This window comes from Escherichia sp. MOD1-EC6300, from assembly GCF_002965045.1.
GTDB classification, from domain to species: Bacteria; Pseudomonadota; Gammaproteobacteria; order Enterobacterales; family Enterobacteriaceae; genus Escherichia; species Escherichia coli_F.
On sequence record NZ_PTRH01000005.1, the window covers coordinates 1 to 115,343 of the forward strand.

General features: G+C 51.4%; 108 protein-coding genes and 1 pseudogene (1 of these 109 running past the window's edge). 71 read left to right on the forward strand and 38 right to left on the reverse strand.

Translation table 11 applies throughout. The annotated features are described in order from the left end of the window. The first annotated feature begins 192 nt into the window (after window positions 1–192). From BGE37_RS09495 to BGE37_RS25420, 11 genes and pseudogenes are all read left to right on the forward strand, one after another. Entirely contained in the window at window positions 193–1,143 is a 951-nt protein-coding gene (locus BGE37_RS09495; protein ID WP_105287970.1) for a carbamate kinase family protein, read from the forward strand. Window positions 1,144–1,152: 9 nt separating this feature from the next. After that, a complete protein-coding gene (locus BGE37_RS09500; RefSeq protein ID WP_105287971.1) occupies window positions 1,153–2,535 on the forward strand; it encodes an amidohydrolase family protein in 1,383 nt (460 codons plus the stop codon). A gap of 298 nt (window positions 2,536–2,833) precedes the next feature. After that, a complete protein-coding gene (locus BGE37_RS09505) occupies window positions 2,834–3,244 on the forward strand; it encodes an ASCH domain-containing protein (RefSeq protein ID WP_123057326.1) in 411 nt (136 codons plus the stop codon). Between the two features lie 253 nt (window positions 3,245–3,497). After that, a complete protein-coding gene (locus BGE37_RS09510; RefSeq protein ID WP_001042116.1) occupies window positions 3,498–4,481 on the forward strand; it encodes an autoinducer 2 ABC transporter substrate-binding protein in 984 nt (327 codons plus the stop codon). 48 nt (window positions 4,482–4,529) lie between these two features. Beyond that, complete coding sequence (locus tag BGE37_RS09515; protein ID WP_000447340.1) at window positions 4,530–6,014, forward strand: sugar ABC transporter ATP-binding protein; 1,485 nt, start codon at window positions 4,530–4,532, stop codon at window positions 6,012–6,014. Next, the gene (locus tag BGE37_RS09520) at window positions 6,007–6,978 is read left to right on the forward strand and encodes an ABC transporter permease (protein WP_032183379.1); all 972 of its coding nucleotides are present in this window, start codon (window positions 6,007–6,009) and stop codon (window positions 6,976–6,978) included. The genes BGE37_RS09515 and BGE37_RS09520 overlap by 8 nt, the downstream gene beginning before the upstream one ends. Beyond that, window positions 6,975–7,931 carry an ABC transporter permease gene (locus BGE37_RS09525; RefSeq protein ID WP_032302512.1) on the forward strand — a complete coding sequence of 319 codons (957 nt, stop codon included), beginning with the start codon at window positions 6,975–6,977 and terminating at the stop codon, window positions 7,929–7,931. Before BGE37_RS09520 ends, BGE37_RS09525 begins: the two co-directional genes overlap by 4 nt. Before the next feature lie 86 nt (window positions 7,932–8,017). After that, on the forward strand, window positions 8,018–9,067 hold the full coding sequence (gene yahK / locus BGE37_RS09530) for an NADPH-dependent aldehyde reductase YahK (protein ID WP_039021048.1): 1,050 nt from the start codon (window positions 8,018–8,020) through the stop codon (window positions 9,065–9,067). Between the two features lie 242 nt (window positions 9,068–9,309). Beyond that, window positions 9,310–10,125 carry a hypothetical protein gene (locus tag BGE37_RS09535; RefSeq protein WP_001353421.1) on the forward strand — a complete coding sequence of 272 codons (816 nt, stop codon included), beginning with the start codon at window positions 9,310–9,312 and terminating at the stop codon, window positions 10,123–10,125. 220 nt (window positions 10,126–10,345) lie between these two features. After that, entirely contained in the window at window positions 10,346–10,528 is a 183-nt protein-coding gene (locus tag BGE37_RS25955; RefSeq protein ID WP_439218385.1) for a hypothetical protein, read from the forward strand. Next, window positions 10,498–10,738: pseudogene (locus tag BGE37_RS25420) on the forward strand (hypothetical protein). Before BGE37_RS25955 ends, BGE37_RS25420 begins: the two are co-directional and overlap by 31 nt. 16 nt (window positions 10,739–10,754) lie before the next feature. Here the strand turns inward: BGE37_RS25420 and BGE37_RS09540 are convergent. Further along, entirely contained in the window at window positions 10,755–11,387 is a 633-nt protein-coding gene (locus BGE37_RS09540) for a LysE family transporter (protein WP_000371335.1), read from the reverse strand. Window positions 11,388–11,571: 184 nt separating this feature from the next. On the opposite strand from BGE37_RS09540, the gene yahO reads away from it, so the two are divergent. Then, the gene (yahO, locus tag BGE37_RS09545; RefSeq protein ID WP_000691948.1) at window positions 11,572–11,847 is read left to right on the forward strand and encodes a DUF1471 family periplasmic protein YahO; all 276 of its coding nucleotides are present in this window, start codon (window positions 11,572–11,574) and stop codon (window positions 11,845–11,847) included. 97 nt (window positions 11,848–11,944) lie between these two features. Here yahO and prpR read toward each other — a convergent pair whose 3' ends face one another. Continuing rightward, window positions 11,945–13,531, reverse strand: coding sequence for a propionate catabolism operon regulatory protein PrpR (gene prpR / locus BGE37_RS09550; protein ID WP_105287973.1), 1,587 nt, complete (start codon window positions 13,529–13,531; stop codon window positions 11,945–11,947). Window positions 13,532–13,769: 238 nt separating this feature from the next. Between prpR and prpB the strand changes: the two genes are divergently transcribed. From prpB to codA, 6 genes are all read left to right on the forward strand, one after another. Beyond that, a complete protein-coding gene (prpB, locus tag BGE37_RS09555; RefSeq protein ID WP_000052170.1) occupies window positions 13,770–14,660 on the forward strand; it encodes a methylisocitrate lyase in 891 nt (296 codons plus the stop codon). A 160-nt stretch (window positions 14,661–14,820) separates the two neighbouring features. Continuing rightward, the gene (gene prpC / locus BGE37_RS09560) at window positions 14,821–15,990 is read left to right on the forward strand and encodes a bifunctional 2-methylcitrate synthase/citrate synthase (RefSeq protein ID WP_001285908.1); all 1,170 of its coding nucleotides are present in this window, start codon (window positions 14,821–14,823) and stop codon (window positions 15,988–15,990) included. A gap of 33 nt (window positions 15,991–16,023) precedes the next feature. Further along, window positions 16,024–17,475, forward strand: a complete 1,452-nt coding sequence (gene prpD, locus BGE37_RS09565; protein ID WP_001591604.1) for a 2-methylcitrate dehydratase — start codon at window positions 16,024–16,026, stop codon at window positions 17,473–17,475. Window positions 17,476–17,514: 39 nt separating this feature from the next. Beyond that, entirely contained in the window at window positions 17,515–19,401 is a 1,887-nt protein-coding gene (gene prpE / locus BGE37_RS09570; RefSeq protein ID WP_105287974.1) for a propionate--CoA ligase, read from the forward strand. A gap of 517 nt (window positions 19,402–19,918) precedes the next feature. After that, the gene (gene codB / locus BGE37_RS09575; protein ID WP_105287975.1) at window positions 19,919–21,178 is read left to right on the forward strand and encodes a cytosine permease; all 1,260 of its coding nucleotides are present in this window, start codon (window positions 19,919–19,921) and stop codon (window positions 21,176–21,178) included. Next, complete coding sequence (codA, locus tag BGE37_RS09580; RefSeq protein ID WP_001353418.1) at window positions 21,168–22,451, forward strand: cytosine/isoguanine deaminase; 1,284 nt, start codon at window positions 21,168–21,170, stop codon at window positions 22,449–22,451. The genes codB and codA overlap by 11 nt, the downstream gene beginning before the upstream one ends. 120 nt (window positions 22,452–22,571) lie before the next feature. Here the strand turns inward: codA and cynR are convergent, their stop codons facing one another. Then, a complete protein-coding gene (gene cynR, locus BGE37_RS09585; RefSeq protein WP_105287976.1) occupies window positions 22,572–23,471 on the reverse strand; it encodes a transcriptional regulator CynR in 900 nt (299 codons plus the stop codon). 109 nt (window positions 23,472–23,580) lie between these two features. Between cynR and cynT the strand changes: the two genes are divergently transcribed. Genes cynT through cynX form a run of 3 tightly spaced genes read left to right on the forward strand, consistent with a single transcriptional unit; the run spans window position 23,581 to window position 25,928 of the window. Then, a complete protein-coding gene (gene cynT / locus BGE37_RS09590) occupies window positions 23,581–24,240 on the forward strand; it encodes a carbonic anhydrase CynT (protein ID WP_105287977.1) in 660 nt (219 codons plus the stop codon). Between the two features lie 30 nt (window positions 24,241–24,270). Next, window positions 24,271–24,741 (forward strand): cyanase, encoded by a 471-nt coding sequence (gene cynS / locus BGE37_RS09595; RefSeq protein WP_000616244.1) that lies wholly within the window; start codon window positions 24,271–24,273, stop codon window positions 24,739–24,741. Window positions 24,742–24,746: 5 nt separating this feature from the next. Continuing rightward, window positions 24,747–25,928, forward strand: a complete 1,182-nt coding sequence (gene cynX / locus BGE37_RS09600; RefSeq protein WP_105287978.1) for a cyanate transporter CynX — start codon at window positions 24,747–24,749, stop codon at window positions 25,926–25,928. An 84-nt stretch (window positions 25,929–26,012) separates the two neighbouring features. On the opposite strand, the gene lacA is transcribed toward cynX, so the two are convergent. From lacA to BGE37_RS09640, 7 genes are all read right to left on the reverse strand, one after another. Beyond that, window positions 26,013–26,642: a galactoside O-acetyltransferase gene (gene lacA, locus BGE37_RS09605; protein ID WP_105288021.1), complete on the reverse strand. Its 630-nt coding sequence runs from the start codon at window positions 26,640–26,642 to the stop codon at window positions 26,013–26,015. 65 nt (window positions 26,643–26,707) lie between these two features. Further along, entirely contained in the window at window positions 26,708–27,961 is a 1,254-nt protein-coding gene (gene lacY, locus BGE37_RS09610; RefSeq protein WP_000291532.1) for a lactose permease, read from the reverse strand. Window positions 27,962–28,012: 51 nt separating this feature from the next. Continuing rightward, window positions 28,013–31,087, reverse strand: coding sequence for a beta-galactosidase (gene lacZ, locus BGE37_RS09615; RefSeq protein ID WP_105287979.1), 3,075 nt, complete (start codon window positions 31,085–31,087; stop codon window positions 28,013–28,015). A gap of 122 nt (window positions 31,088–31,209) precedes the next feature. Next, a complete protein-coding gene (gene lacI, locus BGE37_RS09625; protein ID WP_000805874.1) occupies window positions 31,210–32,292 on the reverse strand; it encodes a DNA-binding transcriptional repressor LacI in 1,083 nt (360 codons plus the stop codon). A gap of 36 nt (window positions 32,293–32,328) precedes the next feature. Next, window positions 32,329–33,282, reverse strand: a complete 954-nt coding sequence (locus BGE37_RS09630) for a GlxA family transcriptional regulator (RefSeq protein ID WP_001247700.1) — start codon at window positions 33,280–33,282, stop codon at window positions 32,329–32,331. Between the two features lie 19 nt (window positions 33,283–33,301). Continuing rightward, entirely contained in the window at window positions 33,302–34,078 is a 777-nt protein-coding gene (locus tag BGE37_RS09635; RefSeq protein ID WP_039021956.1) for an MBL fold metallo-hydrolase, read from the reverse strand. A 114-nt stretch (window positions 34,079–34,192) separates the two neighbouring features. Further along, complete coding sequence (locus BGE37_RS09640; protein ID WP_032183403.1) at window positions 34,193–35,026, reverse strand: DNA-binding transcriptional regulator; 834 nt, start codon at window positions 35,024–35,026, stop codon at window positions 34,193–34,195. A 190-nt stretch (window positions 35,027–35,216) separates the two neighbouring features. Between BGE37_RS09640 and BGE37_RS09645 the strand changes: the two genes are divergently transcribed. From BGE37_RS09645 to BGE37_RS09680, 8 genes are all read left to right on the forward strand, one after another. Next, entirely contained in the window at window positions 35,217–36,881 is a 1,665-nt protein-coding gene (locus BGE37_RS09645) for a bifunctional 3-(3-hydroxy-phenyl)propionate/3-hydroxycinnamic acid hydroxylase (RefSeq protein ID WP_105287980.1), read from the forward strand. A gap of 1 nt (window position 36,882) precedes the next feature. After that, on the forward strand, window positions 36,883–37,827 hold the full coding sequence (gene mhpB / locus BGE37_RS09650) for a 2,3-dihydroxyphenylpropionate/2,3-dihydroxicinnamic acid 1,2-dioxygenase (protein WP_000543449.1): 945 nt from the start codon (window positions 36,883–36,885) through the stop codon (window positions 37,825–37,827). A 17-nt stretch (window positions 37,828–37,844) separates the two neighbouring features. After that, window positions 37,845–38,711 carry a 2-hydroxy-6-oxonona-2,4-dienedioate hydrolase gene (gene mhpC, locus BGE37_RS09655; RefSeq protein WP_000121898.1) on the forward strand — a complete coding sequence of 289 codons (867 nt, stop codon included), beginning with the start codon at window positions 37,845–37,847 and terminating at the stop codon, window positions 38,709–38,711. A gap of 9 nt (window positions 38,712–38,720) precedes the next feature. Further along, complete coding sequence (gene mhpD, locus BGE37_RS09660; protein WP_105287981.1) at window positions 38,721–39,530, forward strand: 2-keto-4-pentenoate hydratase; 810 nt, start codon at window positions 38,721–38,723, stop codon at window positions 39,528–39,530. After that, entirely contained in the window at window positions 39,527–40,477 is a 951-nt protein-coding gene (mhpF, locus tag BGE37_RS09665; RefSeq protein WP_000044306.1) for an acetaldehyde dehydrogenase, read from the forward strand. Before mhpD ends, mhpF begins: the two co-directional genes overlap by 4 nt. Beyond that, window positions 40,474–41,493, forward strand: a complete 1,020-nt coding sequence (mhpE, locus tag BGE37_RS09670) for a 4-hydroxy-2-oxovalerate aldolase (protein WP_001013506.1) — start codon at window positions 40,474–40,476, stop codon at window positions 41,491–41,493. The genes mhpF and mhpE overlap by 4 nt, the downstream gene beginning before the upstream one ends. A 408-nt stretch (window positions 41,494–41,901) precedes the next feature. Beyond that, a complete protein-coding gene (gene mhpT / locus BGE37_RS09675) occupies window positions 41,902–43,113 on the forward strand; it encodes a 3-(3-hydroxy-phenyl)propionate transporter MhpT (protein WP_105277251.1) in 1,212 nt (403 codons plus the stop codon). A 102-nt stretch (window positions 43,114–43,215) separates the two neighbouring features. After that, window positions 43,216–43,755 carry a DUF2058 domain-containing protein gene (locus BGE37_RS09680; protein WP_001096710.1) on the forward strand — a complete coding sequence of 180 codons (540 nt, stop codon included), beginning with the start codon at window positions 43,216–43,218 and terminating at the stop codon, window positions 43,753–43,755. Window positions 43,756–44,081: 326 nt separating this feature from the next. On the opposite strand, the gene fghA is transcribed toward BGE37_RS09680, so the two are convergent. The 3 genes from fghA to frmR form a co-directional block, all read right to left on the reverse strand. Next, the gene (gene fghA, locus BGE37_RS09685) at window positions 44,082–44,915 is read right to left on the reverse strand and encodes an S-formylglutathione hydrolase (protein WP_105277186.1); all 834 of its coding nucleotides are present in this window, start codon (window positions 44,913–44,915) and stop codon (window positions 44,082–44,084) included. Window positions 44,916–45,007: 92 nt separating this feature from the next. Next, window positions 45,008–46,117: an S-(hydroxymethyl)glutathione dehydrogenase gene (gene frmA / locus BGE37_RS09690; RefSeq protein ID WP_000842102.1), complete on the reverse strand. Its 1,110-nt coding sequence runs from the start codon at window positions 46,115–46,117 to the stop codon at window positions 45,008–45,010. A 34-nt stretch (window positions 46,118–46,151) separates the two neighbouring features. Next, entirely contained in the window at window positions 46,152–46,427 is a 276-nt protein-coding gene (frmR, locus tag BGE37_RS09695; protein WP_001141271.1) for a formaldehyde-responsive transcriptional repressor FrmR, read from the reverse strand. 305 nt (window positions 46,428–46,732) lie between these two features. On the opposite strand from frmR, the gene tauA reads away from it, so the two are divergent. From tauA to tauD, 4 genes are read left to right on the forward strand one after another with little or no spacing between them, the layout of a single operon-like run. Beyond that, entirely contained in the window at window positions 46,733–47,695 is a 963-nt protein-coding gene (tauA, locus tag BGE37_RS09700; protein WP_105287982.1) for a taurine ABC transporter substrate-binding protein, read from the forward strand. 12 nt (window positions 47,696–47,707) lie between these two features. Beyond that, on the forward strand, window positions 47,708–48,475 hold the full coding sequence (gene tauB, locus BGE37_RS09705; protein ID WP_039021002.1) for a taurine ABC transporter ATP-binding subunit: 768 nt from the start codon (window positions 47,708–47,710) through the stop codon (window positions 48,473–48,475). Beyond that, complete coding sequence (gene tauC, locus BGE37_RS09710) at window positions 48,472–49,299, forward strand: taurine ABC transporter permease TauC (protein ID WP_105287983.1); 828 nt, start codon at window positions 48,472–48,474, stop codon at window positions 49,297–49,299. The genes tauB and tauC overlap by 4 nt, the downstream gene beginning before the upstream one ends. Further along, on the forward strand, window positions 49,296–50,147 hold the full coding sequence (tauD, locus tag BGE37_RS09715) for a taurine dioxygenase (RefSeq protein ID WP_105277187.1): 852 nt from the start codon (window positions 49,296–49,298) through the stop codon (window positions 50,145–50,147). The genes tauC and tauD overlap by 4 nt, the downstream gene beginning before the upstream one ends. 39 nt (window positions 50,148–50,186) lie before the next feature. Here the strand turns inward: tauD and hemB are convergent, their stop codons facing one another. Next, entirely contained in the window at window positions 50,187–51,161 is a 975-nt protein-coding gene (hemB, locus tag BGE37_RS09720; protein ID WP_001295337.1) for a porphobilinogen synthase, read from the reverse strand. Between the two features lie 525 nt (window positions 51,162–51,686). Between hemB and BGE37_RS09725 the strand changes: the two genes are divergently transcribed. Then, the gene (locus tag BGE37_RS09725; RefSeq protein ID WP_105277188.1) at window positions 51,687–54,596 is read left to right on the forward strand and encodes an autotransporter outer membrane beta-barrel domain-containing protein; all 2,910 of its coding nucleotides are present in this window, start codon (window positions 51,687–51,689) and stop codon (window positions 54,594–54,596) included. 85 nt (window positions 54,597–54,681) lie between these two features. Then, the gene (iprA, locus tag BGE37_RS09730; protein ID WP_024211937.1) at window positions 54,682–55,305 is read left to right on the forward strand and encodes a hydrogen peroxide resistance inhibitor IprA; all 624 of its coding nucleotides are present in this window, start codon (window positions 54,682–54,684) and stop codon (window positions 55,303–55,305) included. Here the strand turns inward: iprA and ampH are convergent, their stop codons facing one another. Next, window positions 55,306–56,463, reverse strand: coding sequence for a D-alanyl-D-alanine-carboxypeptidase/endopeptidase AmpH (ampH, locus tag BGE37_RS09735; protein ID WP_000830728.1), 1,158 nt, complete (start codon window positions 56,461–56,463; stop codon window positions 55,306–55,308). A gap of 351 nt (window positions 56,464–56,814) precedes the next feature. Here ampH and sbmA point away from each other — a divergent pair, with 351 nt between their 5' ends. After that, complete coding sequence (sbmA, locus tag BGE37_RS09745; protein WP_001353414.1) at window positions 56,815–58,035, forward strand: peptide antibiotic transporter SbmA; 1,221 nt, start codon at window positions 56,815–56,817, stop codon at window positions 58,033–58,035. A 12-nt stretch (window positions 58,036–58,047) separates the two neighbouring features. After that, window positions 58,048–59,142, forward strand: coding sequence for a surface-exposed outer membrane lipoprotein YaiW (yaiW, locus tag BGE37_RS09750; RefSeq protein WP_105287984.1), 1,095 nt, complete (start codon window positions 58,048–58,050; stop codon window positions 59,140–59,142). Window positions 59,143–59,199: 57 nt separating this feature from the next. Here yaiW and BGE37_RS09755 read toward each other — a convergent pair whose 3' ends face one another. Beyond that, complete coding sequence (locus tag BGE37_RS09755) at window positions 59,200–59,508, reverse strand: YaiY family protein (RefSeq protein ID WP_105277189.1); 309 nt, start codon at window positions 59,506–59,508, stop codon at window positions 59,200–59,202. A 259-nt stretch (window positions 59,509–59,767) separates the two neighbouring features. Here BGE37_RS09755 and BGE37_RS09765 point away from each other — a divergent pair, with 259 nt between their 5' ends. Further along, entirely contained in the window at window positions 59,768–59,980 is a 213-nt protein-coding gene (locus BGE37_RS09765) for a DUF2754 domain-containing protein (protein WP_000056900.1), read from the forward strand. 182 nt (window positions 59,981–60,162) lie between these two features. On the opposite strand, the gene ddlA is transcribed toward BGE37_RS09765, so the two are convergent. Next, a complete protein-coding gene (gene ddlA, locus BGE37_RS09770) occupies window positions 60,163–61,257 on the reverse strand; it encodes a D-alanine--D-alanine ligase (protein ID WP_000413662.1) in 1,095 nt (364 codons plus the stop codon). 77 nt (window positions 61,258–61,334) lie between these two features. Here ddlA and BGE37_RS25425 point away from each other — a divergent pair, with 77 nt between their 5' ends. The 5 genes from BGE37_RS25425 (at window position 61,335) to adrA (ending at window position 65,152) form a co-directional block, all read left to right on the forward strand. Then, on the forward strand, window positions 61,335–61,538 hold the full coding sequence (locus BGE37_RS25425) for a hypothetical protein (RefSeq protein WP_001353412.1): 204 nt from the start codon (window positions 61,335–61,337) through the stop codon (window positions 61,536–61,538). Between the two features lie 181 nt (window positions 61,539–61,719). Further along, the gene (iraP, locus tag BGE37_RS09780; RefSeq protein ID WP_000792970.1) at window positions 61,720–61,980 is read left to right on the forward strand and encodes an anti-adapter protein IraP; all 261 of its coding nucleotides are present in this window, start codon (window positions 61,720–61,722) and stop codon (window positions 61,978–61,980) included. Window positions 61,981–62,080: 100 nt separating this feature from the next. Next, window positions 62,081–63,496, forward strand: a complete 1,416-nt coding sequence (gene phoA / locus BGE37_RS09785; RefSeq protein WP_105277190.1) for an alkaline phosphatase — start codon at window positions 62,081–62,083, stop codon at window positions 63,494–63,496. A gap of 118 nt (window positions 63,497–63,614) precedes the next feature. Next, complete coding sequence (gene psiF, locus BGE37_RS09790; RefSeq protein ID WP_001295332.1) at window positions 63,615–63,935, forward strand: phosphate starvation-inducible protein PsiF; 321 nt, start codon at window positions 63,615–63,617, stop codon at window positions 63,933–63,935. A 101-nt stretch (window positions 63,936–64,036) separates the two neighbouring features. Continuing rightward, a complete protein-coding gene (gene adrA, locus BGE37_RS09795) occupies window positions 64,037–65,152 on the forward strand; it encodes a diguanylate cyclase AdrA (protein WP_000484041.1) in 1,116 nt (371 codons plus the stop codon). Between the two features lie 16 nt (window positions 65,153–65,168). On the opposite strand, the gene proC is transcribed toward adrA, so the two are convergent. After that, a complete protein-coding gene (gene proC, locus BGE37_RS09800) occupies window positions 65,169–65,978 on the reverse strand; it encodes a pyrroline-5-carboxylate reductase (RefSeq protein WP_001295331.1) in 810 nt (269 codons plus the stop codon). 119 nt (window positions 65,979–66,097) lie between these two features. Between proC and BGE37_RS09805 the strand changes: the two genes are divergently transcribed. From BGE37_RS09805 to BGE37_RS09845, 7 genes are all read left to right on the forward strand, one after another. Next, window positions 66,098–66,556 carry a YaiI/YqxD family protein gene (locus BGE37_RS09805; protein WP_105270952.1) on the forward strand — a complete coding sequence of 153 codons (459 nt, stop codon included), beginning with the start codon at window positions 66,098–66,100 and terminating at the stop codon, window positions 66,554–66,556. 182 nt (window positions 66,557–66,738) lie between these two features. Then, window positions 66,739–67,263 (forward strand): shikimate kinase AroL, encoded by a 525-nt coding sequence (gene aroL, locus BGE37_RS09810; protein ID WP_105270953.1) that lies wholly within the window; start codon window positions 66,739–66,741, stop codon window positions 67,261–67,263. Between the two features lie 49 nt (window positions 67,264–67,312). Further along, window positions 67,313–67,504 (forward strand): protein YaiA, encoded by a 192-nt coding sequence (yaiA, locus tag BGE37_RS09815; RefSeq protein WP_001142441.1) that lies wholly within the window; start codon window positions 67,313–67,315, stop codon window positions 67,502–67,504. Window positions 67,505–67,761: 257 nt separating this feature from the next. Further along, window positions 67,762–68,439, forward strand: coding sequence for an AroM family protein (locus tag BGE37_RS09825; RefSeq protein ID WP_105287985.1), 678 nt, complete (start codon window positions 67,762–67,764; stop codon window positions 68,437–68,439). A gap of 71 nt (window positions 68,440–68,510) precedes the next feature. Beyond that, window positions 68,511–68,795: a pyrimidine/purine nucleoside phosphorylase gene (gene ppnP, locus BGE37_RS09830; protein ID WP_000941942.1), complete on the forward strand. Its 285-nt coding sequence runs from the start codon at window positions 68,511–68,513 to the stop codon at window positions 68,793–68,795. Between the two features lie 143 nt (window positions 68,796–68,938). Then, window positions 68,939–71,218, forward strand: a complete 2,280-nt coding sequence (locus BGE37_RS09835; RefSeq protein WP_123057324.1) for a DUF2773 domain-containing protein — start codon at window positions 68,939–68,941, stop codon at window positions 71,216–71,218. Next, complete coding sequence (locus BGE37_RS09845; protein ID WP_105277192.1) at window positions 71,215–71,670, forward strand: SF0329 family protein; 456 nt, start codon at window positions 71,215–71,217, stop codon at window positions 71,668–71,670. The genes BGE37_RS09835 and BGE37_RS09845 overlap by 4 nt, the downstream gene beginning before the upstream one ends. Before the next feature lie 77 nt (window positions 71,671–71,747). Here the strand turns inward: BGE37_RS09845 and rdgC are convergent, their stop codons facing one another. Then, complete coding sequence (gene rdgC / locus BGE37_RS09850) at window positions 71,748–72,659, reverse strand: recombination-associated protein RdgC (RefSeq protein WP_001298537.1); 912 nt, start codon at window positions 72,657–72,659, stop codon at window positions 71,748–71,750. Window positions 72,660–72,783: 124 nt separating this feature from the next. Between rdgC and mak the strand changes: the two genes are divergently transcribed. Further along, window positions 72,784–73,692: a fructokinase gene (gene mak / locus BGE37_RS09855; RefSeq protein ID WP_032183452.1), complete on the forward strand. Its 909-nt coding sequence runs from the start codon at window positions 72,784–72,786 to the stop codon at window positions 73,690–73,692. A gap of 137 nt (window positions 73,693–73,829) precedes the next feature. Here mak and araJ read toward each other — a convergent pair whose 3' ends face one another. From araJ to sbcD, 3 genes are all read right to left on the reverse strand, one after another. Beyond that, a complete protein-coding gene (gene araJ / locus BGE37_RS09860; RefSeq protein WP_039021006.1) occupies window positions 73,830–75,014 on the reverse strand; it encodes an MFS transporter AraJ in 1,185 nt (394 codons plus the stop codon). 125 nt (window positions 75,015–75,139) lie between these two features. Beyond that, complete coding sequence (sbcC, locus tag BGE37_RS09865) at window positions 75,140–78,283, reverse strand: exonuclease subunit SbcC (protein WP_105277193.1); 3,144 nt, start codon at window positions 78,281–78,283, stop codon at window positions 75,140–75,142. Beyond that, on the reverse strand, window positions 78,280–79,482 hold the full coding sequence (gene sbcD / locus BGE37_RS09870) for an exonuclease subunit SbcD (RefSeq protein WP_105277194.1): 1,203 nt from the start codon (window positions 79,480–79,482) through the stop codon (window positions 78,280–78,282). Before sbcD ends, sbcC begins: the two co-directional genes overlap by 4 nt. 189 nt (window positions 79,483–79,671) lie before the next feature. Here sbcD and phoB point away from each other — a divergent pair, with 189 nt between their 5' ends. The 5 genes from phoB to malZ all read left to right on the forward strand — a co-directional run bounded on the left by phoB (window position 79,672) and on the right by malZ (window position 86,861). Further along, window positions 79,672–80,361 carry a phosphate response regulator transcription factor PhoB gene (gene phoB, locus BGE37_RS09875; RefSeq protein WP_000113933.1) on the forward strand — a complete coding sequence of 230 codons (690 nt, stop codon included), beginning with the start codon at window positions 79,672–79,674 and terminating at the stop codon, window positions 80,359–80,361. A gap of 57 nt (window positions 80,362–80,418) precedes the next feature. Next, window positions 80,419–81,714, forward strand: a complete 1,296-nt coding sequence (phoR, locus tag BGE37_RS09880; RefSeq protein WP_105270956.1) for a phosphate regulon sensor histidine kinase PhoR — start codon at window positions 80,419–80,421, stop codon at window positions 81,712–81,714. Between the two features lie 406 nt (window positions 81,715–82,120). Beyond that, on the forward strand, window positions 82,121–83,440 hold the full coding sequence (brnQ, locus tag BGE37_RS09885) for a branched-chain amino acid transporter carrier protein BrnQ (RefSeq protein ID WP_000149639.1): 1,320 nt from the start codon (window positions 82,121–82,123) through the stop codon (window positions 83,438–83,440). Window positions 83,441–83,515: 75 nt separating this feature from the next. After that, the gene (gene proY, locus BGE37_RS09890) at window positions 83,516–84,889 is read left to right on the forward strand and encodes a proline-specific permease ProY (protein ID WP_001353407.1); all 1,374 of its coding nucleotides are present in this window, start codon (window positions 83,516–83,518) and stop codon (window positions 84,887–84,889) included. A gap of 154 nt (window positions 84,890–85,043) precedes the next feature. Then, window positions 85,044–86,861, forward strand: coding sequence for a maltodextrin glucosidase (malZ, locus tag BGE37_RS09895; protein WP_123057325.1), 1,818 nt, complete (start codon window positions 85,044–85,046; stop codon window positions 86,859–86,861). Window positions 86,862–86,865: 4 nt separating this feature from the next. Here malZ and acpH read toward each other — a convergent pair whose 3' ends face one another. Then, window positions 86,866–87,447 (reverse strand): ACP phosphodiesterase, encoded by a 582-nt coding sequence (gene acpH / locus BGE37_RS09900; RefSeq protein WP_046080607.1) that lies wholly within the window; start codon window positions 87,445–87,447, stop codon window positions 86,866–86,868. Window positions 87,448–87,539: 92 nt separating this feature from the next. Here acpH and queA point away from each other — a divergent pair, with 92 nt between their 5' ends. From queA to yajD, 6 genes are all read left to right on the forward strand, one after another. Further along, a complete protein-coding gene (gene queA / locus BGE37_RS09905; protein WP_001266503.1) occupies window positions 87,540–88,610 on the forward strand; it encodes a tRNA preQ1(34) S-adenosylmethionine ribosyltransferase-isomerase QueA in 1,071 nt (356 codons plus the stop codon). A 54-nt stretch (window positions 88,611–88,664) separates the two neighbouring features. Continuing rightward, the gene (tgt, locus tag BGE37_RS09910) at window positions 88,665–89,792 is read left to right on the forward strand and encodes a tRNA guanosine(34) transglycosylase Tgt (RefSeq protein ID WP_000667319.1); all 1,128 of its coding nucleotides are present in this window, start codon (window positions 88,665–88,667) and stop codon (window positions 89,790–89,792) included. Window positions 89,793–89,814: 22 nt separating this feature from the next. Further along, window positions 89,815–90,147 (forward strand): preprotein translocase subunit YajC, encoded by a 333-nt coding sequence (gene yajC / locus BGE37_RS09915; RefSeq protein ID WP_000007629.1) that lies wholly within the window; start codon window positions 89,815–89,817, stop codon window positions 90,145–90,147. Between the two features lie 27 nt (window positions 90,148–90,174). Next, window positions 90,175–92,022: a protein translocase subunit SecD gene (gene secD / locus BGE37_RS09920; RefSeq protein WP_105287987.1), complete on the forward strand. Its 1,848-nt coding sequence runs from the start codon at window positions 90,175–90,177 to the stop codon at window positions 92,020–92,022. Window positions 92,023–92,032: 10 nt separating this feature from the next. Continuing rightward, entirely contained in the window at window positions 92,033–93,004 is a 972-nt protein-coding gene (gene secF, locus BGE37_RS09925) for a protein translocase subunit SecF (protein WP_000046637.1), read from the forward strand. Between the two features lie 128 nt (window positions 93,005–93,132). Beyond that, the gene (gene yajD, locus BGE37_RS09930) at window positions 93,133–93,480 is read left to right on the forward strand and encodes an HNH nuclease YajD (RefSeq protein WP_000974813.1); all 348 of its coding nucleotides are present in this window, start codon (window positions 93,133–93,135) and stop codon (window positions 93,478–93,480) included. Between the two features lie 217 nt (window positions 93,481–93,697). Here the strand turns inward: yajD and tsx are convergent, their stop codons facing one another. Next, complete coding sequence (gene tsx / locus BGE37_RS09935) at window positions 93,698–94,582, reverse strand: nucleoside-specific channel-forming protein Tsx (protein ID WP_001295328.1); 885 nt, start codon at window positions 94,580–94,582, stop codon at window positions 93,698–93,700. A gap of 297 nt (window positions 94,583–94,879) precedes the next feature. Next, window positions 94,880–95,419: a DUF3251 domain-containing protein gene (locus BGE37_RS09940; RefSeq protein WP_001314529.1), complete on the reverse strand. Its 540-nt coding sequence runs from the start codon at window positions 95,417–95,419 to the stop codon at window positions 94,880–94,882. A 150-nt stretch (window positions 95,420–95,569) separates the two neighbouring features. Between BGE37_RS09940 and nrdR the strand changes: the two genes are divergently transcribed. From nrdR to pgpA, 6 genes are all read left to right on the forward strand, one after another. Further along, window positions 95,570–96,019 carry a transcriptional regulator NrdR gene (gene nrdR, locus BGE37_RS09945; RefSeq protein WP_000543535.1) on the forward strand — a complete coding sequence of 150 codons (450 nt, stop codon included), beginning with the start codon at window positions 95,570–95,572 and terminating at the stop codon, window positions 96,017–96,019. Between the two features lie 3 nt (window positions 96,020–96,022). Beyond that, window positions 96,023–97,126, forward strand: a complete 1,104-nt coding sequence (gene ribD / locus BGE37_RS09950) for a bifunctional diaminohydroxyphosphoribosylaminopyrimidine deaminase/5-amino-6-(5-phosphoribosylamino)uracil reductase RibD (protein ID WP_001150481.1) — start codon at window positions 96,023–96,025, stop codon at window positions 97,124–97,126. Window positions 97,127–97,214: 88 nt separating this feature from the next. Continuing rightward, window positions 97,215–97,685 (forward strand): 6,7-dimethyl-8-ribityllumazine synthase, encoded by a 471-nt coding sequence (gene ribH, locus BGE37_RS09955; protein WP_001021161.1) that lies wholly within the window; start codon window positions 97,215–97,217, stop codon window positions 97,683–97,685. A gap of 19 nt (window positions 97,686–97,704) precedes the next feature. Then, window positions 97,705–98,124: a transcription antitermination factor NusB gene (nusB, locus tag BGE37_RS09960; RefSeq protein ID WP_000801125.1), complete on the forward strand. Its 420-nt coding sequence runs from the start codon at window positions 97,705–97,707 to the stop codon at window positions 98,122–98,124. A 77-nt stretch (window positions 98,125–98,201) separates the two neighbouring features. Continuing rightward, entirely contained in the window at window positions 98,202–99,179 is a 978-nt protein-coding gene (gene thiL, locus BGE37_RS09965; protein ID WP_000742107.1) for a thiamine-phosphate kinase, read from the forward strand. Then, window positions 99,157–99,675, forward strand: coding sequence for a phosphatidylglycerophosphatase A (gene pgpA, locus BGE37_RS09970; RefSeq protein ID WP_032183470.1), 519 nt, complete (start codon window positions 99,157–99,159; stop codon window positions 99,673–99,675). Before thiL ends, pgpA begins: the two co-directional genes overlap by 23 nt. A 53-nt stretch (window positions 99,676–99,728) precedes the next feature. Here the strand turns inward: pgpA and yajO are convergent, their stop codons facing one another. The 4 genes from yajO to xseB all read right to left on the reverse strand — a co-directional run bounded on the left by yajO (window position 99,729) and on the right by xseB (window position 103,911). Beyond that, window positions 99,729–100,703, reverse strand: coding sequence for a 1-deoxyxylulose-5-phosphate synthase YajO (gene yajO, locus BGE37_RS09975; protein ID WP_105287988.1), 975 nt, complete (start codon window positions 100,701–100,703; stop codon window positions 99,729–99,731). Window positions 100,704–100,882: 179 nt separating this feature from the next. Further along, on the reverse strand, window positions 100,883–102,745 hold the full coding sequence (gene dxs / locus BGE37_RS09980; protein WP_105277198.1) for a 1-deoxy-D-xylulose-5-phosphate synthase: 1,863 nt from the start codon (window positions 102,743–102,745) through the stop codon (window positions 100,883–100,885). Window positions 102,746–102,769: 24 nt separating this feature from the next. Further along, a complete protein-coding gene (ispA, locus tag BGE37_RS09985) occupies window positions 102,770–103,669 on the reverse strand; it encodes a (2E,6E)-farnesyl diphosphate synthase (RefSeq protein WP_000347229.1) in 900 nt (299 codons plus the stop codon). Beyond that, window positions 103,669–103,911, reverse strand: a complete 243-nt coding sequence (gene xseB, locus BGE37_RS09990; RefSeq protein ID WP_001124935.1) for an exodeoxyribonuclease VII small subunit — start codon at window positions 103,909–103,911, stop codon at window positions 103,669–103,671. Before xseB ends, ispA begins: the two co-directional genes overlap by 1 nt. Before the next feature lie 205 nt (window positions 103,912–104,116). Here xseB and thiI point away from each other — a divergent pair, with 205 nt between their 5' ends. Then, on the forward strand, window positions 104,117–105,565 hold the full coding sequence (gene thiI, locus BGE37_RS09995; protein ID WP_105287989.1) for a tRNA uracil 4-sulfurtransferase ThiI: 1,449 nt from the start codon (window positions 104,117–104,119) through the stop codon (window positions 105,563–105,565). A 53-nt stretch (window positions 105,566–105,618) separates the two neighbouring features. On the opposite strand, the gene yajL is transcribed toward thiI, so the two are convergent. Together yajL and panE are read right to left on the reverse strand one after the other, a co-directional pair. Next, window positions 105,619–106,209 (reverse strand): protein deglycase YajL, encoded by a 591-nt coding sequence (yajL, locus tag BGE37_RS10000; protein WP_001276329.1) that lies wholly within the window; start codon window positions 106,207–106,209, stop codon window positions 105,619–105,621. Further along, window positions 106,172–107,083, reverse strand: coding sequence for a 2-dehydropantoate 2-reductase (panE, locus tag BGE37_RS10005; protein WP_105287990.1), 912 nt, complete (start codon window positions 107,081–107,083; stop codon window positions 106,172–106,174). The genes yajL and panE overlap by 38 nt, the downstream gene beginning before the upstream one ends. A gap of 167 nt (window positions 107,084–107,250) precedes the next feature. Between panE and yajQ the strand changes: the two genes are divergently transcribed. Beyond that, window positions 107,251–107,742 carry a nucleotide binding protein YajQ gene (yajQ, locus tag BGE37_RS10010; RefSeq protein ID WP_001138904.1) on the forward strand — a complete coding sequence of 164 codons (492 nt, stop codon included), beginning with the start codon at window positions 107,251–107,253 and terminating at the stop codon, window positions 107,740–107,742. A 127-nt stretch (window positions 107,743–107,869) separates the two neighbouring features. Here yajQ and BGE37_RS10015 read toward each other — a convergent pair whose 3' ends face one another. Beyond that, window positions 107,870–109,234 (reverse strand): MFS transporter, encoded by a 1,365-nt coding sequence (locus BGE37_RS10015; protein ID WP_039020794.1) that lies wholly within the window; start codon window positions 109,232–109,234, stop codon window positions 107,870–107,872. Window positions 109,235–109,650: 416 nt separating this feature from the next. On the opposite strand from BGE37_RS10015, the gene BGE37_RS10020 reads away from it, so the two are divergent. After that, window positions 109,651–110,586, forward strand: a complete 936-nt coding sequence (locus BGE37_RS10020; RefSeq protein WP_105287991.1) for a tetratricopeptide repeat protein — start codon at window positions 109,651–109,653, stop codon at window positions 110,584–110,586. 55 nt (window positions 110,587–110,641) lie between these two features. Here BGE37_RS10020 and BGE37_RS10025 read toward each other — a convergent pair whose 3' ends face one another. The 6 genes from BGE37_RS10025 to cyoB all read right to left on the reverse strand — a co-directional run. Beyond that, window positions 110,642–111,184: a GNAT family N-acetyltransferase gene (locus BGE37_RS10025; protein ID WP_000227787.1), complete on the reverse strand. Its 543-nt coding sequence runs from the start codon at window positions 111,182–111,184 to the stop codon at window positions 110,642–110,644. Beyond that, a complete protein-coding gene (locus BGE37_RS10030; RefSeq protein ID WP_001353405.1) occupies window positions 111,168–111,479 on the reverse strand; it encodes a type II toxin-antitoxin system TacA family antitoxin in 312 nt (103 codons plus the stop codon). The genes BGE37_RS10025 and BGE37_RS10030 overlap by 17 nt, the downstream gene beginning before the upstream one ends. A gap of 184 nt (window positions 111,480–111,663) precedes the next feature. Continuing rightward, window positions 111,664–112,554: a heme o synthase gene (gene cyoE, locus BGE37_RS10035; protein WP_000971336.1), complete on the reverse strand. Its 891-nt coding sequence runs from the start codon at window positions 112,552–112,554 to the stop codon at window positions 111,664–111,666. A gap of 11 nt (window positions 112,555–112,565) precedes the next feature. Next, window positions 112,566–112,895 (reverse strand): cytochrome o ubiquinol oxidase subunit IV, encoded by a 330-nt coding sequence (locus BGE37_RS10040; RefSeq protein ID WP_000019869.1) that lies wholly within the window; start codon window positions 112,893–112,895, stop codon window positions 112,566–112,568. Beyond that, complete coding sequence (locus BGE37_RS10045) at window positions 112,895–113,509, reverse strand: cytochrome o ubiquinol oxidase subunit III (RefSeq protein WP_000179807.1); 615 nt, start codon at window positions 113,507–113,509, stop codon at window positions 112,895–112,897. Before BGE37_RS10045 ends, BGE37_RS10040 begins: the two co-directional genes overlap by 1 nt. Then, window positions 113,499–115,343, reverse strand: partial view of a cytochrome o ubiquinol oxidase subunit I gene (cyoB, locus tag BGE37_RS10050; protein ID WP_000467180.1) — the 3' portion only. 147 nt of this gene lie beyond the right edge of the window; only the last 1,845 of its 1,992 coding nucleotides appear in the window; the start codon falls outside the window, past its right edge — the gene reads right to left on this strand; the stop codon is at window positions 113,499–113,501. Before cyoB ends, BGE37_RS10045 begins: the two co-directional genes overlap by 11 nt.

A 115,343-nucleotide genomic window follows, 5' to 3' on the forward strand; every position in this document is an offset into this window, starting at 1 on the left:
TACGAGTGGCGCGAGAATCTGTAGGCCTGATAAGCGTAGCGCATCAGGCATTTGTCACCATTGCCGGATGCGGCGTGGACGCCTTATCCGGCCTACGAATGGCACAAGAATCTGTAGGCCTGATAAGCGTAGCGCATCAGGCTGTCTGGCGTTGGTCATAACCCCATCACCCTCTGTAGCGGACATAACAACATGAAAGAACTTGTGGTCGTTGCCATTGGTGGCAACAGCATTATCAAAGATAACGCCAGCCAGTCGATTGAGCATCAGGCGGAGGCGGTGAAGGCCGTCGCCGATACGGTGCTGGAAATGCTGGCTTCCGATTACGACATTGTGCTGACCCACGGCAACGGGCCGCAGGTTGGGCTGGATCTACGCCGTGCGGAGATTGCCCACGAGCGCGAAGGGCTGCCCTTAACGCCGCTGGCGAACTGTGTGGCGGATACGCAAGGCGGCATTGGCTACTTGATCCAACAGGCGCTGAACAATCGGCTGGCGCGCCACGGCGAGAAAAAAGCCGTCACCGTGGTGACTCAGGTGGAAGTGGATAAAAACGATCCGGGATTTGCTCACCCCACCAAGCCCATTGGCGCATTCTTCAGTGAAAGCCAGCGTAACGAATTACAAAAGGCAAACCCTGACTGGCGTTTTGTTGAAGATGCCGGACGCGGCTATCGCCGCGTGGTCGCCTCGCCGGAACCGAAACGTATTGTCGAAGCACCTGCCATTAAGGCGCTGATCCAACAAGGCTTTGTGGTAATTGGCGCGGGCGGCGGTGGAATTCCGGTGGTGTGCAGTGAAGCGGGGGATTACCAAAGCGTGGACGCGGTTATCGACAAAGATCTCTCTACCGCGCTATTGGCCCGTGAAATTCACGCCGACATTCTGGTGATCACCACTGGCGTCGAAAAAGTGTGTATTCATTTTGGCAAACCGCAGCAGCAGGCGCTGGATCGGGTGGATATTGCCACCATGACCCGCTATATGCAGGAAGGGCATTTCCCGCCAGGCAGCATGTTGCCAAAAATCATCGCCAGCCTGACGTTCCTGGAACAGGGCGGTAAAGAAGTGATTATCACCACGCCGGAATGCCTGCCCGCGGCGCTGCGTGGCGAAACGGGCACCCATATTATTAAAACGTAAGGACGTAAGATGAAAAAAAACAATAGCCGCCGTGAATTTCTGAGCCAGAGCGGTAAGATGGTCACCGCCGCCGCGCTGTTTGGTACCTCTGTGCCATTCGCCCATGCGGAGGTCTCTGGCACAACCCACTGCGACGCGAATAACACCATGAAAATCACTGACCCGCATTACTATCTTGATAACGTGCTGCTGGAAACCGGTTTTGACTACGAAAACGGTGTGGCGGTGCAGACCCGCACGGCGCGCCAGACCGTGGAGATTCAGGACGGTAAAATTGTTGTGCTACATGAGAACAAGCAGCATCCGGACGCCACGCTGCCGCAATATGACGCTGGCGGTAAGCTGATGCTGCCCACTACTCGCGACATGCATATTCATCTCGACAAAACCTTTTACGGCGGACCGTGGCGCTCGCTCAATCGCCCGGCAGGCACCACCATCCAGGACATGATCAAACTCGAGCAGAAAATGCTGCCGGAGTTACAACCGTACACTCAGGAGCGGGCAGAAAAACTGATCGATTTATTGCAGTCGAAAGGCACCACCATTGCCCGCAGCCACTGCAATATCGAACCGGTTTCCGGCCTGAAAAATCTGCAAAATTTGCAGGCGGTGCTGGCGCGACGTCAGGCGGGCTTCGAGTGTGAAATCGTCGCCTTCCCGCAGCACGGTTTGCTGCTGTCGAAATCGGAACCCTTGATGCGTGAAGCAATGCAGGCAGGCGCGCATTACGTCGGCGGGCTGGACCCGACCAGTGTTGATGGCGCGATGGAAAAATCCCTCGACACCATGTTCCAGATTGCGCTGGACTACGACAAAGGCGTCGATATTCATCTGCACGAAACCACTCCGGCGGGCGTGGCAGCCATCAATTATATGGTTGAAACGGTAGAGAAAACGCCGCAGCTGAAGGGCAAGCTGACCATCAGTCACGCCTTTGCGCTGGCAACGCTCAACGAGCAACAGGTCGATGAGTTGGCGCACCGGATGGCGGCGCAGCAAATTTCTATCGCCTCGACGGTGCCGATTGGCACGTTGCATATGCCGCTCAAACAGCTACATGACAAAGGTGTAAAAGTGATGACCGGCACCGACAGCGTTATCGACCACTGGTCGCCTTACGGCCTGGGCGACATGCTGGAAAAAGCCAATCTGTATGCGCAGCTCTATATTCGTCCTAACGAACAGAATTTATCCCGCTCGCTGTTTTTAGCCACTGGCGATGTGTTGCCGCTAAATGAAAAAGGCGAGCGTGTGTGGCCAAAAGCGCAGGATGACGCCAGCTTTGTGCTGGTGGACGCCTCCTGTTCTGCCGAGGCGGTGGCGCGTATCTCGCCGAGAACGGCGACGTTCCATAAAGGGCAACTGGTGTGGGGGAGTGTGGCAGGTTGATACGAATTTGAAACGCCTGCAACGGTGAATAGTAAGAGATTTAAGCCCCAGGGAGTGGGGCGGGAATGGTTTGTTAATGAATGATCCTGAACTTTATAATCTCCCGGCATAATTTCCAGGGGATTATTTGAGAGAAATACACAAAAGTGAGTTTTAACAAAGGTATTTATCAAGCCATAAATGTGACCTGCTTCGGATAAAAAAGATTAAACATAGAAAAACCAATGATCCTCTTGCTGATAGTTATCGACAGTAATTAAGATGTAATTTGTTGTTCTGTTATCGCGAAAATATTGCCATGACCATAAAAGAAAAAATCTCACAAAAATATCCCCATGCTTCCTTTTGTAGTTTTGGCGATTCAGCAGCGTTGGCCGATTACCTCGCAACGTTGATTGCAACTGGTGTTAAAACTGCTTCCTGTGGTTCGCTGGCAGGATGTATTGAAGACAACGCATTTCCGATGATTGGCGAGTATAAGATTGTAGAAAATAGCCGTGGTGAGCCTGTATGTGTTATCAGAGTGATTGGCCTGCATTTACTGCGCTTTTCTGATGTCACCGAAGAGATTGCCCGCAAGGAAGGTGAAGGTGATCTTAGTCTTGAATATTGGCGCAATGAACACCGTCGTTTTTTCCAGGCAGAGGGAAGCTATTCACCCGAAATGGACGTTATTTTTGAAGAATATGCCCTCATTGAAGTTGTGTAGATAACTCTCTATCCGCATGAAATAAACTCACAAACATAAAATATCGTTAATTGTGTTTGTTTTACTATTTTTTACGTGATGAATGTCACACTTATTGTTGCTGCCCATTTTGTCCATATTTATAACCAAATTTTTAATAGCTGCCTGAAATAGGGCTGTTTATTCTGCATAAAAATATTCGAAAATTCTTATTCTCTCCAGCGCGCTAATTTGGGCGAACACTTCCTGACTACCCTGCAATGAGGCTGAAATGATGAATAAACGTTTTGTTATCAATATGGTGTCTTCGCTGTTATTAGGCGCTGCGCTAATTTCCTCGCCGCTCCAGGCAGCGGAAAAAGTCGTGGTGAATATCTCTAAAGTCGATGGTATGCCGTGGTTTAATCGCATGGGCGAAGGTGTGGTCGAGGCAGGTAAAGCCTTTGGTGTTAATGCGTCACAGGTGGGACCTTCAAGTACTGATGCTCCTCAACAGGTTAAAATTATTGAGGATTTAATCGCTCGTAAGGTTAACGCAATTACTATCGTGCCAAACGATGCCAACGTGCTGGAACCGGTATTCAAAAAAGCGCGAGATGCCGGAATTGTGGTTCTGACCAACGAATCCCCCGGTCAGCCAAGTGCTAACTGGGATATCGAAATCATTGATAACGAAAAATTTGCCGCTGAATATGTTGAACATATGGCGAAACGCATGGGTGGCAAGGGCGGCTATGTGATTTACGTGGGTAGTTTGACCGTGCCGCAGCATAACTTATGGGCTGACTTGCTGGTGAAATACCAGAAAGAGCATTACCCGGATATGCATGAAGTTACCCGCCGCATGCCGGTTGCCGAGAGTGTGGATGACTCACGTCGTACCACACTGGACCTCATGAAAACCTATCCTGACTTGAAAGCGGTTGTCTCCTTTGGTTCAAACGGTCCGATTGGCGCGGGACGTGCAGTGAAAGAGAAACGGGCGAAAAATAAAGTCGCAGTCTATGGCATGATGATCCCTTCACAGGCGGCATCACTGATTAAAAGTGGTGATATCACCGAAGGGATTACTTACGATCCGGCCTCTGCAGGTTACGCACTCGCGGCCGTCGCCAGCACGTTGCTGAAGGGTGAAGAGATCAAACCTGGATTAGAAATGGAGAATCTCGGTAAGGCCGACGTAGATATGGATAAGCGAATTATCCGTTTCCATAAGGTATTACTGGTCAACAAAGACAATATTGACTCACTTTATTAATCCATTTCTTCGGGGCGAAAGCCCCGATTCTTATTGCCAGGGGATGCTATGGAAACCTTCCTTTCCCTTCGTCATATCAACAAAACGTTTCATGCCACGCGAGCGCTGCGCGATGTTTCTCTCGACTTTATGTCGGGTGAGGTGCACTGCCTTGCCGGGCAAAACGGCTGTGGTAAATCGACGTTGATTAAAATTATGTCCGGTGTTTATCGCCCGGATGAGGGGGCGGAAATTACGCTTGGTGGGAAAAACTGGTCAAAGCTGACACCCGCCGCTTCGGTGGCGCAGGGGATTCAGGTGATTTATCAGGACCTCTCTTTATTTCCTAACCTGAGTGTCTGGGAGAATATCGCCGTGAATCACTATCACCACGGACTGTTTGTTAACCGACGTCGTCTGCGTGAGGTGGCGCAGGCGGCAATGACCAGTATTAACGTCACATTGCCACTGGATACGCTCGTTTCTGAGCTTTCAATTGCCCGCTGTCAGCTGGTGGCAATTTGCCGTGCACTGGCGCAGGACGCACGGTTGATCGTGATGGATGAACCAACCGCTTCGCTGACCCATCAGGAAGTGCAAGGGTTATTACAGGTGGTGCATCAATTGCGGGAACGCGGGATCTGCGTGGTCTTCGTCAGTCATCGTCTGGAAGAGGTGATGGAAGTTTCCGACCGTATTTCAGTGTTGAAAGATGGTGAGCTGGTCGGGACCTTTCCGGCTGCAGAGATGACCACAAAACAACTCGGTTTCCTGATGACCGGCCAGGAGTTTGAATATCAGGTGCGAGAGTTGTGGCAGGGAAAATCCAGCACCCCAGTGCTGGAGGTGCGTAATTTAAGTCGTCATGGGGAATATCAAAATATTAACTTGCGGGTGGAAGCGGGCGAAGTGGTGTCGATTGTTGGCCTGCTTGGTGCGGGGCGCACGGAATTATGTCTGAGTCTGTTTGGTATGACCCGACCGGATGCTGGTGAGATCCTCATCAACGGTCAGCCGGTTACACTGCATAGTAACCAGGACGCCATCCGCCACGGTATTGGTTATGTTTCGGAAGATCGCATGTCGCGCGGTTTGGTGATGGCGCAATCTATTGAAGACAACATCATTAGCACTGTTTTTCACAAGGTAAAAGATCGCTTCGGCTTTCTGAGTGAAGCTAAAGTGCGTGACCTGGTGGACAGGCTAATTAAGGCATTGACCATCAAAGTCTCTGACCCACATCTCCCGGTGAATACGCTTTCCGGGGGTAACGCGCAGCGAGTATCGATCGCCAAATGGCTGGCGATTGGGCCACGACTGTTGATTCTCGATAGCCCGACTGTCGGTGTTGATATCGCCAACAAAGCAGGAATATACGGCATTATCAGCGATCTGGCGGCTCATGGCATTGCGGTATTGATGATCTGCGATGAAATTGAAGAAGCGTGGTATCAAAGCCACCGGATTTTGGTAATGCAAAAAGGTCAGATCACCCATAGCTTCCTGCCTGACAGCAGTTCTCAGGCCAGGATTGCGGAGGTGGTAAATGGCTGAACTGAAAAAACGTCATGAATTCTGGCTGGCATTACTGATTATAGTGCTGTTTGTTGGCCTTGCCTGGCGCAGCGACGAGTTTCTGACATTCGGTAATTTGTACGATCTCGCCAATAACTATGCCATGTTGACTATTCTCGCCTGTGGTTTGTTTGTGGTGTTAATTTCCGGTGGAATTGATATTTCGTTTCCAGCAATGACCATCATTGCGCAATACGGCATGGTGCTGTTGCTACAAAAAATGGGTGGCAACTTTGCTGTCGCGTTTGCCCTGGCGGGCGGCATCGGCATTTTACTTGGCTTAATAAACGCCTTACTGGTTAATCGCCTACGGGTGCCTTCTATCATCATCACCATTTCGACGCTGAATATTTTCTATGGCCTGCTGTTATGGTTGAGTAAAGGTGTGTGGCTGTACGACTTTCCGCCGTGGTTTGAGCAGGGGGTAATGTTGTTCAAGTACACCGATGTTGACGGCTATGACTATGGCCTTGGTCTGCCGCTGATCGCCATGATTACGGTGGTGCTGCTGACAGCGTTTATCATGAATTTCACCAGTGTAGGGCGCAAAATTTATGCCCTTGGCGGGAACCGTGAATCAGCCAGTCGCATCGGCTTTAGCGTGCTGAAACTGCAACTTTTCGTTTACGGCTATATGGGATTGATGTCTGGTGCTGCGGGTGTAGTGCAGTCGTGGACGGTGATGACTGTCGCCCCCGATTCTCTTCTGGGTTATGAGCTGACAGTACTGGCTGCGGTGGTGCTTGGCGGCACTAGTTTGCTCGGCGGGCGCGGCACGTTAACCGGTACTTTGCTCGGCGTGGTGTTGTTGGCAGTGATGCAAAACGGGCTAAATTTATTGGGAGTCTCGTCTTACTGGCAAACATTGATCACAGGCATCATCATCGTTGCCAGCATTAGTGCCACGGCGTGGAGTCAGCATCAGAACCGGAGTCTGCTATGAAAAAATCGTGGCGTAATAACGTTGAGTTTTATTTGATCGGCCTGCTGGTGCTAACTGTTGCCGCGTTCAGCATTACTATGCCGGAGATTTTCTGGTCGATAAGTAACTTCCAGTCTGTCGCTTCGCAAATGCCCGTGCTGGGCATTCTGGCGTTGGCTATGGCGGTGACCATGCTTTGTGGCGGCATTAACTTGTCAATTATTGCTACCGCTAACGCCTGTTCACTGGTGATGGCGTGGGTGGCGACTCAGTATCCGCCGGGTATTACTACGGTTGTCGCTACGCTGCTGGCGGGCGCTGGTGCGGCGGTGATAATTGGTTTATGTAATGGCGTATTGATTGCCGGTATTCGAGTGTCGCCAATTCTTGCAACGCTTGGGATGATGACGTTGCTCAAAGGGGTAAATATTCTGGTGACAGGCGGTAGCGCCATTGCCAATTATCCCTCATGGGTGCTGTGGTTGAATCATGCACAGTGGTTCGGTATTCCGCTACCGATGTGGTTGTTTACCGCAGTGGCGCTGGGGCTGTGGATATTGCTGGAGAAAACGCCGCTCGGTAAATCCATTTATCTGATTGGTTCTAACGAACGAGCAACACTTTACTCCGGTATTAACACGCGTCGGGTGCTGATATGGGTGTATGTCATTTCCGCCTTGCTTTGTGCGGTAGCGGCATTTTTGATGATGTCGAAACTCAACTCGGCTAAGGCCTCTTATGGCGAATCGTACTTGCTGGTGTCAATCCTCGCGGCAGTACTCGGCGGGGTTAATCCGGACGGCGGCAGCGGGCGGATAATTGGTATGGTGCTGGCGCTGTTTCTTCTGCAAATTATTGAAAGCGGCTTCAATATTCTCGGGATAAGCCCCTACCTGACGATGGCCTTATGGGGAACGTTGCTGCTCTGTTTCATTCAGGCTCGCGGCATGTTGGGGCTGGATCGGGTGGTTTAAATATTGGCTATATTCAATGGACGCGTTTTGCTGCGATGGCATTTCAGGCATCGCCAAATACACATAGCTAATCAGGAGTAAACACAATGAAGATCAAAGCTGTTGGTGCATATTCCGCTAAACAACCGCTGGAACCGATGGATATCACCCGGCGTGAACCGGGACCGCATGATGTCAAAATTGAAATCGCTTACTGTGGCGTCTGCCATTCCGATATCCACCAGGTCCGTTCCGAGTGGGCGGGGACGGTTTATCCCTGCGTGCCGGGCCATGAAATTGTAGGGCGCGTGGTAGCCGTTGGTGATCAGGTAGAAAAATATGCGCCGGGCGATCTGGTCGGTGTCGGCTGCATTGTCGACAGTTGTAAACATTGCGAAGAGTGTGAAGACGGGCTGGAAAACTACTGTGATCACATGACCGGCACCTATAACTCGCCGACGCCGGACGAACCGGGCCATACGCTGGGCGGCTACTCACAACAGATTGTCGTTCACGAGCGATATGTTCTGCGTATTCGTCACCCGCAAGCGCAACTGGCGGCGGTGGCGCCTTTATTGTGTGCAGGGATCACCACGTACTCGCCGCTGCGTCACTGGCAGGCCGGGCCGGGTAAAAAAGTGGGCGTGGTTGGCATTGGCGGTCTGGGGCATATGGGGATAAAGCTGGCCCACGCGATGGGGGCGCATGTAGTGGCATTTACCACGTCTGAGTCAAAACGCGAAGCGGCAAAAGCCCTTGGGGCCGATGAAGTTGTTAACTCGCGCAATGCCGATGAGATGGCGGCTCATGTGAAGAGTTTCGATTTCATTTTGAATACCGTAGCTGCGCCACATAATCTCGATGATTTTACCACCTTGCTGAAGCGCGATGGCACCATGACCCTGGTTGGTGCGCCTGCGACACCGCATAAATCGCCGGAAGTTTTCAACCTGATCATGAAACGCCGTGCGATAGCCGGTTCTATGATTGGCGGCATTCCAGAAACTCAGGAGATGCTCGATTTTTGCGCCGAACATGGCATCGTGGCTGATATAGAGATGATTCGGGCCGATCAAATTAATGAAGCCTATGAGCGAATGCTACGTGGTGATGTGAAATATCGTTTTGTTATCGATAATCGCACACTAACAGACTGAAAAAATTAATAAATGCTCTATGATTTAACATATTAATTTCGCCCTCCACTTAACTTTTTAGTTAAGAAGGGCGAAATACTATCAAAGTAGCAGTAAAATCTATAATGTAAATTCAAATTGTTAAATTAATTCCCTCCAGTACACAATGCTGCATATATTAGTTATGAGCGATTTCTGATAGTGCCTGGTTTAATCAGGGCTTTATTATCTGCGACGTTTATTTTTATTTAAGAGAGATCGCAATGATACCATTAAAAGCGCCGCACAATAATTTGTTGCTATATACGAAACAAAGCGTACACAATACGTTTAAAAACAATCAGTTACCTGAAGATATCAGAAGTACACTGGTTTCTTGTGTCGATATATTCAAGGTTTTGATTAAACAATACTATGATTATCCTTATGATTGTCGTGATGATTTAGTCGATGATGATAAACTCATTTATCTCATGGCTGCCGTACGAGATTGCGAGTGGGCAGCCGACAATGCGCTTACCATAAATGTGCAGTTTAATGATTTCCCTGGAGTTTATGACTGGGTGGATTACCCTGATTACCCGATTAAGTTTGTTTTTCGGATACTTGAAAATCAAAAAGGGACCGTTTGGGTATATGATCAGGATGACGTGTTTCTTGATATTAAAGAGAATATCCATGCCGGACGCTTCACCGGACTTAAGAAATTAGTGCAGTTTATCGATTCAGTACGAACAGATTGCAAATGCATTCTTCTTGAGCACCATATGCCTTTGTTGAGACTTTTCCGTGAAGGGAAAGAATGTGAGCATGTAGAAAAATGGCTTCGCGAAATGTCGCGCATTCCGGACGCAGACGCACCTATTAAGCAGGCGCTTGCGTATGAATTATTATTGCACTTAAAAAATATTTACCCTGTTTTTCCTGAATCGCTAGTGATGTTATTGCTCTCCGTTCTGAACGTAAAAACATACAGAGATGATGCACGATTAAATCAATGGGTATCTAATAGAGTGCAGGAATTAGGTGACAAATATTATCCTGTAAATAAGCACGTTAAAATACGCTACACTCTTTAGTTTAGAAACTTTTCCATCTCCAATTTCTTATTCCATCAGAGAGTGAATCGCAAAGCGGGTAATCATTTCATCTGCTTATCTCTACGTCAAATGGCATTTACCCTCCTTTTTCGCCGATATTTTGTTGTGATCGGCGTCATGTTGCTTAAAAAGTGAACTTGTGCGAGTGTTTTATGAATGTGTTGGTTGACATTCATATGAAAAAAATCATAATTCCATCATGTTTGTGTGGGGTCTTTTCTGTATCTTACGCATCGCACTCAAGCCTGACAGACAATATGCTGTAAGGCTCATATCACAAACCGCCATTAGCTCATCAGGAAGAGCAGACGACAACCAGGATTGTTGTATGGTACGGGGTTCGAGGCCTCGATGGCGGTCCAATTTTTCAAAACTCTTCTGAATCAGATCCTCTTATTATCATCCTTGCAGAGTGGATGGAGCATTGCCAGCTACTCACTGAAGCAGACAAATGAAAAAAGCCCACACAGGGGAGAGTGGGCTGAAATGGGAAGCTAAAGACTCAAGTAAACTTATCGGAAATAAGGACCACGCATTACGGGGGGTATCATCGCCGATGAGCGGGATTCGGCAAATCAGGTTGATTACGTAGAGAGTAAATTATCTGCTCACCGCTGCGTTACTCCTTCGTAAATCAGGCGTAGCGCGAATACACCAATAATTGCACCAATAACCCGACTGGCAACGCGTTGCATACGCCCATAAGCACGACGCACAGCGGGCAAAGAAAACGCCTGACTAAGAAAGACTCGCCAGATAATTGATGCGAACACAATTCCCGCCCAGGCCATTAAACGTGCCCAAGTTGGTGTTTCAGCATTTAACGTTACTGAGAAAATACTGATAAAAAATAAAACGGTCTGTGGATTAGAGAGATCGGTAATTAATCCACGGCGAAAAAAGACATACCAGGGGGCGCTAATCGGTTGTTGTAGTGTGCTTATTTGCGGTGTTGACTGGCGGCGCATGCTGCACCACGCAAACCATAAGAGATAAGCGCCGCCGACGATTCTAATAAGCGAAAAAATCTCCTCACACTGCGTAATGAGTGTCGCAAGACCATACAAACCCAACCCGGAATAAAACGCATCGCCCAGTGCCACGCCCAACCCGGTCAGCACTCCTGCGCGTCGACCGGAAGCCAGGCTGGTTTGTACCACCACAAAAAGATTGGCTCCCGGATTAAAAAAAGTCATCACGAACAGTCCTACGGTCAGGTAAACGGCGTGCAAGGGATCCATGTGATTTCATCCATAAATAAGTGAAGTAACTTCATCATATTTCTACAAAAAGTAATCGGATGCGAGAGAGATCACAAAGTGTCTTATTTCCGGTTACTGGCGTTTATGCCCTGACTGAACTAATTATTAATCAACCCAATAATATGGGTGGGTGATAGTTTGATAACAACTCTGGAGCCGTAATATGAAAATAATCTCTAAAATGTTAATCGGTGCGTTAGCGTTTGCCGTTACCAACGTTTATGCCGCAGAATTAATGACCAAAGCAGAATTTGAAAAAGTTGCATCGCAATATGAAAAAATAGGTGATATTTCAACCAGTAATGAAATGTCGACTGCAGATGCGAAAGAAGATCTGATCAAAAAAGCGGATGAAAAAGGGGCAGATGTGTTGGTGCTGACCTCTGGTCAAACTGACAATAAGATCCACGGCACGGCAAATATTTATAAGAAGAAATAATTCTGCACCCCATGTAAACATGCCCGATGCGTAAGTTTATCGGTGATCATCTATTGAAATTTATGCCGGATAAGGCGTTCGCGCTGGATTCGGCATTTCAGTTTTTCAGCCGCCGCCAGAATGTCGTTCGGCTGATACCTAAATAATTCGCCGCGGCTGTTTTATCGCCATTAAATTTCTCCAGTGCCTGTTGTGGCGTCAGTAAGCATGGACCGGGAGTTTCCGCCGACTCGCGCGCCAGTTCCGGCAGTAGCAACTGCAAAAATTGCGGCGTTAAATCCGGCGTCGGTTCCACACTTAAAAATAGCGCCAGTCGTTCCATCATATTGCGCAGTTCACGAATATTTCCCGGCCAGTTGTAGCGCAACAGCACAGTTTCACTTGCCTGTAATCCCTGACGTAACGCGGAAGAAAACGGCGCAGTAAGTGCCGCCAGTGACACTTTCAAAAAGCTTTCCGCCAGCTGCAGAATATCCGCCGCCCGCTCGCGTAGCGGCGGCAATTGCAGACGCAAAATACTCAGTCGATAAAACAGATCACGGCGAAAACGCCCTTGCTGCATATCCTCTTCGAGATTGCAGTGAGTGGCGCTAATAACCCGCACATCCACCGGAACAGGCTGATGCCCGCCGACGCGGGTGACCTCTTTTTCTTCCAGCACCCGCAGCAGCCGGGTCTGCAACGGCAGCGGCATTTCGCCTATCTCGTCAAGAAACAGCGTGCCACCGTGGGCGATTTCAAACAGCCCGGCGCGGCCTCCGCGTCGCGAGCCGGTAAACGCTCCTTCCTCATAGCCAAACAGCTCCGCTTCCAGCAGAGATTCAGCAATCGCCCCGCAGTTGACGGCAACAAAAGGATGCGACTTTTTGCCCTGTCGCGCATCGTGGCGGGCAAAATATTCCCGATGAATCGCCTGGGCCGCCAGCTCTTTGCCCGTCCCCGTTTCCCCTTCAATCAACACCGCCGCACTGGAGCGGGCATACAGCAAAATAGTCTGCCGTACCTGTTCCATCTGTGGTGATTGACCGAGCATATCGCCCAGCACGTAACGAGTACGCAGGGCGTTGCGGGTGGCATCGTGAGTATTATGGCGTAACGACATGCGCGTCATATCCAGCGCATCGCTAAATGCCTGGCGCACGGTGGCGGCAGAATAGATAAAAATTCCGGTCATTCCGGCTTCTTCCGCCAGATCGGTAATCAGCCCCGCGCCGACCACCGCTTCGGTGCCGTTGGCTTTTAGCTCGTTAATCTGCCCACGTGCGTCTTCTTCGGTAATGTAGCTACGTTGGTCGAGGCGCAAATTAAAGGTTTTTTGAAACGCTACCAGTGCCGGAATGGTTTCCTGATAGGTGACAACGCCGATAGAAGAGGTGAGTTTTCCGGCTTTTGCTAGTGCCTGTAACACATCATAGCCACTCGGTTTTATCAGAATCACCGGTACCGACAGGCGGCTTTTCAGGTACGCGCCGTTAGAGCCAGCGGCAATGATGGCGTCGCAGCGTTCGCTGGCCAGTTTTTTGCGGATGTAGGCCACCGCTTTTTCAAAGCCAAGCTGGATAGGGGTAATGTTTGCCAGGTGATCAAACTCGAGACTGATATCGCGAAATAGCTCGAACAGCCGCGTTACAGATACCGTCCAGATAACCGGTTTGTCGTCATTCAGCCGTGGTGGATGTGCCATAGCGCACCGCAAAGTTAAGAAACCGAATATTGGGTTTAGTCTTGTTTCATAATTGTTGCAATGAAACGCAGAGAAACATTGCCTGAAACGTTAACTGAAACGCATATTTGCGGATTACTTCATGATTTTATCTCTAACAAATTGAAATTAAACATTTAATTTTATTCAAGCAATTGTGGCATACCCCTTGCTTTGTCTTTATCAACGCAAATAACAAGTTGATAACAAAGGATGGGCTATGTCTCTACACTCTCCAGGTAAAGCATTTCGCGCTGCACTGTCTAAAGAAAATCCATTGCAGATTGTCGGCACCATTAACGCCAACCATGCGCTGCTGGCGCAGCGTGCCGGATATCAGGCGATTTATCTCTCCGGTGGTGGCGTGGCGGCAGGTTCGCTGGGGTTGCCGGATCTCGGTATTTCTACTCTTGATGATGTGCTGACTGATATTCGTCGTATCACTGACGTCTGCTCGCTGCCGCTGCTGGTGGATGCGGATATCGGTTTTGGCTCTTCGGCCTTTAACGTTGCCCGCACCGTGAAATCGATGATTAAAGCCGGTGCGGCGGGCTTACATATTGAAGATCAGGTTGGAGCAAAACGCTGCGGTCATCGCCCGAACAAAGCGATCGTCTCGAAAGAAGAGATGGTGGATCGGATCCGCGCGGCGGTGGATGCGAAAACCGATCCTGATTTTGTGATCATGGCGCGCACCGATGCGCTGGCGGTTGAAGGGCTGGATGCGGCGATCGAGCGTGCGCAGGCCTATGTTGAAGCGGGTGCCGAGATGTTGTTCCCGGAAGCAATTACCGAACTCGCTATGTACCGCCAGTTTGCCGATGCAGTGCAGGTGCCAATCCTTGCCAACATTACCGAGTTTGGCGCAACACCGCTGTTTACCACCGACGAATTACGCAGCGCCCATGTCGCAATGGCGCTGTATCCCCTTTCTGCTTTCCGCGCCATGAACCGCGCCGCTGAACATGTCTACAACGTCCTGCGCCAGGAAGGTACGCAGAAAAGCGTCATCGACACCATGCAGACCCGCAACGAGCTGTATGAAAGCATCAACTACTACCAGTACGAAGAGAAGCTCGACGACCTGTTTGCCCGTAACCAGGCGAAATAAAAAACGCCCTTTGGTTGTATCCGACAACCGATGCCTGATGCGTCGCTGACGCGGCTTATCAGGCCTACGGGATGAACTGAACTGTAGGTCGGATAAGACGCATAGCGTCGCATCCGACAACAATCTCGACCCTACAAATGATAACAATGACGAGGACAACATGAGCGATACAACGATCCTGCAAAACAGCACCCATGTCATTAAACCGAAAAAATCTGTGGCACTTTCTGGCGTTCCGGCGGGCAATACGGCGCTCTGCACCGTGGGTAAAAGTGGCAATGACCTGCATTACCGCGGCTACGATATTCTTGATCTGGCGGAACATTGCGAATTTGAAGAAGTGGCGCATCTGCTGATCCACGGCAAACTGCCGACCCGTGACGAACTCGCCGCCTACAAAACGAAACTGAAAGCCCTGCGCGGTTTACCGGCTAACGTGCGTACCGTGCTGGAAGCCTTACCAGCGGCGTCGCATCCGATGGATGTCATGCGCACCGGCGTTTCCGCGCTCGGCTGCACGCTGCCAGAAAAAGAGGGGCATACCGTCTCTGGCGCGCGGGATATTGCCGACAAATTATTAGCGTCGCTGAGCTCGATTCTTCTCTACTGGTATCACTACAGCCACAACGGCGAACGCATCCAGCCGGAAACCGATGACGATTCCATCGGCGGTCACTTCCTGCATTTGCTGCACGGCGAAAAGCCGTCGCAAAGCTGGGAAAAGGCGATGCATATTTCGCTGGTGCTGTACGCCGAACACGAGTTTAACGCCTCCACCTTTACCAGCCGGGTGATTGCGGGCACCGGCTCTGACATGTATTCAGCCATTATCGGCGCGATTGGCGCACTGCGCGGGCCGAAACACGGCGGGGCGAATGAAGTGTCGCTGGAGATCCAGCAACGTTACGAAACGCCGGACGAAGCCGAAGCCGATATCCGCAAGCGCGTGGAAAACAAAGAAGTGGTGATTGGTTTTGGACATCCGGTTTATACCATCGCTGACCCGCGTCATCAGGTGATCAAACGCGTGGCGAAGCAGCTCTCGCAGGAAGGCGGCTCGCTGAAGATGTACAACATCGCCGATCGTCTGGAAACGGTGATGTGGGAGAGCAAAAAGATGTTCCCCAATCTCGACTGGTTCTCCGCTGTTTCCTACAACATGATGGGCGTTCCCACCGAGATGTTCACGCCACTGTTTGTTATCGCCCGCGTCACCGGCTGGGCGGCGCACATTATCGAACAACGTCAGGACAACAAAATTATCCGTCCTTCCGCCAATTATGTTGGCCCTGAAGACCGCCCGTTTGTCGCGCTGGATAAGCGCCAGTAAACCTCTACGAATAACAAGAAGGAAACGTACCCAATGTCAGCTCAAATCAACAACATCCGTCCGGAATTTGATCGTGAAATCGTTGATATCGTCGATTACGTCATGAACTACGAAATCAGCTCCAGAGTGGCCTACGACACCGCCCATTACTGCCTGCTCGACACCCTTGGCTGCGGTCTGGAAGCTCTCGAATACCCGGCCTGTAAAAAACTGCTGGGGCCAATTGTTCCTGGCACCGTCGTACCTAACGGCGTGCGCGTCCCCGGAACTCAGTTCCAGCTCGACCCCGTCCAGGCGGCATTTAACATCGGCGCGATGATCCGCTGGCTTGATTTCAACGATACCTGGCTGGCGGCGGAGTGGGGCCATCCTTCCGACAACCTCGGCGGCATTCTGGCAACGGCGGACTGGCTTTCGCGCAACGCGGTCGCCAGCGGCAAAGCGCCGTTGACCATGAAACAGGTGCTGACCGGAATGATTAAAGCCCATGAAATTCAGGGCTGCATCGCGCTGGAAAACTCCTTTAACCGCGTTGGCCTCGACCACGTTCTGTTAGTGAAAGTGGCTTCCACCGCCGTGGTCGCCGAAATGCTCGGCCTGACCCGCGAGGAAATTCTCAACGCCGTTTCGCTGGCGTGGGTGGACGGTCAGTCGCTGCGCACCTATCGCCATGCGCCGAACACCGGCACGCGTAAATCCTGGGCGGCGGGCGATGCCACTTCCCGCGCGGTACGTCTGGCACTGATGGCGAAAACGGGCGAAATGGGTTACCCGTCAGCCCTGACCGCGCCGGTATGGGGCTTCTACGACGTCTCCTTTAAAGGTGAATCGTTCCGCTTCCAGCGCCCGTACGGTTCTTACGTCATGGAAAATGTGCTGTTCAAAATCTCCTTCCCGGCTGAGTTCCACTCCCAGACGGCAGTTGAAGCGGCGATGACGCTCTATGAACAGATGCAGGCAGCAGGCAAAACGGCGGCAGATATCGAAAAAGTGACCATTCGCACCCACGAAGCCTGTATTCGCATCATCGACAAAAAAGGGCCGCTCAATAACCCGGCTGACCGCGACCACTGCATTCAGTATATGGTGGCGATCCCACTGCTGTTCGGGCGCTTAACGGCAGCAGATTACGAAGACAACGTCGCGCAAGATAAACGCATCGACGCCCTGCGCGAGAAGATCAATTGCTTTGAAGATCCGGCATTTACCGCTGACTACCACGATCCTGAAAAACGCGCCATCGCCAATGCCATAACCCTTGAGTTTACCGACGGTACGCGATTTGAAGAAGTGGTGGTGGAGTACCCAATTGGTCATGCTCGCCGCCGTCAGGATGGCATTCCGAAGCTGGTGGATAAATTCAAAATCAATCTCGCGCGCCAGTTCCCGACTCGCCAACAGCAGCGCATTCTGGAGGTTTCTCTCGACAGAACTCGCCTGGAACAGATGCCGGTCAATGAGTATCTCGACCTGTACGTCATTTAAGTAAACGGCGGTAAGGCGTAAGTTCAACAGGAGAGCATTATGTCTTTTAGCGAATTTTATCAGCGTTCGATTAACGAACCGGAGCAATTCTGGGCCGAGCAGGCCCGGCGTATTGACTGGCAGACGCCCTTTACGCAAACGCTCGATCACAGCAATCCGCCGTTTGCCCGTTGGTTTTGTGAAGGCCGAACCAATTTGTGCCACAACGCCATCGACCGCTGGCTGGAGAAACAGCCAGAGGCGCTGGCGCTGATTGCCGTCTCTTCGGAAACAGAAGAAGAGCGCACCTTTACCTTTCGCCAGTTGCATGACGAAGTGAACGCGGTGGCGTCAATGCTGCGCTCACTGGGCGTGCAGCGTGGCGATCGGGTGCTGGTGTATATGCCGATGATTGCCGAAGCGCATATTACCCTGCTGGCCTGCGCGCGCATTGGCGCTATTCACTCGGTAGTGTTTGGTGGATTTGCCTCGCACAGCGTGGCTGCGCGGATTGATGACGCTAAACCGGTGCTGATTGTCTCGGCAGATGCCGGAGCGCGCGGTGGCAAAATCATTCCTTATAAAAAATTGCTCGACGATGCGATAAGTCAGGCGCAGCATCAGCCGCGCCACGTTTTGCTGGTGGATCGCGGGCTGGCGAAAATGGCGCGCGTTACCGGACGGGATGTCGATTTCGCGTCATTGCGCCATCAGCACATCGGCGCGCGGGTGCCGGTGGCGTGGCTGGAATCCAACGAAACCTCCTGCATTCTCTACACCTCCGGCACGACCGGCAAACCAAAAGGTGTACAGCGTGACGTCGGCGGTTATGCGGTGGCGCTGGCGACCTCAATGGACACCATTTTTGGTGGCAAAGCGGGCGGTGTGTTCTTCTGTGCGTCGGATATCGGCTGGGTAGTGGGGCATTCGTATATCGTCTACGCGCCGCTGCTGGCGGGGATGGCGACTATCGTTTACGAAGGATTACCGACCTGGCCTGACTGCGGCGTGTGGTGGAAAATCGTCGAGAAATATCAGGTTAGCCGGATGTTCTCAGCGCCGACCGCCATCCGCGTGCTGAAAAAATTCCCTACCGCTGAAATTCGCAAACACGATCTCTCGTCGCTGGAAGTGCTCTATCTGGCGGGAGAACCGCTGGATGAGCCGACTGCCAGTTGGGTGAGCAATACGCTGGATGTGCCGGTCATCGACAACTACTGGCAGACCGAATCCGGCTGGCCGATTATGGCGATTGCTCGCGGTCTGGACGACAGGCCGACACGTCTGGGAAGCCCCGGCGTGCCGATGTATGGATACAACGTGCAGTTGCTCAATGAAGTCACCGGCGAACCGTGCGGCGTCAACGAGAAAGGGATGCTGGTGGTAGAAGGGCCGCTGCCCCCGGGGTGTATTCAGACCATCTGGGGCGACGACGACCGCTTTGTGAAGACGTACTGGTCGCTGTTTTCCCGTCCGGTGTACGCCACCTTTGACTGGGGCATCCGCGATGCTGACGGTTATCACTTTATTCTCGGGCGCACTGACGATGTGATTAATGTTGCCGGGCATCGGCTTGGCACACGCGAGATTGAAGAGAGTATCTCCAGTCATCCGGGCGTTGCTGAAGTGGCGGTGGTTGGGGTGAAAGATGCGCTGAAAGGGCAGGTGGCGGTGGCGTTTGTCATTCCGAAAGAGAGCGACAGTCTGGAAGATCGCGAGGTGGCGCACTCGCAAGAGAAGGCGATTATGGCGCTGGTGGACAGCCAGATTGGCAACTTTGGTCGCCCGGCGCACGTCTGGTTTGTCTCGCAATTACCGAAAACGCGATCCGGAAAAATGCTGCGCCGTACGATCCAGGCGATTTGTGAAGGACGCGATCCGGGGGATCTGACGACTATTGATGATCCTGCGTCGTTGGATCAGATCCGCCAGGCGATGGAAGAGTAAGGTGTTGTCGGATGTGTTGTGTGGCGCGTCCGACACCGTGCGCAGATGCCTGATGCGACGCTTACCGCGTCTTATTATGCCTACAGGCCTGAACCGCAGGTCGGATAAGGCGCACGCGCCGCATCCGACACCGTGCACCAATGCCTGATGCGACGCTGACGCGTCTTATCATGCCTACAGGCCTGAACCGTAGGTCGGATAAGGCGCACGCGGCGCATCCGACACCGTGCGCAGATGCCTGATGCGACGCTGACGCGTCTTATCATGCCTACAGGCCTGAACCGTAGGTCGGATAAGGCGCACGCGCCGCATCCGACACCATGCACCAATGCCTGATGCGACGCAGGCGTGTCTTATCATGCGTACCCATTTTTTCTCAAATAAGTTTTTATCCACTTTTCCGCATTCATCCATATAAAAAATATACCCCCCCCCACGAAAACGATTGCTTTTTATCTTCAGATGAATAGAATGCGGCGGATTTTTTGGGTTTCAAACAGCAAAAAGGGGGAATTTCGTGTCGCAAGATAACAACTTTAGCCAGGGGCCAGTCCCGCAGTCGGCGCGGAAAGGGGTATTGGCATTGACGTTCGTCATGCTGGGATTAACCTTCTTTTCCGCCAGTATGTGGACCGGCGGCACTCTCGGAACCGGTCTTAGCTATCATGATTTCTTCCTCGCAGTCCTCATCGGTAATCTTCTCCTCGGTATTTACACTTCATTTCTTGGTTACATTGGCGCAAAAACCGGCCTGACCACCCATCTTCTTGCTCGCTTCTCGTTTGGTGTTAAAGGCTCATGGCTGCCTTCACTGCTGCTGGGCGGCACTCAGGTCGGCTGGTTCGGTGTTGGCGTGGCGATGTTTGCTATTCCGGTGGGCAAGGCAACCGGGCTGGATATTAATTTGCTGATTGCCGTTTCCGGTTTACTGATGACCGTCACCGTCTTCTTTGGCATTTCGGCGCTGACGGTACTTTCGGTGATTGCGGTTCCGGCGATTGCCTGCCTTGGCGGTTATTCCGTATGGCTGGCCGTTAACGACATGGGCGGCCTGAACGCATTAAAAGCGGTCGTTCCCGCACAACCGTTAGATTTCAATGTCGCGCTGGCGCTGGTTGTGGGGTCATTTATCAGTGCGGGTACGCTCACCGCTGACTTTGTCCGCTTTGGTCGCAATGCCAAACTGGCGGTGCTGGTGGCGATGGTGGCCTTTTTCCTCGGCAACTCGTTGATGTTTATTTTCGGTGCGGCAGGCGCTGCGGCACTGGGGATGGCGGATATCTCTGATGTGATGATTGCTCAGGGCTTGCTGCTGCCCGCGATTGTGGTGCTGGGGCTGAATATCTGGACCACCAATGATAACGCACTGTATGCGTCAGGTTTAGGTTTCGCCAACATTACCGGTATGTCGAGCAAAACCCTTTCGGTAATCAACGGTATTATCGGCACAGTCTGCGCACTATGGCTGTATAACAATTTTGTCGGCTGGCTGACTTTCCTTTCGGCTGCTATTCCTCCGGTGGGTGGCGTGATCATCGCCGACTTTCTGATGAACCGTCGCCGCTATGAGCACTTTGCGACCACGCGTATGATGAGTGTCAATTGGGTGGCGATTCTGGCGGTCACGCTGGGGATTGCCGCAGGCCACTGGTTACCGGGCATTGTTCCGGTCAACGCGGTATTAGGTGGCGCGCTGAGTTATCTGATCCTTAACCCGATTTTGAATCGCAAAACGACAGCTGCAATGACGCATGTGGAGGCTAACAGTGTCGAATAACGCTTTACAGACAATTATTAACGCCCGGTTACCCGGCAAAGAGGGGCTATGGCAGATTCATCTGCAGGACGGAAAAATCAGCGCCATTGATGCGCAATCCGGCGTGATGCCCGTAACAGAAAACAGCCTGGATGCCGAGCAAGGTTTAGTTTTACCGCCGTTTGTGGAGCCGCATATTCACCTGGATACCACGCAAACCGCCGGGCAACCGAACTGGAATCAGTCCGGCACGCTGTTTGAAGGCATTGAACGCTGGGCCGAGCGCAAAGCATTATTAACCCATGGCGATGTGAAACAACGCGCCTGGCAAACGCTGAAATGGCAGATTGCCAACGGTATTCAGCATGTGCGTACCCATGTCGATGTTTCGGATGCAACCCTGACTGCGCTAAAAGCGATGCTGGAAGTGAAGCAGGAAGTCGCGCCGTGGATTGATCTGCAAATCGTCGCCTTCCCGCAGGAAGGGATTTTGTCGTATCCCAACGGTGAAGCGTTGCTGGAAGAGGCGCTACGCTTAGGGGCAGATGTAGTGGGGGCGATTCCGCATTTTGAATTTACCCGCGAATACGGCGTGGAGTCGCTGCATAAAACCTTCGCCCTGGCGCAAAAATACGACCGTCTCATTGATGTTCACTGTGATGAGATCGATGACGAACAGTCGCGCTTTGTCGAAACCGTTGCCGCCCTGGCGCACCGTGAAGGCATGGGCGCGCGAGTCACCGCCAGCCACACCACGGCAATGCACTCCTATAACGGGGCGTATACCTCGCGCCTGTTCCGTTTGCTGAAAATGTCCGGTATTAACTTTGTCGCCAACCCGCTGGTCAATATTCATCTACAAGGGCGTTTCGATACGTATCCAAAACGTCGCGGTATTACGCGTGTTAAAGAGATGCTGGAGTCCGGCATTAACGTCTGTTTTGGTCACGATGATGTCTTCGATCCGTGGTATCCACTGGGAACGGCGAATATGCTGCAAGTGCTGCATATGGGTCTGCATGTTTGCCAGCTGATGGGCTACGGGCAGATTAACGACGGCCTGAATTTAATCACCCACCATAGCGCCAGGACGTTGAATTTGCAGGATTACGGCATAGTCGCCGGAAACAGCGCTAACCTGATTATCCTGCCGGCTGAAAATGGGTTTGATGCGCTGCGCCGTCAGGTTCCGGTACGCTATTCGGTACGTGGTGGTAAGGTGATTGCCACCACGCAACCGGCACAAACCACCGTGTATCTGGAGCAGCCGGAAGCCATCGATTACAAACGGTAATCGGCTGGGTTGCAGCGAGCGTAGTTTATGCCGGATGCGGCTTGAACGCCTTGCACTGAACTCGTAGGCCTGATAAGCGTCGCGCATCAGGCAATTCCAGCCGCTGACCTGTGTCAGCGGCTACCGTGATTCATTCCCGCCAACAACCGCGCATTCATCCAACGCCATTTGCAAAAATGCCTTTGCGGCGGCTGTCTGCCAGCTATTTTTCCGCCGCAACAAAACCGCCGTTCTCTCCAGTAACGGTGGGGCAAGGGATATAGCTTTAAGCCCGTCATGTTTTGTGGCAATCGCTGCTGGCAACAATGTGGAAAGGGAAGTGCGGCGAATCAGCGCCAGAACTGCGCTAATTGAGTTCGCCTCTATCACCACCTGTGGATGTAGCCCCGCTTTCTCGCAGTAGTGGTCAATTTGCTCTCTGGTGGCAAATTCCGCGCTGAGCAGTACCAGTTTTTCATCATGCAAGCGACTCAACGCCACCTGTTCATGGGCTACCAGTGGATGATGTTGCGCCACGACTAACGCTAAACTTTCTGTCAGTAAAGGTATTGCCTCCAGTTCCGGCGAATGCACCGGCGCGAAGGCAATCCCAACATCCAGCTCGTCGCGGCAAAGCAGATCTTCGATTTTCTCCTGTGACATTTCCTGTAGCTGGAGCGTGATGCCGGGATAACGCGCATAGAAATCCGCCATTAAAGGGCCGATAAAGTAGCTCGTGAAGGTGGGGGTGACGGCGATGCGCAGCGATCCTCGCGTCAAATCGGCAACATCATGAATCGCCCGTTTACCCGCCCCCAGTTCCTGTAACGCACGGCTGGCGTACTGTCGCCAGACTTCTCCCGCATCGGTGAGACGAATCGTTCGCCCGCTACGGTCAAACAGCGGTACGCCCAAACTCTCTTCTAACTGGCGAATCTGCTGGGAAAGCGCAGGTTGGGAGATATGCAACGCACTGGCGGCACGGGTGAAGCTGCCATGTTCAGCCACGGCAAGAAAGTAATTGATATGTCGAGAGAGCATTCGCCAACCTATAAGTAAATCCAATAGAACTCATCATAAATGAGTCTTTTACCTTATGGCAATCGGCGAGTAGTCTGCCTCTCATTCCAGAGACAGACAGAGGTTAACGGTGAAAGAGATTATTGATGGATTCCTTAAATTCCAGCGCGAGGCATTTCCTGAGCGGGAAGCCTTGTTTAAACAGCTGGCGACAAAGCAAAGCCCGCGCACACTTTTTATCTCCTGCTCCGACAGCCGTCTGGTCCCTGAGCTGGTGACGCAACGCGAACCTGGCGATCTGTTCGTGATTCGCAACGCAGGCAATATCGTCCCTTCCTACGGACCGGAACCTGGTGGCGTTTCTGCTTCGGTGGAGTATGCCGTCGCTGCGCTTCGGGTATCTGACATTGTGATTTGCGGTCATTCCAACTGTGGCGCGATGACTGCCATTGCCAGCTGTCAGTGCATGGACCATATGCCTGCTGTTTCCCACTGGCTGCGTTATGCCGATTCAGCTCGCGTCGTTAATGAGGCGCGCCCGCATTCCGATTTAGCGTCAAAAGCTGCGGCGATGGTACGTGAAAACGTCATTGCTCAGTTGGCTAATTTGCAAACTCATCCATCGGTGCGCCTGGCGCTCGAAGAGGGGCGGATCGCCCTGCACGGCTGGGTCTACGACATTGAAAGCGGCAGTATCGCAGCCTTTGACGGCGTAACCCGCCAGTTTGTGCCACTGGCAGCTAATCCTTGCGTTTGTGCCATACCGCTACGCCAGCCGACCGCAGCGTAACCTTATTTTTAAACCATCAGGAGATTCACCATGATTCAGTCGCAAATTAACCGCAATATTCGTCTTGATCTTGCCGATGCCATTTTGCTCAGCAAAGCTAAAAAAGATCTCTCATTTGCCGAGATTGCCGACGGCACCGGTCTGGCAGAAGCCTTTGTGACCGCGGCTTTGCTGGGGCAGCAGGCGCTTCCTGCCGACGCTGCCCGCCTGGTCGGGGCGAAGCTGGAGCTCGACGAAGACGCCATTTTACTGTTGCAGATGATTCCACTGCGTGGCTGCATTGATGACCGTGTTCCAACCGACCCAACGATGTACCGTTTCTATGAAATGTTGCAGGTGTACGGTACGACCCTGAAAGCGTTGGTTCATGAGAAGTTTGGCGATGGCATTATCAGTGCGATTAACTTCAAACTCGACGTCAAGAAAGTGGCGGACCCGGAAGGTGGCGAACGTGCGGTCATCACTTTAGATGGTAAATATCTGCCGACCAAACCGTTCTGACAGCCATGCGCGACCATCAAAAGACGTTCACGATGCTGCTGGTTCTGGTGCTGATTGGTCTTAATATGCGACCACTGCTCACCTCCGTCGGGCCACTGCTACCGCAATTGCGCCAGGCGAGCGGAATGAGCTTTAGCGTGGCTGCCCTGTTGACGGCTCTGCCGGTGGTCACCATGGGCGGGCTGGCGCTGGTCGGAAGCTGGCTTCATCAGCATGTCAGCGAACGTCGCAGCGTCGCCATCAGTTTGTTGCTGATAGCCGTCGGCGCATTGATGCGAGAGCTTTACCCTCAAAGTGTGCTGCTGCTTAGCAGCGCACTGCTCGGTGGAGTGGGGATCGGCATCATTCAGGCGGTGATGCCTTCGGTGATTAAACGGCGGTTTCAGCAGCGCACGCCACTGGTGATGGGGCTGTGGTCTGCGGCTCTGATGGGCGGCGGTGGACTTGGTGCCGCCCTGACGCCCTGGTTAGTTCAACACAGCGAGATTTGGTTCCAGACTCTCGCCTGGTGGGCGCTGCCTGCCATTATTGCGCTCTTTGCCTGGTGGTGGCAAAGCTGCCGCGAGGTCGTCTCTTCCCACAAGACAACAACCACTCCGGTTCGCGTAGTCTTCACTCCCCGCGCCTGGACGCTGGGTATTTACTTCGGTCTGATTAACGGCGGTTACGCCAGTCTGATTGCCTGGTTACCCGCCTTCTATATTGAGATCGGTGCCAGCACGCAGTACAGCGGTTCCTTGCTGGCGTTGATGACGCTTGGTCAAGCCGCAGGGGCATTGCTGATGCCTGCTATGGCTCGCCATCAGGATCGGCGCAAACTATTAATGCTGGCACTGGCGTTACAACTGGTGGGTTTCTGCGGCTTTATCTGGCTGCCGCTGCAATTGCCGGTATTGTGGGCAATGGTGTGTGGGTTAGGTCTGGGGGGCGCATTTCCGCTCTGTTTGCTGCTGGCGCTCGATCACTCTGCGCAACCCGCTATTGCTGGCAAACTGGTGGCGTTTATGCAGGGGATCGGTTTTATCATTGCCGGGCTTGCTCCGTGGTTTTCTGGTGTGCTGCGTAGTATCAGTGGCAATTACCTGATGGACTGGGCGTTTCATGCGCTGTGCGTCGTTGGGCTGATGATCATAACCCTGCGTTTTGCACCAGCACGTTTTCCGCAGCTGTGGGTCAAAGAGGCATGATGCGACGCTCGTTCCTGCGCTTTGTTTACGCCGGATGCGGCCTACGTAGATCACTGAACTTATAGGCCTGATAAGCGGAGCGCATCAGGCAATTTTGCTTATTAAAACTGGCGATTCAACTTTAAAATCTTTGAAATAATATTGCTTATCCCGGTCGTTTATTTCGCGAATAACCCGACAAGGAATGCCAGCCGCCACGACGTTTGGTGGAATGTCTTTTGTGACGACACTACCCGCGCCAATAACAGAATTATCCCCGATGGTGACGCCTGGATTAATAACCACATGACTTCCGATCCAGACGTTATTGCCAATCGTTATCGGAAAAGAGTACATCTCGCCGTTTTTTCTCAATTCATGGTGTACAGGGTGTCCCGTAACGGAAATGGTAACGTTGGGGGCAACCAGTACGTTATCACCGATCGTTACCGTGTAATCATCGACAATGGTTAAATTGAAATTTGCATAAAAATTGCGGCCTATATGGATGTTGGAGCCGTAAGAGAAATAGACGGGTGGTTCTACCCAGGCGTTTTCCCCTACCGTGGCAAACATTTCTTTAAGCAGGCTTTCCCTTTTTTCAACTTCTGATGGATGCGAGTGATTAAACTCATACATTAACGTTTTCCCACGAAGTCTTTTTTCCGGTAAGCCTTCGCACATATCGGTAAATAGCTTGCCTGCTTTTATTCTTTCTGTCATTGGCATGTTCATTGCGATCATTCCGTCCTGATATGTTGGTCGGATAAGGCGCTCGCGCCGCATCCGACATTGATTACTTAAGCGACTTCATTCACCTGACGACGCAGCAGGGAAAGCGGGCCGGGGCCGCTAAGCGTGAACACGGAAATTAAGGTGAAGCCCAGCGCCACCAGACCCAGCACCAGATAAGCGCCCTGGAAACCGATGCTTTCATACATATTGCCCGCCAGTACAGACATAAAAATCATCGCCAGTTGCTTAAAGAAGCAGAAACAGACCAGATAAATCGTCGCTGAAAAACGCACTTCAAACTGGCTGGTAATATATTTAAAGCAGCCCACCAGCAGGAACGGTACTTCAAACATATGCAGCGTTTTCAGAATAACCACTTCCAGCGCTGAGGTGGCGAATGATGAGCCAATAATACGTACAGACATAATGGTGCCAGCCAGCAGCAGGGCGTTTTTCCCACCGATGCGATTAATGATCAGTGGCGCAAAGAACATAATCGAGGCGTTAAGTAATTCGCCCATTGTCGTTACGTAGCCAAATACCCGCGTACCCTGCTCACCGGTGGCAAAGAACGAAGTAAAGAAATTAGCAAACTGTTGGTCAAAAACATCGTAGGTGCAGGAAACGCCAATAACATACAGTGACAAAAACCACAGTTTTGGCTGTCTGAACAGTTCCAGCGCCAGCTTAAGGCTAAATGCCGAATGGTTGGCACCTACCGCATTGGCAACCGTGGCGGAAGAAGGCGCATCCGTTTTGGCGAAAAAGAGTAAAACGGCAAGGATGAGTGCACAGCCAGAACCCAGCCAGAAAACAAACTGATTATTGATGGTAAACATGATGCCAACAATCGAGGCACACAGCGCCCAGCCAACACAGCCAAACATCCGCGCGCGACCAAATTCGAAATTACTGCGACGGCTGACTTTCTCGATAAATGCCTCTACTGCTGGCGCACCGGCGTTAAAACAGAAACCAAGATAAATACCACCAACAATCGACCCTACAAGAATGTTGTATTGTAACAGTGGCCCGAAGATAAAAATAAAGAACGGCGCAAACATTACTAACATGCCGGTAATCATCCACAGCAGGTATTTGCGCAGCCCGAGTTTGTCAGAAAGCAGACCAAACAGCGGTTGGAATAATAGCGAGAACAGAGAAATAGCGGCAAAAATAATACCCGTATCACTTTTGCTGATATGGTTGATGTCATGTAGCCAAATGGGGAAAAACGGGAAGTAGGCTCCCATGATAAAAAAATAAAAGAAAAAGAAAAAACCGAACATCCAAAAGTTTGTGTTTTTTAAATAGTACATAATGGATTTCCTTACGCGAAATACGGGCAGACATGGCCTGCCCGGTTATTATTATTTTTGACACCAGACCAACTGGTAATGGTAGCGACCGGCGCTCAGCTGGAATTCCGCCGACACTGACGGGCTCCAGGAGTCGTCGCCACCAATTCCCATATGGAAACCGTCGATATTTAGCCATGTGCCTTCTTCCGCGCGCAGCAGATGGCGATGGCTGGTTTCCATCAGTTGTTGTTGGCTGTAGCGGCTGATGTTGAACTGGAAGTCGCCGCGCCACTGGTGTGGTCCATAATTCAATTCGCGCGTCCCGCAGCGCAGACCGTTTTCGCTCGGGAAGACGTACGGGGTATACATGTCTGACAATGGCAAGTCCCAGCGGTCAAAACAGGCCGCAGTCAGACGGTCGGGATAGTTTTCTTGCGGCCCTAATCCGAGCCAGTTTACCCGCTCTGCGACATGTGCGAGCTCGCAGGTCAGGCCAATCCGCGCCGGATGCGGTGTGTCGCTCGCTACTTCAACATCCACACTGACGACCATCTCACCGTGCCCATCGATACGGTAGGTTTTCCGGCTGATAAATAAGGTTTTCCCCTGATACTGCCAGGCGTGGACAGTGGTAATCAGCACCGCGTCGGCAAGCGTATCTGCCGTGCACTGCAACAACGCGGCTTCGGCCTGGTAATGGCCCGCCGCCTTCCAGCGTTCTACCCAGGCATTCGGGTCAATGCGGGTCGCTTCACTGACGCCAATGTCGTTATCCAGCGGGGCACGGGTGAACTGATCGCGCAGCGGCGTCAGCAGTTGTTTTTCATCGCCAATCCACATTTGTGAAAGAAAGCCTGACTGGCGGTTAAATTGCCAACGCTTATTACCCAGCGCGATGCAAAAATCCGTTTCGCTGGTGGTCAGTTGCGGGATGGCGTGGGACGTGGAGGGGAGTGCCACACTGAGGTTTTCCGCCAGTCGCCATTGTTGCCAGGCGCTGATGTGTCCGGCTTCTGACCAGGCGGTCGCGTTAGGTTGCACTACGTGTACCGTAAGCCAGAGTTGTCCGGCGCTCTCCGGCCGCGGTAGTTCAGGCAGTTCAATCAACTGTTTACCTTGTGGATCGACAGTCAGAGGCTCTTCACCGCTTGCCAGTGGCTTGCCATCCAGCGCCACCGACCAGTGCAGGAGCTCGTTATCGCTATGACGAAACAGGTATTCGCTGGTCACTTCGATGGTTCGCCCGGATAAACGGAACTGGAAAAACTGCTGTTGGTGTTTTGCTTCTGTCATTGCCGGATGCGGCGTGCGGTCGGCAAAGACCAGACCGTTCATGCAGAACTGGCGATCGTTCGGCGTATCGCCAAAGTCACCACCGTAAGCCGACCATGGGTTGCCGTTTTCATCATATTTAATCAGCGACTGATCCACCCAGTCCCAGACGAATCCACCCTGTAAACGGGGGTACTGACGAAACGCCTGCCAGTATTTCGCGAAGCCACCGAGACTGTTACCCATTGCGTGGGCGTATTCGCAAAGGATCAGCGGGCGCGTCTCTCCTGGCAGCGAAAGCCATTTTTTGATGGACCATTTCGGCACAGCCGGGAAGGGCTGGTCTTCATCCACGCGCGCGTACATCGGGCAAATAATATCGGTTGCAGAAGTGTCGGCTCCGCCGCCTTCATACTGCACCGGGCGGGAAGAATCGACAGATTTAATCCAGCGATAGAGTGCGTCGTGATTAGCACCGTGGCCCGATTCATTACCCAGCGACCAGATAATTACGCTCGGGTGATTTCGATCGCGCTGCACCATCCGCGTTACGCGTTCACTCATGGCCGGTAGCCAGCGTGGATCATCGGTCAGACGATTCATTGGCACCATGCCGTGGGTTTCAATATTGGCTTCATCCACCACATACAGGCCGTAGCGGTCGCACAGCGTGTACCACAGCGGGTGGTTCGGATAATGCGAACAGCGCACGGCGTTAAAGTTGTTCTGCTTCATCAGCAGGATATCCTGCACCATCGTTTGCTCATCCATGACCTGACCATGCAGAGGATGATGCTCGTGACGGTTAACGCCGCGAATCAGCAACGGCTTGCCGTTCAACAGCAGCAGACCATTTTCAATCCGCACCTGGCGGAAACCGACATCACAGGCTTCCGCTTCAATCAGCGTGCCGTCGGCGGTGTGCAGTTCAATAACTGCACGATAGAGATTCGGGAGTTCGGCGCTCCACAGCGCCGGATTTTCAACGTTCAGGCGTAGCGTGACGCGATCGGCATAACCACCACGTTCATCGATAATTTCGCCGCCGAAAGGCGCGGTACCGCTGGCGACCTGCATTTCACCCTGCCACAAAGAAACCGTCACCCTCAGCGCATCGCGCAGTTCACCGCACATCTGAACGTTTGCTTCCAGTACCGCGCGGCTGAAATCATCATTAAAGTGAGTGGCAACATGGAAATCGCTGATTTGTGTGGTCGGTTTATGCAGCAACGAGACGTCACGGAAAATGCCGCTCATTCGCCACATATCCTGATCTTCCAGATAGCTACCGTCACTCCAGCGCAGCACCATCACCGCGAGGCGGTTATCTCCGGCGCGTAAAAATGCGCTGAGGTCAAATTCAGACGGCAAACGGCTGTCCTGTCCGTAACCGACCCAGCGCCCGTTGCACCACAAATGAAACGCCGAGTTAATGCCATCAAAAATAATTCGCGTCTGGCCTTCCTGTAACCAGCTTTCATCAACATTAAATGTGAGCGAGTAACAACCTGTCGGATTCTCCGTGGGAACAAACGGTGGATTGACTGCAATGGGATAGGTCACATTGGTGTAGATAGGCGCATCGTAACCGAGCATCTGCCAGTTTGAGGGGACGACGACAGTATCGGCGTCAGGAAGATCGCGCTCCAGCCAACTTTCCGGCACCGCTTCTGGGGACGGGAACCAGGCAAATTGCCACTCACCATTCAGGCTGCGTAACTGCCGGGAAGGGCGATTATTGCGGGCCTCTTCACTATTTCGCCAGCTGGCGAAAGGAGGATGCGCCGCAAGGCGGTTGAGTTGGGTAACGCCAGGGTTTTCCCAGTCACGACGTTGTAATACGACGGCCAGTGAATCCGTAATCATGGTCATAGCTGTATCCTGTGTGAAATTGTTATCCGCTCACAATTTCATACAACATACGAGTCGGACACATCAGGTGTAAAGCCTGGGGTGCCTAATGAGTGAGCTGACTCACATTAATTGCGTTGCGCTCACTGCTCGCTTTCCAGTCGGGAAATTTGTCGCGCCAGCTGCATTAAGGAATCAGCCAACGCCTGGGGAGAAGCGGTTTGCGTATTGGGTGGCAGGGTGGTTTTTCGTTTCACCAGTGAGACGGGCAACAGCTGATTGCCCTTCACTGCCTGGCCCTGAGAGAGTTGCAGCAAGCGGTCCACGCTGGTTTGCCCAAGCAGGCGAAAATCCTGTTTGATGGTCGTTAATGGCGGGATATAACACGAGCTGTCTTCGGTATCGTCGTATCCCACTACCGAGATATCCGCGCCGACGCGCAGCCCGAACTCGGTAATGGCGCGCATTGCACCCAGCGCCATCTGATCGTTGGCAACCAGCATCGCAGTAGGAATGATGCCCTCATTCAGCATCTGCATGGTTTGATGAAAACCGGACATGGCGCTCCAGTCGCCTTCCCGTTCCGCTATCGGTTGAATTTGATTGTGTTTAAGATATTTATGCCAGCCCGCCAGACGCAGACGCGCCGAGACAGAACTTAATGGGCCCGCTAACAGCGCGATTTGCTGGTGACCCAATGCGACCAAATGCTCTACGCCCAGCCGTGTACCGTCTTCATGGGAAAAAATAATACTGTTGATGGGAGTCTGGTCAGAGACATCAAGAAATAGCGCCGGAACATTAGCGCAGGCTGCCTCCACAGCAATGGCATCCTGGTCATCCAGCGGATAGTTGATGATCAGACCACTTACGCGTTGCGCGAGAAGATTGTGTACTGCCGCTTTACAGGCTTCGACACCGCTTCTTTCTACCATCGACACCACCACGCTGGCACCCAGTTGATCGGCGCGAGATTTAATCGCCGCGACAATTTGCGACGGTGCGTGCAGGGCCAGACTGGAGGTGGCAACGCCAATCAGCAACGACTGTTTGCCCGCTAACTGTTGTGCTACGCGGTTGGGAATGTAATTTAGCTCCGCCATCGCCGCTTCCACTTTTTCCCGCGTTTTCGCTGAAACGTGGCTGGCCTGATTCACCACGCGGGAAACGGTCTGATAAGAGACACCGGCATACTCCGCGACATCGTATAGCGTTACTGGTTTCACATTCACCACCCTGAATTGACTTTCTTCCGGGCGCTATCATGCCATACCACGAAAGGTTTTGCGCCATTCTGCGGGGCTGACGCCGAAGTGAGATTTAAAATGCTGACGCCAGGTCACAGGTGAGAGAAAACCCACCTCAGCCGCTATCCGCTCAACGGGCAACTGACTGGATCCCAACAGTTCCTGGCTACGGCGTAAGCGTTCAGTGATGAGCCATTCGGCGATACTCGAACCGGTCGCTTTCATAAAATGACGGGTTAGTGTGCGGCGACTCATCATTACTCGCTGAGCCAGCGAGTCGAGATCATGCTGTTGCGCAATGTTTTGCCGCAGGTAATCCAGCAGGAGGTTAATGCGTTCATCATGGGTATTTTTCGGCACCGGTTGCTCTATAAACTGCGCCTGACCGCCGGTGCGATATGGCGGTACGACCATCCGTCGGGCAATATGGTTAGCATAGTCGCTGCCAAAATGTTGCCGAACAATATACAAACAGCAATCCAGCGCCGCGGCAGTACCGGCAGAGGTAATAATGCCATCATCGTCTACATACAACGCGTTAATATCCAGATGTGTTTGTGGAAAACGTGCCTGAAATTCACGCTCGAACTCCCAGTGCGTGGCAGCACGCTTATTGTTCAGTAAACCTGCATAGCCGAGCACAAACGTGCCCAGGCAAAGCCCGACAATCTGTGCCCCGTTATCTCGTGCGGTCGTTAAGGCTTCCAGCAGTTTTTGTGGCGGTTTTTGTGTAATTGTTCCCCAGTAAGGAATTATCACAATATCCGCCTGGATGACTGCCGTATAGTCATGGGTGGCGGTTACGGAAAACCCATCGGCAGAGTCCACGTTTCCCGGCTTTTCAGCGCAGATAATTACATGAAAGCGTTTTTTCTCCGCCATTTTTTCGCTAAACACGATAAACGGTACGGAAAGGTGAAAAGGACTAAAACCGGCAACGGCGATAATGGCAACAGTTAGCGGGCGCATAACACTCTTTATCTCCGAATTAGAATGTCAACGTTTCACCATCTTCTGGTACGTTCACAAATTCGATAATTTGATTATCTCTGGCGTATTCCTTGAGCGCATCACGCGTCAGCAAACAGTGGTTTACGGCCTCCATATGTGTCGCGACAATTTGCGCTTCTGGCAGGGTAAAATGTGTTTTGAGAATATCTTCAGCTCCCATAATTATCGCGCCATGCCCCAGAACATGCGCAAATCCGGCATTCAACACCACCACTTCTGGTTGGAAAGTTAGCATTGTAGCCTCGACGTCATCACGCCAGAGGGTATCGCCAGCCAGATAGAGCGTTTTCTCTGTCGGGTGCTGGAAAACAACGCCGCAGGCTGCGCCTAAACGCTTCGCCATAGCCGGGTCTGCATAGGTGTGATCGGAGCCGTGCTGCCCTGTCGTTTTATGCAGAGTAATATCGCCAAATTTAGTCTCGTCGGCAAGTACGGTAAGATGCGTAAATCCTTGTTTATGCAGTGATTCAGCATCTTGCTCATTTTGCACATAAATCCGTTTATCTTTGGGGACGACGCGGGAGGCTGTTTCGTCCCAGTGATCTTCATGCAAATGGGTCACTATTAGGGCGTCAACGTTGAGTAACGTTGTTAAATCGCACGGTAATTCTACCGTTGGATTGCGGATTTCTGCGCGTGCCGTTCCGGCAAAACCCGGATAACTTCCTTTAGGCGCGAGTAACGGGTCAATAAGAAATGTTTTGCCAGCGTATTGGATAATTTGGGTGGCATTACGAATTTGAGTAATTTTCATGATTTGCTCCACATCACAGTATTGATGGCATTAGCGTAGCGTGCAGCCCGTACTGTGCATGTGGGCAAATGGGCGAATAACGATGAGAATGGGCCAAATTACACATTGGCGCAACTAGCGTAAATGCACGCCGCTTCGCCGTCCGGCCACCAGAATAGCCTGCGATTCAACCCCTTCTTCGATCTGTTTTGCTACCCGTTGTAGCGCCGGAAGATGCTTTTCCGCTGCCTGTTCGATGGTCATTGCGCTTGCCATATACACCAGATTCAGACAGCCAATCACCCGTTGTTCACTGCGTAGGGGCACGGCAATGGAGGCGATCTTCTCTTCCTGATCCCAGCCACGGTAGTTCTGTCCGTAACCCTCTTTGCGTGCGCGCGCCAGAATGGCTTCCAGCTTTAACGGCTCCCGTGCCAGCTGATAGTCATCACCGGGACGGGCGGCTAACATTTCGATTAACTCCTTGCGTTCTTGTTCCGGGCAAAAGGCCAGCCAGGTCAGGCCCGAGGCGGTTTTCAGGAGCGGTAAACGCCGTCCGACCATTGCCCGGTGAAAAGATAAACGGCTGAAACGGTGGGTGGTTTCGCGTACCACCATTGCATCAACATCCAGCGTGGACACATCTGTCGGCCATACCACTTCGCGCAACAGATCGCCCAGCAGCGGGGCTGCCAGTGCAGAAATCCATTGTTCGTCACGAAATCCTTCGCTTAATTGCCGCACTTTGATGGTCAGACGAAAACTGTCATCGGAGGTACTGCGCCGGACATATCCCTCTTCCTGCAGCGTTTCCAGCAGTCGCCGCACAGTGGTGCGATGCAGGCCGCTGAGCTCCGCCAGCAGCCCGACGCTGGCACCGCCATCGAGTTTATTTAACATATTTAATAACATTAGACCGCGGGTTAAGCCGCGCACGGTTTTGTATTCCGTCTGCTCATCTTTCTGCATATTAATTGACATTTCTATAGTTAAAACAACGTTGTGCACTTGGTGCACACTCAGGCATGTTTTGATTGTAGCCGAAAACACCCTTCCTATACTGAGCGCACAATAAAAAATCATTTACATGTTTTTAACAAAATAAGTTGCGTAGAACTGTGCGCGCAACGGCATTTTGTCCGAGTCGTGAGGTACTGAAATGGCAATACAACACCCTGACATCCAGCCTGCTGTTAACCATTGCGTTCAGGTGGCGATCGCTGGTGCCGGTCCGGTCGGGCTGATGATGGCGAACTATCTCGGCCAGATGGGCATTGACGTGCTGGTGGTGGAGAAACTCGATAAGTTGATCGACTATCCACGCGCGATTGGAATTGATGACGAGGCGCTGCGCACCATGCAGTCGGTTGGCCTTGTCGATAATGTTCTGCCGCACACTACGCCGTGGCATGCGATGCGTTTTCTTACCCCAAAAGGCCGCTGTTTTGCTGATATTCAGCCAATGACCGATGAATTTGGCTGGCCGCGTCGTAACGCCTTTATTCAGCCGCAGGTCGATGCGGTGATGCTGGAAGGGTTGTCGCGGTTTCCGAATGTGCGCTGCCTGTTTTCCCGCGAGCTGGAGGCCTTCAGCCAGCAAGATGACGAAGTGACCTTGTATCTGAAAACGGCAGAAGGGCAGCGGGAAACGGTCAAAGCCCAGTGGCTGGTAGCCTGTGACGGTGGAGCAAGTTTTGTCCGGCGCACCCTGAATGTGCCGTTTGAAGGTAAAACCGCACCAAATCAGTGGATTGTGGTGGATATCGCCAACGATCCGTTAAGTACGCCGCATATCTATTTGTGTTGCGATCCGGTGCGCCCGTATGTTTCTGCAGCTCTGCCTCATGCGGTACGTCGCTTTGAATTTATGGTGATGCCGGGCGAAACCGAAGAACAGCTCCGCGAGCCGCAAAATATGCGCAAACTGTTAAGCAAAGTGCTGCCTAATCCGGACAACGTCGAGTTGATTCGTCAGCGTGTCTACACCCACAACGCGCGACTGGCACAACGTTTTCGTATTGACCGCGTACTGCTGGCGGGCGATGCCGCACATATCATGCCGGTGTGGCAGGGGCAGGGCTATAACAGTGGTATGCGCGACGCCTTTAACCTCGCCTGGAAACTGGCGTTGGTTATCCAGGGGAAAGCTCGCGATGCGCTGCTCGATACCTATCAACAAGAACGTCGCGATCACGCCAAAGCGATGATTGATCTGTCGGTGACGGCGGGCAACGTACTGGCTCCGCCGAAACGCTGGCAGGGTACGTTACGTGACGGTGTTTCCTGGCTGCTGAATTATCTGCCGCCAGTAAAACGCTACTTTCTCGAAATGCGCTTCAAGCCGATGCCGCAATATTACGCCGGTGCGCTGGTGCGTGAAGGCGAAGCGAAACACTCTCCGGTCGGCAAGATGTTTATTCAGCCGAAAGTTACGCTGGAAAACGGCGACGTGACGTTGCTCGATAACGCGATCGGCGCGAACTTCGCGGTAATTGGCTGGGGATGCAATCCACTGTGGGGGATGAGCGATGAGCAAATCCAGCAATGGCGCGCGCTGGGTACTTGCTTCATTCAGGTGGTGCCGGATGTGCAAATTCATACCGCGCAGGATAACCACGACGGCGTGCTGCGCGTGGGCGATACGCAAGGTCGCCTGCGTAGCTGGTTCGCACAACATAATGCTTCGCTAGTGGTGATGCGCCCGGATCGCTTTGTTGCCGCCATCGCCATTCCGCAAACTCTGGGTAATACGCTGAATAAACTGGCGTCCGTGATGACACTCAACCGCCCTGATGTCGACGTTTCTGTCGAAAAGGTAGCCTGATATGCACGCTTATCTTCACTGTCTTTCCCACTCGCCGCTGGTAGGGTATGTCGACCCGGCGCAAGAGATACTTGATGAGGTCAATGGCGTGATTGCCAGTGCCCGCGAGCGTATTGCGGCCTTCTCCCCTGAACTGGTGGTGCTGTTTGCGCCAGATCATTACAACGGCTTTTTCTATGACGTGATGCCACCGTTCTGTTTAGGCGTTGGAGCGACGGCAATTGGTGATTTCGGCAGTGCGGCAGGAGAGCTGCCCGTGCCTGTGGAGTTGGCGGAGGCTTGTGCGCATGCCGTCATGAAGAGCGGGATTGATCTTGCCGTTTCTTACTGTATGCAGGTGGATCATGGGTTCGCCCAGCCGCTGGAGTTCTTGCTCGGTGGGCTGGATAAGGTGCCGGTCCTGCCTGTATTCATCAACGGTGTCGCCACGCCGCTACCTGGTTTTCAGCGTACCCGCATGTTGGGTGAAGCCATTGGACGTTTCACCAGCACGCTGAATAAGCGCGTGCTGTTCCTGGGTTCCGGTGGGCTTTCCCATCAGCCGCCAGTGCCAGAACTGGCGAAAGCGGATGCCCATATGCGCGATCGTCTGTTGGGTAGCGGGAAAGATTTGCCCGCCAATGAGCGCGAAATGCGCCAGCAACGGGTGATTAGCGCCGCTGAGAGGTTTGTTGAGGATCAGAGAACTCTGCATCCGCTCAACCCGATTTGGGATAACCAGTTCATGTCTTTGCTGGAGCAGGGACGCATACAGGAACTGGATGCCGTCAGTAACGAAGAGCTTTCCGCCATTGCAGGAAAGTCGACACATGAAATCAAAACCTGGGTCGCTGCTTTTGCCGCTATTTCTGCGTTTGGCAACTGGCGTAGCGAAGGGCGTTATTACCGCCCGATCCCGGAGTGGATTGCCGGATTTGGCTCGTTAAGCGCCAGAACAGAGAACTGAATATGCAGGAGAAGATGATGAGTTATCAGCCACAAACCGAAGCCGCCACCAGCCGTTTTCTGAATGTAGAAGAAGCGGGTAAAACGCTGCGCATCCATTTTAATGACTGCGGTCAAGGCGACGAAACCGTTGTCCTGCTGCACGGCTCCGGCCCGGGGGCTACGGGCTGGGCGAACTTCAGCCGCAATATCGATCCGCTGGTAGAAGCTGGCTATCGGGTGATCCTGCTGGATTGTCCTGGTTGGGGAAAGAGCGATTCGATCGTTAACAGTGGTTCGCGATCGGATCTCAATGCGCGCATCCTGAAAAGCGTGGTGGATCAACTGGATATCGCCAAAATCCACCTGCTGGGCAACTCGATGGGCGGTCACAGTTCTGTGGCGTTCACCCTTAACTGGCCGGAGCGCGTCGGCAAACTGGTGCTGATGGGCGGCGGTACAGGTGGCATGAGTTTGTTTACGCCGATGCCAACTGAAGGCATTAAGCGACTGAATCAGCTTTATCGCCAGCCGACTATCGAAAATCTGAAGCTGATGATGGATATCTTCGTTTTCGATACCAGCGATTTGACCGACGCCCTGTTTGAAGCGCGCCTGAATAATATGCTGTCGCGCCGCGATCACCTGGAAAACTTCGTTAAGAGCCTGGAAGCCAATCCGAAACAGTTCCCGGATTTTGGCCCACGTCTGGCGGAAATCAAAGCGCAAACTCTGATTGTCTGGGGGCGTAATGACCGTTTTGTGCCGATGGACGCAGGGCTGCGTCTGCTTTCTGGCATCGCCGGTTCTGAGCTGCATATCTTCCGCGACTGTGGTCACTGGGCGCAGTGGGAACATGCCGACGCTTTCAATCAACTGGTGCTGAATTTCCTCGCACGTCCTTAAGGAACGGTCATGACGAAGCATACTCTTGAGCAACTGGCGGCGGATTTACGCCGCGCCGCAGAACAGGGCGAAGCGATTGCACCGCTACGCGATCTGATTGGTATCGATAACGCTGAAGCGGCCTACGCCATTCAGCACATAAATGTGCAATATGACGTTGCGCAGGGGCGTCGCGTGGTGGGGCGTAAAGTGGGCCTGACACATCCGAAAGTGCAGCAACAACTGGGGGTTGATCAACCGGATTTCGGAACATTATTTGCCGACATGTGTTATGGCGATAACGAAACCATTCCTTTTTCCCGTGTTCTGCAACCTCGTATTGAAGCAGAGATCGCCCTGGTGCTAAACCGCGATTTACCCGCAACGGATATTACCTTCGACGAACTGTATAGCGCCATTGAATGGGTGCTTCCGGCGCTGGAAGTGGTGGGCAGCCGTATTCGCGACTGGTCGATTCAGTTTGTCGATACCGTGGCAGATAACGCCTCCTGTGGGGTGTATGTTATCGGCGGTCCGGCGCAACGTCCGGCGGGGTTAGACCTGAAAAACTGCGCCATGAAGATGACGCGTAATAACGAAGAGGTTTCCAGCGGGCGCGGCAGCGAATGCCTGGGACATCCGCTTAATGCCGCCGTCTGGCTGGCACGCAAAATGGCCAGTCTGGGTGAACCGCTGCGCGCCGGAGATATCATTCTTACCGGGGCATTAGGTCCGATGGTGGCGGTGAATGCGGGCGATCGTTTTGAAGCCCATATTGAAGGCATAGGTTCAGTTGCTGCGACATTTTCAAGCGCAGCCCCAAAAGGAAGTCTGTCATGAGTAAGCGTAAAGTCGCCATTATCGGTTCTGGCAACATTGGCACCGATCTGATGATTAAAATTTTGCGTCACGGTCAGCATCTGGAGATGGCGGTGATGGTCGGCATTGATCCTCAGTCCGACGGTCTGGCGCGTGCCAGACGTATGGGCGTCGCTACCACCCATGAAGGGGTGATTGGGCTGATGAACATGCCTGAATTTGCTGATATCGATATAGTGTTTGATGCGACCAGCGCGGGCGCGCATGTGAAAAACGATGCCGCTTTGCGCGAAGCGAAACCGGATATTCGCTTAATCGACCTGACGCCAGCTGCCATCGGCCCTTACTGCGTGCCGGTCGTTAATCTCGACGCAAACGTCGATCAATTGAACGTCAACATGGTCACCTGCGGCGGCCAGGCCACCATTCCGATGGTAGCGGCGGTTTCACGCGTGGCGCGTGTTCATTACGCCGAAATCATCGCTTCTATCGCCAGTAAATCTGCTGGCCCTGGCACGCGTGCCAATATCGATGAATTTACGGAGACCACCTCTCGAGCCATTGAAGTCGTAGGCGGCGCGGCAAAAGGGAAGGCGATTATTGTGCTTAATCCGGCAGAGCCGCCGTTGATGATGCGCGACACGGTGTATGTATTGAGCGATGAAGCTTCACAAGATGATATCGAAGCCTCAATCAATGAAATGGCTGAGGCGGTGCAGGCTTACGTACCGGGATATCGCCTGAAACAGCGCGTGCAGTTTGAAGTTATCCCGCAGGATAAACCGGTTAATTTACCGGGCATTGGTCAGTTCTCTGGGCTGAAAACGGCGGTCTGGCTGGAGGTCGAAGGCGCAGCGCATTATCTGCCTGCCTACGCAGGCAACCTCGACATTATGACTTCCAGTGCGCTGGCGACAGCAGAAAAAATGGCCCAGTCACTGGCGCGCAAGGCAGGAGAAGCGGCATGAACGGTAAAAAACTTTATATTTCAGACGTCACGTTGCGTGACGGTATGCACGCCATTCGTCATCAGTATTCACTTGAAAATGTCCGCCAGATTGCCAAAGCACTGGATGATGCCCGCGTGGATTCGATTGAAGTGGCCCATGGCGATGGTTTGCAGGGTTCCAGCTTTAACTATGGTTTCGGCGCACATAGCGACCTTGAATGGATTGAAGCGGCGGCGGATGTGGTGAAGCACGCCAAAATCGCGACGTTGTTGCTGCCAGGAATCGGCACTATTCACGATTTGAAAAATGCCTGGCAGGCTGGCGCGCGGGTGGTTCGTGTGGCTACGCACTGCACCGAAGCTGATGTTTCCGCTCAGCATATTCAGTATGCCCGCGAACTCGGAATGGATACCGTTGGCTTTCTGATGATGAGCCACATGACCACGCCGGAGAATCTCGCAAAGCAGGCAAAGCTGATGGAAGGCTACGGTGCGACCTGTATTTATGTGGTGGATTCTGGCGGTGCGATGAACATGAGCGATATCCGCGACCGTTTCCGCGCCCTGAAAGCGGTGCTGAAACCGGAAACGCAAACTGGCATGCATGCTCACCATAACCTGAGTCTTGGCGTGGCGAACTCTATCGCGGCGGTGGAAGAGGGCTGTGACCGCATCGACGCTAGCCTCGCGGGGATGGGCGCGGGTGCAGGTAACGCACCGCTGGAAGTGTTTATTGCCGCCGCGGATAAACTGGGCTGGCAGCATGGGACCGATCTCTATGCGTTAATGGATGCTGCTGACGACCTGGTGCGTCCGTTGCAGGATCGTCCGGTACGTGTCGACCGCGAAACGCTGGCGCTGGGATACGCTGGTGTTTACTCAAGCTTTTTGCGTCACTGTGAAACGGCGGCGGCGCGTTATGGTTTAAGCGCGGTGGATATTCTCGTTGAGCTGGGTAAACGCCGGATGGTCGGCGGCCAGGAGGATATGATCGTCGACGTGGCGCTGGATCTGTGCAACAACAAATCATGTTGACTGCTGACAACGTGCATTTTGTATACCCATCCCAGGCCTGATAAGACGCATCAGCATCGCATCTGGCATGGCGCACGACTGCCGGATGCGGCGTAAACGCCTTATCCGGCCTACGGATGGCGCGGGAATTTGTAGGCATGATAAGACGCGTCAGCGTCGCATCAGGCAATGGCGCACGACTGCCGGATGCGGCGTAAACGTCTTATCCGGCCTACGGATGGCGCGGGAATTTGTAGGCATGATAAGACGCGTCAGCGTCGAATCAGGCAATGGCGCACGACAGCCGGATGCGGCATAAACGCCTTATCCGGCCTACTTTCGTCCGTAGGCAGTCATTAAATGGTTTTGATTACGCGGCTGGCAATGTATCAGCCGCGATTCACCTGCATTCGCAACGAGGTTCATCTTATGTCGACTCGTACCCCTTCATCATCTTCATCCCGCCTGATGCTGACCATCGGGCTTTGTTTTTTAGTCGCTCTGATGGAAGGACTGGATCTTCAGGCGGCTGGCATTGCGGCGGGTGGCATCGCCCAGGCTTTTGCACTCGATAAAATGCAAATGGGCTGGATATTCAGTGCCGGAATACTCGGTTTGCTACCCGGCGCGCTGGTTGGCGGAATGCTGGCGGACCGTTATGGTCGTAAACGCATTTTGATTGGTTCAGTTGCGCTGTTTGGTTTGTTCTCGCTGGCAACGGCTATTGCCTGGGATTTCCCCTCACTGGTCTTTGCGCGGCTGATGACCGGTGTCGGGCTGGGGGCGGCGTTGCCGAATCTTATCGCCCTGACGTCTGAAGCGGCGGGGCCACGTTTTCGTGGAACGGCGGTGAGCCTGATGTATTGCGGGGTTCCCATTGGCGCGGCGCTGGCGGCGACACTGGGTTTTGCAGGGGCAAACTTAGCCTGGCAAACGGTGTTTTGGGTCGGTGGTGTAGTGCCGCTGATTCTGGTGCCGCTATTAATGCACTGGCTGCCGGAGTCGGCGGTGTTCGCTGGCGAAAAACAGGCCGCGCCTCCACTGCGTGCGTTATTTGCGCCAGAAACGGCAACCGCAACGCTGCTGCTGTGGTTGTGTTATTTCTTCACTTTGCTGGTGGTCTACATGTTGATCAACTGGCTACCGCTGCTTTTAGTGGAACAAGGATTCCAGCCATCGCAGGCGGCAGGGGTGATGTTTGCACTACAAATGGGGGCGGCAAGCGGGACGTTAATATTGGGCGCCTTGATGGATAAACTGCGTCCAATGACCATGTCGCTACTGATTTATAGCGGTATGTTAGCTTCGCTGTTAGCGCTGGGAACGGTGTCATCATTTAACGGTATGTTGCTGGCGGGATTCGTCGCAGGGTTGTTTGCAACAGGTGGGCAAAGCGTTTTGTATGCATTGGCTCCGTTGTTTTACAGTTCGCAGATCCGCGCAACCGGCGTGGGAACCGCCGTGGCGATTGGGCGTCTGGGTGCCATGAGCGGCCCGTTGCTGGCAGGGAAAATGCTGGCATTAGGCACTGGCACGGTTGGCGTAATGGCCGCATCTGCGCCGGGTATTCTTGTTGCTGGATTAGCGGTGTTTATTTTGATGAGTCGAAAATCCCGAATGCAGCCGTGCGCTGATGCCTGACGCGCCTTATTAAGCCGGGGCGAAAGGGACTTGCCCCCCAATACACCCACGGCGTTTACAGGTATACTCGCTAAAAATTATTCAGCGGGTTTGGAAACAAAGATGGCAAAACTTACCTTACAAGAGCAGTTGCTCAAAGCAGGATTAGTCACCAGCAAAAAAGCGGCGAAGGTCGAGAGAACGGCGAAAAAATCGCGCGTTCAGGCGCGTGAAGCTCGGGCGGCGGTAGAAGAAAATAAAAAGGCACAGCTTGAGCGTGATAAACAGCTTAGCGAGCAGCAAAAACAAGCGGCACTGGCGAAAGAATATAAAGCTCAGGTGAAGCAGCTTATTGAAATGAACCGGATCACCATTGCCAATGGCGATATCGGTTTTAACTTTACCGATGGCAATCTGATTAAGAAGATTTTTGTCGATAAGCTCACACAAACGCAGTTGATTAATGGTCGTCTGGCGATTGCCCGCTTGTTGGTCGATAACAATAGCGAAGGTGAATACGCCATTATTCCCGCCAGCGTTGCCGATAAAATTGCTCAGCGTGATGCCAGCAGTATTGTGTTGCACAGCGCGCTCAGCGCCGAAGAGCAGGATGAAGACGATCCGTATGCCGACTTTAAAGTGCCTGATGATTTGATGTGGTAAACATAGATAAGTCGTGCGCAGATGCCTGATGCGACGCTGACGCGTCTTATCATACCTACGGCTCATGGGCGAAATGTAGGCCGGATAAGGCGTTCACGCCGCATCCGGCAGTTGTGCGCAGATGCCTGATGCGACGCTATGCGCGTCTTATCATGCCTACGGCTCATGGGCGAAATGTAGGCCGGATAAGGCGTTCACGCCGCATCCGGCAGTTGTGCGCAGATGCCTGATGCGACGCTATGCGCGTCTTATCATGCCTACGGTTTATGGGCGAAATGTAGGCGGATAAGGCGTTCACGCCGCATCCGGCTGGCGTGCGCGGATGCTCAACGCATATTCAGTTTATTGGCGTGGTAGGCAATATGCTCGCCAATAAAACTGGAGACAAAATAATAGCTGTGATCATAACCCTCGTGATAACGGATTAACGTTTTGATATTCATCTGCTGGCAGATCTTTTCAAGATTTGGAGTCCGCAGCTGTTCTGCGTAAAAATCATCACTCAATCCCTGATCAACCATGATTTCCGCAACGCGTTGACCTTGTGAAATAAGGCTCACCGGATCGTAATCCAACCAGGCATCTTTATTTTCACCAAGATACGCGGCAAAGGCTTGCTGTCCCCACGGTACTTGCGATGGGGAGACAATGGGCGAAAACGCCGAGACGCTGACATATTCATCTGGGTTACGTAACGCCAGCACCAGCGCGCCCAGCCCGCCCATAGAATGACCTGAGATAGACTTTCTGGTCGTTGCCGGAAAATGTTGCATCACTAAATCCGGCAGCTCGTTGTGGATATAATCATACATTTTGTAATGTTCATTCCACGGCGCTTGCGTTGCGTTCAGGTAAAACCCGGCACCTTGTCCGAGATCGTAACGGTCGGCATCTGCGACATGACTGCCTCGCGGACTGGTGTCTGGCGCAACAACAATAATGTTGTGCTCAGCCGCGTAACGTTGCATCCCCGATTTAGTAATGAAATTCTGCTCGTTACAGGTCAGGCCCGAAAGCCAGTACAGTACCGGCAATTTTTCATTCCCGGCTTTTGGCGGGAGATAGACACCGACATTCATTTCACATTTCAGTGATTGGGAATAATGCCGATACACATTTTGCCAGCCGCCAAAGCTGGCATGTTTTTCAATGAGTTCCATCAGTCATTATCTCATGGTTAATCCCCGGACGGCTGCCCGGGGACGGTATTGAGAACCCCGTCTGAACTGGACGGGGCGAAATCAGCGGGAAATCAGTAACGAATTACGGTTCGAATGGATTTGCCTTCATGCATCAGGTCGAAGGCGTCATTAATTTCATCCAGGCTCATGGTATGCGTGACAAACGGTTCCAGATCGATATCGCCTTTCATCGCATCTTCAACCATACCCGGTAACTGGGAACGACCTTTCACGCCGCCAAACGCGGAACCTTTCCATACGCGACCGGTGACCAACTGGAATGGACGGGTGGAGATTTCCTGACCGGAACCCGCGACCCCGATGATCACCGACTGACCCCAGCCGCGGTGAGCACTTTCCAGCGCCGCACGCATCACGTTGACGTTACCGATGCACTCAAAGGTATGGTCGATACCCCATTTGTTGATATCCAGCAGGACATCTTTAATCGGTTTGTCGTAGTCATTCGGGTTAATGCAGTCGGTAGCACCGAAACGACGCGCCAGATCGAATTTCTTCGGGTTAGTGTCGATAGCGATAATCCGTCCCGCCTTCGCCTGACGAGCCCCCTGAACCACTGCCAGACCAATCGCGCCAAGACCAAACACGGCAACAGAATCACCTGGCTGGACTTTAGCAGTGTTATGCACCGCGCCAATGCCAGTGGTCACGCCACAGCCCAGCAGGCAGACGTGTTCATGGTTTGCTTCTGGATTAATTTTGGCCAGAGACACTTCCGCAACCACGGTGTATTCACTGAATGTAGAGCATCCCATGTAGTGATACAGCGGCTGCCCGTTGTAAGAAAAACGGGTGGTGCCGTCTGGCATCAGGCCTTTGCCCTGAGTCTCGCGAACTGCGACACAGAGGTTAGTTTTGCCGGAACGACAGAACTCACACTCGCCGCACTCTGCGGTATAAAGCGGGATCACATGGTCGCCAGGTTTGACGCTGGTTACGCCTTCACCGACTTCAACCACAACGCCGGCCCCTTCGTGACCGAGAACTACCGGGAATACACCTTCCGGGTCATCGCCGGAGAGGGTAAATGCGTCGGTATGGCAAACGCCGGTATGGGTGACTTTAATCAGCACTTCACCTTTTTTCGGTGGTGCAACGTCAATTTCAACGATTTCCAGCGGTTTACCGGGAGCAAATGCAACGGCAGCACGTGATTTCATCTCTCGCTCTTCCTCAATATGGTAATAGATTCAGCTATTTAAGATAGGCACGAACCAGTTCAATAGTGTCGTCAACGGATTGGCTGACTTCGCGGCTGTAGCAGTCATTTCGGTCAAACGTTTCCCGGATATGGCTTTCAAGCACTTCTGCCATCAGCCCGTTAGCCGCGCCCCGAACGGCAGCGATCTGTTGGAGTATGGCACGGCATTCGGCATCACCCTCCAGCGACCGTTCCAGAGCATCAATTTGCCCCCGAATACGACGAACTCGAGTAAGGACCTTTTTCTTCTCTTCCGGAGTACTGGGCATTTCGCACCTCATCATCTGCACGCAATATACTATAGGGGGGTATGATATATGTCAATGCATACCCCCCTATAGTATATAGCATTGGAGCATAAAATTTATCCGGCCCCAGTATTTGTATGCATGATAAGAGGCGTGAGCGCTGCACCAGGCGATGTTTGTTAAAAATAGCAAAATGCGCATATTCGCTAACCATTGCCAGTTTTTTTCTAAAAACGCTTTGTTCTTAACAAGACGTTTTAATTCCTTTATCAAACTGACCCGCAACGAAATACTGCTCCCATAACAAGACAGGGGAGCAGACAATCATGGCAATTTCATCGCGTAACACACTTCTTGCCGCACTGGCATTCATCGCTTTTCAGGCACAGGCGGTGAACGTCACCGTGGCCTATCAAACCTCCGCTGAACCGGCGAAAGTGGCTCAGGCTGATAACACCTTTGCTAAAGAGAGCGGGGCGACGGTGGACTGGCGCAAGTTTGACAGCGGAGCCAGCATCGTGCGAGCACTGGCTTCTGGCGACGTGCAAATCGGCAACCTCGGTTCCAGCCCATTAGCGGTTGCAGCCAGCCAACAGGTGCCGATTGAAGTCTTCTTGCTGGCGTCAAAACTGGGTAACTCCGAAGCGCTGGTGGTGAAGAAAACCATCAGCAAACCCGAAGATCTCATTGGTAAACGCATCGCCGTACCGTTTATCTCCACCACCCACTACAGCCTGCTGGCGGCGCTGAAACACTGGGGTATTAAACCTGGGCAAGTTGAGATTGTGAACCTGCAGCCGCCCGCGATTATCGCCGCATGGCAGCGGGGAGATATTGATGGTGCTTATGTCTGGGCACCGGCGGTTAACGCCCTGGAAAAAGATGGCAAGGTGCTGACCGATTCTGAACAGGTCGGGCAGTGGGGCGCGCCGACACTGGACGTCTGGGTCGTGCGCAAAGATTTTGCCGAGAAACATCCTGAAGTCGTGAAAGCGTTCGCTAAAAGCGCCATCGATGCTCAGCAACCGTACATTGCTAACCCAGACGCGTGGCTGAAACAGCCGGAAAACATCAGCAAGCTGGCGCGTTTAAGCGCCGTGCCGGAAGGTGACGTTCCGGGGCTGGTGAAGGGGAATACCTATCTGACGCCGCAGCAACAAACGGCAGAACTGACCGGACCGGTGAATAAAGCGATCATTGATACCGCGCAGTTTTTGAAAGATCAGGGCAAAGTCCCTGCCGTGGCGAATGATTACAGCCAGTACGTGACCTCGCGCTTCGTGCAATAAAAGGAGGCGCAGATGCTGCAAATCTCTCATCTTTACGCCGATTATGGCGGCAAACCGGCGTTGGAAGATATCAACCTGACGCTGGAAAGCGGCGAGCTTCTGGTGGTTCTGGGACCGTCTGGCTGCGGCAAAACCACCTTGCTGAATCTGATTGCCGGTTTTGTGCCTTATCAGCATGGCAGCATTCAACTGGCGGGTAAGTGCATTGAGGGACCGGGCGCAGAGCGGGGCGTGGTTTTTCAGAATGAAGGGCTGTTGCCGTGGCGTAATGTGGTAGACAACGTGGCATTCGGCCTGCAACTGGCAGGTGTAGAGAAAGTACAGCGCCTGGAAATCGCGCACCAGATGCTGAAAAAAGTGGGGCTGGAAGGCGCAGAAAAACGCTATATCTGGCAGCTTTCCGGCGGTCAACGTCAGCGGGTAGGGATTGCCCGCGCGCTGGCGGCAAATCCCCAGCTGTTATTACTCGACGAACCGTTTGGCGCGCTGGACGCCTTCACCCGCGACCAGATGCAAACCCTGCTGCTGAAACTCTGGCAGGAGACGGGCAAGCAGGTGCTGTTGATTACCCACGATATAGAAGAAGCGGTGTTTATGGCGACTGAACTGGTTCTGCTTTCACCCGGCCCAGGCCGCGTGCTGGAACGCCTGCCGCTCAACTTCGCCCGCCGCTTTGTTGCCGGGGAACCGAGCCGCAGCATCAAGTCCGATCCACAATTCATCGCCATGCGCGAATATGTTTTAAGCCGCGTATTTGAGCAACGGGAGGCGTTCTCATGAGTGTGCTCATTAATGAAAAACTGCATTCGCATCGGCTGAAATGGCGCTGGCCGCTCTCGCGTCAGGTGACCTTAAGCATTGGCACGTTAGCGGTTTTACTCACGGTATGGTGGGCGGTGGCGGCGCTGCAACTGATTAGCCCGCTGTTTCTGCCGCCGCCGCAACAGGTAATGGCAAAACTGCTCACTATTGCCGGACCTCAAGGATTTATGGACGCCACCCTGTGGCAACATCTGGCAGCCAGCCTGACGCGCATTGTGCTGGCGCTACTTGCGGCGGTGTTGATCGGCATTCCGGTTGGGATCGCCATGGGACTAAGCCCGACGGTGCGCGGCATTCTGGATCCGATAATCGAGCTTTATCGTCCGGTGCCGCCGCTGGCTTATTTGCCGCTGATGGTGATCTGGTTTGGTATTGGCGAAACCTCGAAGATCTTACTGATCTATTTAGCGATTTTTGCACCGGTGGCGATGTCGGCGCTGGCGGGGGTGAAAAGCGCGCAGCAGGTTCGCATTCGTGCCGCTCAGTCGCTGGGGGCCAGCCGTGCGCAGGTGCTGTGGTTTGTTATTTTGCCCGGCGCGCTGCCGGAAATCCTCACCGGATTACGCATTGGTCTGGGTGTGGGCTGGTCAACGCTGGTGGCGGCGGAGCTGATTGCCGCAACGCGCGGTTTAGGATTTATGGTTCAGTCAGCGGGTGAATTTCTCGCGACTGACGTGGTGCTGGCGGGGATCGCGGTGATTGCGATTATCGCCTTTCTTTTAGAACTGGGTCTGCGCGCGTTACAGCGCCGCCTGACGCCCTGGCATGGAGAAGTACAATGAGTGAACGTCTGAGCATTACCCCGCTGGGGCCGTATATCGGTGCACAAATTTCAGGTGCCGACCTGACGCGTCCGTTAAGCGATAATCAGTTTGAACAGCTTTACCATGCGGTACTGCGCCATCAGGTGGTGTTTCTGCGCGATCAAGCCATTACACCGCAGCAGCAACGCGCGCTGGCCCAGCGTTTTGGCGAACTGCATATTCATCCTGTTTACCCTCATGCCGAAGGGGTTGAGGAGATCATCGTACTGGATACTCATAACGATAATCCGCCGGATAACGATAACTGGCACACCGATGTGACATTTATTGAAACGCCACCCGCAGGGGCGATTCTGGCGGCGAAAGAGTTACCCTCGACTGGCGGCGATACGCTCTGGAGCAGCGGTATTGCGGCCTATGAGGCGCTCTCAGCTCCCTTCCGTCAACTATTGAGCGGGCTACGTGCGGAGCATGATTTCCGTAAATCGTTCCCGGAATACAAGTACCGCAAAACCGAGGATGAGCATCAACGCTGGCGCGAGGCGGTCGCGAAAAATCCACCGTTGCTCCATCCGGTTGTGCGAACGCATCCGGTGACCGGTAAACAGGCGCTGTTTGTGAACGAAGGTTTTACCACACGAATTGTTGATGTCAGCGATAAAGAGAGCGAAGCCTTGTTAGGTTTTTTGTTTGCCCATATCACTAAACCGGAGTTTCAGGTGCGCTGGCGCTGGCAACCGAATGATATTGCGATTTGGGATAACCGCGTGACTCAGCACTATGCCAATGCGGATTACCTGCCACAGCGGCGGATTATGCATCGGGCGACGATTCTTGGGGATATTCCGTTTTATCGGGCGGGGTAAGGGGGAAATGCCGGGTTGGATAACCCGGCATAATGATCATTAACGCAGAATCTTCTTCTCAGCCAAATCCAGCGCAAAGTAGCTGAAAATCAGATCCGCACCCGCACGCTTAATCGAACCTAAGCTTTCGAGCACGACTTTCTCTTCATCTATAGCACCCGCCAGCGCGGCGAACTTAATCATCGCGTACTCACCGCTCACCTGATACGCACCAATCGGCAATTCAGTACGCTCACGCAGCTCACGCACGATGTCGAGGTAAGCTCCGGCTGGTTTAACCATCAGGCAGTCTGCGCCCTGGGCTTCATCCAGCAGTGACTCACGAATCGCCTCGCGACGGTTCATTGGGTTCATCTGATAACTTTTGCGGTCGCCTTTTAATGCGCTTCCGGCCGCTTCACGGAACGGGCCATAAAAGGAGGAGGCGAACTTGGTCGAATACGACATAATCGCCGTATCTTTAAAGCCCGCAGCGTCCAGCGCCTGGCGAATTGCTTGTACCTGGCCATCCATCGCGGCGGAAGGGGCGATGAAGTCTGCGCCTGCAGCAGCTGCAACCACGGCTTGCTTGCCTAAATTTTCCAGAGTCGCGTCGTTGTCGACGCCATGCTCGCACAGCACACCGCAGTGACCGTGAGATGTGTATTCACAGAAACAAGTGTCTGACATGACGATCATTTCTGGCACGGTCTGCTTGCAGATGCGCGACATACGCGCCACCAGTCCATCTTCCCGCCAGGCATCGCTGCCGGTTTCATCGGTATGGTGAGAGATGCCGAAAGTCATCACGGAACGAATACCGGCGTTGGCGATGCGTTCAATTTCGCGTGCCAGATGTTTCTCTGGAATGCGCATCACGCCTGGCATGGCTTCAACGGCTTTGTAGTCGTCAATTTCTTCTTCAACAAAGATCGGCAACACCAGGTCGTTAAGGCTAAGTGTTGTCTCTTCAAACATAGCGCGCAGCGCAGGAGATTTGCGCAGGCGACGAGGGCGTTGGATTAGGTCTGTCATGGTCTGCCTGATGTTTGTGGAATCGAGGGGCATAGTATACCTGAAGCAGGGTGGGGATGTTTTACGAAAGTTGTCGCGATGTTGACAAGAAGAGAATGAATGAGAGGTCAGGACATCTTTGTAATAGAAATAGCAATAAATTTATATTCATTGAAAATATTTTTAATTTTTATTTATAGCTATAGATTATTGTTTTTGGGGATTTGGTGACGTTTTCAAAAAGTGAATGGCGTAAAGTTCATTGCTTATTGATACATTATTTGTCTGGTTTGGTTGTTTTATATTTTTATGGTCTATGTTTTAAAATTGGCGCTTTCATTAACCTATTGAAATAATGTATTTTTGTTATTTATTTCTTTATGTGTGTTCACGTGCTTTATATATGTCCGCAATCGGACTTAGGGGAAAGAATAATTGAACCATTCCTCTATAACGCCGCATAATCGTAAACGCGAAACATAATATGTTTTCTATGCATTGATAATTGATGGATCAACTTATTACGTCCCTGAGGAGGGATGACAAATGCACTCCTGGAAAAAGAAACTTGTAGTATCACAATTAGCATTGGCTTGCACTCTGGCTATCACCTCTCAGGCTAATGCAGCTACTTATGACACCTGGACATATGTCGATAACGCGGCTACTGGTCTTAACTGGACCAATATGGATAATCCGGGCACTGTAGACGGTAACTATGTGAATTATAGTGGCTTTGTCTACTATAACAACACCAATGGCGACTTCGATCAGTCTTTTAACGGTGATACTGTTAACGGCACGATTTCTACATATTATCTGAACCACGACTACACTGATGGTACAAATGGCAATGCTAACCAGCTTGATATTGCTAATTCAGTAATTCACGGCTCAATCACTTCTATGCTGCCTGGTGGTGATCTCTGGCATAATAATGCTTATGATCAAAGCTATGGCTACATTCAGGCTGGTGATACAGTTATTGATACAACGTGGTATGACGGTGATGTATTCACTCTGAATATTGCTAACTCCACTATTGATGATGACTATGAAGCACTTTACTTTACTGATTACTACAAAGATGGCGATGTAACTAAATCTACTAACGGCACTTTTGACGTTAGCGAAGGCGTTGCTGTTAATCTTAATGTAGAAAGTAACATCAATATCTCCAATAACTCCCGTGTTGCAGGTATTGCGTTATCTCAAGGTAGTACTTACAACAATACTTACACTACAGAATCCCATACTTGGGATAACAATATTAATGTCTCTAACTCAACCGTAACCACCGGTTCAAATACCGTGTTGGAAAGTTCTGGTTATGGTCATTTCGGTAACTCTGGTGAGCCGAGTGATTATGCTGGTCCGGGTGACGTTGCATTGTCTTTCACTGACAGTACTTCAGACTATGCAATGAAGAACAATGTATATTTCAGCAATTCTACTCTGGTGGGTGATGTTGCGTTTACCAGCACCTGGAACGCTAATTTTGATCCAAGTGGTCATGATTCTAACGGTGACGGCGTAAAAGATACCAATGCTGGTTGGGTTGATGATAGCCTGAACGTTGATGAGCTGAATATTACTCTTGATAATGGAAGCAAGTGGGTTGGACAGGCTACATTCAATGCTGAAACCATTTCTCCAGACACAATGTATGATGTTGCAACTAACAGTTTGACCCCTGGTGGAACAGCTGAAGCTAATGGTTGGAATCGCATCATCGATAATAAAGTATTCCAGAGTGGTGTATTTAACGTAGCGTTGAATAACGGTTCTGAATGGGACACTACAGGTGACTCACTTGTTGATACCCTGACCGTTAATAATGGTTCTCAAGTTAATGTTTCTGATTCTGGTTTAACTTCAGACACTATCGATTTAACTAATGGCTCTTCTCTGAACATTGGTGAAGGTGGTTATGTTGATACCGATCATCTGACTATTAATTCCTATAGTACTGTTGATTTGACTGAATCAACTGGCTGGAGCATCTATTCCAACCTGTATGCTAATACTATCACCGTAACTAACGGTGGGGTGCTGGATGTGAACGTTGATCAGTTCGATACCGAAGCTTTCCGTACCGATAAACTGGAACTGACTAGCGGCAACATTGCTGACAATAATGGTAATGTAGTATCCGGTGTATTCGATATCCACAGCAGCGATTATGTTCTGAACGCTGACTTGGTGAACGACCGTACCTGGGATACTACCAAGTCTAACTACGGTTACGGTATTGTTGCTATGAACTCTGATGGTCACCTGACTATCAACGGTAACGGCGATGTAGACAATGGTACTGAACTGGATAACAGCTCTGTAGACAACGTTGTTGCTGCAACCGGTAACTATAAAGTTCGTATCGACAACGCAACAGGCGCTGGCGCTATCGCTGATTACAAAGATAAAGAAATTATCTATGTAAACGACGTTAATACCAACGCGACCTTCTCTGCTGCCAACAAAGCTGACCTGGGTGCATACACCTATCAGGCTGAGCAGCGCGGTAACACCGTTGTTCTGCAACAGATGGAGCTGACCGACTACGCTAACATGGCGCTGAGCATCCCGTCTGCGAACACCAATATCTGGAACCTGGAACAAGACACCGTTGGTACTCGTCTGACCAACTCTCGTCATGGTCTGGCTGATAACGGCGGCGCATGGGTAAGCTACTTCGGTGGTAACTTCAACGGCGACAACGGCACCATTAACTATGATCAGGATGTAAACGGCATCATGGTCGGTGTTGATACCAAAGTTGACGGTAACAACGCTAAGTGGATCGTCGGTGCGGCTGCAGGCTTCGCTAAAGGTGACATGAATGACCGTTCTGGTCAGGTGGATCAAGACAGCCAGACTGCCTACATCTACTCTTCTGCTCACTTCGCGAACAACGTCTTTGTTGATGGTAGCTTGAGCTACTCTCACTTCAACAACGACCTGTCTGCAACCATGAGCAACGGTACTTACGTTGACGGCAGCACCAACTCCGACGCTTGGGGCTTTGGTTTGAAAGCCGGTTACGACTTCAAACTGGGTGATGCAGGTTACGTGACTCCTTACGGCAGCGTTTCTGGTCTGTTCCAGTCTGGTGATGATTACCAGCTGAGCAACGACATGAAAGTTGATGGTCAGTCTTACGACAGCATGCGTTATGAACTGGGTGTAGATGCAGGTTATACCTTCACCTACAGCGAAGACCAGGCTCTGACTCCGTACTTCAAACTGGCTTACGTCTACGACGACTCTAACAACGATAACGATGTGAACGGTGATTCCATCGATAACGGTACTGAAGGGTCTGCGGTACGTGTTGGTCTGGGTACTCAGTTCAGCTTCACCAAGAACTTCAGCGCCTATACCGATGCTAACTACCTCGGTGGTGGTGACGTAGATCAAGACTGGTCCGCGAATGTGGGTGTTAAATATACCTGGTAATATTCTTCACTCCGAAGAAATAGGTAATTTAATCTAAATAATGCCCGTCAAGGATTTGACGGGCATTACTGCAAAGGACGCGCAAATGTTATCTGTAGTTAAACCTCTTCAGGAATTTGGTAAGCTCGATAAATGTTTGTCCAGATACGGCACGCGCTTCGAGTTTAATAATGAAAAGCAAGTTATATTTTCAAGTGATGTCAATAGCGAAGATACTTTCGTTATTTTAGAAGGCATTATATCTCTGCGTAGAGAAGAAAACGTACTTATCGGTATTACCCTGGCACCTTTTATTATGGGGCTGGCTGATGGGTTGATGAAAAACGATATACCATACAAATTAATATCAGAAGGAAATTGTACGGGATATCATCTGCCAGCCAAACAAACCATTACGCTTATTGAACAAAATCAACTCTGGCGAGACGCTTTTTACTGGTTAGCCTGGCAAAATAGAATTCTGGAATTACGCGATGTGCAGCTCATTGGACATAATTCCTACGAACAAATCCGCGCAACGTTATTATCAATGATTGACTGGAATGAAGAATTACGCTCACGTATTGGTGTGATGAATTATATCCATCAACGTACACGCATATCGCGTTCTGTCGTCGCAGAAGTTCTCGCTGCTTTACGTAAAGGCGGCTATATCGAAATGAATAAAGGCAAACTGGTTGCTATCAACCGTTTGCCTTCAGAGTATTAATCAGGACGCGGGGATGACCAACGGTTTATTCCCGCTCAGTTCTGTCACCAGGTCATTGATGCCATCGCTCATATTTTTAAAGCGCGTCAATGGCGAACGAGTGACCACCACAAATGCGCCAATATTCTTCTGCGGGATCATCGCCATATAGGTAATGAAACCGCCACCACCACCTGTCTTCTGAATAATCCCCGGACGACCCTCTTTCGGGGCCATATATACCCAGCCTAAACCAAGTGCATCCGCTTTGCCGGGGACATCCATGCCAATCACTTTCGTAAACTGCGCGCGCTGATAAATCAACGTCTGCATACGATCCGCCTGATTACTGCGCTGATAAAAATCAGATGACAAATACTGCTGCATCCAGCGCATCATATCGCCAGGCGTGGAATAGACGCCGCCACTGCCAATTGCCGCCAGCGTGTTATTGCATGGACTGGCACCGCGCTCAGCAACCATTAAACGTCGGCACTGATCCGGCGATGGAGTATAGGTCGTGTCTTTCATCCCCAACGGACGGGTAATCTGCTCTTCAAACAACTGGGTATAAGGCTTGCCAGAAGCATTCGCCAGTGCATCTGCCAGCAGGTCGAACGCAAGGTTAGAGTATGCCGCCTGACTGCCTGGCGCGGCTTTCAGCTTCGCCGTAGAAAGGTATTTCCAGCGTTGCTCGCGCGTTGGCCAGACAAACACTGGACGATGTGCCGCACCTCCCGGCTGTTCACGGGGCAGGGCACTGGTATGGGTTGCCAGATTCACCAGGGTAATAGGCGTGCCATTGTAAGTCGGCACACGTGCGCCTGGTGGAGCATATTTACTTAGCGGATCGTTTAACTTCACGGTCCCCTGGTCGAGCAATTTCACCAGCAACTCACTGGTCATTAGCTTGGTGAGCGAAGCAATACGCACGACCGAATCCAGCTGCGGGCGAACGTTATTACCCGGGCGCGTTTCGCCATAACTGCGAAAGACGCGCTGGTTACCGTCGATAACAACCAGCGCCATCCCCGTGGCACCACTGCCATAAAAAATATGATCGGCATAACGATCGACAATATCAGAGGCGAACTCCGGTTCAGTGATCGGCTGCGCCGCATGGACGGGGGTCAATAACGCCGCACAAAGCACGGCAGAAAAAAGCAGACTACGTTTCAACGGTGGTGTCCATAGATTGAATGAAGGTAACTGAGCGTATTTATACTACTCATTGATGGATTGCAAAGGGCGAATTAGTGCAATAATAGTGTTAAAAACGTAACGGCGCGAAAACACGATCTTTTTCCTGCTCACCAATGCCTGCATTTGTGATCCTGCGCGTGTTAATCCGCTAATGTAAACAATCTTTGGTTTGTGAAATCCGTCGAAACAATTCTTATGGTCAGGCTGGCGAACTATGCGCCTTGCTATGGGTCACAATGGGCGGTTTCATTTGGCTGATTCTTTGTAGCGGTCATGCGGTTAATACACAGCAGTTGTTAAAACGATAAGAAGTTAGCAGGAGTGCATATGTTTAAGTCTTTTTTCCCAAAGCCGGGAACGTTTTTTCTCTCGGCCTTTGTTTGGGCATTGATTGCCGTTATCTTCTGGCAAGCCGGTGGGGGGGACTGGGTGGCGCGCATCACCGGAGCTTCCGGGCAGATCCCAATTAGCGCCGCGCGTTTCTGGTCGTTAGATTTCCTGATTTTTTACGCTTACTACATTGTTTGCGTAGGGCTTTTTGCACTGTTCTGGTTTATTTATAGCCCGCATCGTTGGCAATACTGGTCAATACTCGGTACTGCGTTGATTATCTTCGTCACCTGGTTTTTGGTAGAAGTTGGAGTTGCCGTCAACGCCTGGTATGCGCCGTTTTATGATCTGATTCAAACTGCGCTAAGTTCGCCGCATAAAGTCACTATCGAACAATTTTACCGCGAAGTGGGCGTCTTTCTGGGGATTGCGCTGATCGCGGTGGTGATCAGTGTGCTGAACAACTTCTTTGTCAGTCACTACGTGTTCCGCTGGCGTACGGCGATGAACGAATATTACATGGCGAACTGGCAACAACTGCGTCATATCGAAGGTGCCGCCCAGCGTGTGCAGGAAGACACCATGCGTTTTGCTTCAACGCTTGAGAATATGGGCGTCAGTTTTATCAACGCTATCATGACGTTGATCGCCTTCCTGCCGGTACTGGTAACGCTCTCTGCGCATGTGCCGGAGCTGCCGATTGTCGGGCATATTCCGTATGGTCTGGTGATTGCTGCTATCGTATGGTCGTTGATGGGGACCGGATTGCTGGCAGTGGTAGGGATCAAACTGCCGGGACTGGAGTTTAAAAATCAGCGTGTAGAGGCTGCCTACCGTAAAGAGTTGGTTTATGGTGAAGACGATGCATCGCGCGCGACGCCGCCTACGGTACGCGAGCTGTTTAGCGCCGTGCGGAAAAACTATTTCCGCCTCTATTTTCACTATATGTATTTCAACATCGCCCGCATTCTCTATTTGCAGGTCGATAACGTTTTCGGTTTGTTCTTGCTGTTTCCGTCGATTGTTGCCGGTACGATTACGCTCGGCCTGATGACGCAGATTACCAACGTTTTTGGTCAGGTTCGCGGTGCTTTTCAGTACCTGATTAACTCATGGACCACGCTGGTTGAGTTGATGTCTATCTACAAACGTCTGCGCAGCTTTGAACATGAGCTGGATGGTGACAAAATTCAGGAAGTAACCCATACCTTGAGTTAAAAAGGAGAAGTAATGTCGCGCGTCAATCATCTATCTTCGCTTTCGTTATTGGCGGTTCTGGTTTTAGCAGGGTGTAGTAGTCAGGCTCCGCAACCGTTGAAAAAGGGCGAAAAAGCGATAGATGTGGCGAGCGTCGTGCGGCAGAAGATGCCCGCGAGTGTGAAAGACCGCGATGCCTGGGCGAAAGATCTTGCCACCACGTTTGAAAGTCAGGGGCTGGCACCGACGCTGGAAAACGTCTGCTCGGTGCTGGCGGTGGCGCAGCAGGAGTCAAATTATCAGGCAGATCCGGCCGTTCCAGGCTTAAGCAAGATCGCCTGGCAAGAGATTGACCGTCGTGCCGAACGGATGTACATCCCAGCTTTTCTGGTTCATACCGCGCTAAAAATCAAATCGCCAAACGGCAAAAGTTATAGTGAGCGGTTAGATTCTGTGCGTACAGAAAAGCAATTAAGCGCGATTTTTGACGATTTGATCAGCATGGTGCCAATGGGGCAGACGCTGTTTGGTTCGCTTAATCCGGTACGTACCGGTGGACCGATGCAGGTCAGCATTGCGTTTGCCGAACAGCATACCAAAGGGTATCCGTGGAAAATGGACGGTACAGTCCGTCAGGAAGTCTTCAGTCGCCGCGGCGGATTGTGGTTCGGTACTTACCATTTACTGAATTATCCCGCCAGTTATAGCGCGCCGATATACCGTTTTGCCGATTTTAACGCTGGCTGGTACGCCAGCCGTAATGCCGCTTTTCAGAACGCGGTCAGTAAGGCCACTGGCATGAAGCTGGCGCTGGACGGTGATTTAATTCGTTACGACAGTAAAGAACCTGGGAAAACAGAGCTGGCAACGCGCAAACTGGCAGGCAAACTGGGGATGAGCGACAGCGAAATTCGCCGTCAGTTAGAGAAAGGGGACAGCTTCTCTTTTGAGGAGACGGCGCTGTACAAGAAAGTTTATCAACTTGCCGAAGCGAAAACGGGTAGATCACTACCCCGCGAAATGTTGCCCGGCATCCAACTGGAAAGCCCGAAAATTACCCGCAATCTGACTACGGCCTGGTTTGCGAAGCGCGTAGACGAACGGCGGGCGCGTTGTATGAAACAGTAAGCAAAAGGGAACGCCAGGCCAGATAAGGCATTTTAGGCCGCATCTGACAACCTACTCTTACTGGCGGCGATGTCGCCAGTGCAGCCATAGCGCCACTAATGCAAAAATGAAGCAGCCAATTAAAAATGGGATCAGCCCGAAAATGGTACCGACACCTAAACCAATTTCCACCCGTGGGCGGCCTGTTTCCTGAGCCTGCATTAAACGCTCATAGACGCCGGGCGCATGCACTAACAGGTTCAGCAATTGCGCCCCAGCCCAAAAGCAAAACAGCACAAACAACGCATAGGCAATGTTGCCAGGCGTAGAAGAGGCATTGCGATATTTTCCGCTAAACAGCGATTTTGACAGGGTGAAATCAGCCATAAAAACCTCCGGAAGTCATCTGCTTCTCTTCTGGTGTCATACCAGCGGCTTATGGCAAGTCTGACAGGTCATTAAGATTGTCAATATCAGAATCATGGTAAATTGATGTTGGGAATATTCCCGAAGCGGGAATATTTGTCACGAGTCACAAAAAGGTAACTTTAAGTTAAATTTTTTAACGATACGGGAAATGCTGTCTACCCCACAGACGTAAGTTATCGATTATGCGAAGATGTTATTTTTCGTTAACGGAGCTGCCATGAGTCTGCCTGTAAAAATTCGCCGTGACTGGCACTACTATGCGTTCGCCATTGGCCTGATATTCATTCTTAATGGCGTGGTGGGGTTACTGGGATTTGAAGCAAAAGGTTGGCAGACCTATGCCGTTGGTCTGGTGACGTGGGTGATTAGTTTCTGGCTCGCGGGGCTGATTATTCGTCGTCGCGATGAAGAAACTGAAAACGCCCAATAACAGAGGATTGGGCGTTCTGGGGGCTGACAAAGTGCTCGTTGTTTTTGCCGGATGCGGCGCGAACGCCTTATCCTGCCTACAAAATCAGTATATTGCAATTATCTTGTAGGCCTGATAAGCAAAGCGCATCAGGCAATCTTACAGTCTTAAATGCCCAATAACAGTTATTGGGCATTTAAAAATTACATTGTGGTTTTCAATGCGTTATCCGCAGCGTGACGCTCCAGCGCCAACTCGATCAGACGTGTGATCAGGTCGGTGTAACCCAAACCGCTGGCTTGCCACAGCTTCGGATACATACTGATGTTGGTGAAGCCTGGCAGTGTGTTGATCTCGTTGATTACCACTTCGTTCTCTGGGGTTAAAAACACGTCTACACGCGCCATGCCTGCGCAACCCAACGTTTGATAAGCCTGAACGGCAATTGCCCGGATCTTATCGTTAATTTCAGGCGTAATGGCTGCCGGAACCACCACTTTCGCGCCATCTTCGTCAATGTACTTGGTGTCGTAGGCATAGAAATCGCTGGTTAGTACGATCTCGCCACAGGTACTGGCTTGCGGATTGTCGTTGCCCAGAACCGCGCATTCGATCTCACGACCTTTGATCCCTTGCTCAACGATCACTTTATGATCGAACTCGAACGCCAGATCGACGGCAATTGCGTACTCTTCTTCACTGGTTACTTTGCTGACACCAACAGAAGAGCCTTGGTTAGCGGGTTTTACAAACAGCGGTAACCCCAGTTTTGACTTCACTTCGGCAAAACTGATGTTTTGACGATTGGTGCGTGTCAGGGTAATAAATGGCGCAATGTTCAGCCCGGCATCGCGTAGCAGACGTTTGGTGACATCTTTATCCATACAGGCCGCTGACGCCAAAACATCAGAACCCACAAACGGTAAATTGGCGACCCGCAGCATTCCCTGCAAGGAACCATCTTCGCCTAGCGTACCGTGAACAATCGGGAAAATGACATCCACCGTCGGCAATGGCTGACCGTTTTGTGCGTCGATAAGCTGATGCTCATGTTTACCAGGCACCTGCGCAAGACTGGTCGCCGAAGGGCGCAACGCAATATGGGCAGGATCGTCTGCATTTAGCAGATAATTGTTGGCATCGCTGACGTGCCATTGCCCTTGTTTATCAATGCCCAGCAGCACAACGTCGAAGCGACTTTTATCAATGGCATCGACAATGTTTTTTGCCGATTGCAAAGACACTTCATGTTCCGCTGATTTACCACCAAAAACGATTCCTACCCGCAGTTTTTCCATCTTGAAAACCTATCCCGTCTAACACAAAGTGCATACATTACCACGACAAAACGGGGGATTCGCGGCCTTCTGACAGAATGTTGCAATCTTCTACTGACAAAGTGTGCAACGTACTGGTGAAGAAAGTGCGTTATCTCAAAGATGTGCGCAAGATCACAAAAATGATGAACGGGAAGCTAATTTATTCCTGGTTTAAATGGCCATGCAGTGAGTTTTTTTCTCTTAATTATAAGTTAGCAAAGAGAATATATTTCATAACTTTTACTTATAATAAAGGTTGATAATTAAAAACCTATACTTTGTATGGTTACTTATTTAAATAAGAGAAACGTTTCGCTGATAAATATGGAAAAAATATTTGCGCAAAGTATTTCATTCGTCATAAAAATACTACCTCCAGACACTATGAAGTTGTGAAGCATAATGTTAACTTCTCCATACTTTGGATAAGGAAATACAGACATGAAAAATCTCATTGCTGAGTTGTTATTTAAGCTTGCCCAAAAAGAAGAAGAGTCGAAAGAACTGTGCGCGCAGGTAGAAGCACTGGAGATTATCGTCACTGCAATGCTTCGTAATATGGCGCAAAATGACCAACAGCGGTTGATTGATCAGGTTGAGGGGGCACTTTACGAGGTAAAGCCCGATGCCAGCATTCCTGACGACGATACGGAGCTGCTGCGCGATTATGTAAAGAAGTTATTGAAGCATCCTCGTCAGTAAAAAGGTAATCTTTTCAACAGCTGTCATAAAGCTGTCACGGCTGAGACTTATAGTCGCTTTGTTTTTATTTTTTAATGTATTTGTACATGGAGAAAATAAAGTGAAACAAAGCACTATTGCACTGGCACTCTTACCGTTACTGTTTACCCCTGTGACAAAAGCCCGGACACCAGAAATGCCTATTCTGGAAAACCGGGCTGCTCAGGGCGATATTACTGCACCCGGCGGTGCTCGCCGCTTAACGGGTGATCAGAGCGCCGCTCTGCGTGATTCTCTTAGCGATAAGCCTGCAAAAAATATTATTTTGCTGATTGGCGATGGGATGGGGGATTCGGAAATTACTGCCGCACGTAATTATGCCGAAGGTGCGGGCGGCTTTTTTAAAGGTATTGATGCCTTACCGCTTACCGGGCAATACACTCACTATGCGCTGAATAAAAAAACCGGCAAACCGGACTACGTTACCGACTCGGCTGCATCAGCAACTGCCTGGTCAACCGGTGTCAAAACCTATAACGGCGCATTGGGTGTCGATATTCATGAAAAAGATCACCCAACGATTCTGGAAATGGCAAAAGCCGCAGGGCTGGCGACCGGTAACGTTTCTACCGCAGAGTTGCAGGATGCCACTCCCGCCGCGTTGGTGGCGCATGTGACTTCGCGCAAATGCTACGGTCCGAGCGCGACCAGTGAAAAATGTCCGCGTAACGCGCTGGAAAAAGGCGGAAAAGGATCGATTACCGAACAGCTGCTTAACGCCCGTGCCGATGTTACGCTTGGCGGCGGCGCAAAAACCTTTGCGGAAACGGCAACCGCCGGTGAATGGCAGGGAAAAACGCTGCGTGAACAGGCGCAGGCGCGTGGTTATCAGTTGGTGAGCGATGCTGCCTCACTGAATGCGGTGACGGAAGCGAACCAGCAAAAACCCCTGCTAGGACTGTTTGCTGACGGCAATATGCCAGTGCGCTGGCAAGGACCGAAAGCAACGTACCACGGCAATATCGACAAGCCCGCAGTTACCTGTACGCCTAATCCGCAACGTAATGACAGCGTACCGACCCTGGCGCAGATGACTGATAAAGCCATTGAATTGTTGAGTAAAAATGAGAAAGGCTTTTTCCTGCAAGTTGAAGGTGCATCAATCGATAAACAGGATCACGCGGCGAATCCTTGTGGGCAAATTGGCGAGACGGTCGATCTCGACGAAGCCGTACAACGGGCGCTGGAATTCGCTAAAAAGGATGGCAACACGCTGGTCATAGTCACCGCTGATCACGCCCACGCCAGCCAGATTGTCGCGCCGGACACCAAAGCGCCGGGCCTCACCCAGGCGCTAAATACCAAAGATGGCGCAGTGATGGTGATGAGTTACGGGAACTCCGAAGAGGATTCACAAGAACATACCGGTAGTCAGCTGCGTATTGCGGCGTATGGCCCACATGCCGCCAATGTCGTTGGACTGACCGACCAGACCGATCTCTTCTACACCATGAAAGCCGCCCTGGGGCTGAAATAAAACCTCGCCCGGCGGTGAAATTTCGCTGCCGGGTGGTTTTTTTGCGGTTAGCAACCAGACTTAATGGCAGATCACGGGCGCAAACGCTCATGGTTAAAACATGAAGAGGGATGGTGCTATGAAAATAACATTACTGGTTACCTTGCTTTTCGGACTGGTTTTTTTAACCACCGTCGGCGCTGCCGAGAGAACCTTAACCCCGCAACAACAGCGTATGACCTCCTGTAATCAGCAGGCGACGGCGCAGGCGTTGAAAGGGGATGCTCGTAAGACCTACATGAGTGATTGCCTGAAGAACAGCAAGTCTGCGCCTGGTGAAAAAAGTTTGACGCCACAGCAGCAAAAGATGCGCGAATGTAATAATCAAGCAACGCAACAATCTCTGAAAGGTGATGATCGTAATAAGTTTATGAGCGCCTGCCTCAAGAAAGCCGCCTGATACCTGATAGTGCTAACGGGTGAGCTACGAAAATGGCTCACCCGAAATTTCATACTTCTGCCTTTAGCCCCGTCTCTATAATTTGGGAAAATTGTTTCTGAATGTTCCCAAAAATAATGAATGATGAAAACTTTTTCAAAAAAGCGGCGGCGCATGGGGAGGAACCTCCTTTAACTCCTCAAAACGAACATCAGCGGTCCGGGCTGCGCTTCGCCCGTCGCGTCAGACTACCCCGCGCGGTTGGCCTGGCTGGCATGTTCTTACCGATTGCTTCAACGCTGGTTTCGCACCCGCCGCCGGGCTGGTGGTGGCTGGTGTTGGTCGGCTGGGCGTTCGTCTGGCCGCATTTAGCCTGGCAGATTGCGAGTAGGGCTGTCGATCCGCTTAGCCGGGAAATTTATAACTTAAAAACCGATGCAGTATTAGCGGGAATGTGGGTAGGCGTAATGGGCGTAAACGTGCTGCCTTCCACCGCGATGTTGATGATTATGTGTCTGAATTTGATGGGGGCAGGCGGCCCCCGTCTGTTTGTCGCGGGTCTGGTGTTGATGGTGGTTTCCTGCCTTGTCACCCTCGAACTGACGGGTATCACCGTGTCGTTCAATAGTGCGCCGCTGGAATGGTGGCTCTCCCTTCCCATTATCGTCATTTATCCTCTGCTGTTTGGTTGGGTCAGCTACCAGACGGCGACTAAACTGGCGGAACATAAACGCCGATTGCAGGTCATGAGTACCCGCGACGGTATGACGGGCGTGTATAACCGACGTCATTGGGAAACTATGTTACGCAATGAATTTGATAACTGTCGGCGGCATAACCGCGATGCGACGTTACTGATTATCGATATCGACCATTTCAAGAGCATCAACGATACCTGGGGCCATGATGTGGGCGATGAAGCGATTGTGGCGCTTACCCGACAATTACAAATTACCCTGCGCGGTAGCGATGTGATTGGTCGGTTTGGTGGCGATGAGTTTGCGGTGATCATGTCCGGTACGCCAGCTGAGAGCGCCATTACCGCCATGTTACGGGTACATGAAGGGCTAAATACGTTACGTTTGCCGAATACACCGCAGGTGATGTTACGGATTAGTGTGGGTGTCGCGCCGCTGAATCCACAAATGAGTCACTATCGGGAGTGGTTGAAATCGGCAGATTTGGCGCTCTACAAAGCAAAGAAAGCCGGACGTAACCGCACCGAAGTGGCGGCCTGACGTCCGGCGAAAGTCATCAGGATTTGCTGAGTTTTTCTGATTTTTCCATACACTTCGTCATCGCTTCGATCACTGCGGCACGGAAGCCTTTCTCTTCCAGTACGCGTACCGCCTCAATGGTGGTGCCTCCCGGTGAGCAGACCATATCTTTCAGTGCCCCCGGATGTTCTCCCGTTTCCAGCACCATTTTTGCGGAACCCATTACCGCCTGAGCGGCAAATTTATACGCCTGGGCGCGTGGCATCCCGCCCAGCACGGCGGCGTCGGCCATCGCCTCGATAAACATAAAGACGTAGGCTGGCGAAGAACCGCTCACACCGACCACCGGGTGGATCATCGGCTCGGCAATTACTTCCGCTTCGCCAAAGCAGCGGAAAATATTCAGCACATCAGCGGTATCTTCTGGGGTTACCAGCGCGTTTGGCGTTACGGAGGTCATCCCGGCATTAACCAGTGCGGGAGTGTTCGGCATGGCGCGGATAATTTTCCGGTCATGGCCCAGCGCGCGGGCAAGCTGGTCGAGCGTGACACCCGCAGCAATAGAAACGACCAGAGAGTCTTTATTCAGGCTGGAGGTGATTTCGCTAAGCACTTTAATCATGATGCCTGGTTTAACGGCGGCGAAAATGATGTCGGCGATTTGCGCCACTTCTTGCGCCGATTCTGCGGCGTTGATGCCGAACTGGTCATGCAGGGCGGCGACTTTATCCGGGGAGGGGGTATATACCCAGATTTGCCCTGGAAGCACCTGACCGCTGGCAATCAGACCGCCGAGAATGGCTTTTCCCATATTGCCGCAGCCAATAAAACCGATTTTCTTTTCCATTGCCTCACTCCTGCCGTGAAATTCATTGTTTTGATAATCGCTGGCAGAAGCATAAACAGAACTATGCCGGAAGGCAAAAGCGCGACACAATAGAGAATTACCCAACAAAGGATGACTTTATGACAATTTGGGTGGATGCCGACGCGTGTCCCAATGTAATTAAAGAGATTTTGTATCGCGCGGCTGAACGTATGCAGATGCCGCTGGTACTGGTAGCAAACCAGAGTTTACGCGTACCGCCTTCGCGATTTATTCGAACGCTGCGCGTCGCGGCAGGTTTCGACGTTGCCGATAACGAAATTGTCCGGCAGTGTGAAGCTGGCGATTTGGTGATCACCGCAGATATTCCTTTGGCTGCTGAAGTCATCGAGAAAGGCGCTGCGGCGCTTAATCCACGCGGCGAACGTTACACACCAGCGACCATTCGTGAGCGCCTGACGATGCGCGATTTTATGGATACCTTACGCGCCAGTGGGATCCAGACCGGGGGACCAGATAGCCTTTCACAACGTGACCGCCAGGCCTTTGCCGCGGAGCTGGAGAAGTGGTGGCTGGAAGTGCAACGTAGTCGTGGCTGAATGTAATTTATTATTTACACTTCATTCTTGAAAATTTATTGGTATAGTAAGGGATGTATTAAAATTTTCACTTTAAGTGGAATTTTTTCTTTACAATCGAAATTGTACTAGTTTGATGGTATGATCGCTATTCTCATGACACCGGCTTTCGCCGCATTGCGACCTATTGGGGAAAACCCACGATGACACAACCTCTTTTTCTGATCGGGCCTCGGGGCTGTGGTAAAACAACGGTCGGAATGGCCCTTGCCGATTCGCTTAACCGTCGATTTGTCGATACCGACCAGTGGTTGCAATCACAGCTCAATATGACGGTCGCGGAGATCGTCGAAAGGGAAGAGTGGGCGGGATTCCGCGCCAGAGAAACGGCGGCGTTGGAAGCGGTAACTGCGCCATCCACCGTTATCGCCACGGGCGGCGGCATTATCCTGACGGAATTTAATCGTCACTTTATGCAAAATAACGGGATCGTGGTTTATTTGTGTGCGCCAGTATCAGTCCTGGTTAACCGACTGCAAGCTGCACCGGAAGAAGATTTACGGCCAACCTTAACGGGGAAACCGCTGAGCGAAGAAGTTCAGGAAGTGCTGGAAGAACGCGATGCGCTATATCGCGAAGTTGCGCATATTATCATCGACGCAACAAACGAACCCAGCCAGGTGATTTCTGAAATTCGCAGCGCCCTGGCACAGACGAGCAATTGTTGATTTTCGAGCGCCTATACTTAACGTTCATCCCGTGAAATAAGGAAGAACGATGCCAACGAAACCGCCTTATCCTCGTGAAGCATATATAGTGACGATTGAAAAAGGAAAGCCAGGACAGACGGTAACCTGGTACCAACTCAGAGCCGATCATCCTAAACCAGACTCGTTGATCAGTGAACATCCGACCGTTCAGGAAGCGATGGATGCGAAAAAACGCTATGAGGACCCTGACAAAGAGTGACCGCATCAGACTGCTCGGAAGGGATTCTGAGTGCCACCACAAGGGATCTGCGTCACATTTTTCACAATTCATGTTTTTCAAATAATTAGAATATTAAACAATAACAATCCATTACTGGAATCATTTGGAATCTTTACATTATGCCGTGCAGGTCTGCTGCTACGCTTTTTGTCATTTGTAGCACAGGTAAGTGTCGGCAGTGGTGCTTAGCGCTTGCCCGGTAATTAACGACGAAATAAAAGTAAGGTGGAAGAACAATGAGTGCGTCGTTGGCGATCCTGACCATCGGCATTGTACCTATGCAGGAAGTTTTGCCGCTCCTGACAGAATACATTGACGAAGATAATATTTCCCATCATAGCCTGCTGGGGAAGTTAAGCCGCGAAGAAGTGATGGCGGAGTACGCGCCAGAAGCAGGCGAAGACACAATTCTCACATTATTAAATGACAACCAGCTGGCCCATGTTTCGCGTCGCAAAGTGGAGCGAGACCTGCAAGGTGTGGTTGAAGTGCTCGATAATCAGGGTTACGACGTCATTATATTAATGAGTACGGCAAACATTAGGAGTATGACCGCGCGTAATACGATCTTTCTTGAGCCGTCGCGAATATTGCCACCGCTGGTTTCATCTATTGTTGAAGATCATCAGGTGGGGGTTATCGTACCGGTTGAAGAGCTACTGACCGTTCAGGCGCAAAAATGGCAAATTTTGCAGAAACCGCCAGTATTTTCATTGGGTAACCCCATTCATGATTCGGAACAAAAAATCATTGATGCCGGGAAAGAATTACTGGCAAAAGGCGCAGATGTCATCATGCTGGATTGTTTGGGATTTAACCAGCGTCATCGCGATTTACTGCAAAAACAGCTCGATGTTCCTGTCTTGCTCTCTAACGTATTGATTGCAAGGCTAGCTGCGGAATTACTGGTGTAATTTTGCGTGACAGCCAGCGCCTCTGGCCCCTATAGTGAAGTAGATGTTCAACTACCAGACAGGGCCAGTTTATGCTTCAAAGTAATGAGTACTTTTCCGGCAAAGTGAAATCGATCGGCTTTTCCAGCAGCAGCACTGGTCGCGCCAGCGTGGGTGTTATGGTTGAAGGCGAATACACCTTCAGCACCGCTGAGCCTGAAGAGATGACGGTAATCAGTGGTGCGCTGAATGTGTTACTGCCTGACGCGACCGACTGGCAAGTGTATGAAGCCGGTTCGGTGTTTAATGTTCCCGGTCACAGCGAGTTTCATCTGCAAGTTGCCGAACCCACCTCTTATCTGTGCCGCTATCTGTAATTCCTCGCCTTCCCCATGAACGGGAGGGCATTTTTCTGAAATATCTTCTCTTTAACCCATAATAATATTTCCTTTGCTGCGATTTTTTCGATTTCCGATATATTCATAATTCATCAAGGTTGATATAAATATCAGTGAAGATTATGAATAGAATTAATATATTGGTCATCTGTATGGTCGTGTTTTTTATGACTGGCAATGCATGTGCCACAGAGTGGATCAGTAGCGAGGACCTTATCACCTCTGACTTTCATCTTATGACGGCAGATGAGCGCAACGTGGTTAAAGCGGCAACCAACGATAGTATGGAAGCTGCTTATATGCTGAAAGATAATATCCGTTGGTATTATCATAATGGTGACCTATCATTACCCGCTAACTTCAGCAATCAAAATAAATTGGTGGTGAACGGTAATTTAACGATTTCCGGCGATTATGATGATTATCTGTCAGGTAATGGTCATCTGATTGTATTAGGTAATGTTATTGTCGACAACTTTATTAATCATGATTTCGCGTATGTCAAAGGGCAGATGACAGCGAAAGGTTTGGTTTATGCTGATTATAATGATCACAACTTTGAAGTGATGAAAGGAATTAGCGCGCGAGGCATTATTGTTTCCGATAAAGCAACGCAATTTGAGGTCATTAAAGCTGAGTTTTATATCAATGAAGATGAAAGCGGTGAAGAATATAACTGGGACGAGAATATTCAAAAAGTTTATTCACTGGTGACGCCTAATCTTTATGATCATAGTGAAATCGAAACCGATAATATTTCCAATGCGTATCCTGACTATGATAGCGTCGTAGACAATATCGTTCAGGGTTTACCTCTTTTTCGAGATAAAGCTGCTCCTGAAATTAATGAGAAATTAAAATGGATTGAAACGGGGAAACTCGATAATTTCCTTGCGGATAAAATAAAGCATGAAGATCCACTGGTGGCACGTTTTCTGACTCATATAGAGCGTTTGTCAACCGCCGTTATGCTGCAACTGTTACAGCACCCCGATGACCAGACGCGTGAATCGATGGCGCAGTCCTGGCCCGCTCAACAGATGCATTTGCTTACCGACGAAATAATTAAAGATGAAGCTGTTGCCAGAGGACTGGTTAAAAACAGCAATATATCCGCCGAAGTGAATAAAAAATTAATGTCTGTACCCGTCGAGAGCGTACAGCTGGAGCAGGCCAGACAGGATAATCTTTCTCCTGATATTGTTGTGTCGTTAAGTCAAAGCCCTTTTCTCAGTGTGCGCAAGACATTAATCAGCCATTACGATTACGCCTGGCTGGTTCCAACTGCAGTGGTCGATGAATTGATAAATAGCGAAGATCCGGAGTTACGCGAAAGAATTACCGGAACCGATTTAACCGCACAACAAGCGGTGTTGTTGAGTAAAGATAAATCGCTGAAAGTTCGTCAAGCATTAGCCCGGACGCTTACTGAACTAAAAATCACCCAACTGTCAGCGACCCTGAGGACAGAGGATGTTGAACGTATCGCAGAACAAATGTATCTGGATAATAAAGAAAATAAAAATATCGTGAAGGCGTTATTGGTCGCTTTGCCGGAGTCGCGTCAACTGACTTTGGCAAAAGAAGATGTGCACAACTTACGTGACGGCATGCGTTATCTGACCTCGAAGGAAGTGATTAGTTATCTACTGAATCAGCATGACATTCCCAGCATCTGGTATGAGCTGGCACGCGATAAATTATTACCTCTGGAGTATAAGAAACAATTATGGCAACACACCTTAAAATTAATGATGAGTAAACGGCAAGAAGATCAAGAGCAAGCCTACGAAGTACAGCTGGCGCTGATTGATAATGGTATTATTGACGAAGAGATGTTTAATAATGCCATCGATTTACTGGTTTATTTACCTGCTGAATACCGCTATCGGATGCGAAACCAGCTATTTGATAATGAAGATTTACCCTCCGGAATTATCAACAAACTCGATCAACAGTATCGTTTTAACTCCGACTGGGCGTTGTCTGTTGTCAGTATGAAAAATAGCACCCGTAGACAAAGTGAAAGGGGATTACACCGCTGGAATCATGAGGAAAGCGATATTTTTGCGGAGCTGGATACGATAAAAGATAAATCAGATGATGAATGGTGGTGCGGATTGCTGAAAAGTCACAATGATCATTTGCGGCAGACGGCGTTGCGCAATGTACATACCCCAGCCTCTTTGTTAACGACATTGACTGAGTCACAGGATCGGGCGCTGGCTATTAATAATCCACAGTTGGCTGCCGATGTGAAAACGGCGTGGTTAAAGGAGGATGCATCATTAATCTTATTTGTTGATCAGCCCGATCTTTCGCAGTTACGTCATTTAGTGAAAACCGGGGCAACGCGGCAAATTCGCAGTGAAGCGCGTAACCGGCTTGAGGAAAAACAATGACACAACGCCCCTGGAGCAAGTTACAGAGGGAGATTTATGACTTACTGACGCCAACGATCAACCTGCAAATTCACTGTACCCGTTATCCCATGCGCAGCCAAAATGGTGGAAGCTCCGATTTACCGCGTTATTGGATCACGTTGGATAAAGACGTGATCTGGGATTACCCAAAAGACTTTATGGCAGGCAATGGTGGAGTGCGTAATTTTCATGGTGAAACTTGCTGGTATCCTTATCTGACGGATATTTGTTCAATTTCTGATTTATTGCGTGAATATATTGATACCCCAAAAGCGGAGCTGTTAACGAAACAATGTACCAGCGATAAATGGGGGTTAGTGAATATTCTGCGTGCCGCTGACAGGCGAATAGGGATGAGACGGTTGGATCAGTTACGGCGTAAAACGCATAATATTGCTGCGCTAAAAATTATTGCCCGCCGTAGCGAATGATTATATGCCTGGTGTGGATTCGTACGCCGGATAAGACGCCGCAGGCGTCGCATCCGGCATTAAAGGCAAATCAGCAATTAACGTTGTGCTTCGCCACCTAATCCTTCGATCAGGTTTTGGATTAATGCTGCCAGTTCACCGGTCATCAGGATGAAATCGGCATCAAAACGTTGGGCAAAATCTTCACGGTCGATATCTTCGTTTTGATCGCGCAGCTCGTCGCAGAACTTCAGACGCTTGAGTGAACCATCGTCGCACATCACAAACTGAATGCGCTGCTGCCAGTCGAGCGCCAGTTTAGTCACCACTTTTCCTGCTTCAATGTGGTTGGTGATTTCTTCGCTGGTCAAATCTTGTTTCTTCGCGCGGATCACGCCGCCATCTTCCAGCAACGATTTCAGTTCGGCTTCATCAAGCAGCTGGAAGCCTTGTGCCGCACTACCAGAGCGTACCCATTCGGTCAGCGTCAGTTCAATCGGGTTTTCCATGCTCAATGGTACAACCGGTAACGACCCCAGGCTTTTACGCAGTAATGCCAGCGTATCTTCTGCTTTTTTGGCACTGGCGCAGTCCACCATAATCAAACCGTTTACCGTATCGATCCACATCATGGTTTGGCTGAAACGGCTGAAAGCGCGCGGCAGAAGAGAGTGCAGCACTTCATCTTTCAGCGAATCTTTTTCGGTTTTCTTCAGCTTGCGCGCCTGTTCCGCTTCCAGCTTGGCGATTTTTGCTTCCAGCGCCTGTTTAATCACCGGAGACGGGAGGATTTTTTCTTCTTTGCGCGCGCAGATAACAATTTGACCATTGGCAACGTGCGTTAACGCATCGCTGTGCGATCCCATCGGAGGAACCCAGCCCATCTTCGCCATGTCCTGGCTGCCGCATGGGGTAAATGCCATCGAGGCTAGCTGTTTTTCCATCTCTTCTGCACGCAGCGAAATCTCGCGGCTAAGACGGTAAACCATTAAATTTTTGAACCACAGCATGATAATTTCCACGGCCTTGTCGTTAAATTTAGCGGGCATGATAACGAATTGTCGGCGGCCTTGCATTGCCAATCCGGTTGTCCGTCTCTACGCTATTGATATTGAAAAAAATAAGGAGAGTACCGTGCGTATAGGTATCGATTTAGGCGGCACTAAAACTGAAGTGATTGCACTGGGCGATGCAGGGGAGCAGTTGTATCGTCATCGTCTGCCCACACCGCGTGATGATTACCATCAGACCATCGAAACGATCGCCACGTTGGTTGATATGGCGGAGCAGGCGACAGGGCAGCGCGGAACGGTAGGCATGGGCATTCCAGGCTCGATTTCGCCTTACACTGGCGTGGTGAAAAATGCCAATTCAACCTGGCTTAACGGTCAGCCATTTGATAAAGATTTAAGCGCGCGGTTGCAACGGGAAGTGCGGTTGGCAAATGACGCCAACTGTCTGGCGGTCTCGGAAGCGGTAGATGGCGCAGCAGCGGGAGCGCAGACGGTATTTGCCGTGATTATCGGCACGGGATGCGGCGCGGGCGTAGCGTTCAATGGTCGAGCGCATATCGGCGGCAATGGCACGGCAGGCGAGTGGGGACACAATCCGCTACCGTGGATGGACGAAGATGAACTGCGTTATCGCGAGGAAGTCCCTTGTTATTGCGGTAAACAAGGTTGTATTGAAACCTTTATTTCGGGCACGGGATTCGCGACGGATTATCATCGTTTGAGCGGACATGCGCTGAAAGGCAGTGAAATTATCCGCTTGGTAGAAGAAAGCGATCCGGTAGCGGAACTGGCATTGCGTCGCTACGAGCTGCGGCTGGCAAAATCGCTGGCACACGTAGTGAATATTCTCGATCCGGATGTGATTGTGTTGGGGGGCGGGATGAGCAATGTAGATCGTTTATATCAAACGGTTCCGCAGTTGATTAAACAATTTGTCTTCGGCGGCGAATGTGAAACGCCGGTGCGTAAGGCGAAACATGGTGATTCCAGCGGCGTACGCGGCGCTGCGTGGTTATGGCCACAAGAGTAAAAAAACCAGGCAATTGGTGCATCATGCCTGATGCGACGCTTGCCGCGTCTTATCAGGCCTACAAAATGAGCAGCCGTAGGCCGGATAAGGTGTTCACGCCGCATCCGGCAATAAGCAACGTGCACCGTGGCTGCAATCTACCCCACTGGTTTCGCCAGCACCGGACTATCCGCCGCTTGCTGGCGCTTATAGCGACCATACAGCAGCAACGACGACATCGCAGCAAACGAAAGCAGGGCGGCAGGCAGCGCCACGTAATTATAAGTCAGCCCCAGCGTCAGCATCATACCTCCGCAATATGCGCCGACGGCGCTACCGAGGTTAAACGCTATTTGCCCACCTGCGGCACCTAATAATTCTCCACCTTTGGCATTTTGCAGTAACAATATTTGCAGCGGTGCAGAGAGGGCAAATAATCCCGCGCAACAAATAAAAGCAAAAATAAGCGACGTTGTTTTCATGCCGCCGAAGAAAAAGAGCATCAGCAATGCCAGCACAATAATGAAATCAGTCACTGCCGCAATGCGTAGTGGTGAATAACGTCCTGAAATCCGGCCACTTAGCACATTCCCCAACACCATCCCCAGCCCAACTAACATCATAATAAAGGTCATCGCCGTTTCCGAAAAACCGGAAATAAACATCATGTATGGCTTTACGTAGCTGAACCAGGCAAATACACCCGCGTTGCCAAACATCGTGGCAGCGAAAATTAACCACGGGGCCGGGCTGCGCAAAAAGTGAAATTGTTCGCGCAGCTTTCCTTTCGCCTCGTCGCGAATATCCGGCACCCAAAAATAGACCGATGCCATCACCGCGATATTAAACACAGAGATCAATAAAAAGGTGTAACGCCAGCTAAACTCCTGACTTAAATACGTCCCCAGCGGAATGCCCAGCAAATTGGCAACTGTCATCCCCGAAACCATCCCCGCCACGGCGGCGGTGACTTTGCCGGGTTTGATAATTTTCGATAACACAATCGCCCCGACGCCAAAAAAAGCGCCATGCGGAAAGCCGGAAACCAGCCGACCAATGGCGAGCATCAGGTAAGACGAAGAGAGCGTGAACATGGCGTTGCCAATGACGCACAACGCCACCAGAAACAACAAGATATGTTTGAGCGAGTAGCGGCTGGAAAAGAGTGCGATGATTGGTGCACCGACCACCACCCCCAGCGCATAATACGAGATCATATGTCCGGCGGCAGGAATCGAAATACCTACGTTATGTGCCAGCTCCGTAAGCACGCCCATAATGCCAAATTCGGCCATTCCCAAACCAAACGTGCCCAGAGCCAAAGATAAAATAACTTTTTTCATACCACCATCACAACCACCAGAACGGCTACCAATCACCGTAGCCAATAAAGTGATAGCTTGCAGGATAACGACCAGTGAGGCCAAGAGATAATTCGCCCCTCTGTATTCATTATCCTGCTGAATAGTTATTTCACTGCAAACGCACTTTCCAGTTTGCTGTATCCCAGTCCGTTGATCTTTTTCACTTTGATCTGCACCGGAATACGCTCTTTCATCGCTTCAACGTGGCTAATCACACCGATGGTTTTGCCGCTGGCGTTCAGGGCATCCAGGGCATCAAGGGCGGTATCCAGCGTTTCGCTATCCAGCGTGCCAAAACCTTCATCAAGGAACAGCGAGTCAATACGCGTTTTATGGCTGACCAGATCCGAAAGCGCCAGCGCCAGCGCCAGACTGACGAGGAAACTCTCGCCACCGGAAAGGGTACGGGTATCGCGTACCGCATCTGCCTGCCAGGTATCAACAACCTCGACTTCCAGCGCCTCGCTGGCTTTGCGCTGTAACAGATAGCGCCCGTGTAACCGGGTAAGTTGCTGATTAGCGAGATGGACTAAATTATCCAGCGTCAGCCCCTGGGCAAACTTGCGGAATTTATCGCCCTCTTTGGAACCTATTAGCGAATTAAGATATCCCCAGTCCTCAACCTGCTGCGTCATTTGAGCAATTTGCTGCATTAAGGTTTGTTGTTGCTGACGGTTTTCCGCATCCTGTTTCAGCTGTTGACGAATCTCGCCCTGACTCGTGGTGTTTTCACGCAACTTTTGGTGAGTTTGCGCTAACTCTTGCTGAATCTGCTCCACCGTCACACTGAGATCCAGGCCGTCAGGTCGGTGTTGCTGATGCTGTGCCAGCGTTTCAGCTGTCTGAGTGACCAGCGTTTGCGCCTGACGGCGCTGGTTTTCCAGATTCTGCTTGAGCTGTTCCAGTTGGGTTAGTGTTTGTTCATCCATTAGCGCCGCAAGGAACGCCTGTTGATCGTCAAAGACACTGGCCTGTAGCGCGGTGTCAAACTGCGCCTGGGCTTTTTGCAGACTTTGCGCCGCCAGAACATCCTGTTGCTGTAACGTCTGCTGCTGGCTTTGTAACGCGAGACATTGTTCATGAATTTGCCGCCAGTTTTCCATTGCCACTGTTTCTTCGCTGTGCGATAACTCATCACCTTGCGGTAACGTATCCAGAATCGGCGTCAGTTGCTGAATACGGTTTTGCAGCGTAGTTAATTCGTTCTGACGCAGTTGCCAGCTCTGCGCTTCTTGCTGACGTGTCGCTAACCAGCTCTCTTCTTCATTTTCCTGTGGCAATGCCAGCGCGTAACTCGCTAATGCCGCAGAGAGTTGCTGCTGGCGTTGTTCAATTTGCTGTTGATACTGGATAATTTGTTGATTATGCGCAGCAATCTGCCCTTGTAATTCATGCCGTTGGCTGAGTATCCGCAGCTGGCGCTCGTGCTCATCTTGTGCATCCAGCCACGGTTGAATATCGTCCTGTGGCTGCAAGGTGATATTGAGGCTGGCCGTGACAGCTTGCCATTGTTGAGTAAGTGCTTGCTCATCTTGTCGGAGGCTTTGCGCTTCGTTTTCATCACGCTGAAGCTGCTTCGTTAAGGCGTCCAGTTGCCCACGTAGCGCCGCACCTTCTTCACCGAGCTTTTTCACTTCGTTTTCCAGCGTTAATAGCCGGGCCTGATTAACGCCCGGTTCCAGCGCCTGATACGCCTCGACCGCCGGGTGGCTGGTGGAACCACAAAGTGGGCAAGGCTGACCCGCCTGTAACTGCGCACGTTGAACTTCCAGCGTTTTGATACGAGCTTCCTGCTCGCAAATGGTTTTCACATCGGCAAGTTGTTGCGTTTTTTCTTTATAACGCTGGCGCATTTCGTTAAGTGCGGCGTTACGTTGCGTCTGTTCTTGCGTGACATTCTGGATAGCGATCTGTAATTGCGCCAGGCGTTTTTGTTGGGGAACAATCTGTCCATGCAGCGCGACCAGGCGCTGACGCAGCGTGCGTTGCTCAGCATGTTGCGCCTGGGCGCTAGCAACTTCATCGGCGCTTAACGTCAACGAGATCGCCGGAAGTGAATTAAGTTTTTGCTCTGCATGGGTTAACTGTTGCTGCCACTGCCGCAGATGCTCGCGTTCGCTGGTTTGTTGAGAGAATTGCGCACGCCAACCCGCCAGTTCGTTGTTCCACTGACGGAAGCGGTCGTGTTCCTGTAACCAGGCATTCAGGCTTTGTTGCTGCTGCTGTAATTCTGCAGACTGCTTCGCCGCGTGGTGGCGAATGCTCGCACGAAGCGCCATTGTGCGCTGTAAGCGAGTATTTACTTCTTCAATCTGCTGGCGAGTATGCGCCAGTGCCGCAGTGTGTTCTGCGATGCGTTCCCAGTGCGGACGAAGATTTCGCGCCGGTTGTGCCAGGCTGAGCGCCGCCAGTTGAGGTTGCGCTTTTTCTTCTTCGGCTAACGCCTGTTGCAATGCCTGCTGACGTCGGCTGGCTTCTTGCTGCAATTCGTCCAGACGCGTTAACCAGTTTAGCGATTGTTGTTCTTGCTGCTGCGCGGCGAGTAACTGTTTCTCTTCGACAGTGAGTACCTGCAAACTTTCTGTCAGCGATTGCAGCTGTTCTGGCGCTAATAACGCAACGCCGCTGGCCTGCGCTTGCAGTTTCTCCAGCTCAGTGCGGGCCGATTTGTGCTGCTCAAAGACCATCGCAGAGATTTGCCCGTAGATTTCGGTGCCGGTTAATTCCTCGAGCAATTCCGCGCGTTCTTTTGGTTTGGCATTCAGGAAGGCAGCAAATTGCCCCTGCGAAAGCAGCATCGAACGGGTGAAACGCCCATAATCCAGTCCGGTTAACGTCGCCGTCAGTTCCAGCTTATCTTTCACTTTGTCAGCGAGAATTTTGCCATCGGTACAGCGCGCCAGCTCTACGCGCGGCACCTGCAAATTACCGTCTGGCTGGTTACGCGCCCGATTCTGGCTCCAGAAGGCACGGTACGCTTCACCTTTGACTTCAAACTCCACTTCCGCCAGACATTCGGCGGTATCGCGGGTCATTAGATCATTTTGCGATTGTGAAACGTTAGAAAGGCGCGGAGTTTCGTGATACAGCGCCAGGCAAATGGCATCCAGCAGGGTGGTTTTCCCCGCGCCGGTTGGGCCGGTAATCGCAAACAGCCCATTGCTGGCGAACGGCTCGCGGGTGAAATCAATCTTCCATTCGCCTTTTAACGAGTTCAGGTTTTTCAGGCGCAGGCTGAGAATTTTCATGCTTCGTGTTCTCCGGCGAGGGTCTGCAGCGTCGTGGTGAAAAGATGTTGCAGACGTTGCTGCTGTGATTCATCCAGTTCTTCCAGTGCGAGACGACGATTAAACACCTCTTCGACGCTGAGTTCGCTGAGGGTTTCACGCTGTTGGCTGGCTAACACACGCTCGCGCTGTTCACGGCTGCGGCGTACCAGCAATACTTCGACAGGCAGTGATTCAGTTAATGCCTGGATTTTGCGCTGAATATCATGCAGATACTCATCAGTAGTGATTTCGATATCCAGCCAGACAGGTGGTTCCTGTGATACATCGCGCCACTGTTCCAGCTGTTCGGTAATCGACGCCAGATCGCCTTTCAGTACCGCCATTGGTTGCGTTATCGGCACGCTCAGGTTTTCCACGCTCTCTAATTTGCCGTTTGAAAATGTCACCAGATGGACATATTTACTTTTTCCGCATTCATCAAAACTCAGTGGAATGGGGGAACCGCAATAGCGAACATGTTCCATGCCGCCAATAATCTGTGCGCGGTGAATATGCCCGAGCGCGATGTAGTCGACTGGCGGAAAGTTTTGTGCCGGGAAGGCGTCCAGCGTGCCAATATAAATGTCACGCACGGCGTCACTTTTGCTGGCACCAACGGTCGTTAAATGCCCCGTGGCGATGATGGGCAGAGGCTGATCGCCGCGCAGTTTGCAGGCATCGGCATAATGTTGTTGGTAATAATCGGTAATAGCCGCCAGCAAATGTTGTTGTTTTTCAATACCGTTAAGCCCCGCCTGGCTGGTAATAATGTCACGCGGGCGTAAAAAAGGAATGGGGCACAGCACTGCGCCTGGCGTCCCGTCGCGACGAGGCAAGATTTGTGGCGCATGTCCGGCGCTGGCGACCACGGTAGTATTGAGGAACGCCATGATATCGCGCGATTCATTCAGCGTGGCGACCGAGTCATGGTTTCCTGCCAGTACCACCAGATGACAGCCCGTTTGCTGTAAATTGACAACAAAACGGTTGTATAACGTGCGGGCGTAACTGGGTGGTGATCCGGTATCGAAAACATCACCGGCAACAATAATCGCATCCACCTGATGGGTTTGCGCTGTTTCCAGCAGCCAGTCAAGAAAGGCCTGGTGTTCAGCTTCGCGGCTTTTACTGTAGAAGTTCTGGCCGAGATGCCAGTCTGAGGTGTGAAGGATGCGCATAACGATTCCCTGGCGAAAAAGCATGGGCGCGATTATACCCAAACAGATGTGCCATTTGCTTTTTTCTGCGCCACGGAAATCAACTACCTGAAGATATGTGCGACGTGCTTTTCATAAATCTGTCATAAATCTGACGCATAATGACGTCGCATTAATGATCGCAACCTATTTATTACAACAGGGCAAATCATGGCGAGACGTATTCTGGTCGTAGAAGATGAAGCTCCAATTCGCGAAATGGTCTGCTTCGTGCTCGAACAAAATGGCTTTCAGCCGGTCGAAGCGGAAGATTATGACAGTGCTGTGAATCAACTGAATGAACCCTGGCCGGATTTAATTCTCCTTGACTGGATGTTACCTGGCGGCTCCGGTATCCAGTTCATCAAACACCTCAAGCGCGAATCGATGACCCGAGATATTCCAGTGGTGATGCTGACCGCCAGAGGGGAAGAAGAAGATCGCGTGCGCGGCCTTGAAACCGGTGCGGATGACTATATCACCAAGCCGTTTTCGCCGAAGGAACTGGTGGCGCGAATCAAAGCGGTAATGCGCCGTATTTCGCCAATGGCGGTGGAAGAGGTGATCGAGATGCAGGGGCTCAGTCTCGACCCGACATCTCACCGGGTGATGGCGGGCGAAGAACCGCTGGAGATGGGGCCGACAGAATTTAAACTGCTGCACTTTTTTATGACGCATCCCGAGCGCGTGTACAGCCGCGAGCAGCTGTTAAACCACGTCTGGGGAACCAACGTATATGTGGAAGACCGCACGGTCGATGTTCACATTCGTCGCCTGCGTAAGGCACTGGAGCCCGGCGGACATGACCGCATGGTGCAGACCGTACGCGGTACAGGATATCGTTTTTCAACCCGCTTTTAACGCCTTGCTCATCGGACGCAGAGCAGGGCTTATGATTTCTTAACTGGAGTATCTTACGTGCTGGAACGGCTGTCGTGGAAAAGGCTGGTGCTGGAGCTGCTACTTTGCTGCCTCCCGGCTTTCATCCTGGGTGCATTTTTTGGTTACCTGCCTTGGTTTTTGCTGGCATCGGTAACAGGACTGCTTATCTGGCATTTTTGGAATTTGTTGCGCCTTTCATGGTGGCTGTGGGTGGATCGCAGTATGACCCCGCCTCCGGGGCGTGGTAGCTGGGAACCGCTGCTATACGGCTTACACCAGATGCAGCTGCGTAATAAAAAACGTCGCCGCGAACTGGGCAATCTGATTAAACGCTTTCGTAGCGGCGCGGAGTCGCTGCCTGATGCGGTGGTGCTGACCACGGAAGAGGGCGGTATTTTCTGGTGTAATGGTCTGGCGCAACAAATTCTTGGTTTGCGCTGGCCGGAAGATAACGGGCAGAACATCCTTAATCTGCTTCGTTATCCGGAGTTTACGCAATATCTGAAAACGCGTGATTTTTCTCGCCCGCTCAATCTGGTGCTCAATACCGGGCGGCATCTGGAAATTCGCGTCATGCCTTATACCCACAAACAGTTGCTGATGGTGGCGCGTGATGTCACGCAAATGCATCAACTGGAAGGGGCGCGGCGTAACTTTTTTGCCAACGTGAGCCATGAGTTGCGTACGCCATTGACAGTGTTACAGGGTTACCTGGAGATGATGGATGAGCAACCACTGCAAGGTGCGGTACGTGAAAAAGCGTTGCACACCATGCGCGAGCAGACCCAGCGGATGGAAGGGCTGGTGAAGCAGTTACTGACGCTGTCAAAAATAGAAGCCGCGCCAACGCAGTTGCTTAATGAAAAGGTTGATGTGCCGATGATGCTGCGGGTCGTTGAGCGTGAGGCCCAGACTCTGAGCCAGCAGAAACAGACATTTACCTTTGAAATAGATAACGACCTCAAGGTGTCTGGCAACGAAGACCAACTTCGCAGCGCGATTTCGAACCTGGTTTATAACGCCGTGAATCATACGCCGGAAGGTACGCATATCACCGTACGCTGGCAGCGAGTGCCGCACGGTGCCGAATTTAGCGTTGAAGATAATGGACCGGGCATCGCACCGGAGCATATTCCGCGCCTGACCGAGCGTTTTTATCGCGTTGATAAAGCACGTTCCCGACAAACTGGCGGTAGCGGATTAGGGTTAGCGATCGTGAAACATGCGGTGAATCATCACGAAAGTCGCCTGCATATTGAGAGTGCGGTGGGAAAAGGTACGCGTTTCAGTTTTGTTATCCCGGAACGTTTAATTGCCAAAAACAGCGAATAATCCGCCTTTGTCATCTTTTATTGCCATAAGCCAGCTGATGCTGGCTTATTTTCTTTGCAGTCAAAATACGGGCGTTAGATTTTACAACGGTTGGTGATTTTTTGTTCGCATGATTAGCCATGTCTTTTTCACGGAAATAGTGTTTTATACTGGTTGGTGATTTCTTATCGCTATATACCTCTGGTTTTTAGATCCCTTCTTGCTTTAAAACGTTATAAGCGTTTAAATTGCGCTTCAGGTGCTGTCATACTGACTGCATTCACGCGGTAAATCGAAAAACTATTCTTCGCCGCGCCTGGTTGGGAGTATTTCCCGCTAAAATTGTTTAAATATACCGCTGTATCATCCCCAGGGATTGGCACAAAAATTTAACGTTACAACACCACATCCACAGGCAGTATGATTTATGACCCATCAATTAAGATCGCGCGATATCATCGCTCTGGGCTTTATGACATTTGCGTTGTTCGTCGGCGCAGGTAACATCATTTTCCCTCCAATGGTCGGCTTGCAGGCAGGCGAACACGTCTGGACTGCGGCATTCGGCTTCCTCATTACTGCCGTTGGCCTGCCGGTATTAACGGTGGTGGCGCTGGCGAAAGTTGGCGGCGGTGTTGACAGCCTCAGCACGCCAATTGGTAAAGTCGCTGGCGTACTGCTGGCAACGGTTTGCTACCTGGCTGTAGGGCCGTTGTTCGCCACGCCGCGTACAGCCACCGTCTCCTTTGAAGTGGGCATTGCGCCCCTGACGGGTGACTCCGCGCTGCCGCTGTTTATCTACAGCCTGGTCTATTTCGCTATCGTTATTCTGGTTTCGCTCTATCCGGGCAAACTGCTGGATACCGTCGGTAACTTCCTGGCACCGCTGAAAATTATCGCGCTGGTCATCCTGTCTGTTGCGGCAATTGTCTGGCCAGCGGGCTCTATCAGCACGGCGACTGAGGCTTATCAAAACGCCGCGTTTTCTAACGGCTTCGTTAATGGCTATCTGACCATGGATACGCTGGGCGCGATGGTGTTTGGTATCGTTATTGTTAATGCGGCGCGTTCTCGCGGCGTTACCGAAGCGCGTCTGCTGACCCGTTATACTGTCTGGGCTGGCCTGATGGCGGGTGTCGGTCTGACTCTGCTGTACCTGGCGCTGTTCCGTCTGGGTTCAGACAGCGCGTCGCTGGTCGATCAGTCTGCAAACGGTGCGGCTATTCTGCATGCCTACGTTCAGCACACCTTTGGCGGCGGCGGTAGCTTCCTGCTGGCGGCGTTAATCTTTATCGCCTGCCTGGTCACGGCGGTTGGCCTGACCTGTGCTTGTGCAGAATTCTTTGCTCAGTACGTACCGCTCTCCTATCGTACGCTGGTGTTTATCCTCGGCGGCTTCTCGATGGTGGTGTCTAACCTCGGCTTGAGCCAGCTGATTCAGATCTCCGTACCGGTGCTGACCGCTATTTATCCGCCGTGTATCGCACTGGTTGTATTAAGTTTTACACGCTCATGGTGGCATAATTCGTCCCGCGTGATTGCTCCGCCGATGTTTATCAGCCTGCTTTTTGGTATTCTCGACGGGATCAAAGCATCTGCATTCAGCGATATCTTACCGTCCTGGGCGCAGCGTTTACCGCTGGCCGAACAAGGTCTTGCGTGGTTAATGCCAACAGTGGTGATGGTGGTTCTGGCCATTATTTGGGATCGCGCGGCAGGTCGTCAGGTGACCTCCAGCGCTCACTAAATCACTGAATATTTGTTTTAACCACGGGGCTGCGATGCCCCGTGGTTTTTTATTGTGTTGATGGGTTAGGAATTGATGGAAAGTAAGAACAAGCTAAAGCGTGGGCTAAGTACCCGACACATACGCTTTATGGCACTGGGTTCAGCAATTGGCACCGGGTTGTTTTACGGTTCGGCAGACGCCATCAAAATGGCCGGTCCGAGCGTGTTGTTGGCCTATATTATCGGTGGTATCGCGGCGTATATCATTATGCGTGCGCTGGGGGAAATGTCGGTACATAACCCGGCAGCCAGCTCTTTCTCGCGCTATGCGCAGGAAAACCTCGGTCCACTGGCAGGTTATATCACTGGCTGGACCTACTGCTTTGAAATCCTTATTGTCGCCATCGCCGATGTGACCGCTTTCGGTATCTATATGGGCGTCTGGTTCCCGACGGTGCCGCACTGGATTTGGGTACTGAGCGTGGTGCTGATCATTTGCGCCGTAAACCTGATGAGCGTGAAAGTATTTGGTGAGCTTGAGTTCTGGTTTTCGTTCTTTAAAGTCGCCACCATCATTATCATGATTGTCGCCGGTTTCGGCATCATCATCTGGGGGATTGGCAACGGCGGGCAACCGACCGGTATCCATAATCTTTGGAGCAACGGCGGCTTCTTCAGCAACGGCTGGCTTGGCATGGTGATGTCGCTGCAAATGGTAATGTTTGCTTACGGCGGGATCGAAATTATCGGTATTACCGCCGGGGAAGCGAAAGATCCGGAAAAATCGATTCCGCGTGCGATTAACTCCGTGCCGATGCGTATTCTGGTGTTCTACGTCGGTACGCTGTTCGTCATTATGTCTATCTATCCGTGGAATCAGGTTGGCACTGCCGGTAGCCCGTTCGTGCTGACGTTCCAGCATATGGGCATTACCTTTGCCGCCAGCATTCTTAACTTTGTTGTGCTGACCGCTTCGCTGTCAGCAATTAACAGTGACGTATTTGGCGTAGGTCGTATGCTTCACGGCATGGCAGAGCAGGGTAGCGCGCCGAAAATTTTCAGCAAAACCTCGCGTCGCGGTATTCCGTGGGTCACGGTGCTGGTGATGACTACCGCGCTATTGTTTGCGGTATATCTGAACTACATCATGCCGGAAAATGTCTTCCTGGTGATCGCTTCGCTGGCAACCTTCGCCACGGTGTGGGTATGGATTATGATCCTGCTGTCGCAAATTGCTTTCCGTCGCCGTTTGCCGCCAGAAGAAGTGAAGGCACTGAAATTTAAAGTACCAGGTGGGGTAGCAACGACCATCGGCGGTTTGATTTTCCTGCTCTTTATTATCGGATTGATTGGTTATCATCCGGACACACGTATCTCGCTGTACGTTGGTTTCGCGTGGATTGTTCTGCTGTTGATTGGCTGGATGTTTAAACGCCGCCACGATCGTCAGCTGGCTGAAAATCACTAATCACTGCGTTCTGTAAGCCGGATCAAGGCAAGCCCTGATCCGGCTATTCCGAAAGTTATCCGCCCCCGTCCTCCTCCCCCAAATATCCTTCAGATGATGAGTGATCCTGCATTAGGCTATGGCAAGGTGATCAGATTTTCATCACAGGGGAATTATGATGTTAAATGCATGGCACCTGCCGGTGCCCCCATTTGTTAAACAAAGCAAAGATCAACTACTCATTACACTGTGGCTGACAGGCGAAGACCCACCTCAGCGGATTATGCTACGTACAGAAAACGATAACGAAGAAACGTCAGTACCGATGCATAAGCAGCGCAGTCAGCCCCAGCCTGGTGTCACGGCATGGCGGGCGGCCATCGATATTTCCATTGGGCAACCCCGGCGGCGCTATAGCTTCAAATTATTGTGGCACGATCGCCAGCGTTGGTTTACACCGCAGGGCTTCAGCCGAATGCCGCCAGCACGACTGGAGCAGTTTGCCGTCGATGTCCCGGATATCGGCCCACAATGGGCTGCGGATCAGATTTTTTATCAGATCTTTCCTGATCGTTTCGCCCGTAGTCTTCCTCGCGAAGCTGAACAGGATCATATCTATTACCATCACGCAGCCGGACAAGAGATCATCTTGCGTGACTGGGATGAGCCGGTCACGGCGCAGGCGGGCGGATCAACGTTCTATGGCGGTGATCTGGATGGTATCAGCGAAAAACTGCCGTATCTGAAAAAACTTGGCGTGACGGCGTTGTATCTTAATCCGGTGTTTAAAGCTCCCAGCGTACACAAATACGATACCGAGGATTATCGCCATGTCGATCCGCAGTTTGGCGGCGATGGGGCGTTGCTGCGTTTACGAAACAATACACAGCAGATGGGAATGCGGCTAGTGCTGGACGGCGTGTTTAACCACAGTGGCGATTCCCATGCCTGGTTTGACCGACATAATCGTGGGACAGGTGGCGCTTGTCACAACCCCGAATCGCCCTGGCGTGACTGGTACTCATTTAGCGATGATGGCACGGCGCTCGACTGGCTGGGCTATGCCAGCCTGCCGAAGCTGGATTATCAATCGGAAAGTCTGGTGAATGAAATTTATCGCGGGGAAGACAGCATTGTCCGCCATTGGCTGAAAGCACCATGGAATATGGACGGCTGGCGGCTGGATGTGGTGCATATGCTGGGAGAAGCGGGTGGGGCGCGCAATAATTTACAGCACGTCGCTGGGATCACCGAAGCCGCGAAAGAAACCCAACCGGAAGCGTATATAGTCGGCGAACATTTTGGCGATGCACGGCAATGGTTACAGGCCGATGTGGAAGATGCCGCCATGAACTATCGCGGCTTCACATTCCCGTTGTGGGGATTTCTTGCCAACACCGATATCTCTTATGATCCGCAGCAAATTGACGCCCAAACCTGTATGGCCTGGATGGATAATTACCGCGCAGGGCTTTCTCATCAACAGCAATTGCGCATGTTTAATCAGCTCGACAGCCACGATACTGCGCGATTTAAAACGCTGCTCGGTCGGGATGTCGCGCGTCTGCCGCTGGCGGTGGTCTGGCTTCTTACCTGGCCTGGCATACCGTGTATTTATTACGGTGATGAAGTGGGGATGGATGGCAAAAACGATCCGTTTTGCCGTAAACCGTTCCCCTGGCAGGTGGATAAACAGGATACGGCATTATTCGCGCTGTACCAGCGAATGATTGCGCTACGTAAGAAAAGCCATGCGCTGCGTCGTGGTGGCTGCCAGGTGGTATATGCGGAAGATCACGTAGTGGTATTTGTCCGCGTGCTGAATCAGCAGCGTGTGCTGGTGGCTATCAACCGTGGCGAAGCCTGTGAAGTGGTGCTACCCGCGTCGCCGTTACTCAATGTCGCGCAATGGCAACGCAAGGAGGGGCATGGGCAACTGACGGACGGGATTCTGGCTTTGTCTGCCATTTCGGCTACGGTGTGGATGAATTAACCTCTTATAACGCCTTGCGTGACGCCTGCGCCATCATCCGCGGATAAAACTGCCAGAAGCGGGTTTCCAGGGCGTCGTAATGGGTGTCTAAATCGTACCAGGAGTCACGCAGGGCATCCAGACGTGGGCGACGGCTTGCCATGCCGTTTAACACGTTCTGGATGAAATCCATATCGCGATAGCGAACCAGCCATTGCTCAGACCATAAGTAGTTGTTCAGATTGATAAAGCGTGGCGGTGAGTCTGGAAGAATAGTCATCACTTGCTCACGGGCATAACAGGTAAATTCCTGTAGCGGAAAGTCCGGTGATAGCTGCGACCAGTGGCGTGAAAGAAAGTGATCCCACATGACATCCAGCGTAATAGGCGCAACGCGGCGGGTTTCACGACGAAACCACTCCCTTGCTTCGCGGACTTCCGGCAGATTATCGGTCAGTACGTCGATACGGCGATGCATATGAATGCCAGCCACGACGTCGGGCGGAAAATTTTCTTCAGGATTTCCGCGTACGAAATCAGCCAGTAAATTACCGGAAAGCGAACTTTCCGCGAGATGGGCTAGATGCAGGTGAGCTAAAAAATTCATCGATTATATTCTATCCAAAGGGGGGTAAAGGTTGCAGGGAGAGCGCCCCGGCACTAGACTACCCGCCTCTTATTTTAGTCTGAGTCAGTGTCATGCGCGTTACCGATTTCTCCTTTGAATTACCCGAATCCCTGATTGCCCACTATCCAATGCCTGAACGCAGTAGCTGTCGTTTACTGTCGCTGGACGGGCCGACGGGCGCGCTGACGCACGGTACTTTCACCGATTTACTCGATAAGCTCAACCCCGGCGATCTTCTGGTTTTTAATAATACCCGCGTGATCCCGGCGCGCCTGTTTGGGCGTAAAGCCAGCGGCGGCAAGATTGAAGTGCTGGTTGAGCGTATGCTCGACGACAAACGCATTCTTGCGCATATTCGCGCCTCGAAAGCGCCAAAACCGGGCGCAGAGCTGCTGCTGGGCGATGACGAAAGTATCAACGCAACAATGACCGCTCGCCACGGCGCACTGTTTGAAGTCGAATTTAATGATGAGCGTTCAGTATTGGATATCCTCAACAGCATCGGCCACATGCCGCTGCCGCCGTACATCGACCGTCCGGACGAAGATGCAGACCGCGAACTTTATCAAACAGTTTATAGTGAAAAACCGGGCGCGGTAGCGGCCCCGACTGCCGGGCTGCATTTTGACGAACCTTTGCTGGAAAAATTGCGCGCCAAAGGCGTGGAGATGGCGTTCGTAACTCTGCACGTTGGTGCGGGTACTTTCCAGCCGGTGCGCGTCGACACCATTGAAGATCACATCATGCACTCAGAATACGCTGAAGTGCCGCAGGATGTGGTAGACGCGGTACTGGCAGCAAAAGCGCGCGGCAATCGGGTGATTGCGGTTGGCACCACCTCGGTACGTTCGCTGGAAAGCGCGGCCCAGGCGGCGAAAAACGATCTCATTGAACCGTTCTTTGACGATACCCAAATCTTTATCTATCCGGGCTTCCAGTACAAAGTGGTCGATGCGCTGGTGACGAACTTCCACCTTCCTGAATCGACGCTGATTATGCTGGTTTCGGCCTTTGCCGGCTATCAACACACTATGAACGCCTATAAAGCGGCGGTAGAAGAGAAATATCGCTTTTTTAGTTACGGTGATGCGATGTTTATCACGTACAATCCGCAGGCAATTAATGAGCGCGTCGGGGAGTAATTCCGCGGCGCTGGTTTAAACGTTGGACTGTTTTTCTGACGTAGTGGAGAAAAAATGAAATTTGAACTGGACACCACCGACGGTCGCGCACGCCGTGGCCGCCTGGTCTTTGATCGTGGCGTAGTGGAAACGCCTTGTTTTATGCCTGTTGGCACCTACGGCACCGTAAAAGGGATGACGCCGGAAGAAGTTGAAGCCACTGGCGCACAAATTATTCTCGGTAACACTTTCCACCTGTGGCTGCGCCCGGGTCAGGAAATCATGAAACTGCATGGCGATCTGCACGATTTTATGCAGTGGAAAGGCCCTATCCTTACTGACTCCGGCGGCTTCCAGGTCTTCAGCCTTGGCGATATTCGTAAAATCACCGAACAGGGCGTTCACTTCCGTAACCCGATCAACGGCGACCCGATTTTCCTCGATCCGGAAAAGTCGATGGAGATTCAGTACGATCTTGGTTCAGATATCGTCATGATCTTTGATGAGTGTACGCCGTATCCTGCTGACTGGGATTACGCAAAACGCTCGATGGAGATGTCTCTGCGTTGGGCGAAGCGTAGCCGTGAGCGTTTTGATAGTCTCGGAAACAAAAATGCGCTGTTTGGTATCATTCAGGGCAGCGTTTACGAAGATTTACGTGATATTTCTGTTAAAGGTCTGGTAGATATCGGTTTTGATGGCTACGCTGTCGGCGGTCTGGCTGTGGGTGAGCCGAAAGCAGATATGCACCGCATTCTGGAGCATGTGTGTCCGCAAATTCCGGCAGACAAACCGCGTTACCTGATGGGCGTTGGTAAACCGGAAGATCTGGTTGAAGGCGTACGTCGCGGTATCGATATGTTTGACTGCGTAATGCCAACCCGCAACGCCCGAAATGGTCATTTGTTCGTGACCGATGGCGTGGTGAAAATCCGCAATGCGAAGTATAAGAGCGATACTGGCCCGCTCGATCCTGAGTGTGATTGCTACACCTGTCGCAATTATTCACGCGCTTACTTGCATCATCTCGACCGTTGCAACGAAATATTAGGCGCGCGACTCAACACCATTCATAACCTTCGTTACTACCAGCGTTTGATGGCGGGTTTACGCAAGGCTATTGAAGAGGGTAAATTAGAGAGCTTCGTAACTGATTTTTACCAGCGTCAGGGGCGAGAAGTACCACCTTTGAACGTTGATTAATATTAATAATGAGGGAAATTTAATGAGCTTTTTTATTTCTGATGCGGTAGCGGCAACGGGTGCACCGGCGCAAGGTAGCCCGATGTCTTTGATTTTGATGCTGGTGGTATTCGGTCTGATTTTCTATTTCATGATCCTGCGTCCACAGCAGAAGCGCACCAAAGAACACAAAAAGCTGATGGACTCCATTGCCAAAGGTGATGAAGTTCTGACGAACGGTGGCTTGGTCGGTCGCGTAACCAAAGTAGCGGAAAACGGCTACATTGCTATCGCGCTGAATGACACCACTGAAGTAGTTATTAAACGTGACTTCGTAGCTGCCGTTCTGCCGAAAGGCACCATGAAGGCGCTGTAATTAAAATTTTTCCCTAAGGGAATTGCCGTGTTAAACCGTTATCCTTTGTGGAAGTATGTCATGCTGATCGTGGTGATTGTCATCGGTCTGCTGTATGCACTTCCCAACCTGTTTGGTGAGGATCCGGCTGTTCAGATCACTGGCGCGCGCGGAGTCGCCGCCAGTGAGCAAACGCTGATCCAGGTCCAGAAAACGTTACAAGAAGAAAAAATAACTGCTAAGTCTGTGGCACTGGAAGAGGGCGCTATTCTTGCGCGCTTCGACTCCACTGACACCCAACTGCGCGCTCGTGAAGCATTAATGGGCGTTATGGGTGACAAATACGTCGTGGCGCTTAACCTTGCCCCGGCAACGCCGCGCTGGCTGGCAGCTATTCACGCTGAGCCGATGAAGCTCGGCCTTGACCTGCGTGGCGGCGTTCACTTCCTGATGGAAGTGGATATGGACACCGCGCTTGGCAAACTCCAGGAACAAAACATCGATAGCCTGCGCAGCGACCTGCGCGAAAAGGGCATCCCGTATACCATCGTTCGTAAAGAAAACAACTACGGCCTGAGCATCACTTTCCGCGATGCTAAAGCTCGTGATGAAGCCATTGCGTATCTGAGCAAGCGTCATCCGGACCTGGTGATTAGTAGCCAGGGCAGCAACCAGCTGCGTGCGGTAATGAGCGATGCTCGCCTGAGTGAAGCGCGTGAATATGCGGTGCAACAGAACATCAACATCCTGCGTAACCGTGTAAACCAGCTTGGCGTGGCGGAGCCGGTGGTTCAGCGTCAGGGTGCTGACCGTATCGTTGTTGAGCTGCCTGGTATCCAGGACACCGCACGAGCGAAAGAGATTCTGGGTGCAACGGCAACGTTGGAATTCCGTCTGGTAAACACCAACGTTGACCAGGCCGCTGCTGCGTCTGGACGCGTACCGGGCGACTCTGAAGTGAAACAGACCCGCGAAGATCAGCCTGTTGTGCTGTACAAACGCGTAATTCTGACCGGTGACCATATCACCGACTCCACTTCCAGCCAGGACGAATACAACCAGCCGCAGGTTAACATCTCGCTCGATAGCGCTGGTGGCAACATCATGTCTAACTTCACCAAGGACAACATCGGCAAACCGATGGCGACCCTGTTTGTGGAGTACAAAGACAGCGGCAAGAAAGATGCTAACGGTCGTGCGGTTCTGGTGAAACAGGAAGAGGTGATTAACATCGCTAACATCCAGTCTCGTCTGGGTAACAGCTTCCGTATCACCGGTATTAACAACCCGAACGAAGCCCGTCAGCTTTCACTTTTGCTGCGTGCCGGTGCGTTGATCGCGCCAATTCAGATTGTTGAAGAACGTACCATTGGCCCGACTCTGGGTATGCAGAACATTGAACAGGGGCTGGAGGCTTGCCTTGCCGGTCTGCTGGTTTCTATTCTGTTTATGATCATCTTCTATAAGAAGTTTGGTCTGATTGCGACCAGTGCTCTGATTGCCAACTTGATCTTGATCGTCGGCATTATGTCGCTGTTGCCAGGCGCAACGCTGAGTATGCCGGGTATCGCGGGTATCGTCTTAACCCTTGCGGTGGCGGTCGATGCGAACGTACTGATCAACGAACGTATTAAAGAAGAGTTAAGCAACGGGCGTACTGTTCAGCAGGCAATTGATGAAGGTTATCGTGGCGCGTTCAGTTCCATCTTCGATGCGAACATCACCACGCTGATTAAAGTCATCATCCTGTACGCAGTGGGTACCGGGGCAATTAAAGGGTTCGCGATTACTACCGGTATCGGTGTGGCGACGTCGATGTTTACCGCGATTGTCGGTACGCGTGCCATCGTAAACCTGCTATATGGCGGCAAGCGCGTCAAGAAGCTGTCAATCTGAGGAGTGCGATGTGGCACAGGAATATACTGTTGAACAACTAAACCACGGCCGTAAAGTCTATGACTTTATGCGCTGGGACTACTGGGCTTTCGGCATCTCTGGTCTGCTGTTAATCGCCGCTATCGTTATTATGGGCGTGCGCGGCTTTAACTGGGGGCTGGATTTCACCGGTGGTACGGTTATCGAAATTACGCTCGAAAAACCGGCTGAAATCGATGTGATGCGTGATGCATTGCAGAAAGCGGGCTTTGAAGAGCCGATGCTGCAAAACTTTGGTAGCAGCCACGACATCATGGTCCGTATGCCGCCTGCTGAAGGCGAAACCGGCGGTCAGGTGCTGGGCAGCCAGGTTCTGAAGGTGATTAACGAATCCACCAATCAGAATGCGGCAGTGAAGCGTATTGAGTTCGTCGGTCCGAGCGTGGGGGCAGACCTTGCGCAAACCGGTGCGATGGCGCTGATGGCAGCGCTGCTGTCTATCCTCGTGTACGTTGGTTTCCGCTTTGAGTGGCGACTGGCGGCAGGGGTTGTTATTGCGCTGGCGCACGACGTTATCATTACGCTGGGTATTTTGTCGTTATTCCATATCGAGATTGACCTGACCATTGTGGCATCGTTGATGTCGGTTATCGGTTACTCGCTTAACGACAGTATCGTGGTATCGGACCGTATTCGTGAAAACTTCCGCAAGATCCGTCGCGGTACGCCTTACGAAATCTTTAACGTGTCCTTGACCCAGACGCTGCACCGTACCTTGATCACATCCGGTACTACCTTGATGGTTATCCTGATGCTGTACCTCTTCGGTGGTCCGGTACTGGAAGGCTTCTCGCTGACCATGCTTATCGGTGTTTCCATCGGTACTGCATCTTCCATCTACGTAGCATCGGCGCTGGCTCTGAAACTGGGTATGAAGCGCGAACACATGCTGCAGCAGAAAGTGGAAAAAGAAGGGGCGGATCAGCCGTCAATTCTGCCTTAATCAAGTTTCAGCTGATGTTGAAAATCCCGGTCAGAAGATCGGGATTTTTTTTGATGTAAGGTGATTGCGAAAACCCTCGCATCTTGGGAAACTGCGCCTAACCCTACATTTCATCCAGGTAACTTCTCATGGCTATCATCCCAAAAAATTATGCGCGGTTAGAAAGCGGCTATCGCGAAAAAGCATTAAAAATCTATCCGTGGGTGTGTGGACGCTGCTCCCGCGAGTTTGTCTACTCCAATCTGCGTGAACTTACCGTTCACCATATCGATCACGACCATACTAATAACCCGGAAGATGGCAGTAACTGGGAATTGTTGTGTCTCTATTGCCACGATCATGAGCATTCGAAATATACCGAAGCGGATCAGTATGGTACGACCGTTATCGCAGGGGAAGATGCGCAGAAAGATGTCGGTGAAGCGAAGTACAACCCATTCGCTGATTTAAAAGCGATGATGAATAAGAAGAAGTGATAAAAAAATGACGGATACAAAATCCGTTATTTGAGCTTTATGACAAACGCAAAATTGCCTGATGCGCTACGCTTATCAGGCCTACGTAATCTCAGCAATGTATTGAATTTACGTGTTTTTGTAGGCCGGATAAGGCGTTTACGCCGCATCCGGCATGAACAAAGCGCACGTTGTTAACAATCTGAAATGCCGGATACAAGATCCGGCATTTCATTCATCAGAAGTTGTAACCTACTACCAGGTAGCCACCCCAGCCGGTAGAGCGAACGTTGAAGTTGCCGTTGCCGAAGTTCAGTTCTGCATCGTCGTTCCACTGACCACCGTCGTGCCAGTAACGAGCTACGACAGAGTAGTGCCAGTGATCGTAGTTCAGAGCCAGAATATGGCTGGAAGCGATGGAGTTATTGGTACGGGTCTTAATACCGTTGATTGCGTTACCGCTGTCATCCCCTAAATCGGAACCCCAGTCGAAGTTGGTGAAGCCGATGTAGCTCAGCTGACCACCCCACAGATCGGTAATCGGCACAAAGTATTTAATTTTGAAACGGTAACCGTCCCACTCGTTTTCGTTCGCTGCGCCATAGTTCTGCCACTGGTATTTTGCATACACGTTCATGGACAGGCTCATCGGCAGGCCAGTATCGATATCGGTACCCAGACCCATGTACCAGGTGCTCTGGCGACCATCTTTATTACGACCCATGTCGTAAATGTAGTTGTTCGCGAAGTACCACTCTTTGAACGGACCAAAGCTAAGGTCAGTATTGGTCAGCTTGTCGATGGAGAAACGTGGTTCGATTTCCATAAACAGCGGGGAACCGTGGTTCCAGATACCTTTTGCATCGGAGTTACCGCCGAAGAATACCGGCGCATCCGCATACCCATAGAAGTCGAACCAGTCTTTTTTAGCGAATGCTTCGTACTCAAGGTAGGTATCGTTGCGGATCTGCGGTCCGAAACGGGTGTGATAGCTTCCGACAACGTTAACGCTCTGGTGCCACCAGTCGGAAAGATACTGCGGTTTGTCGTTTTCAGCTGCGTTGACAGTAAAAGACGAAGAGAGCGCCAGTACCGCACCGGCTGCCAGTAATGTTTTTTTCATATGTATGCCACTGTTTGAAAATCCCTTGCGGGAGTGAAAAAGGCGCAAATTGCGTTTCTAAATATTTCGTATACAGAGGAGCCTATTATAAAAATCATTGCTCACAAAAATATGTTTCGTTTCACAGTTCTATCATTTACGTAATCGATTGCGTTCACGTTTACACACATTCGGGCGGGGATTGTACTGACTTTCACCCTTGTTGCAAACTTTTACTATCAATCTGGGTGATGTAAGCAGAGTAACAAAATGACGGGGAAAGATGTTGCGGGACGCACAAAACGCCCCGCGATACGTTTACTGCATAACAGGTTGAATGTCGTGGATACGTACAAAGCCTAACTGATCCACAGAAATACCCTTTAACTGTAACGGAATATCAACATCGCTGGGGGCGAGGACGCTGGCAGGGGCGTTAATCAATTGATTCTGCACATTGATTTCCTGAAAGTTGTCTATTGTTCCCTGAATTTGTCCATATTCAACAGTTCCGCTGAATGCGGGCAAGGGATCATTCGACTCGCCCTGAATACGTAGCGTCAGGGTGGTGCCATCTGTATCAGGCGTAATATTCACCAGCGACATACGTAAAGTACCGATCTGGCTTTCCAGTCTTGCTGGTGTTTTCGCTCCAGGCAGAAGGTAAACCCCACTGCTGGATTTTGCATTCAGCCTGTTTTGCTGAGTGATTTTGACCGTTTCTTTATTGAGTTGCGTCATCTCCTGGTTCAGTGTGCTGACGCTGTGTTTCATCTGTCGCACTTCGCTTTGCTGCACACAGGCGCTAAGGCTGAACAGGCTTCCCAGCAGGAGCAGTCGAAAAACGTTAGTATTCATAGGTCGTCCCTTTCTCGTCGCAATTAGCCTAATGGTAGAGGGTAAAAGCAGCGAAAGCATCGATCCTTTATCTCAAAAGCGTTGCGCCTTTGTTGTATCGTCAGTTCAGGGTAAAATAGATTTCTGTTAACCACCTGGTCAGGACGCCGTATGCATTGCCCATTCTGTTTCGCCGTGGACACTAAGGTAATTGACTCTCGTCTCGTAGGCGAGGGCTCATCCGTACGCCGCCGTCGGCAGTGTCTGGTGTGTAATGAACGTTTCACCACCTTTGAAGTGGCGGAGCTGGTTATGCCACGTGTTGTAAAAAGCAATGACGTGCGTGAACCGTTTAATGAAGAGAAATTACGTAGCGGAATGCTGCGGGCGCTGGAAAAACGTCCGGTGAGTTCCGATGACGTCGAAATGGCAATCAATCATATAAAATCGCAGCTGCGCGCCACCGGTGAGCGCGAAGTGCCGAGCAAGATGATTGGCAATCTGGTGATGGAGCAATTGAAAAAGCTCGATAAAGTCGCCTATATCCGTTTTGCCTCTGTCTACCGCAGTTTCGAAGATATCAAAGAATTTGGCGAAGAGATCGCGCGCCTGGAGGACTAAGCCGTGCAGGACGAGTATTACATGGCGCGGGCGCTAAAGCTGGCGCAACGAGGACGTTTTACCACGCATCCCAACCCGAATGTCGGGTGCGTCATTGTCAAAGATGGCGAAATTGTCGGTGAAGGTTACCATCAACGAGCGGGTGAACCGCATGCCGAGGTACACGCGTTGCGCATGGCCGGCGAAAAAGCCAAAGGCGCAACGGCGTATGTCACACTCGAACCCTGTAGCCATCATGGTCGTACGCCGCCATGTTGCGATGCGTTGATTGCTGCGGGTGTCACGCGCGTGGTTGCCGCGATGCAGGATCCTAACCCGCAGGTCGCTGGGCGTGGACTTTATCGTTTGCAACAGGCTGGCATTGACGTCAGCCACGGCCTGATGATGAGTGAAGCCGAGCAATTGAATAAAGGCTTTCTCAAGCGCATGCGCACCGGCTTTCCTTATATCCAGTTAAAACTTGGCGCGTCGCTTGATGGTCGCACGGCGATGGCGAGCGGTGAGAGCCAGTGGATCACGTCTCCTCAGGCGCGACGCGATGTACAACGTCTGCGTGCGCAAAGTCATGCCATTTTAACCAGCAGCGCAACAGTCATGGCGGACGATCCAGCCTTAACGGTGCGTTGGTCTGAACTGGATGAACAAACTCAGGCGCTCTATCCGCAACAAAATCTCCGCCAGCCAGTACGTATTGTGATTGATAGCCAAAATCGCGTGACGCCGGAACACCGTATTGTGCAGCAGTCTGGCGAAACCTGGTTCGCGCGTACGCAGGAAGATTCTCGCGAGTGGCCGGAAACGGTGCGAACCTTGCTGATTCCAGAGCATAAAGGTCATCTGGATCTGGTTGTATTGATGATGCAACTGGGTAAACAGCAGATTAATAGCATCTGGGTGGAAGCTGGGCCAACGCTCGCTGGCGCATTGCTACAGGCTGGTTTAGTTGATGAGCTGATTGTCTATATCGCACCTAAACTATTAGGCAACGACGCCCGTGGATTATGCACGCTGCCAGGACTTGAGAAATTAGCCGACGCCCCCCAATTTAAATTCAAAGAGATACGTCATGTAGGCCCGGATGTTTGCCTGCATTTAGTGGGTGCATGATCTCCCGGCTCGAAAGGGAAGCAGCGCACGAAATATTATGCTAAAATCCGCCCCCCTGCGGGGCCATACTCGAACCCGAAGGAAGAAAATGAACATTATTGAAGCTAACGTTGCTACCCCGGACGCTCGCGTCGCCATCACCATCGCGCGTTTCAACAACTTTATCAATGACAGCCTGCTGGAAGGTGCAATTGACGCACTGAAACGTATCGGTCAGGTAAAAGATGAAAACATTACCGTTGTTTGGGTGCCTGGTGCCTATGAGCTGCCGCTGGCGGCGGGTGCACTGGCTAAAACCGGTAAATATGACGCGGTGATTGCGCTGGGTACGGTTATTCGTGGTGGCACTGCCCACTTTGAATATGTCGCTGGTGGTGCAAGCAACGGCCTGGCGCATGTTGCCCAGGACAGCGAAATTCCGGTTGCTTTTGGTGTTCTGACCACTGAAAGCATTGAACAAGCGATCGAACGTGCTGGCACCAAAGCTGGCAACAAAGGTGCAGAAGCTGCACTGACCGCGCTTGAAATGATTAATGTATTGAAAGCCATCAAGGCCTGAAATTAGTAAGGGGAAATCCGTGAAACCTGCTGCTCGTCGCCGCGCTCGTGAGTGTGCCGTCCAGGCGCTCTACTCCTGGCAGTTGTCCCAGAACGACATCGCTGATGTTGAATACCAGTTCCTGGCTGAACAGGATGTAAAAGATGTTGACGTCCTGTACTTCCGTGAGCTGCTGGCCGGGGTGGCGACTAACACCGCATACCTCGACGGACTGATGAAGCCATACCTGTCCCGCCTGCTGGAAGAACTGGGCCAGGTAGAAAAAGCTGTACTGCGCATTGCGCTGTACGAGCTGTCTAAACGTAGCGATGTGCCATACAAAGTGGCCATTAACGAAGCGATCGAACTGGCAAAATCGTTCGGCGCAGAAGACAGCCATAAGTTCGTCAACGGCGTACTCGATAAAGCAGCACCTGTGATTCGCCCTAACAAAAAGTGATATCCAGGCCGGTAGATTCACGGAAGACCGTTCCGCGATCGCCGGCCTTTTCTTTTTTACCTGCTGAGGCATAACGTATGGCATGTGGCGAGTTCTCCCTGATTGCCCGTTATTTTGACCGTGTAAGAAGTTCTCGTCTTGATGTCGAACTGGGCATTGGCGACGATTGCGCACTTCTCAATATCCCCGAGAAACAGACCCTGGCGATCAGCACTGATACGCTGGTGGCGGGCAACCATTTCCTCCCTGATATCGATCCTGCGGATCTGGCGTATAAAGCACTGGCGGTGAACCTAAGCGATCTGGCAGCGATGGGGGCCGATCCGGCCTGGCTAACGCTGGCATTAACCTTACCGGACGTCGATGAAGCGTGGCTTGAGTCCTTCAGCGACAGTTTGTTTGATCTTCTCAATTATTACGATATGCAACTTATTGGCGGCGATACCACGCGTGGGCCATTATCAATGACGTTGGGTATCCACGGCTTTGTTCCGATGGGACGAGCCTTAACGCGCTCTGGGGCGAAACCGGGTGACTGGATCTATGTGACCGGTACACCGGGCGATAGCGCCGCCGGGCTGGCGATATTGCAAAACCGTTTGCAGGTTGCCGATGCTAAAGATGCGGACTACTTGATCAAACGTCATCTCCGTCCGTCGCCGCGTATTTTACAGGGACAGGCTTTGCGTGATCTGGCAAATTCAGCTATCGATCTCTCTGACGGTCTGATTTCTGATCTCGGGCATATCGTGAAAGCCAGCGACTGCGGCGCACGTATTGACCTGGCATTGCTGCCGTTTTCTGATGCGCTTTCTCGCCATGTTGAGCCGGAACAGGCGCTGCGCTGGGCGCTCTCTGGCGGTGAAGATTACGAGTTGTGTTTCACTGTGCCAGAGCTTAACCGTGGCGCGCTGGATGTGGCTCTCGGACATCTGGGCGTACCGTTTACCTGTATCGGGCAAATGACTGCCGATATCGAAGGGCTTTGTTTTATTCGTGACGGCGAACCTGTCACATTTGACTGGAAAGGATATGACCATTTTGCCACGCCATAAAGATGTCGCGAAAAGTCGCCTTAAGCTGAGTAATCCGTGGCATCTGCTTGCTGTTGGATTTGGTAGTGGATTAAGCCCAATTGTTCCAGGCACGATGGGGTCGCTGGCGGCGATTCCGTTCTGGTATCTGATGACCTTTTTGCCCTGGCAGCTCTATTCACTGGTAGTCATGCTGGGGATCTGTATTGGCGTCTATCTTTGTCATCAGACCGCAAAAGATATGGGCGTGCATGATCACGGCAGCATTGTCTGGGACGAATTTATCGGCATGTGGATCACGCTCATGGCATTGCCGACCAATGACTGGCAGTGGGTCGCCGCCGGGTTTGTGATTTTCCGTATTCTGGATATGTGGAAACCGTGGCCGATCCGCTGGTTTGATCGCAATGTGCATGGCGGCATGGGGATCATGATAGATGATATCGTCGCCGGGGTGATTTCCGCAGGCATCCTGTACTTTATTGGTCATCACTGGCCGCTGGGTATTCTGTCGTAGCTGTGCACCGATGCCTGATGTGACGCTTGTCACGTCTCATCAGGCCTGGATTCCTATTTAAATCCTACGACCGGATGCGGTTTATACGGCGTTTCCAGTTCAGCAATCTGTTCCGGCTTCAAGGTGATATCCACCGCGTTCAGCAATTCATCAAGTTGTTCTTCCCGCGATGTACCGATAATTGGTGCGGCAATGCCAGGTTTGCTCAACAACCATGCCAGCGCGACTTGTGCTCGCGTTGCCCCCAGTTCTTCACTGACGCCTGTTAACCGTTCTGCGATCTGCGCGTCATTTTCATCGCTTTCTTGGTAGAGATTTTTCCCCACTTCATCCGACACCAGCCGCGCGGTGGTTTCTCCCCACGGACGCGTCAGACGTCCCCGCGCCAGCGGACTCCACGGAATCACCGCCACGCCTTCCTGATAACACAGCGGCAGCATCTCTCGTTCTTCTTCGCGATAAATCAGATTGTAGTGATCCTGCATACTGACAAACTGCGCCCAGCCGTGCTGTTTTTGCAGTTCCAGCGCCTGAGCAAACTGCGAGGCGTGCATGGATGACGCGCCGATATAACGCGCTTTCCCGGATTTTACCACATCGTTCAGGGCTTCCAGCGTGTCTTCGATCGGCGTGTTGTAATCCCAGCGATGAATTTGCAGGATATCGACATAATCCATGCCGAGACGTCGCAAGCTGTCGTCAATAGAGCGCAAAATTTGCGCACGGGATAATCCTTCCGGCAAATCACCAACGTGATGGAACACTTTAGTTGCAACGACCACGTCTTCACGACGGGCAAAGTCCCGCAGTGCACGACCGACGATCTCTTCGCTGCTGCCGTCAGAATAACTATTGGCGGTATCAAAGAAATTTATGCCGCCTTCCAGCGCGCGTTTAATGATGGGACGGCTGCTCTCTTCGGGCAGTGTCCATGCGTGATTACCGCGATCCGGCTCACCAAAGGTCATACAGCCGAGGCAAAGTCGGGAAATGCGAAGGTCGGTTTTTCCTAAGGGGTTGTATTGCATGCTGCCACTCCTGCCATACTCGTCATACTTCAAGTTGCATGTGCTGCGGCTGCATTCGTTCACCCCAGTCACTTACTTATGTAAGCTCCTGGGGCTTCACTCGTTTGCCGCCTTCCTGCAACTCGAATTATTTAGAGTCTATGAATAATTTCTTAAGCATAGCAGGAGTGGAGTAGGGATTATGCCAGCCAGGTTTTGATTTTGGCTTCCATACCGGCGGCATCGAGGCCGAGTTCAGCGCGCATTTCTTCCTGCGTTCCTTGTGGAATAAAGAAGTCCGGCAGGCCAATATTCAGCACGGGTACTGGTTTACGATGGGCCATCAGCACTTCGTTCACGCCGCTGCCTGCGCCGCCCATAATGGCGTTTTCTTCAATGGTGATCAGCGCCTCGTGGCTGGCGGCCATTTCCAGAATTAACGCTTCATCAAGCGGCTTCACAAAACGCATATCGACCAGCGTAGCGTTCAGCGATTCTGCGACTTTCGCTGCTTCCGGCATCAGCGTACCAAAGTTGAGGATCGCCAGTTTCTCGCCACGACGCTTCACAATGCCTTTGCCAATTGGCAGTTTTTCCAGTGGCGTCAGTTCAACGCCAACGGCGTTGCCGCGCGGATAGCGCACCGCTGACGGGCCATCGTTATAGTGATAGCCGGTATAGAGCATCTGGCGACATTCGTTTTCATCGCTCGGGGTCATAATGACCATTTCCGGAATGCAGCGCAGGTATGAGAGATCAAAAGCGCCCTGGTGGGTTTGACCGTCAGCACCAACAATGCCCGCGCGGTCGATGGCGAACAGGACCGGGAGCTTTTGAATCGCCACGTCATGCAGCACCTGATCATAGGCACGTTGCAGGAAAGTGGAATAAATTGCCACGATCGGTTTGTAGCCACCAATCGCCAGACCCGCAGCAAAGGTCACTGCGTGTTGCTCGGCGATTGCCACGTCGAAGTAGCGATCCGGGAATTTACGTGAAAACTCGACCATGCCTGAACCTTCGCGCATCGCCGGGGTAATCGCCATCAGCTTGTTGTCTTTTGCTGCGGTTTCGCACAACCAGTCGCCAAAAATTTTTGAATAGCTTGGCAGGCCGCCGCTGCTTTTCGGCAGGCAACCGCTGGAGGGGTCAAATTTAGGCACGGCGTGGAAGGTGATTGGATCTTTTTCTGCCGGTTCGTAACCACGACCTTTTTTGGTCATGATATGCAGGAACTGCGGGCCTTTCAGGTCGCGCATGTTCTTAAGCGTGGTGATAAGCCCCAGCACATCGTGACCGTCAACCGGGCCGATGTAGTTAAAGCCCAGCTCTTCAAACAGCGTGCCTGGTACTACCATGCCTTTAATATGTTCTTCGGTACGTTTGAGCAGCTCTTTAATGGGCGGAACGCCGGAGAATACTTTTTTCCCGCCCTCGCGCAGTGAAGAGTAAAGCTTGCCGGAAAGCAGCTGCGCCAGATGGTTGTTGAGCGCGCCAACATTTTCGGAAATCGACATTTCGTTGTCGTTGAGAATAACCAGCATGTCCGGGCGGATGTCGCCCGCGTGATTCATCGCTTCAAACGCCATGCCAGCAGTAATCGCGCCATCGCCTATAACACAGACGGTGCGGCGATTTTTGCCTTCTTTCTCGGCAGCAACCGCAATACCAATTCCGGCACTGATAGAGGTTGATGAATGCCCGACGCTTAACACGTCATATTCACTTTCGCCGCGCCACGGGAACGGGTGCAGGCCGCCTTTTTGACGGATGGTGCCTATTTTGTCGCGGCGTCCGGTCAAAATTTTATGCGGATAAGCCTGATGCCCCACATCCCAAATCAATTGGTCAAACGGGGTGTTATAGACGTAGTGCAGCGCTACGGTCAGCTCGACCGTGCCCAGCCCGGAGGCGAAGTGCCCGCTGGAACGGCTCACGCTGTCGAGTAAATAGCGGCGCAGTTCGTCGCAGAGTTTCGGTAAACTCTCTTTTGGCAACAGTCGTAACTCCTGGGTGGAGTCGACCAGTGCCAGGGTCGGGTATTTGGCAATATCAAAACTCATCAGGGGCCTATTAATACTTATTGTTTATTTATTACGCTGGATGATGTAGTCCGCTAGCGCTTCCAGTGCCGAGGTATCGAGTGACTGTTCAGCCAGTTGTTTTAGCGACTGGCGGGCATCGTCGATCAGATCCTGGGCTTTCTTCCGGGCTTGCTCAAGACCCAGAAGTGCAGGGTAGGTACTTTTACCAAGTTGCTGGTCGGCACCCTGGCGTTTACCCAACGTTGCAGTATCTCCCACCACATCCAGGATGTCATCCTGAACCTGGAAGGCAAGGCCGATGCTCTCTGCGTACTTGTCGAGAATTGGCAGAGCACGACGTCCTTTATCTCCGGCGCTTAATGCACCAAGACGAACGGCGGCGCGAATTAATGCGCCGGTTTTATGGCGATGAATACGCTCGAGTGCGTCCAGAGGTACGTGTTTGCCTTCCGCATCTAAATCTAATGCCTGACCACCGCACATTCCGCCAATACCGCTGGCGCTCGCCAGTTCAGAAATCATCGAAATTCTGTCGCGATCCGACACTTCCGGCATATCGGCATCACTTAAAATCGAGAACGCCAGCGTTTGTAAAGCGTCGCCAGCGAGAATCGCGTTTGCTTCGCCAAACTTCACATGGCAGGTCGGCAAACCGCGACGCAGATCGTCATCATCCATTGCCGGTAAATCATCATGAATTAATGAATACGCGTGGATACACTCCACGGCGGCAGCGGGTGCGTCCAGCGTGTTTGTGCTAACGCCGAACATATGGCCGGTGGCATAAACCAGGAACGGTCGCAGGCGCTTACCACCTAATAATGCGCCATACTGCATGGTTTCGACCACGGGAGTGTTCTGAAAGGGCAGTGGGGCAATAAAACGGCTCAGCGCCTGGTTGGCCTGCTTAACGCAGGCTTCGAGTTGCTGCGGAAAGTCCATTACTCATTGTCCGGTGTAAAAGGAGTTAAAGAGGCGTCTTCATTGTCAGACAGCAGAATTTGTACGCGCTGTTCGGCTTGTTGTAATTTGGCCTGCCCCTGACGTGCCAGCTGCACGCCACGTTCGAACTCGTTCAGCGCCTCTTCCAGCGGCAGGTCGCCACTTTCCAGACGGGTTACAATCTGTTCCAGCTCGCTCAGCGCCTTTTCAAAGCTGGCGGGCGCCTCATTTTTCTTCGGCATAATGAATGTCTGACTCTCAATATTTTTCGCCCCGTCATGGTAACGGACTCAGGGCAAATAGCAAATAACGCGCAATGGTAAGGTGATGTGCGCAGCAAAGCGATGTTAGTGGTATACTTCCGCGCCTGGATGCAGCCGCAGGTGTGGGCTGCTGTATTTTTCCCTATACAAGTCGCTTAAGACTTGCCAACGAACCATTGCCGCCATGAAGTTTATCATTAAATTGTTCCCGGAAATCACCATCAAAAGCCAATCTGTGCGCTTGCGCTTTATAAAAATCCTTACCGGGAACATTCGTAACGTTTTAAAGCACTATGATGAGACACTCGCTGTCGTCCGCCACTGGGATAACATCGAAGTTCGCGCAAAAGATGAAAGCCAGCGTCTGGCTATTCGCGACGCCCTGACCCGTATTCCGGGTATCCACCATATTCTCGAAGTCGAAGACGTGCCGTTTACCGACATGCACGATATTTTTGAGAAAGCGTTGGTTCAGTATCGCGATCAGCTGGAAGGTAAAACCTTCTGCGTACGCGTGAAGCGCCGTGGTAAACATGAGTTTAGCTCGATTGATGTGGAACGTTACGTCGGCGGCGGTTTAAATCAGCATATTGAATCCGCGCGCGTGAAGCTGACCAATCCGGATGTGACTGTCCATCTGGAAGTTGAAGACGATCGTCTCCTGCTGATTAAAGGTCGTTACGAAGGTATTGGCGGATTCCCAATCGGCACCCAGGAAGATGTGCTGTCGCTTATTTCCGGTGGTTTCGACTCCGGTGTTTCCAGTTATATGTTGATGCGTCGCGGCTGCCGCGTGCATTACTGCTTCTTTAATCTCGGCGGCGCGGCGCATGAAATTGGTGTTCGTCAGGTGGCGCATTATCTGTGGAACCGTTTTGGTAGCTCCCACCGCGTGCGTTTTGTCGCCATTAACTTTGAGCCGGTCGTCGGTGAAATTCTCGAGAAAATCGACGACGGTCAGATGGGCGTAATTCTCAAACGTATGATGGTGCGTGCCGCGTCTAAAGTGGCTGAACGTTACGGCGTACAGGCGCTCGTCACCGGCGAAGCGCTGGGACAGGTGTCCAGCCAGACGCTAACCAACCTGCGCCTGATTGATAACGTCTCCGATACGCTGATCCTGCGTCCGCTGATCTCTTACGACAAAGAGCACATCATCAACCTGGCTCGCCAGATTGGCACCGAAGATTTTGCCCGCACCATGCCGGAATACTGCGGTGTTATCTCCAAAAGCCCGACGGTGAAAGCGGTTAAATCGAAGATTGAAGCGGAAGAAGAGAAGTTCGACTTCAGCATTCTCGATAAAGTGGTTGAGGAAGCGAATAACGTTGATATCCGCGAAATCGCTCAGCAGACCGAGCAGGAAGTGGTGGAAGTGGAAACCGTCAACGGCTTCGGCCCGAACGACGTGATCCTCGATATCCGTTCTGTTGATGAACAAGAAGATAAGCCGCTGAGAGTTGAAGGTATCGACGTGGTTTCTCTGCCGTTCTATAAACTGAGCACCAAATTTGGCGATCTCGACCAGAACAAAACCTGGCTGTTGTGGTGTGAGCGCGGGGTGATGAGCCGCCTGCAGGCGCTCTATCTGCGCGAGCAGGGCTTTAACAATGTGAAGGTGTATCGTCCGTAATTTGTGGTTGTGACGTCGCATCTGGTCAGATGCGACGTTTGCCGCATCTGACACTACTCGTAATAATTATAAATCCCTGCCGCCATCACCAGTTGTGATGCCACTTCATGGGCTTTTTCACGCCCAACCAACAGGTCGATAATTTTCAGACCAAAATCAATAGCCGTACCTGGCCCCTGACTGGTCAGCAATTTTACCCGAGCATCCCAGACGACGCGCTTGTCCTGCCATTGTTCAGCAGGAATTTTGTCTTTCAACGTCGGGAAGCCGGTCATATTGCCAATCGGGAAGATATCATGAGGCACCAGCACGGTGGCTGGTGCGGCGCAAATAGCCGCGACGATACGCCCGGAACGGTGGAACTGTTTCACGGTTTCAACCAGCAGGGTGCTATCACGAAAACACTCCGCGCCTTTAATGCCACCAGGCAGCACGATCACGTCATATTCGCCATCAGCTACTTCGACCAGCGGCGCATCCGCCAGCAGCTTCACGCCGCGTGAGCAGGTAATCGCAAGATTACCATCGCTGGCGACGCTGGCAGTGGTGACGTTGATACCGCCGCGAACCAGCAGATCGATAGTGGTGACGGCTTCAGTCTCTTCACTACCAGGGGCGAGGCAAACCAGTGCCGATGCGCTCATATTCACTCTCCTTTCTTTTTACCATTTCAAACAGGCGGGTGTTTTCCGGTACGGCAATCCCATGCGCGCGAGCGCGGCGTAAGAGAAAACCAGTGATATAGTCGATTTCGGTGTGGCGCAGCGCGCGGATATCCTGCAACATCGACGAAATGTTTTCCGCCGTTGCATCAATCACCTGCATAACATAATCACGCAAATCTTCCGCTGAAGTATGATGCCCTTCGCGTTCGATCACCGCCGCGACTTCTTCGCATATCTGCATAATTTCTTGCGGATGATGACGTAATTCACCATTCGGGCAATTCCAGATGGCGGTCAGTAGATTAATCACACAGTTGACTGCCAGCTTGCGCCACAGCTCGGCGCGAATATTGTTATGCCACGCGACGTCAGGTAACACGGTTTGCAAAATATCCGCCAGATAACTGTAATCGCCATCCTGTTGCCGTGCCGGGCCAATATGCGTGATACCGTTTGCCACATGAATAATGACATTGCCGTCGCGGCGGGCGGCATGAGTGGTGGTGCCCATCAGTAATGGCTGCTGAATGTTTTGCAACTCTTCGATGGTGCCCATGCCGTTATGAATTAACAGTATTGGCGTGGTTACAGGCAGTGTGGACGCGAGGCTTTTGACGGCATCGGAAACCTGCCATGCTTTCAGCGTCACCAGGAGCAGATCGCTGGTGGCGAGAAAATCGGGATCGTTGGCGGTCAGAGACTCATTAAATATCGAACCGTCGGTTTCAACCAGATTCACGCTACAATAAGGTTGCGGTACGCGCAGCCAGCCCTGAACGTCGTGACCCTGTTTGCAAAGTGCTGTAAGCCATAATTGCCCTAAGGCACCGCATCCCAATACGGTAATTTTCATTGTTCCTCCTCACCCGCAACCACTCCGGGTGTTCAATAAGGCTATCCCTTAATTGTGCATGCTGTTGCGACTATGCACAATTAAGGGATACGTCCTGGTGCAGGACTGTCGGTTATTTAACTTTGCAGGTATTATGCTTCGCATCAAAAATGAAGGGAGAGGAAAAGATGCCATCTTTCGATATTGTCTCTGAAGTTGATCTTCAGGAAGCACGAAACGCGGTCGATAACGCGAGCCGCGAAGTGGAGTCCCGTTTTGACTTCCGTAACGTTGAAGCCTCATTTGAGCTGAACGACGCCAGCAAAACCATCAAAGTGTTGAGCGAGTCCGACTTCCAGGTCAATCAGTTGCTGGATATTCTGCGTGCCAAGCTACTGAAGCGCGGCATTGAAGGCAGTTCGCTGGATGTACCGGAAAATATCGTTCATAGCGGTAAAACCTGGTTTGTGGAAGCGAAACTGAAACAGGGCATTGAAAGCGCGACCCAGAAGAAAATCGTCAAGATGATCAAAGACAGCAAACTGAAAGTGCAGGCGCAAATTCAGGGCGATGAGATCCGTGTGACGGGCAAATCTCGTGATGATTTGCAGGCTGTCATGGCGATGGTACGTGGTGGCGATCTGGGTCAGCCGTTCCAGTTCAAAAACTTCCGCGATTAATCGCGACAACCTGCGCTTTGTTCATGTCAGATGCGGCATGAACGCCTGATTTGGCCTACAAAGATTTGTCACTCAGGAACTTTGTAGGCCTGAAAAGCGTAGCGCAACAGGCAATTCGCCTCGTTTTTTATGCCTGACGAATTGCCTGTTCAACTTCAAAGCGATTCGTCACTTTGCTGTCGATTTTCACGTAAGCCGAATGTTCTTCTTCTGCAATCAACACTTCTTTGACACCCGCAGTTTCCAGCAAACGCACTTTTAACGCCTCGTTTGCGGCAATGTCCGATGGGATTTCAATGCGCAAACTGCTTACATACGGCGGTTCTTTCATGGTACTGGCGACAGCCAGCCACACAGCGGCCAGCATTGCGCCAGCGAGAAATACGCCCTGACCGTCAAACATGCCGTCAATCCAGCCACCCAGCGAACCGCCAATGGCCACGCCAAGAAACTGGCTGGTGGAGTAAACGCCCATCGCCGTACCTTTGTAACCGGCTGGCGACTCTTTACTGATAAGCGAGGGGAGGAGGGCTTCCATCAAATTAAACGCCACAAAGAAAAGCTGCACGCCGACCACCAGTTGCCAGAACTGCGTTTGTGCGTTCCACAACACAATTTCCGCAACCACGATCAGCCCGACGCAGAAGACAAAGACTTGCTTCATTTTGCGCTTAACTTCCGCGTAGATAATGAAAGGCACAACCGAGCCAAAGGCGATTAACATCGTCGCCAGATAGACCTTCCAGTGCTCAGCCGCCGGGAACCCCGCATCAGCCAACTGTCCGGGCAGGGCAACAAACGTCGACATCAGCAGCATGTGCAGACACATAATGCCGAAGTTGAGTTTCAGCAGTCGCGGTTCTGCCAGCACTTTGCTGAAACTGCCTTTCACCATTCCGGACTCACGATTAAGTACGTGCGTGCTGCTGTTGGGCACAACCCAAATGGTCAACGCAATACCGGTCGTTGCCAGAATAGCGATCATCCAGAACAGCGCGTGCAGTCCAAGTTTGTGAGTGATGATAGGGCCAAGTACCATCGCAATGGCGAAGGTAATGCCAAAACTCACGCCGATAAACGCCATCGCTTTGGTGCGGTTTTGTTCGCGCGTGAGATCAGAAAGTAGCGCCATAACGGCAGCGGCAATCGCTCCAGAACCTTGTAACGCCCGGCCCAGAATAATTCCCCAGATTGAGTCGGAAAGCGCAGCGATAACACTACCGGCAGCAAACACCGCCAGCCCGCCGACAATTAATGGTTTGCGACCAATACGGTCTGAGAGCAGGCCAAACGGAATCTGAAAAACGGCCTGAGTCAGGCCATAAATACCAATGGCAATACCGATTAATGCTTCACTGGCACCTTGCAGTGCCATACCGTACGTAGTTAGAACCGGCAGTACCATAAACATGCCCAGCATGCGCAATGAAAATACGGTCCCTAAACCCCAGGTCGCGCGCCGCTCACCTGGCGTCATTTTATAATCGTTCATTACCACCTCTTAAAAAATTGCCCACATAGTGTAGTGCGGAGCGCATGTTGGGTAAACAGAGTGTTAATGAGTAAATATTACATAAGAGCGTGATTTTTACGTCAGGCATGCGCTTCCCTCGTATTCTTGCCATTAATACTTTGTGCGTTAAATATAACAAATGAAAAGCTCGCCTGATTTTATCCTGCCACGAATGATATTATTTTCGGATTTGTTGATGAGCGTGTGATTTTTTATTAAAGGATGGTGTTATTTTATCGCAATAAATAGAGGTGTTGGAGGTGCTGGTTATTCTGCTTCAGCTTAAATGTTTACTTATTACCTGAGGTTGTTATGGCTGTGTATTTATTCATGAAGTGGATGTTTGGTGGTTAGGTTTATTGAAAAATATAGTGATGGATGCATAAAGGTTATTTATGTTAAATGAAAAGAGTTTATTGGCTATTTTATTAATTGCCTCACAAGGTTCACTGGCAAGCGAGAAAGCGCATGAATTGTATGACAGCATATACAGTGAAAAGCCTGCCCCCGATGTGATAAGGACACTGTATAAAATGGCTGAGTCGGGGGATGTCGACGCGCAAAGCCTGTTAGGCTGGGAATATTATCAGCCCCGCTACGATACCAAACCCAACGTTCAGGAAGCCATTAAATGGTTCGAGTTAGCCGCTAAACAAGGTGATGAAGAAGCTCCGTTAGCGCTGGGGGATATCTACTACGAAGGTGAACAGGTGCGGGTGGATTATGCCAAAGCGTATGCGTTATTTAATCAGGCTACGCAACGCGGTGTGAATTTAGCATGGTCCAGGTTGGGCATGATGTACGCCAATGGTCAGTATGTCGAGGTGGATTGTAGTAAAGCGAAAGAATATCTTGATAAGGGTGTTCACATTTATACTGGTCCGGAAGACTTTATGGCCACCTGTCGAAAAGATATGATTGACAGAAAAACGGTTGACGATACGTTACCTGTGATCACGATTACCCGTTCTGGAATGCGGGATAATTTTTTAGATAAAGGTTTTTCCTGCATGGATAGCCTCTTTGCCAAAACCAATAAATTAGGCGAAGTGGCCAATCTTCGTGTTACGTACAACATCAAGAGTCCGTCAGGTAAGGAAACTATTCAAACGGTCGGCTTTGCACCTTTCGGCTTAAACCGACTGGATATTAACTTTACAGATTACCGGCTTGATTCATTTACCAGTAATTCGTTGCTTATTCTTTATAAACCGGAATTTGAACGAAAATCTTGTGCAGCAATAAGGACCACAATGGTTGCCGCAACGGCAACCATTAAAGGCAAGGATGTGGACCTGATGAAAGCGGGGGCAATTGAACAAAAGTGGTAACGCTGCTCAGTCCCCGGCTGAGGCAAAACTTGCCATGGCCGGAGGCGATAATAATCTAAGCCGCGAGAATATGCTGAATCGCTAAAAACATCGGTACAGCACCGAAAACATTGGGCCTCGCTGAAAGCTGAACAAAGCCGAGACGAGTATAAAAGTTAATGGCGGCAGGGTCAGCATCAAGATAAACCCCTTTAATTGGTAATGCCCGGTGAATTATTTTTACATGTTCAAAAAAATCACATAGTAGGTCCTGACCAAAGCCCCGCTTTTGATATTTCCGCGCTACCCCTAACATGACTAATCTGACAACACCAATCTCTGAAGGTTGTGAACCCTGAAGGACGCCAGAAACGCGTTGTTTTTCCAGCGAATATGCCGTAAAAGTACAGATGCCAATCAGTTCACCACTTTGTCTGTCAATAAGTGCTTTAGCAGCACAGTCGCTATTACGCACACTTTTCTTTAGCGATGCGCGTACAAATTTATCGATAACAGGGTTACCGCAATCAAACTGTTTTTGCCCAGGATAAGTAATATCAGACTGATAATTACAGGAGAGGACTATGGGCAGAGTAATCTCTTCATGCTTGTCGACCATCGCTGTTTTTCCTTTTCATTAACGCCTTGAGGGCGAGCGTCGGTTGAGCAGGTTCAGCGATGAGTTGGTTCATCAGTTCCCAGCTTTGATTCGAAAGCTCACGGCGACGTTGGTTATCAAGCACACTTTCGGCGCGTTCCATAGCTGCGCTCAAAATAAAAGCGCTTAAATCTACCCCAACGGCTTGCGCAGCTTCACGAAGTTTGTTTTTGGCGTCGGGACTGGTTTTGAGTTCAACCCGCGCATTTTTCAGCGTTTTATCGATATCGGGTAGAGCGACTGTTTTTCCAGGCATTATGACCTCTTTGATTAACTGAATGAAATCGTAGGGAGTCGATCTCATGCATAATACGGCTATCAACCGAATGATTAATTTATGTGCATATACTCACTCTGTCAAGAGATACGGTTATTAGCCGTATCTCTGTTCTCAGACAATAAAAAAGGTGCCGTAGCACCTTTTTTATAGAGAGGTTGTGTTACCACACAGCAGCCAGCAGCGTATGCGAGTCCGGCACCATAAAATCAACGGACATCATTACCGAGAGGGCAGTGATGGCGATGATCGAGAAGCCGAACAGCTTGCGTGCCCAGATTCGATCATCAGCAACTTTATAACCACGCAGCGCCATACCTAACCACCAGACGCTAACCGCCGCGGCGACCACCAGATATTTATACCCAGCGTAACCGCCAAGAGAGAGCATCAGCGTGGCAACGGCAAAGGCGATGATATACAGCGTAATGTGGTTTTTCGCTACCGAAATGCCTTTCACCACTGGCAGTACCGGAATGTTTGCCGCCTGATAATCCTTAAAGCGGAAAATTGCGATGGCATAAGAGTGAGGCATCTGCCACAGGCTGAAGATAGCCAGCAGGATCGCTGCGCCGCTATCGAACTCGCCGGTTACCGCACAGTAGCCGATCACCGGCGGCGCAGCGCCAGAGAGCGAACCAATCAACGTGCCGTAGACCGAGTGGCGTTTCATGTACAGGCTGTAGACGCCGACATAAACCACAAAGCCCATCACCCCCAGCCAGCAGGCCAGCGGATTCGCGCCAAACCACAGCAGCATAAAGCCAGCAATACCCAGCAAGGTGGCGTACACCAGCGAGACAGCAGGAGAGATCAGGCCCTTAACCAGCACCCGATTCTTCGTCCTTTCCATCTTTCTGTCGATATCCCTGTCGATGTAGTTGTTAAACACACAACCCGACGCCACAACCAGTGACACCCCAACCAGCGTGTAGATAAACAGGGGATAATCAATGCTGCCCTTTGAGGCCAGCAGGAATCCCCCAATCACCGAGATCAGGTTGCCAAAGATGATGCCTGGTTTCGTTACTTGCAGGTATTGCTTAAACATCATAACCGCCGCTCTTAGTGCATCATCATGTTGTAGTTGAGGTTCCACATAATCCAGATGGAGCCTACAACCAGGATAGCGATGATTAGCACGGTGAAGACAAACGCCGTCATGTTCCAGCCTTCATCTGATTTGGTATTCATGTGCAGGAAGCACACCAGATGCACCAGAACCTGTACCACTGCCATTGCCAGGATTGTTCCCAGAATTACGGCCGGAGAGGCAGCCCCTGTCATCACCATCCAGAACGGAATCACCGTCAGAATGATCGACAGGATAAAACCTGTCATGTAGGTTTTTACGCTGCCATGGGACGCGCCGCTGTGATCGGTAGAATGACTCATTACATCGCCCCCATCAGATAAACAACAGTGAACACACAGATCCAAACCACATCCAGGAAGTGCCAGAACAGGCTCAGACACATGATGCGGGTACGGTTAGTGCTGGTCAGGCCGCGACGGGCGATTTGCACCATCAGCACCGCCATCCAGATAAGACCGGAAGTGACGTGAAGACCGTGCGTGCCGACCAGCGCAAAGAACGCTGACAGGAAGCCGCTGCGATCCGGGCCCATGCCGTTAACAATCAGGTGATGGAATTCATAGATTTCCATCCCGATAAATCCGGCACCAAATAACCAGGTCAACGCCAGCCAGGAGATAACCTGGCTTTTGTTGTTTTTGTACATGGCGATAGCCGCCATGCCGTAGGTGATGGAGCTGAACAACAGCAAGAAAGTTTCAACCAGAACGAACGGCAGTTCGAAAATGTCCTTACCTGTCGGGCCACCTGCGGTGCCGTTCACCAGAACGGCATAGGTAGCAAACAAGATAGAGAACAGAATGCAGTCGCTCATCAGGTAGATCCAAAATCCGAAGATTTTGTTTCCGCCTGCATCGTGGTGCCCGTGTTCGTGCGCGTGGGCAGTCGCGTGCGTCAAAGTATCAGTTGCCATTTTTCAGCCCTGCCTTAGTAATCTCATCGAAATGCTGGTTTTCCAGTTTTTCGATTTCTGCCACCGGCACGTAGTAATCCACGTCCTCGTCGAAGCTTTTCACGATCCAGGTGATGATCATGCCTGCGAAGCCAACAATCGCCAGCCACCAGATATGCCAAATCATGGCGAAACCGAAGATGGTGGAGAAAGCCGCAATGACGATACCGGCGCCGCTGTTTTTCGGCATATGAATTTCTTCATAGTGGTCTGGCTTTTTGTACGCTTCGCCTTTCTCTTTCATTTCCCAGAATGCATCACGCTCGTGAACGTGCGGCACAACGGCAAAGTTATAGAACGGAGGCGGGGAAGAGGTTGCCCACTCCAGCGTACGGCCACCCCACGGGTCGCCGGTCAGGTCACGGTTCTGGTCGCGGTCGCGAATAGAAACGTACATCTGAATAACGAGGCAGAGAATACCCAGCGCAATCAGTACTGCACCGCTGGCGGCAATCATCAGCATGGTGTGGAACTGCGGGTCAATCTGCTGGCTCAAGCGACGGGTCATACCCATGAAGCCCAGCGCATACAGCGGCATAAAGGCAACGAAGAAGCCGATGATCCAGAACCAGAACGCGCGTTTACCCCAGGTTTCGTTCAGTTTGAAACCGAACGCTTTAGGCCACCAGTAGGTCATCCCTGCGAAGCAGCCGAACACCACGCCGCCGATGATCACGTTATGGAAGTGCGCAATCAGGAACAGGCTGTTATGCAGAACGAAGTCTGCGCCCGGTACTGCCAGCAGTACACCAGTCATACCGCCTACCGAGAAGGTGACGATAAAACCGATGGTCCACAGCATCGCAGAATGGAACACGATGCGGCCCTGATACATGGTGAACAGCCAGTTGAAGATCTTCACCCCGGTCGGGATGGCGATAATCATGGTGGTGATACCAAAGAAGGCGTTTACGTTCGCGCCCGCACCCATCGTAAAGAAGTGGTGCAGCCAGACGATGAACGACAGCACGGTGATACAGACGGTTGCCCATACCAGCGAGGTATAACCAAACAGACGTTTACGCGAGAAGGTTGCTGCAATTTCGGAGAACACACCGAAAACAGGCAGGATCAGGATGTAAACTTCCGGGTGGCCCCAGGCCCAAATCAGGTTGATGTACATCATCATGTTGCCACCCATATCGTTGGTAAAGAAATGGGTGCCCAGATAGCGATCCAGGGTCAGCAACGCGACGGTAACCGTCAGAATTGGGAAGGAGGCGATAATCAGTACGTTCGCGCACAATGATGCCCAGGTAAATACTGGCATCTTGAACATGGTCATGCCTGGTGCGCGCATCTTCAGAATGGTAACGAAGAAGTTGATCCCGGTAAGCGTCGTACCTATACCGGATAACTGGAGACTCCATATCCAGTAATCGACACCGACTCCCGGACTGTACTCTATTCCCGATAGCGGTGGATAGGCCAGCCAGCCGGTCTGCGCAAATTCGCCCACGCCGAGAGAAACGTTAACCAGAATCACACCAACAACGGTAAACCAGAAGCTTAAGTTGTTGAGGAACGGGAACGCAACGTCACGCGCGCCGATCTGCAGCGGAACCACCAGGTTCATCAGACCGATAACGAAAGGCATCGCCACGAAGAAGATCATAATCACGCCGTGCGCGGTGAAGATCTGATCGTAGTGGTGAGGTGGCAGGAAGCCCGCTTCGCCCGCAGAGGCAAGGGCCTGCTGGCTACGCATCATAATGGCGTCAGCAAAACCACGCAGCAACATCACAATCGCCACGATGATATACATGATACCGAGGCGTTTATGGTCGACGGAGGT

What these genes read in the sequence shown, in the direction of transcription:
- BGE37_RS09495 (WP_105287970.1), top strand. Translation starts at nt 193, where the DNA reads ATGAAAGAACTTGTGGTCGTTGCCATTGGTGGCAACAGCATTATCAAA.
- BGE37_RS09500 (WP_105287971.1), top strand. Translation starts at nt 1,153, where the DNA reads ATGAAAAAAAACAATAGCCGCCGTGAATTTCTGAGCCAGAGCGGTAAG.
- BGE37_RS09505 (WP_123057326.1), top strand. Translation starts at nt 2,834, where the DNA reads ATGACCATAAAAGAAAAAATCTCACAAAAATATCCCCATGCTTCCTTT.
- BGE37_RS09510 (WP_001042116.1), top strand. Translation starts at nt 3,498, where the DNA reads ATGAATAAACGTTTTGTTATCAATATGGTGTCTTCGCTGTTATTAGGC.
- BGE37_RS09515 (WP_000447340.1), top strand. Translation starts at nt 4,530, where the DNA reads ATGGAAACCTTCCTTTCCCTTCGTCATATCAACAAAACGTTTCATGCC.
- BGE37_RS09520 (WP_032183379.1), top strand. Translation starts at nt 6,007, where the DNA reads ATGGCTGAACTGAAAAAACGTCATGAATTCTGGCTGGCATTACTGATT.
- BGE37_RS09525 (WP_032302512.1), top strand. Translation starts at nt 6,975, where the DNA reads ATGAAAAAATCGTGGCGTAATAACGTTGAGTTTTATTTGATCGGCCTG.
- yahK (WP_039021048.1), top strand. Translation starts at nt 8,018, where the DNA reads ATGAAGATCAAAGCTGTTGGTGCATATTCCGCTAAACAACCGCTGGAA.
- BGE37_RS09535 (WP_001353421.1), top strand. Translation starts at nt 9,310, where the DNA reads ATGATACCATTAAAAGCGCCGCACAATAATTTGTTGCTATATACGAAA.
- BGE37_RS25955 (WP_439218385.1), top strand. Translation starts at nt 10,346, where the DNA reads ATGTTTGTGTGGGGTCTTTTCTGTATCTTACGCATCGCACTCAAGCCT.
- BGE37_RS09540 (WP_000371335.1), bottom strand. Translation starts at nt 11,387, where the DNA reads ATGGATCCCTTGCACGCCGTTTACCTGACCGTAGGACTGTTCGTGATG.
- yahO (WP_000691948.1), top strand. Translation starts at nt 11,572, where the DNA reads ATGAAAATAATCTCTAAAATGTTAATCGGTGCGTTAGCGTTTGCCGTT.
- prpR (WP_105287973.1), bottom strand. Translation starts at nt 13,531, where the DNA reads ATGGCACATCCACCACGGCTGAATGACGACAAACCGGTTATCTGGACG.
- prpB (WP_000052170.1), top strand. Translation starts at nt 13,770, where the DNA reads ATGTCTCTACACTCTCCAGGTAAAGCATTTCGCGCTGCACTGTCTAAA.
- prpC (WP_001285908.1), top strand. Translation starts at nt 14,821, where the DNA reads ATGAGCGATACAACGATCCTGCAAAACAGCACCCATGTCATTAAACCG.
- prpD (WP_001591604.1), top strand. Translation starts at nt 16,024, where the DNA reads ATGTCAGCTCAAATCAACAACATCCGTCCGGAATTTGATCGTGAAATC.
- prpE (WP_105287974.1), top strand. Translation starts at nt 17,515, where the DNA reads ATGTCTTTTAGCGAATTTTATCAGCGTTCGATTAACGAACCGGAGCAA.
- cynR (WP_105287976.1), bottom strand. Translation starts at nt 23,471, where the DNA reads ATGCTCTCTCGACATATCAATTACTTTCTTGCCGTGGCTGAACATGGC.
- cynS (WP_000616244.1), top strand. Translation starts at nt 24,271, where the DNA reads ATGATTCAGTCGCAAATTAACCGCAATATTCGTCTTGATCTTGCCGAT.
- cynX (WP_105287978.1), top strand. Translation starts at nt 24,747, where the DNA reads ATGCGCGACCATCAAAAGACGTTCACGATGCTGCTGGTTCTGGTGCTG.
- lacA (WP_105288021.1), bottom strand. Translation starts at nt 26,642, where the DNA reads ATGAACATGCCAATGACAGAAAGAATAAAAGCAGGCAAGCTATTTACC.
- lacY (WP_000291532.1), bottom strand. Translation starts at nt 27,961, where the DNA reads ATGTACTATTTAAAAAACACAAACTTTTGGATGTTCGGTTTTTTCTTT.
- lacZ (WP_105287979.1), bottom strand. Translation starts at nt 31,087, where the DNA reads ATGACCATGATTACGGATTCACTGGCCGTCGTATTACAACGTCGTGAC.
- BGE37_RS09630 (WP_001247700.1), bottom strand. Translation starts at nt 33,282, where the DNA reads ATGCGCCCGCTAACTGTTGCCATTATCGCCGTTGCCGGTTTTAGTCCT.
- BGE37_RS09635 (WP_039021956.1), bottom strand. Translation starts at nt 34,078, where the DNA reads ATGAAAATTACTCAAATTCGTAATGCCACCCAAATTATCCAATACGCT.
- BGE37_RS09640 (WP_032183403.1), bottom strand. Translation starts at nt 35,026, where the DNA reads ATGCAGAAAGATGAGCAGACGGAATACAAAACCGTGCGCGGCTTAACC.
- BGE37_RS09645 (WP_105287980.1), top strand. Translation starts at nt 35,217, where the DNA reads ATGGCAATACAACACCCTGACATCCAGCCTGCTGTTAACCATTGCGTT.
- mhpB (WP_000543449.1), top strand. Translation starts at nt 36,883, where the DNA reads ATGCACGCTTATCTTCACTGTCTTTCCCACTCGCCGCTGGTAGGGTAT.
- mhpC (WP_000121898.1), top strand. Translation starts at nt 37,845, where the DNA reads ATGAGTTATCAGCCACAAACCGAAGCCGCCACCAGCCGTTTTCTGAAT.
- mhpD (WP_105287981.1), top strand. Translation starts at nt 38,721, where the DNA reads ATGACGAAGCATACTCTTGAGCAACTGGCGGCGGATTTACGCCGCGCC.
- mhpF (WP_000044306.1), top strand. Translation starts at nt 39,527, where the DNA reads ATGAGTAAGCGTAAAGTCGCCATTATCGGTTCTGGCAACATTGGCACC.
- mhpE (WP_001013506.1), top strand. Translation starts at nt 40,474, where the DNA reads ATGAACGGTAAAAAACTTTATATTTCAGACGTCACGTTGCGTGACGGT.
- mhpT (WP_105277251.1), top strand. Translation starts at nt 41,902, where the DNA reads ATGTCGACTCGTACCCCTTCATCATCTTCATCCCGCCTGATGCTGACC.
- BGE37_RS09680 (WP_001096710.1), top strand. Translation starts at nt 43,216, where the DNA reads ATGGCAAAACTTACCTTACAAGAGCAGTTGCTCAAAGCAGGATTAGTC.
- fghA (WP_105277186.1), bottom strand. Translation starts at nt 44,915, where the DNA reads ATGGAACTCATTGAAAAACATGCCAGCTTTGGCGGCTGGCAAAATGTG.
- frmA (WP_000842102.1), bottom strand. Translation starts at nt 46,117, where the DNA reads ATGAAATCACGTGCTGCCGTTGCATTTGCTCCCGGTAAACCGCTGGAA.
- frmR (WP_001141271.1), bottom strand. Translation starts at nt 46,427, where the DNA reads ATGCCCAGTACTCCGGAAGAGAAGAAAAAGGTCCTTACTCGAGTTCGT.
- tauA (WP_105287982.1), top strand. Translation starts at nt 46,733, where the DNA reads ATGGCAATTTCATCGCGTAACACACTTCTTGCCGCACTGGCATTCATC.
- tauB (WP_039021002.1), top strand. Translation starts at nt 47,708, where the DNA reads ATGCTGCAAATCTCTCATCTTTACGCCGATTATGGCGGCAAACCGGCG.
- tauC (WP_105287983.1), top strand. Translation starts at nt 48,472, where the DNA reads ATGAGTGTGCTCATTAATGAAAAACTGCATTCGCATCGGCTGAAATGG.
- tauD (WP_105277187.1), top strand. Translation starts at nt 49,296, where the DNA reads ATGAGTGAACGTCTGAGCATTACCCCGCTGGGGCCGTATATCGGTGCA.
- hemB (WP_001295337.1), bottom strand. Translation starts at nt 51,161, where the DNA reads ATGACAGACCTAATCCAACGCCCTCGTCGCCTGCGCAAATCTCCTGCG.
- BGE37_RS09725 (WP_105277188.1), top strand. Translation starts at nt 51,687, where the DNA reads ATGCACTCCTGGAAAAAGAAACTTGTAGTATCACAATTAGCATTGGCT.
- iprA (WP_024211937.1), top strand. Translation starts at nt 54,682, where the DNA reads ATGTTATCTGTAGTTAAACCTCTTCAGGAATTTGGTAAGCTCGATAAA.
- sbmA (WP_001353414.1), top strand. Translation starts at nt 56,815, where the DNA reads ATGTTTAAGTCTTTTTTCCCAAAGCCGGGAACGTTTTTTCTCTCGGCC.
- yaiW (WP_105287984.1), top strand. Translation starts at nt 58,048, where the DNA reads ATGTCGCGCGTCAATCATCTATCTTCGCTTTCGTTATTGGCGGTTCTG.
- BGE37_RS09755 (WP_105277189.1), bottom strand. Translation starts at nt 59,508, where the DNA reads ATGGCTGATTTCACCCTGTCAAAATCGCTGTTTAGCGGAAAATATCGC.
- BGE37_RS09765 (WP_000056900.1), top strand. Translation starts at nt 59,768, where the DNA reads ATGAGTCTGCCTGTAAAAATTCGCCGTGACTGGCACTACTATGCGTTC.
- ddlA (WP_000413662.1), bottom strand. Translation starts at nt 61,257, where the DNA reads ATGGAAAAACTGCGGGTAGGAATCGTTTTTGGTGGTAAATCAGCGGAA.
- BGE37_RS25425 (WP_001353412.1), top strand. Translation starts at nt 61,335, where the DNA reads ATGTTGCAATCTTCTACTGACAAAGTGTGCAACGTACTGGTGAAGAAA.
- iraP (WP_000792970.1), top strand. Translation starts at nt 61,720, where the DNA reads ATGAAAAATCTCATTGCTGAGTTGTTATTTAAGCTTGCCCAAAAAGAA.
- psiF (WP_001295332.1), top strand. Translation starts at nt 63,615, where the DNA reads ATGAAAATAACATTACTGGTTACCTTGCTTTTCGGACTGGTTTTTTTA.
- adrA (WP_000484041.1), top strand. Translation starts at nt 64,037, where the DNA reads ATGTTCCCAAAAATAATGAATGATGAAAACTTTTTCAAAAAAGCGGCG.
- proC (WP_001295331.1), bottom strand. Translation starts at nt 65,978, where the DNA reads ATGGAAAAGAAAATCGGTTTTATTGGCTGCGGCAATATGGGAAAAGCC.
- BGE37_RS09805 (WP_105270952.1), top strand. Translation starts at nt 66,098, where the DNA reads ATGACAATTTGGGTGGATGCCGACGCGTGTCCCAATGTAATTAAAGAG.
- aroL (WP_105270953.1), top strand. Translation starts at nt 66,739, where the DNA reads ATGACACAACCTCTTTTTCTGATCGGGCCTCGGGGCTGTGGTAAAACA.
- yaiA (WP_001142441.1), top strand. Translation starts at nt 67,313, where the DNA reads ATGCCAACGAAACCGCCTTATCCTCGTGAAGCATATATAGTGACGATT.
- BGE37_RS09825 (WP_105287985.1), top strand. Translation starts at nt 67,762, where the DNA reads ATGAGTGCGTCGTTGGCGATCCTGACCATCGGCATTGTACCTATGCAG.
- ppnP (WP_000941942.1), top strand. Translation starts at nt 68,511, where the DNA reads ATGCTTCAAAGTAATGAGTACTTTTCCGGCAAAGTGAAATCGATCGGC.
- BGE37_RS09835 (WP_123057324.1), top strand. Translation starts at nt 68,939, where the DNA reads ATGAATAGAATTAATATATTGGTCATCTGTATGGTCGTGTTTTTTATG.
- BGE37_RS09845 (WP_105277192.1), top strand. Translation starts at nt 71,215, where the DNA reads ATGACACAACGCCCCTGGAGCAAGTTACAGAGGGAGATTTATGACTTA.
- rdgC (WP_001298537.1), bottom strand. Translation starts at nt 72,659, where the DNA reads ATGCTGTGGTTCAAAAATTTAATGGTTTACCGTCTTAGCCGCGAGATT.
- araJ (WP_039021006.1), bottom strand. Translation starts at nt 75,014, where the DNA reads ATGAAAAAAGTTATTTTATCTTTGGCTCTGGGCACGTTTGGTTTGGGA.
- sbcC (WP_105277193.1), bottom strand. Translation starts at nt 78,283, where the DNA reads ATGAAAATTCTCAGCCTGCGCCTGAAAAACCTGAACTCGTTAAAAGGC.
- sbcD (WP_105277194.1), bottom strand. Translation starts at nt 79,482, where the DNA reads ATGCGCATCCTTCACACCTCAGACTGGCATCTCGGCCAGAACTTCTAC.
- phoB (WP_000113933.1), top strand. Translation starts at nt 79,672, where the DNA reads ATGGCGAGACGTATTCTGGTCGTAGAAGATGAAGCTCCAATTCGCGAA.
- brnQ (WP_000149639.1), top strand. Translation starts at nt 82,121, where the DNA reads ATGACCCATCAATTAAGATCGCGCGATATCATCGCTCTGGGCTTTATG.
- proY (WP_001353407.1), top strand. Translation starts at nt 83,516, where the DNA reads ATGGAAAGTAAGAACAAGCTAAAGCGTGGGCTAAGTACCCGACACATA.
- malZ (WP_123057325.1), top strand. Translation starts at nt 85,044, where the DNA reads ATGATGTTAAATGCATGGCACCTGCCGGTGCCCCCATTTGTTAAACAA.
- acpH (WP_046080607.1), bottom strand. Translation starts at nt 87,447, where the DNA reads ATGAATTTTTTAGCTCACCTGCATCTAGCCCATCTCGCGGAAAGTTCG.
- queA (WP_001266503.1), top strand. Translation starts at nt 87,540, where the DNA reads ATGCGCGTTACCGATTTCTCCTTTGAATTACCCGAATCCCTGATTGCC.
- tgt (WP_000667319.1), top strand. Translation starts at nt 88,665, where the DNA reads ATGAAATTTGAACTGGACACCACCGACGGTCGCGCACGCCGTGGCCGC.
- yajC (WP_000007629.1), top strand. Translation starts at nt 89,815, where the DNA reads ATGAGCTTTTTTATTTCTGATGCGGTAGCGGCAACGGGTGCACCGGCG.
- yajD (WP_000974813.1), top strand. Translation starts at nt 93,133, where the DNA reads ATGGCTATCATCCCAAAAAATTATGCGCGGTTAGAAAGCGGCTATCGC.
- tsx (WP_001295328.1), bottom strand. Translation starts at nt 94,582, where the DNA reads ATGAAAAAAACATTACTGGCAGCCGGTGCGGTACTGGCGCTCTCTTCG.
- BGE37_RS09940 (WP_001314529.1), bottom strand. Translation starts at nt 95,419, where the DNA reads ATGAATACTAACGTTTTTCGACTGCTCCTGCTGGGAAGCCTGTTCAGC.
- nrdR (WP_000543535.1), top strand. Translation starts at nt 95,570, where the DNA reads ATGCATTGCCCATTCTGTTTCGCCGTGGACACTAAGGTAATTGACTCT.
- ribH (WP_001021161.1), top strand. Translation starts at nt 97,215, where the DNA reads ATGAACATTATTGAAGCTAACGTTGCTACCCCGGACGCTCGCGTCGCC.
- thiL (WP_000742107.1), top strand. Translation starts at nt 98,202, where the DNA reads ATGGCATGTGGCGAGTTCTCCCTGATTGCCCGTTATTTTGACCGTGTA.
- pgpA (WP_032183470.1), top strand. Translation starts at nt 99,157, where the DNA reads ATGACCATTTTGCCACGCCATAAAGATGTCGCGAAAAGTCGCCTTAAG.
- yajO (WP_105287988.1), bottom strand. Translation starts at nt 100,703, where the DNA reads ATGCAATACAACCCCTTAGGAAAAACCGACCTTCGCATTTCCCGACTT.
- dxs (WP_105277198.1), bottom strand. Translation starts at nt 102,745, where the DNA reads ATGAGTTTTGATATTGCCAAATACCCGACCCTGGCACTGGTCGACTCC.
- ispA (WP_000347229.1), bottom strand. Translation starts at nt 103,669, where the DNA reads ATGGACTTTCCGCAGCAACTCGAAGCCTGCGTTAAGCAGGCCAACCAG.
- xseB (WP_001124935.1), bottom strand. Translation starts at nt 103,911, where the DNA reads ATGCCGAAGAAAAATGAGGCGCCCGCCAGCTTTGAAAAGGCGCTGAGC.
- thiI (WP_105287989.1), top strand. Translation starts at nt 104,117, where the DNA reads ATGAAGTTTATCATTAAATTGTTCCCGGAAATCACCATCAAAAGCCAA.
- yajL (WP_001276329.1), bottom strand. Translation starts at nt 106,209, where the DNA reads ATGAGCGCATCGGCACTGGTTTGCCTCGCCCCTGGTAGTGAAGAGACT.
- panE (WP_105287990.1), bottom strand. Translation starts at nt 107,083, where the DNA reads ATGAAAATTACCGTATTGGGATGCGGTGCCTTAGGGCAATTATGGCTT.
- yajQ (WP_001138904.1), top strand. Translation starts at nt 107,251, where the DNA reads ATGCCATCTTTCGATATTGTCTCTGAAGTTGATCTTCAGGAAGCACGA.
- BGE37_RS10015 (WP_039020794.1), bottom strand. Translation starts at nt 109,234, where the DNA reads ATGAACGATTATAAAATGACGCCAGGTGAGCGGCGCGCGACCTGGGGT.
- BGE37_RS10020 (WP_105287991.1), top strand. Translation starts at nt 109,651, where the DNA reads ATGTTAAATGAAAAGAGTTTATTGGCTATTTTATTAATTGCCTCACAA.
- BGE37_RS10025 (WP_000227787.1), bottom strand. Translation starts at nt 111,184, where the DNA reads ATGGTCGACAAGCATGAAGAGATTACTCTGCCCATAGTCCTCTCCTGT.
- BGE37_RS10030 (WP_001353405.1), bottom strand. Translation starts at nt 111,479, where the DNA reads ATGCCTGGAAAAACAGTCGCTCTACCCGATATCGATAAAACGCTGAAA.
- cyoE (WP_000971336.1), bottom strand. Translation starts at nt 112,554, where the DNA reads ATGATGTTTAAGCAATACCTGCAAGTAACGAAACCAGGCATCATCTTT.
- BGE37_RS10040 (WP_000019869.1), bottom strand. Translation starts at nt 112,895, where the DNA reads ATGAGTCATTCTACCGATCACAGCGGCGCGTCCCATGGCAGCGTAAAA.
- BGE37_RS10045 (WP_000179807.1), bottom strand. Translation starts at nt 113,509, where the DNA reads ATGGCAACTGATACTTTGACGCACGCGACTGCCCACGCGCACGAACAC.